Raw genomic sequence first — 91,359 nt, 5'->3', positions numbered from 1 at the left:
GGGTGGCGGCGTGGCGGCGGCCGGCGGGGGCGGCGCGGCGGAAGGTCCGGGCGACGGTTCGTTGTTGCGCGAGAAATCGCTCACCCCGTAGTCGCGGTGCTCCGCCGAGTGGCGAGACCGTGCCCGGCGGCCGGGGTCGCCGTACGACGGTGGCGGCGGCACCGGCTCGACGAGCAGGCCATCCCAGGATTCGTCGACGCCGGAATGCCGGGCACGCCGCCCACCGGACGGTTCCGCGCGGCTATCCGCGCCGGCCCAATTGCTGCCCGGGGCGCCGGGAGGCAGCCACTGGCCTTCCGCGGCGACCCGCTGCCAGCCCTGCCCCGGCCACTGCGCCTGAGGCTGTGGTTGCGGTTCCGGCGCTGGTTCTGGTTCAGGCCGCGGTTGGGGCTCCGGTTGGAACTGCGCCGCCGGGGCGGCCCGCGGCGGTTGGGGGCGAGGCTCGAACCGCGGCTCCGCCGGTCCCGCATAGGGGGACTCCTCCGCGTAGGCGGGATCCTGGGCGTATGCGGGATCCGGGGCCGGCTCGTGCTGGTCTTGCACCCGCTGACGGCGGGGCGGCGCCTGCTGCCGCGGGGGAACCAGCGGTTCCTCGGGCACGTCGATGATGGCGTCGTCGCGGTTGTCCTGCGACACCGACGTCACGCGGTCGCTGGACACCCAATCGACCGGAGTGTCGCGGGGGTGCTCGCCATTGCGATCCCATTCGCTGTACGCGCGCTCCGGCTGCGGCTCAGCGTCCGACGTGCCGCCGAGGGCCGGGCGGTGCGCCAGGTCGGTGTCGAACAGGATTTCCAGGCTGGTCCGCAACGCGGAGAGCTCCGCGCGCAACTCGGCCAGATCGTCGGCGGCCTGAGCGCGCAGCTCGGAGGCCAGCTCGCGGCGCAGCTGTGACTCGACGGTCAGCTCGTATTCGCGCCGGGCCGAGATCTCCCGATCCAGTTGCAGGTCGTAAACAAGCTTGAGGTCGCGGACCTTGGACTGGTCGGCGTCGCTTTGGCGGCGATAGAGCACGGAAACGAAGGCGCCGGCGACTGCGGCCCACAGCGCCAGGATTACAGCGAGCTTGAGAAGTTCCACCCGATTGGTGAAAACCAATGCGGAACTGGCCCCCATCGCGAGGACCAGCAACGCCGTCAAGAGCACCCACCCCGGCCTGCGGCCGCCGCGCCGGACCCGGGCGCCGCGGGACAGAACGGTCATGGCCTGAGACTACCTGTGCGAGGTCAATCCGCGTGTCGCGCTGCTTCGGCGATTCTCGCGCGGGTGTCCGCAAGGTCGCGGAAGTCGACCGGCCGCCCGGCGCCGGCAATTCTGGTCGCCGGGCTAGCTTTCCGCCCCCTCGCCCTGCTCCGTCGGATCCGGCGGCGACTTGCAGCAGTGTTGCAGCCACAGCGCGGCAACCAGCAGCGCCAATGCGCTGACCGCCGCCACCACGGCCCCCGAGGTGTCCTCGGCAGCGGCCCGCAACCAGGATTTGCGGGGCAGGAAGTACACCAGGACGCCGACCCACCAGCCCAGCATCAACGCGCCGACCCAGGCCGATGCCTTGGCGACCATCAGGCTGCGCGCCACCGCGAGCGGGTGCAGCCAACCCGGACCGGACCCGATGTCGCCCTCGTTGATCCTGGCTCGCACGTAGCGCCCCCACAGCGCCTCGGCGATGGCCACCGCCAGCAGCGACAGGCCGGTCCACACCGTGATCGGCGGAAACCACCGATATAGGCCGTTGACCAGCAGATACCCCACCACGGCGGCGCCGACCACCGCGGCGGTCAGGTCACGCTTGCGGGTGGGCCCCATCAGCTCATCGGCCCCCGGTCGGCCTGGCCGGTCCCATTCGGCCGAAGCGTCAGTCCGGTCGGCCGCACGCCGTCCCGGTCGACCGCTTCCAGCTGAGCTAGCAGGCCGGCGACCGGCTGTGGCCCGTCGGCCAGTGTGAGCCGAGCCTCCGGGTCGACATCGAGCCACGGGATGAGCACGAACGCCCGTAGGTGGGCCAGCGGATGCGGCAACGTCAGGTTGTTGTCCCGGGAGATCACCTCGGTTGGGTCGTAGCAGGCGATCAGGTCGACGTCGAGGGTGCGTGGACCCCAGCGCTCGCCGCGCACGCGGCCCGCCGCGCGCTCGAACTCCTGTCCCCGGCGCAGCCAGCCCTGCCCGTCGCAGGACGGGTCGTCGGCGATCAGCACCGCGTTGAGAAACGGCGCCTGATCCATCCGACCCCAGGGGTCGGTCTCGTACACCGGGGACACGGCGAGCACCGCGTCGGCCAGCCCGTCGACGACCGACTGCAACCGCGCCAACCTGTCACCCAAATTGGAGCCGATGGACAACACGACTCTGGTCATAGCGCCCCGCCGCCCGCCGGGATCACCGAACCGCGGCCGCCGCGGCGCGACCGCCGCACCACCACCGCGACGTCGGCGAACTGCTGCGGAATCGGAGCCTGCGGCTTGTGCACCGCCACCTCGACGGCGTGCACGCGTTCGTCGTCCATCACCTGGTCGGCGATCTGGGCTACTACGGTTTCGATCAGATTGCGCGCGGGCCCCGCGACCACATCGGCGGCCAATTGGGCCAGCGCGGCGTAGTCGTAGGTGTCGGCCAGTTCGTCGCTGGCCGCGGCGTCGAGGAGGTCGATCCAAACCGTGATGTCGACGACGAAGTCCTGACCGTTGGCGCGCTCGTGGTCGAAAACCCCGTGTTGTCCACGAACCATCAAGCCGCGCAACTCGATTCGATCAGTCATCGCCCTCAGCCAGCTCCGTCTGCGACCGGTCGGTCCAGGCCGCTACGACCTTCAGGGCATCGACCGTGGCCCGTACATCGTGCACGCGCACCCCCCAGGCGCCATGCAGGGCGGCCAGCGCCGAAACCACCGCGGTTGCCGTCTCACGCCCATCGGGCGGTCGCGGCGAACCGTCGGCCCCGGCTAACAACGTACCGAGGAACCGTTTGCGCGATGCACCCAGGAGCACCGGAATGCCGGTGGCAACCAGTTGCGGCAGGGCATGCAGCAGCGCCCAATTGTGTTGTGCCGTCTTGGCAAATCCCAGTCCTGGATCGATCATCAGCCGCCCGGGGTCGACACCGGCAGTCACCGCGGCGTCGACGCTGGCCAGCAGCTCGTCGCGCACCTCGACGACCACGTCCCGGTAGTGCGGCGCCGCGTGCGGCCGCTCGGCCGAGACCGATCGCCAATGCATCAGCACCCAGGGCGCTTTCGCATCGGCCAGCAGCGGCGCCATCGCGGGATCGGCGCGGCCGCCGGACACGTCGTTGACGATCCGCGCTCCGGCGCACAGCGCCGCCCGCGCGACGTCGGCGTGCATGGTGTCGATGCTGACCGTGACGCCTTGTGTTGCAAGCTCTTTGACGACGGGTACCACCCGGGACGTCTCGGCGTGCGGATCGATGCGCGTTGCGCCGGGACGGGTCGATTCTCCCCCGACGTCGACGATGTCGGCCCCGTCGGCGATCAGGGCCAGGCCCTGCGCGACGGCCTTGTCGGGGTCGAGATAACGGCCGCCGTCGGAGAACGAATCGTCAGTGACGTTCAGGACTCCCATTACCTGCACAGGCGCCAGACTCACTTACGCAGGATCAGGTCGAGCGCTTCGGCTCGAGAAGCGGCGTTTGTTTTGAACAGTCCGCGTACCGCCGAGGTGGTGGTGATCGCTCCGGGTTTGCGTACCCCGCGCATCGCCATGCACAGGTGCTCGGCCTCCACCACGACCATCACGCCGCGCGGATTGAGCTTCTTCACCAGTGCGTCGGCGATCTGGCTGGTGAGCCGCTCCTGCACCTGGGGCCGTTTCGAATACAGATCGACCAGCCGCGCGATCTTCGACAGGCCGGTGACCCTGCCGTCGTTGCCCGGGATGTAGCCCACGTGAGCCACCCCGTGGAACGACACCAGGTGGTGCTCACACGTTGAGTACAGCGGGATTTCTTTGACGAGCACCAACTCGTCGTGATCCTCATCGAACATCGTGTTCAACACGCTGTCCGGGTCGGTGTAGAGCCCGGCGAACATCTCACGGTAGGCGCGGGCGACCCGGGCCGGTGTTTCCCGCAGGCCATCCCGGTCGGGGTCTTCGCCTATCGCGTGCAGCAACTCGCGGACTGCGGCCTCGGCGCGCTCCTGATCGAACAGCCGCGTCGTGTGTATCGCGGTATCCGGCAGCGCCATCGAATCCTCCGTTTGCTCAGCCGTGAGCCGGCGGGTTGGACCGGCTTACGTCCTCATCCTGCCGGTCGGGCGAACCGCCCTGCGGGGCGGGTTGGCCGGGCGGCGGATACGGCGGATAGGGCGGATAGGCGGGATGTGGCTGACCCGGGTGACCCGCGCCGCCCTGCTGTCCGGGGTAACTTTGCTGACCGCCTTGCTGTCCGGGATAGCCCTGCGGGCCGGCGTAATTGTGTGCCGGTTGCTGCCAGTGCGGCTGCTGGCCGGGTTGCGCGGGCGGATGCCAGTAATGCGGCTGTTGTTGCTGTGGCGGCCAGCCCGGCGCGCGCCAGCCGGCCGGGGCGCCGTAGTCGGGTTGCATGGGCCCCTGCGGATCCCCCTGACGATTACCGCCTTGAGCGCCATGAGAACCATTGCCGCCGTTGGCGTTTCGCTCGGCCTCGGCCTGCGCGGCCGCGGCGGCCTCGCTGGCCCGCGCGATGGCCGCCTTGAAAGCGGGCTCCTGAACCGGCGGGGGCCAGGGCTCGCCGCGTTCGATGGCCAGCTCGCCGGGCGTCTTGATCGGCGGTTTGTCCGACGGGATGCGGCCGCCGAAATCGTCGAACATGGTGAGCCGAGGCCGCTTTTCGACGCCGGAGAAGATGCCCTCCAGCTCCGCCCGGTGCAGGGTTTCCTTTTCCAGCAGCTCGCCGGCCAAAATGTCGAGAATGTCGCGATATTCGGTGAGGACCTCCCACGCCTCGGTGTGGGCGGCCTCGATCAGTTTGCGGATTTCGTCGTCGATGTCGCGGGCGACCTCGTGTGAGTAGTCAGCCTGCGTCCCCATGGTGCGACCCAGGAACGGGTCGCCGTGCTCCGAACCGTATTTGACGGCACCGAGTTTCGAGCTCATGCCGAATTCGGTGACCATCGCGCGCGCGATCTTGGTCGCCTGCTCGATATCGGACACCGCGCCCGTCGTCGGCTCCCGAAAGACCAGCTCCTCGGCGGCGCGCCCACCCATGGCAAACACCAACTGCGCGATCATCTCCGAGCGGGTCCGCAGGCCCTTGTCTTCCTCCGGCACGGCCACCGCGTGCCCGCCGGTGCGCCCGCGCGCCAAGATCGTCACCTTGTAGATCGGCTCGATATCGGGCATCGCCCAGGCGGCCAGCGTGTGCCCGCCCTCGTGATAGGCGGTGATCTTCTTTTCCTGTTCGCTGATGATCCGGCCCTTGCGGCGCGGCCCGCCGATCACCCGGTCCACCGCTTCCTCCAGGGCGGCGCTGGTGATGACGGTGCCGTTCTCGCGGGCGGTGAGCAGCGCCGCCTCGTTGATGACGTTGGCCAGGTCGGCGCCGGTCATGCCGACCGTGCGTTTGGCCAGCCCGGCGAGGTCGGCGTCCGGGCCGATCGGCTTGCCCTTGGAGTGCACCTCCAGCACCGCTTTGCGACCCGCCAGGTCCGGGTTGGAGACCGGGATCTGCCGGTCGAAGCGGCCGGGTCGCAGCAGCGCCGGGTCCAGAATGTCCGGTCGGTTGGTCGCCGCGATCAGGATGACGCCGGCCCGCGGGTCGAACCCGTCCATCTCGACCAGCAACTGGTTGAGCGTCTGTTCGCGCTCGTCGTGACCGCCACCAAGGCCCGCACCGCGCTGGCGGCCTACCGCGTCGATCTCATCGACGAAAATGATGCACGGGTTGTTCTGCTTGGCCTGGTCAAACAGGTCGCGGACCCGGGACGCACCGACGCCGACGAACATCTCGACGAAGTCGGAGCCCGAGATGGTGAAGAACGGAACCCCGGCCTCCCCGGCGACCGCGCGGGCCAGCAGCGTCTTGCCGGTTCCCGGCGGCCCGTACAGCAGCACGCCTTTGGGGATCTTGGCGCCCAGCGCCTGGTAGCGGCCGGGATTCTGCAGGAAGTCCTTGATCTCGTAGAGCTCCTCGACCGCCTCGTCGACCCCGGCGACGTCGGCGAAGGTGGTCTTGGGCATGTCCTTGGAGAGCTGCTTGGCGCGCGACTTGCCGAAACCGAAGCCCATCCGGGCGCCCCCCTGCATGCGGGAGAACATGACGAACAGGCCGACCAGCAGCAGCAGCGGCAGCACGTAGACCAGCAGCTCACCCAGGATGCTGCCCTGGTTGACGACAGTGCTGACCTTTGCGTTCTTGGCGCTCAGCGCGTTGAACAGGTCGACGGCGTAGCCGCTGGGGAATTTGGTGATGACCTTGTCGGAATTGTCGGTGTCACCGTTGCCCTTCTTCAGGGTCAATCGAAGTTGCTGTTCGCGGTCGTCGATCTGTGCGCTTTTGACGTTGTCGCCGTTGATCTGGGACATCGCCACCGAGGTGTCGACGGGCTTATAGCCGCGGGTGTCGTCGCTGAAATAGAAGAACGACCAACCGAGCAGCACCACGACAGCAATCGCCACGATGGTACGAATCACGTTTTTCCGGTTCATCAATCATCGGCCTTGCCGGCCAGGTCCTTCCCCGATGTGCACGCAGCTGGAAAAGTCCAGGCTACCGCTAGTGGCGATCGCCAGCTCCGGCAGAGCCGGGGCGCAGCGGGTCGACACCATACCGCTAGTGGCGATCGCCAGCTCCGGCAGAGCCGGGGCGCAGTCTCCCGTAAGGGGGCAGTGCGCCAGGCCGCCGCCGTCCTGCTCAGTTAACGACCGGCAGTTCCCGGCTACTCGTAATAGCGGGCCTCGACCACGTTGCCGTCCGGATCGGGGAAGTAGTACCCCTGCGGCGCCCAGCCCCGCGCGCCGAAGCTGCGGTTCAGCCGCGCGCTGGTGTCCACGCCTTCGGCCTGCAGCCGCCGGTCCAGCGCATCGTATTCGGCCTTTGACAGCGCCAGGCAGACGTGATTGACCGGATGGCCGGCGCTGCCCTCGATGCGGGTCAACTTTTCAGTCGCCGAAATGCTTTCGGCGGGCATCAAGTCGATGATGGAGTCCGCACAAACCCGCACGCTCGGAAACGGTGCATCTCCGGCTTCGAATTCGGTGAACCGGACCGGTTCCAGCCCGACGACGCGGGTGTAGAAGTCCATCGACGCCCGCGGATTTTTGGTCCAAACCACCACATGGTCCAGTCGCATCGAATCGAGTATTCCCGCCTGCCGCCCTTTTGATCACCAACCGAGCGCCATTCGGTGAGCCAAGACAGTGCGGGGCCTTCTCAGCCAGCAACCGTTGTGCTTTGGTGAGACGGTGCCCCCAACCGAACGGTTAGTAGACACCAATGGTGTGCGGCTGCGAGTGACCGAGGCGGGCGACCGAGGCGCACCCGTGGTGCTCCTGGCGCACGGTTTCCCCGAACTCGCCTACTCCTGGCGTCACCAGATACCCGTCCTGGCCGACGCGGGCTACCACGTGCTGGCACCCGATCAGCGGGGCTATGGCGGTTCGGATCGTCCGGACTCCGTCGACGCCTACGACATTCATGAGCTGACCGCCGACCTGGTCGGTCTGCTCGACGACGTCGGCGCGCAACGCGCCGTCTGGGTCGGACACGACTGGGGTGCCGCCGTGGTCTGGAACGCCCCCCTGCTGCACCCGGACCGGGTCGCGGCCGTCGCCGCGATGAGCGTGCCGGTGACGCCGCGCCCGCGGGTGGCGCCGACCACGGCGTGGCGCAAAACGTTCGGCGAGAACTTCTTCTACATCCTCTATTTCCAGGAGCCCGGCGTCGCCGACGCCGAATTGAACGCCGATCCCGCTCGGGTGATGCGACGCATGATGGGCAGCCTGGGGACAGCCGGTGACAAAGCCGCGGCGATACGGATGGTGGCCCCCGGCCCGGAAGGTTTCATCGAGCGGCTGGCCGAACCCGACGGGCTGCCTGACTGGATTAGCCGCGACGAGCTCGACCACTACGTCGCCGAGTTCACCCGCACCGGTTTCACCGGCGGCCTGAACTGGTACCGCAATTTCGACCGCAACTGGGAGACGACCGCCGAACTCGACGGCGCGAAGATCCCGGTCCCGTGTTTGTTCATCGGCGGGACGGCCGATCCCGTCCTGTCTTTCACCCGCACCGATCGTGCCGCGGATGCGATCTCGGGCCCATACCAGCAGGTGATGATCGACGGCGCCGGGCATTGGCTGCAGCAGGAGCGCCCCGAAGAGGTGAATGCGGCCTTACTGGAATTCCTCAACGGATTGGAGCTGCAATGATCGCGCCCCTGCGTTTCGGTGTCTTTATCACCCCGTTTCACCCCATCGGCCAATCCCCAACCGTGGCACTGGAATACGACATGGAACGCGTCGTAGCCCTGGATCGGCTGGGATTCGACGAGGCCTGGTTCGGCGAGCACCACTCCGGTGGCTACGAGCTGATCGCCTGCCCGGAGGTCTTCATCGCGGCAGCGGCCGAGCGGACCAAACACATCCGGCTGGGCACGGGCGTCGTGTCGCTGCCCTACCACCATCCGCTCATGGTCGCCGACCGCTGGGTGCTGCTGGACCACCTCACCCGGGGGCGCGTGATGTTCGGCACCGGCCCCGGTGCGCTGCCCTCGGACGCCTACATGATGGGCATCGACCCGATCGAGCAGCGCCGGATGATGCAGGAGTCTCTCGAGGCGATCCTGGCGCTGTTCCGCGCCGCGCCCACCGAACGCATAGACCGTCACTCCGACTGGTTCACCCTGCGTGACGCGCAGTTGCACATCCGCCCCTACACCTGGCCCTACCCCGAAATCTCCACGGCGGCAATGATTTCGCCGTCCGGGCCGCGCCTGGCCGGCGCGCTCGGGACCTCGCTGCTGTCGTTGTCGATGTCGGTACCCGGCGGCTACGCGGCGCTGGAAACAACCTGGGACGTGGTCCGCGAACAGGCCGCGAAGGTCGGCAGGGAGGAGCCGGACCGGGCCGGTTGGCGCGTCCTGAGCATCATGCACATCGCCGACAGCCGTGAGCAGGCGATCGACGACTGCACCTACGGACTGCAGGATTTCGCGAATTACTTTGGCGCCGCCGGATTTGTGCCGCTGGCCAACAGCGTGGAAGGCACGCAGACGCCACACGAATTCGTCGCCGACTATGCGGCCAAGGGAAACTGCTGCATTGGCACCCCCGAGGACGCCATCGCCCACATCGAGGATCTGCTGGACCGCTCCGGCGGCTTTGGCACCCTGTTGATGCTCGGCCACGACTGGGCTTCGCCGCAGGCGACTTACCACAGCTACGACCTGATGGCGCGCAAGGTGATTCCGCACTTCAAACGACAGCTCGAAGCGTCCCGATCGTCGCATGACTGGGCGAAGGGCAAGCGCGACCAGCTGATCGGCCGGGCCGGCGAGGCAGTCGTGAAGGCCATCACCGAGCATGTCGACGAGCAGAAAGACGCGGTGCACTGATGCGCGCGGCAGTGTTGCGGGACGGCCGCATGGTCTACCGGGACGACGTGCCCGACCCGATCCCCGAAGCCGGCCAGGTGTTGGTGGGCGTGCGAGCGTGCGGAATCTGCGGCTCCGACTTGCATTTCGCCGCCCACGGCGCTCAGGTGATGGAAATGAGCGACCGGGTGGCCGGCGGCTCGGGCGCCATGCACGTCGACCTCGACCACGACATCTTCATGGGTCACGAGTTCAGCGCCGAGATCCTCGAAGCCGGGCCAGACACCGAGACCCATCCGCCGGGCACCCTGGTCACGTCGCTGCCGGTGCTGTTGTCCGCCAAGGGCGTCGAGCCGATCGTGTACAGCAACAGCACCGTCGGCGGCTACGCCGAACGGATGCTGCTTTCGGCGCCGTTGTTGCTGCCGATCCCCAACGGCCTGGACTTCAAACACGCCTCCCTGACCGAACCGATGGCGGTGGGGCTGCATGCGGTCAACAAGTCGAATATCGCCCCCGGCGAGACCGCCCTGGTGCTCGGTTGCGGACCGATCGGAATTGCCATCGTCGCCGCCCTGCGGGCGAAGGGTGTCGAAACCATTGTGGCGTCCGACTTTTCGCCAAAACGCCGTGAGCTGGCCACCGCGATGGGAGCCCATCGGACGTTGGATGCGGCGCAGGGTTCGCCCTTCGACGCCGCCAAGCCCGCGGTGGTGTTCGAGGCGGTCGGCGTGCCCGGCATCATCGACGACGTACTCCTTCGGGCGCGGCCCGGCACCCGCCTGGTGGTCGCCGGTGTGTGCATGCAACCCGATACGGTGCATCCGTTCTTCGCGATCGCCAAGGAGATCAACGTCCAATTCGTACTCGCCTACACGCCTGAGGAGTTCGGCGACTCGCTACGCGCCCTGGCAGAGGGCGACATCGACGTCAGCCCGCTGATCACCGGTGAGGTCGGCCTCGACGCGGTTGGTACGGCTTTCGATGATCTTGCCGACCCGGAGCGGCACTGCAAGATACTCGTCACGCCGTGAGCGTTGTCGGACGGCCTGGCTATAATCGAACCCATGTTCGAATTTCCGGCCGATCCGTCTTCCCTGGTGGGGGTCATCGAGTCCACCCATCGGCAGGAGTCGACCCTGGTGGCCCGACGGCTGGCGGCGGTGGCGGCGCTGCTCCGGCATCGAGTTGCGCTCGCCGAGCAGCCCGACCGGGAGTACGCGGAGATCGACGGCTTCGAGCAGACCGCCGCGGAGGTCGCCGCCGCGATGAACCTCTCGCCGATGGGCGCCAGCTACCTGGTGTCCTATGCGGAGGCGCTCGACGTCAGGTTGCCCAAGATCGCGGCCTTGCTGACAGAGGGCCGAACGGATTGGCGCACAGTGCGGTTGGTCATCAGCCGGACCGATCTGGTCACCGACGAAACGCTGATCGCCAATCTCGACCATTCGCTGGCCGAGCGCATCGGTAACTGGCACGGGTGGTCGAGGCAACGCATCGTCAACGCCGTCGACGCCGCCGTGCGAACCGCCGATCCCGACGCCGCCCGCGAGCGCCGCCGGGCCGCCGAGGACGAACGTTGCATCGGAATCAGAGCCGCGGCCGATGGGATGGCCGAGGTGCATGGATCGGTCGCGGCCTCGGCTGCCGTCGCGTTCGATCGACGGCTGTCCCAGCTAGCCAAGCAGGTGTGCCCCGCGGATCCGCGGACCATGGATCAGCGGCGAGCCGACGCGTTGGGCGCGCTGGCCGAGGGTCGTGGATTGGGTTGCGCCTGTGGACAAGCGGAGTGCCCGGTCCGGCTGGGCGAGGGCGACGACGGTCGGGCCGGCGTGCGCGTCGTCATCAACGTGGTGGCCAGCGAGCGAACCGTCCACGATAACGGGTCCGAGCCCGGCTATCTGGAGGGTTATGGCGTCATCGATGCGGAGCAGGTGCGCCAATTAGCCGGCGCCGCAGCCGTACTCGTCGCCGACCCGGTGACCAGTCCGGTCGAAGCGCTGCGCTATCAACCGTCTGCCGCGCTCGAACGAACCGTTCGATGCCGGGATCTGACCTGCCGCTTCCCCGGCTGCAGCCGCCCGGCGGTGGTCTGCGACCTCGACCACACGGTTCCGTTCAATCACCGGGATCCGGCGGCAGGCGGCCAGACCACGGCGGAGAACCTCAAATGCCTTTGCCGACAACATCATCGACTCAAGACTTTCGGCGGCTGGCGCGACAATCAGCTTCCCGACGGCACCGTGGTGTGGACGTCGCCGAGCGGACGGACCTATCGGACCTCGCCTGCCGGCGCGGACCTGTTTCCACCGCCGCGCGGCCCGGCATGCGTGACGCCGGCCCCGAAACGGCGGTCCCGATTGCAACACCGCAGTGCACGAATCGCTCGAGCCCGTGGGCACAATCGCGAGCAACGGCCGATCAACGAGGCCCGGATGCGGCTCGAGTGGGGGCGCAAAGAGGAAATCGCGTCGCGCAAGTTCCGAAACCATATGCGCGACATGCTCTTCCTGTTCAAGGGCGCACCGAGCACCAGCCCCTATTGCACCTGGGTGAACGATCCAAGAGAGCCCGAAGAGTTGCCGCCGGATTGGCAGCCCGATGAGCTGGTTCTGCAGCCCTTGCCCGACGACCCACCCTTCTAACGCATCAGCCTCCCGCCGGGGGTTGTGCGATGACGGTGGGCTTGAAACCGTATCGGGGAGTGACGAAGTGGGCCGCGGCGCCGCGCCCCGCCCCGCCGACAGGCGTCATCGGCACCCCTCCCACCGCATTGGTGGCACGCTCAACCGCGCCCGTGGCAGTGGCGCCGTTGAGCGCCACGGCGACCGAAGGCGCCGTCGGGGCCGCGCTCGCCCAGGCCGCCGGAACCGACAATCCACCGACAGACGCCGCCTTGCCGACGGCCGCGCCCGCCGATCCAACCGCGCCCACCGAGCCCAGGCTCGCGCCCGAAACGGCGGCGGGGAGCGAGGCTTCTGCGGCCTTGGCGACGCCCTCGGTGGCCGACTTCGCGGCCGGCATCATGCCCTGAGCGATGCTTTGGATGTCTTTGAACGACGTGGTGAAGAGCCGGGTCGGAGAAATCAATCGGATGAACGCGTCGAAAGGTGTGCTGGCGTCCAGTGTTTGCGACCCGGTCAGGCCCTCCAACAGATCACCCAATGGACCCCCCACCACCAGACCATCGCCTTCGGGGTTCAGGCTGATTCCGCCCAGGGAAAACGTGGGATTGCCGGACGACGCGGGATTATTCGTCGCCCCGGCCAACGCGGCAAGCATTTGGGGCACCGCGTCCCGCGCACTCTCGCTTCCGCTCGCGCCGGCCGCCTGGGCGACCGCGGCGGCCTGACGAGCAGCGCCGGCCGGGTTGGTAGCGGGTTCGGCCGGTTCGAATGGCGGCAACATCGACGCTGCGGCCGACCCGCCGGCGTAGCCGTACATCGCGGCGGCGTCTTGCGCCCACATCTCGCCGTATTGGGCCTCGGTAGCCGCGATGGCCGCGACGTTCTGGCCGAGGAAGTTCGTCGCCAACAACTCCGCCAGCAACGCCCGGTTCGCCGCAATCACCGGCGGCGGCACCGTTTCGGCGAACGCCAGCTCATAGACACCCGCCGCCGCCACCGCTTGAGCGGCGACATGTTCGACCTGTCCACCCGTGCCGAGTAGCCACGCCACTTGCGGTGCGACCGCCGTGAGCATGGCCGAGGCGGCCGGCCCCTGCCATGGCCCGTCGGTGAGGCCCGCGATTACCACCCCGTAGGCGGCGGCCGCGGAGTGCAACTCGGTGGCCAGACCGTCCCAGGCCGCCGCGGCGGCCAGCAGCGGCCCTGAGCCGGGTCCCGCATACATCAGCGCCGAGTTGATCTCCGGTGGTAACTGCGCGAAGTCGAGCATGGTGTCCTCGCCTAACCGACTGAGGCAGTGTTGGCGACCTCGGTGGCGCCGTACGAACCGGCGCTGATGCCAAGCATCGTCGCCAACTGCTCACGAATCAGCGCGGCCTGCGCACTGATCTCCTGGAAGAGCTGACCGTGCCGCGAGAACTGCTGCGCGGTCAATATCGATACCGCGTCAGCTGCGGCGGGGGTCACCCTCGTCGTGGAAATTGCCACCGCCGAATTTCCCTCCCGCACGGACGCATTGATCCTATGCAGCTCGCGGGAAGCAGCAGTCAATATTTCCGGTTGCGCCATCAAGAACGACATGTCTTCTCAAAACCCTTTCAAATCAATAGCTCTCGGCACCGATAGGCGTGCCGAATCAGACGTCTGGACACGTTAGGCCAGGCATGTCCAGAGATGACAGCCCGCGACTCGCTAATTCATGACCAGGACGAGAACTGTTCACTTAGCTGGTCTGAAATGCTGCATCATTTGTATTTCGCATGAAATATGTTGCGAATAAATATGATTGGAGACATATATGAACTTATATGAGGCTGCTGACGTGACCGCCAAGCCTTTGCAGGCAATGCTTTGGTGCCCGGGCTGACCGGAGGTACAGAGTCGCTCATTTGTGTGGGGACGCCGCAGCCCCTCTCCGGCAAGCCTCAATCGCCGTCGCGGCCGACCCGGCAATCAACTGAGCGATGCCGGAACGCTGCACACATTTGCATAAATCCTCAGCGGTCAGCCATATCACCGGCTATCGTCGCCGATTAGATATCGGACTGGTCTGAAGTAGGCAGCATGAGCAACCAGAAACCAACGCCCATCACACTTGCCATCTACCGTGACCTACGCGTCGGCATGGTCATAGTAACGCTCATGGTATTCGTGGCCATTGTCATCGAACAATTGTCGGCCACCTGCTGGCAATTCGCCCTCAGCGCTTACTATTACACCTCCGCGCACAGCATCCTGATCGCCGCGCTGCTGGCGCTCGGCACGCTCTTCATCATGTACAAGGGCAGCAACGACACCGAGGATGCATTGTTGACTTTGGCGGGGGTCTCGGCGTTGATGATCGCAATGGTCCCGCAGGGTCGACCCACGAAACTGTGTGGGAAATATGATCTGCCGTCCCAATTCGAGCCCGCAACCCAGCCCAATGTCTGGGCGGTCGTTGTTGCACTGATCGTGGGCTGGTCGGCGATGGCCGTGCTGCACTGGCGCAACCACACTCGGCACAAGAGAAGCCCGTTGGGCACCGTCGCGCAGTGGATTTTCTGGGTGATCATGGCGCTTGGCTTCGTTGCCCTCGTCTTTTTCCCGAACTGGTTCTACGCGCAAATCCACGGCATCGCCGGTTTCCTGATGCTCTTGTCCTTCATCATCACCGTGTTTTGCGCCGCCCTCGTCGTCGGGCAGGAGGACCCGGTGAAGGCACCGCACAAAAACGGCTACAAGTGGTACTACTGGATCATCGCCGCAGTGATGGTGGTGACGTTAATCGCAGTTGTCGCAGTGCATCTCAAGCATCCCGGATGGGAGCCATGGGTCATCTGGCTGGAATCGGCGGTGATCATCGAGTTCGCGTTGTACTGGGCGGTGCAAACCTGGGAACTGTGGAATTCACCTGACCGCATTGGCCGCCTCCCCGACGACGTCCAGAGGCGACTCACGGATAAACGGACGAACGACGGCGGCATTCGTGGATTCAGGTCCGACCTGACCGGGCCACACGACGAGGGTCCGGGCGGATGGCTGCTGCCGCTTCTGTAGTGCCGACCGGCCGCGGTCATGGCAACGAAGCGCCCCAAATATGCGCTCACGCAACGACAATTGTGGGCAGCGCCCAGTGGTGAAGGGACAGCTTGTGGGGACGAAGCAGCCTCGTTTCGAAGCGTGGTAGACGCTAGGGTCCAGTCAGTGTCAGGGTGAGGCATGCCGAAACCCAGCACACAAGGTCTTCTTCGCCGATCGATCGCCGTAGCCACGGCCGGGCTCACAGTCGCAGCGATCTCGGCGTGCGACAAGCACAACGCGCCGCAGCCCGGGGCCAACCCTCGTCAGGTCACGGTCGTGGGCACCGGTCAGGTGCAAGGGGTCCCGGACACCCTGACCGCCGACGTCGGCATCGAATTCACCGCGCCCGACGTCACCACGGCGATGAACCAAACCAACGATCGTCAACAGGCGGTCATCAACGCCCTGACTGGCGCCGGCATCGACCGCAAGGACATCAGCACCACCGAGGTCACGCTGTCACCCGAATACAACAACCCAGGCCCCACCGGTACCGCCGCCATCACCGCGTACCGCGCGACCAACGCCATCGCCGTCAAAATCCACCCAGCGGACGCCGCGTCGCGCTTGCTCGCCCTCATCGTCGGCACGGGCGGCGACGCCACCCGGATCAAATCCGTCCGCTATTCCATCGCCGACGATTCGCAGCTGGTGAAGGACGCCCGGTCCCGGGCGTTCAACGACGCCAAGAGCCGAGCCGAGCAGTACGCCCAGCTGTCCGGGCTCCGGCTGGGCCGGGTGCTGTCCATTTCGGAGGTCACCGGCAACACCCCGCCGCCGACCGGGGCACCGCGGGCCATGCCGTCGATGGTTCCGCTGGAGCCCGGACAGCAGACCGTGAACTTCTCAGTGACCGCGCAGTGGGAGTTGGACTAGCGGCGATCGCAAGCGCGGCTAATCGGGCTGCGTCTACTGCTGATAGACCCGCGGGTCCAGGGTTCCGATGTAGGACAGGTCGCGGTAGCGCTCGTCGTAGTCGAGGCCATAGCCGACGACGAAGTCGTTGGGGATGTCGAAGCCCACATAAGCGATGTCGACATGGGCACCCTGCGCGTCGGGCTTGCGCAGCAAGGTGCACACCCGCAGCGACCGCGGGTGGCGCGTTTTGAGGTTGCGCAGGAGCCAGGACAGGGTGAGGCCCGAGTCGACGACGTCCTCGACGATCAGCACGTCGCGGCCCTCGATGTCGCGGTCCAGATCCTTGAGAATCCGCACCACGCCCGAAGACGACGTCGATGACCCGTAGGAGCTGACGGCCATGAACTCGAACTGCGTGGGCAGCGGGATCGCGCGGGCCAGGTCGGTGACAAAGATCACAGCTCCCTTGAGCACGGTGATCAGCAGCAGATCCTGGCCGGTCTCGATCGCGGCGTCGCGGTAGTTCTCGCCGATTTCGGTGCCGAGTTCGGCGATTCGCGCCTGAATTTGCGCCGACGTCAGCAGGACAGACTTGATATCCCCGGGGTACAGCTCCGCGGGTTGAGCGGGGGTGATCGCCGAGGAGATCTGGGCCACGCCCACAGAGTGCCACGACGACGGGCGAATAACCAATGGCAGGCCCGATATTGCGACTATTGGACAGGTTTGCCGACCGGCTCGCGCCACAGCGTCAGCACGCCGTCGCGGCGGCCCGCGAACAATCGTTCCTCGGGCAGCGATGACCCCACCGCCACCCCGCCCTGCCCATGCCAGCCGGTGACCAGGGCGTCCACCCCGCGAATCTGCTTGTCGGTCAGGTTCGTTGCGCCGCCGGTCAGCAGCCAGGTCCGGATCACCCGGCGCCGCAGGGGGGCGTCCAGGGCCGCTAGCGCCCGCACCCGCAGACCGGAGTCCGCCTTGGTCTCGGGCAGCGCCCTGGCCGCCAGCGTGTCGATCAACTCAGAATCCTCGCGCAGGGAGGTCGCGGTGCGCGCCAGCGCCTCGGCCACGCCACCGCCGAGCACGTCCTCCAGCAGCGGCAGCACCTCGGTGCGCAGCCGGGTCCGGGTGAACCGGCGGTCGGTGTTGTGTGGATCCTGCCAGGGGGTCAGCCCAAGCTCTTGGCACGCGCCGTGGGTGACGGCCCGGCGCACCCCCAGTAACGGCCGGCACCATGGCGGATCGTACGGACGCATCCCGGCGATCGAGCGCGCCCCGGACCCGCGGCCCAGACCCAGCAGTACCGTCTCGGCCTGGTCGTCCAGCGTGTGGCCCAGCAGCACCGGGCCGGTGTGGTAGGCGCTCAACGCGGCGTAGCGGGCCGCGCGCGCCGCCGCCTCGGGACCGCCGCGGTTGCCCACTTGCACCCGAACCACTTGAGCCCCAACGCATCCCAACGCTGTGGCCTGGGCGCGGGCGGTCTCGGCGACGGCGGCCGAGTCGGACTGCAAGCCGTGGTCGACGACCACCGCGGTGGTGGGTCGCAGCTGGGCCGCGACCGCGGTAAGCGCCAGCGAATCCGGACCGCCGGACAGCGCCACGCACCACTGTTCGACGGTGGCGAGGTGGGCCTTGATGAACGCCTCGACAGCCGCGCGCAGTTGGCCTACAGCACCCGGTCGATCCATCGCTGTGGCTCTTCGATCTCGGTGGGCAGCGGCAGCGTTTCGGGACCCGTCCAGATGGCGTTGAACCGCGCCATCCCGACCTTGCCGACCACGTGATCGACGAACGCCTTGCCGCGGGTGTACTGGCTGAGCTTGGCGTCGAGCCCCAGCAGCGCGCGCAATAACCGCTGCAGCGGCGGCTGCTTGCGGTGGCGGCGCTCGTCGAACCGGCGGCGGATGGTGGCCACCGACGGCACCGCCATCGGCCCGACGGCATCCATGACGTGATCCGCGTGGCCCTCCAGCAAGGTGCCCAGCACCAGCAACTGGTCCAGCGCCTGCCGCTGCGGTTCGGACTGCACCGCGCGCACCAGCCCGAGAATCCCCGAGGAGTTGGCGTCGGATTCCGACGTTGTGTCGCCGCGGTTGCGGGCGTAGTCGGCCAGCCGGCTGATCACCTGCCCGACGTCCTCGCCGGCGTCGCGGGTGATCAGGCCCAGCGCTTGCGACATATAGTCGGGCAGCCACTGGTTGGCGGTGAACTGCACACGATGGGTGACCTCGTGCAGGCACACCCACAGCCGGAAATCGGCCGGCTCGATTCGAAGCTGCCGCTCGACGGCGATGACGTTGGGATACACCAGCAGCAGACAGCCCGTTTTGGCCCCGTCGTTACTGGCGAAGGGGTCGTATTGGCCGAGGATGCCCGAGGACACATATGCCAGGACGGCGCCGGTCTGCGCGCCGGTGACGCGACCGGTGAGGAACCCACGCGGCTTCTCGGCGCCGTGCATCATCACCCGCATCGACTCGGTGGCCGCGGCGATCCAGTCCGAGCGGTCGACGATGCGGGCGGCCGGCACCGGGCCGTTGGTGACCAGGCCGGTGACGTCACGCACCAACGGTTCGGCTCTGGTGGACGCGGCGGCGAGTTCGTCGATCACCTGGCGGCGGGTGTAGTCGCTGGACGGCGGGCCCGGGCGGGCCAACCGCCGGCCGACCGCGGCCGCGAACTTCCAGTCGACGGCGGTACCGAGGGTCAGGTCCGGCGCCGGCGTCATGAGCACCCGCAGGACCACAGCCGGGTCGCCAGCGCGTCCATCACGTTGCGGCCGTTCGGGCCGGCGTCGTTGGAGATGAACGCGAACGTGAGCACCCGGCCGCTGCGGTCGGTGAGCACTCCGGCCAGCGCGTTGATGCCGGTCAACGAGCCGGTCTTGGCCCGCAGCCAGCCCGCGGGGCCCTGCGCGGTGGAGGCGTCGGTGAAGCGATCGGCCAGCGTCCCGCTGCCGGCGGCGATCGGGAGCAGATCCAGCAGCGCCCGCAGCGACGGCTGATCGGGTCCCGCCGCGGCCTGCAGCACGCCGTCGAGGGTCTTGGCCGTCAACCGATCGTCGACCGAAAGCCCACTGGAATCCAGCAGCGTCGCTCCCGCGGTGTCCACGTGAGCGGTGGTCAGCCGGTTGGTCACCGCGTCGACGGCGCCGGCAAAGCTGCGCGGCCGGTTGATCGCGGCAGCCACCTCACGAGCGATGCTCTCGGCCAGCACGTTGTCGGAGTGATCCATCATCTCGGACAGCCGCTGGACCAGCGGCGCCGACTGCACGACCGCCAGCTGCCGCGCCCCCGACGGCGCGGAGACGATCGTGACCGCGTTCGGGTCCAACCCAAGCGCCTTCGCCAGCTCCCGGCCGGCGTCCAGGGCCGGGGTTCGGGATCGCCGCGAGTTGACCGTCGAAGGCTGGATGCGTCCGGCGTCGATCATCACCGCCTCGATCGGCGCGATGTCGCCGTTGTCGACGTCAGCCAAGTCCCAGCCCTGCGCCATCGTCGGCCCGCTGAACGCCGAGGTGTCCACCTGCACCGCGGTCGGCGTCACGCCGCTGCGGCGGATCTGTTCGACGAGGTCGCTGATCCGGGCCGACCCCCGGTACCACGTGGCCACGCCGGGCGGCGCGGCCGACAGCGCCGGATCGCCGGCACCCACCAGCACGACGGGTCCCTGGGCGTTTTGGCTGCCCGCCACCACGCGGGTGCTGATGCGGGCCTGATGGTCGAGCGTGAGCAGGGCCGCGGCCGCGGTGAGCACCTTGTTGGTCGAGGCCGGCACCAACGGCAGGTCGGCCGCGACCTGCCACAACTCTTTTCCGGTGATGGCGTCGGTGATACGTCCGCCGAGCCGGCCCAGGTTGGGGTCGCTCGCCACCGGCGCCAGCATCGCGCCGACGCCGGGCCCGCTGGGTAGCTCAGCGGTGTCGCTCACCGGGGTCATGCCGGGCTTCACCGCCGGGGCGTGCGGGGGCGGTATCGGGGCATGCGCGCTGTTGGCGCCATGTCCGGCCGTGGTGAAAAACGTTGCCGCCACCACAACGGCGGCGACAAACGCCAGCACGCCCAACCCGATGAGCACTGGGGTGGATTTTTGCCAGCGAGTACGGGCCATCACTCTCCTGACTGTCTGAACCCATTCTGCCGAATCGGCGCCGATGCGCTCGACTAGGGTGTAGCAGAGCAAATTTGGTCTGCCTACCAGACAAGGAGCCGACGCGGTGGAATTCGACGTGACCATCGAGATTCAAAAGGGTCAGCGGAACAAGTACGAAGTCGACCACGAGACTGGACGGCTGCGTCTGGACCGCTACCTGTACACCGCGATGGCCTACCCGACCGACTACGGCTTCATCGAGGACACCCTCGGCGAGGACGGCGACCCGCTGGACGCGATGGTGCTGTTGCCGCAGTCGGTGTTTCCCGGCGTGATCGTCGAATCCCGCCCGGTGGGCATGTTCCGGATGACCGACGAAAAGGGTGGCGACGACAAGGTCCTGTGCGTGCCGGCCGGTGACCACCGATGGGACCACGTCCAGGACATCGGGGACGTTCCCGAGTTCGAGCTGGACGTGATCAAGCACTTCTTCGTGCACTACAAGGACCTGGAACCGGGCAAGTTCGTCAAGGCCGCGGACTGGGTCGGCCGCGACGAAGCCGAGGCGGAGATCCAGCGCTCGATCGAGCGGTTCAAGGCCGACGGGCACTGAACCACACCGGCGGGCCCTAGTCCGCCATGGGGGGCTCGCGGCGATTGCGCAGGATGCTCCACCCCAGCGCCGCAGCGATGAAGAGCACGCCGACCGAGGCGGTGACCGCCTCGGGGACTTCGAACCTGGGCTCGATGGAGCCCAGCATGATGACCGCCAGCGCGCCTATGGCCCAATGCGCGCCGTGTTCCAGGTACGCGTACCGGCCCAACGCCTCCTGGCTGACCAGGTAGATGGTGATCGACCGGACGAACATGGAGCCCACCAGTCCCAACCCCAGCGCGATGACGACGGGGTCCGAGGTGATGGCGAACGCGCCGGTGACGCCGTCGAATGAAAAAGCGGCATCGAGCACTTCGAGGTAGAGGAACAGGGTCAGGCCGGCCCAGCCCGTCGCGGCGCCTGCCGCCTCGGTCTCGGAGGGGCGAAACGCCCGGCTCAGTCCATTGACCACCAGATAGGTCACCATGCCCAGCAGCCCGGCGGTCAGCACCGTCGCCGTCTCGTCACGGGAGTCCGTCAATTGCGTGCCGACTCCGACCAGCACCAGACCGGTGACCACCAGCGACAACTGCCCCAGCCGGCCCAAGCGCGCGAACGGGATCTCAATCCACTTCAGCCACTTGATTTCTCGGTCATAGAAAACGAAATCCAGGAACAGCATCAACAGGAAGATTCCACCGAAGGCGGCGATCTGGGGGTGCGCGGCCATGACGAGTTTTTGGTAGCTGGGCGAGCCGTCCGGAAACTCGAGCGCGCCGTGCGGTGGCGGATGCAGGGCCAGCTCCATCGCGCGCACCGGGTCGAGGCCCGCCGTCGCCCACACGATGAGCAGCGGGAAGAGCAGTCGCATGCCGAACACGGCGACGAGGATCCCGATCGTCAGGAACATCCGCTGCCAAAAGCGGCTCATCCGTTTCAGGATCGAGGCGTTGATGACGGCGTTGTCGAACGACAACGACACCTCGAGGACGGCCAGCATCAACAGCAGATACAAGCCTTTGAAACCGCCGTAGGCATATCCGACGCCGAGGGCCGCCGCGGTGACCACCAGCGAGATCCCGAAGGTGCGCAAAGCGGACAATGGATCCTTTCCGGCCGCCGACCACACTAGCGAACCGGATCGCCGCGATGGTTGGTCGCTGCGGGCCGCATAGAATTTTCAAATTGTGGCGAGACATCGGGAAACCCGGCCGAAAGCGCCGCCGCCCCGATGACCGAAATCAGCGCCTCACAGGGGCCGGTGGCGCGCGGCAGCATGGCCCGGGTCGGCACCGCCACCGCCGTGACGGCGCTGTGCGGCTACGCGGTGATCTACCTGGCCGCCCGCGACCTGGCGCCCAGCGGCTTTTCGATCTTCGGGGTGTTCTGGGGGGCTTTTGGGCTGGTTACCGGCGCGGCCAACGGCCTGCTGCAGGAAACCACCCGGGAAGTTCGCTCGACTCCCTATGTCGGCGACCTGGCCGCCCTGCCGGTGCCCGGCGAACCGCGCACCCACCCGATGCGGGTCGCCATGCTGGTCGGGATGGCCGCCGCCGTCGTGATCGCCGGCAGTTCCCCGCTGTGGAGCGGACGGGTGTTCGTCGAGGCGCGGCTGCTGTCGGTGGCTCTGCTGTCCGTCGGGCTGGCCGGGTTCTGCGTGCACGCCACCCTGCTGGGCATGCTGGCCGGCACCAACCAGTGGACGCGCTACGGCGCGCTGATGGTGACCGACGCCGTCATCCGCGTGCTGGTGGCCGCGGCGACCGTGGCGCTGGGCTGGCGTCTGGTCGGATTCTTGTGGGCGACGGTGGCGGGCGCGGTCGCCTGGCTGATCCTGCTGATGGCCTCGCCGTCGATCAGGGCCACCGCGCGCCTGCTGACCCCCGGGGGTACCGCGACCTTTCTACGGGGCGCGGCGCATTCGATCACCGCGGCCGGGGCCAGCGCCATCCTGGTGATGGGATTTCCGGTGCTGCTGAAGCTGACCAGCGCGGAGCTCGGCGCGCAGGGCGGGGTGATCATCCTGGCCGTCACGCTGACCCGTGCGCCACTGCTGGTGCCGCTGACGGCCATGCAGGGCAACCTGATTGCCCACTTCGTCGACGAGCGCAACGACCGGATTCGCGCCCTGCTCGCCCCGGTGGCGATCGTCGCGGCGATCGGCGCGGTCGGGGTGGCGGCCGCGGGCGTGGTGGGTCCGTGGCTGTTGCGGGTCGCCTTCGGGCCGCAGTACCACGCCAGCAGCGCGCTGCTGGCGTGGCTGACAGCGGCCGCGGTGGCGATCGCCATGCTGACGTTGACGGGCGCGGCGGCGGTGGCCGCCGCGCTGCACCGGGCCTACTCGCTGGGTTGGGTGAGCGCCACGGTCGCGTCGGGCTTGCTGCTGTTGCTGCCGCTGTCCCTGCAGACCCGAACCGTGGTCGGGCTGTTGTGCGGCCCGGTGGTGGGGATCGGTGTTCATTTGGTGGCTCTGTCGCGCGCCGCGCGCTCTACCGGCTGATATGGCCGTACCAGCGTGTACCTTGTGGGCATAAATGGGTACTGAAACGGATGCTGTCTGGGTCGTCATTCCCGCCTTCAACGAAGCAGCTGTCATCGGCGAGGTGGTAGCCGATGTGCGCGCGGTGTTCGACCATGTCGTGTGCGTGGACGACGGCAGTGCCGACGACACCGGTGAGATCGCCCGGCGGGCCGGCGCTCACCTGGTGCGCCATCCGATCAACCTCGGGCAGGGCGCCGCCATCCAGACCGGTGTCGAGTATGCGCGCAAGCAGCCGGGGGCCCAGATTTTCGCCACTTTCGACGCCGACGGCCAGCACCGCGTCAAGGACCTGGCGACGCTGGTCGATCGGTTGCGCACCGGCGACGTCGACGTCGTCATCGGCACCCGGTTCGGCGCGCAGCACGGCGCCCGGCCACCGTTCGTGAAACGGATCGTGCTGCAGACCGCCGCCCGGTTGAGTCGGCGCGGCCGCCGACTTGGCCTGACCGATACCAACAATGGGCTGCGGGTCTTCAACAAGAAGGTCGCCGACGGCTTGGACATCACCATGAGCGGCATGAGCCACGCCAACGAATTCATCATGCTTATCGACGAAAACCATTGGCGCGTCGCCGAAGAACCGATCGAGGTGCTCTACACCGCGTACTCGATGTCGAAGGGCCAGCCCCTGCTCAACGGCGTCAACATCATTTTCGACGGGTTCCTGCGAGGGAGGACTCCATGAACTGGATCCAGGTGCTGCTGATCGGGTCGATCGTTGCGCTGCTGGTGTATCTGCTGCGCTCGCGCCGCAATTCGCGGTCGAAGGCCTGGGTGAAGGTCGGCTACGTGGTGTTCGTGCTGGCCGGCATCTACGCCGTGCTGCGGCCCGATGACACCACGGTGGTGGCGCAATGGTTCGGGGTGCGCCGCGGCACCGACCTGATGCTCTACGCGCTGATCATGGCTTTCTGCTTCACCACGCTCAGCACCTACATGCGGTTCAAGGACCTGGAGTTGCGTTACGCGCGGCTGGCCCGGGCGGTGGCGATGGAGTCCGCGCAGGCGCCCGAAGTGGGCTAACCGTTCTGCGCCCGCCGGAAGAATTCCACCGTGCGGGCCACCCCGTCGGATAGGTCGACCTTCGGTGTCCAGCCCAATACCTCTGCGGCCGAACCGATGTCGAGGCAAGACCGCTTGAGGTCGCCAAGCCGCGGCGGCGCGAACTCCGGATCGTCGGGCCCGCCGACAGCGGCCGCCACCGCCGAATGCAGTTGGCGGTCCGAGGTTTCGATGCCGGTGCCGACGTTGAAACGCTGCCCGCCGCCCGCGTCCCCGGACGCCTTGACGAAGGCGTCCACGACATCGTCGACGAACACGTAGTCGCGAGTGTTGCCGCCGTCGCCGAAGACCTTGGTGGGCTTGCCCGAAAGTAGCGCCTGGGCGAAGATCGCCACCACGCCGGCCTCACCGTGCGGATCCTGGCGGGGGCCATAGACATTCGCCGGGGCGATGTGCGAGCAGTCCAGGCCGTACAGGTGGCGGAAGGTGTTCAGGTAGATCTCGCCCGCCACCTTGCCCGCCGCGTACGGGGATGCGGGGTCGGTCGGCACGGTCTCGGGTGTGGGGTAGCGCGGCGGGGTGCCGTAGATGGATCCGCCCGAGGAGGTGTGCACGATCTTGCGGACCTGCGCGCGGCGCGCGGCCTCGGCCAGGCGTACCGTGCCGATCACGTTGACCGATGCGTCGAATTGCGGGTCGGCCACCGAGTGCCGCACGTCGATCTGGGCCGCCAGGTGAAACACCACCTCCGGGCGGTGCTCATCGAGGATGGCCTCCAGGTCGGCGGTCACGATGTCCGCCTCGACGAAGGCGTATGCCGCATTGTCGGCCAGGTGCTCGAGGTTGGTCGCGCGACCGGAGGCGAAGTTGTCCAGCCCCACCACCGCATGACCGTCGGCCAACAGACGGTCGACTAGCGTCGAGCCGATGAATCCGGCCGACCCGGTAACCAGTGCACGCACCGGCCCACCATACATAGCCGTCCTGGCCGCCGCGCTCATCGCGGTGCAGCTGGTGGTGCGCGCGGTCCTGGCCTTCGGTGGCTACTTCTACTGGGACGACCTGATCCTCATCGGCAAGGCCGGCACCCACAATCTGCTCGCGCCGTCGTATCTGTTCGACGACCATGACGGCCATGTCATGCCCGGGGCATTTCTGGTCGCGGGCACCATCATCCGGCTGGCGCCGCTGAACTGGACGTGGCCGGCGGTCAGCCTGGTGGTGCTGCAACTGCTGGCGTCGCTGGCGTTGTTGCGCGCGCTGTACGTCATCCTGGGCTGGCGCCCGGTGCTGCTGATCCCGTTCACGTTCGCGTTGTTCACGCCGTTGGCCGTGCCCGGATTCGCGTGGTGGGCGGCGGCGCTGAATTCGCTGCCGATGCTGGCGGCGCTGGCCTGGGTGTGCGCCGATGCCATCCTGCTGGTGCGCACCGGCAACCAGCGCTACGCCGCGACCGGCGTGCTGGTGTACTTCGGCGGCCTGCTGTTCTTCGAGAAGGCCGCGGTGATCCCGTTCGTCGCGTTCGCGGTGGCGGCACTGCTGTGCCACGTGACCGGCGATCGCAGTCTGACAGCGGCGCTGGCGACGGTGTGGGGGGCGGGCCGGCGATTGTGGATCACCGCGCTCGCCCTCACCGCGGCCTGGATCGCGCTGTATCTGGCCGTGGTCAATCAGCAGCGGTGGAGTTCCGACCTGTCGATGACGTGGCAGCTGCTGATGCGCTCGATCACGCACGGCATCGTGCCGGGGCTGGCCGGCGGGCCGTGGCACTGGGACCGGTGGGCGCCGGCCTCGCCCTGGGCCACGCCCCCGTTGTCGGTGATGGCGCTGGGCTGGCTGGTGCTGGCCGGAACCGTGGCGGTGTCGCTGGTTCGCAAGGAACGCCTCGGACCGGTGTGGCTGGTCGCCGTCGGCTACGCCGTGGCCTGCCAGGTGCCGATCTATCTGATGCGGTCGTCGAAGCAGACCGCGCTGGAACTCGCGCAGACGCTGCGTTACCTGCCGGATCTGGTCGTGGTGCTGGCGCTGCTGGTCGCCGTGGCATTGTGCGCCCCGAACCGGCGGGCCGGGCCGCGCTGGCTCGACGATTCGCCCAAACGCACCGCGGTAGTCACGGTTTTGGCGGTGCTGTTCGTGGCCAGCAGCCTGTACTCGACGGCCACGTTCCTGACCAGCTGGCGCGACAACCCCGCCCAGCCCTACCTGCAGCACGCCCGGGCCGCTCTGGCGGACGCGCGCGCGGCCTCCGATGCGCCGCTGCTGGATCAGGAGGTCGATCCGTTGGTGCTGCAGCGGGTGGCCGCACCGGAGAATCTGGCCAGCCACCTGTTCGCCCTGCTGCGCGATAGGCCCGAATTCGCGCCTGCGACAACCCAATTGCGCATGATCGACAGCACGGGCCGGCTGATCAAGGCGCGGGTCACCTGGGTTCGGACCATCGCACCCGGGCCGATGCCGCAGTGCGGCTATTTCGCCCAGCCGGACAGGCCGGCGCGCATGGTTCTCGACGGCCCGCTGCTACCCGCCGACTGGACCGTCGAACTGAACTACCTGGCCAACAGCGACGGCTCGATGACGCTGTCGATGACGCAAGGCCCCGAGGTCAAAGTGCCGGTGCATCCGGGCCTCAACCGGGTCTTCGCCCGGCTGCCGGGTGCCGGCGACGCGATCACCGTGCGGGCCAACACCGCCGCGCTGGCGTTGTGCCTCGCATCGGGCCCGGTGGGGTTCATCGCACCCGCCTGAAACTGTGGAGCCGCCTGGGGTGTCTGAGTTCATGACATAGGTGACAGATGAGTCGAGTCATGGGTGACACCTGCGTGGTCGGGTGATGAGTCGCGTCATAGGTGACAGTCGTGGTTCATGTCCAAAGCGCGTGTGGTCGTCCTTGAAGTCACCAGTGGTCACCTCACGGTGTCGGCGGCGTCCCGCATGTACGGGTTGTCTCGCCAACACATCTACCGCTTGCTCAAGCGCTACCAACTCGGCGGCCTTGAGACCGTCGATCCGCGCTCTCGACGACCCGCCAGCAACCCCCGCAGGATCAGCGACGAGGTCATCGCCGCCATCGTGGTGCTACGCGAACACCTCACCGCCGAGGGCCTCGACGCCGGCCCGCTGACCCTGCAAGAACATCTGGCCCAGCAGGGCCTGGCGGTGCCGGCCGCCTCCACCATCCGACGCATCCTGCATCACCACGGCCTGATCACCCCCCAACCACGCAAACGGCCGCGCAGCTCCTATCACCGCTTCCAAGCCGAGCAACCCAATGAATGCTGGCAATCGGACTTCACCCACTGGACCCTGGCCAATGGCACCGACGTCGAAATCCTCAACTGGCTCGACGATCACTCCCGCTATCTGCTGGCCTGCACCGCCCACCGCCGCGTCAACGGTGCAGACGTGGTAGCTACCTTCACCGCCACCGCAGCCGAATTCGGCCTGCCAGCAGCCACCCTGACCGACAACGGATCGGTCTATACCTCGCGATTTACCCACGGCCACAACGACTTCGAACGCCTCCTGGCCAGTCTGGGTATCACCCAGAAAAACGGGCATCCCGGCCATCCACAAACCCAAGGCAAAATCGAACGCTTCCACCAGACCCTCAAACGCTGGCTCGCCGCCCGACCCCGCCCAGCCACCCTGGCCGAACTGCAAACCCTGCTCGGCGCCTTCCAGATCCTCTACAACACCGCACGCGCTCACCGCGCTCACCCCGCACGCACCACCCCCGAACAGGCCTACCACGCCCGACCCAAGGCCCACCCCACCGGCCAACCCAGCGCACACTTGCGCATCCGCCACGACACCGTCGATCAATTCGGCAAACTCACCCTGCGCCACGGCAGCCGCCTCCACCACCTCGGTGTCGGCGCCACCCACGCCCACACCCCAGTGCTGATCCTGGTCACCACCCACACCGTCACCGTCATGAGCAAAACCGGCCACCACATCCTCAGCAGCCACCACATCGACCCCGACACGAACTACTGGCGCAACCAACAAAAACGCCCCGGCCGATGGCCGGAGCGATCTGTCACCAATGACGCGACTCATGTGTAACCCATGACTCGACTCATCACATGGAGCCGCCTGGGGGAATCGAACCCCCGACCTATTCATTACGAGTGAATCGCTCTACCGACTGAGCTAAGGCGGCATACCCGCACGCCGGGCGGCACGAGTCTACGGCAGGCGGGCGGACACCACGAAATCAGTCGCGCAGTTCCTGGCCGATGGTGGCGACCATGGCATCGACGGCGAACTTGGGCTTGACGTTGATCGCCAGCGCCTCGCGGCATTCGAGCACCGCTTCGATGCAGCGCAGCAGCCGCGCCGGCGGGGCGTGGGCGGCGAGCGCCGCGACCCGCTCGGCCATATCGGGATGGTTGGCCCGCACCGCGCCGGCGTTGGCCGAGGTTATCAGCGCGTCCCGGAAATACGTCGCCAGATCGATCAACGCGCGGTCAAGGGCATCCCGCGAGGCGCGGGTCTGACGCGACTTCTGCCGTCGCTCAAGGTCTTTCATCGCCCCGGCCGCACCGCGCATCGCGCCCGCGGTGCCCTTGCCGGTGCCGCCGGCGCCCAAAGCCGTGCGCAGCTCTTCGGTCTCGGCCTCCGCGCGGTCCGCCGTCAGCACGGTCGCCTCGGCTTCGGCCGCGGCCACCAGCTCTTCGGCGGCGGCGTAGGCCCGTGACGGCGTGGCGGCGTCGCGCACCAGCGTCAGCGACCGCTCCCGGCGCGCGCGGGCCTCGGGGTCGGTGGCCAGCCGTCGCGCCCGGCCCACATGCCCACCGCTGACCGACGCCGCCCAGCTCGCCGTGTCGGGCGTCAGGCCGTCGCTGTCGACCAGCACGTGCGCGATCGCCTCGGTCGACGGCGTCACCAGCGCCACATGCCGGCACCGCGAACGCAGCGTGATCGCGATGTCCTCGGGATCCACGGACGGCGCGCACAGCAGGAACACTGTCGACGGCGGCGGTTCCTCGACCACTTTCAGCAGGGCGTTAGCGGCGCCTTCGGTCAGCCGGTCGGCATCCTCGATCAGCACGATCTGCCAGTGGCCGGTGGCGGGGCGCCGCGACGCGATCTGCACGATCGATCGCATCTCGTCGACGCCGATGGACAGGCCTTCGGGGATCACCCGTCGCACGTCGGCGTGGGTGCCGGCCATCGTCGTCGTGCACGCATGGCAACGCCCGCAGCCCGGCTCGCCATCGGAGGTGCACTGCAGCGCGGCTGCGAAACACAACGCCGCCACCGAGCGCCCGGAACCCGGCGGACCGGTGATCAGCCACGCGTGTGTCATAGTCCCGGCGCCCACGCCGCTGTGGGCTGAGTCACCACGAGCGGCGTGGGCGGCCGCCAGCAACTCGGCCGTCACCGCATCCTGGCCTACCAGCCGCGTAAACACCCCGGACATCACCGGTAACACTAATGGCGCTGCCGACAGATACCGAACGGCCACTGGACCGCGACCATTCCGTTATCTTCGACGTCGTGGCGGGCCCCGGGCAACCTGCCGAGATCAGTATTAAGTTTCCGAAGGGTCACCGGTGACCGATACGGTGGGTTAGTGACAACGGCGGCGGCACTACCGGGGCGGATCAGCGCATTCGTTCGGTGGGTGATGCGCACGCCGTGGCCGCTGTTCTCGCTCAGCATGCTGCAGGCCGACATCATCGGTGCCCTGTTCGTACTCGGCTTCCTTCGCTACGCGCTGCCACCCGAGGATCGGATCCAGCTACAGGATCTGCCGGTCTTGAACGTGGCGATCTTCGCCACCGCGCTGGTCGTCGTGTTCCTCACCGGATTGGCCGTGACTCTGCGGCTGCTGCTGCCGGTGTTCCGGTGGCAGCGCCGCGACAACATGCTCGCGGAGGCCGACCCCGCCGCCACCGAACTGGCCCGCAGCCGGGCGCTGCGAATGCCGTTCTACCGCACCCTGATCAGCATCGTGGCCTGGGCCATCGGCAGCGTGGTGTTCATCATTGCCAGCTGGTCGGTCGCCCGATACGCCGCACCCGTGGTGGCAGTGGCCACCGGGCTGGGCGCCGCGGCCACCTCGATCATCGGCTATCTGCAGTCCGAGCGGGTGCTGCGGCCGGTTGCGGTCGCCGCCCTGCGCAGCGGGGTGCCCGAGAACGTCAAGGCGCCCGGCGTCATCCTCCGGCAGATCCTGACCTGGATGCTGTCCACCGCCGTGCCGGTGCTGGCGATCGTGCTGGCGGTGGTGGCCGACAAGGTCTCGCTGCTGCATGCCACGCCGGAGAAGTTGTTCACCCCGATCCTGTTGCTGGCAGCGGCGGCGCTGGGCATCGGGTTGATCAGCACGCTGCTGGTGGCCATGTCGATCGCCGACCCGCTGCGCCAGCTGCGCTGGGCGCTCTCGGAGGTGCAGCGCGGAAACTACAACGCGCACATGCAAATCTATGACGCCAGCGAGCTGGGCCTGCTGCAGGCGGGCTTCAACGACATGGTGCGCGACCTGTCCGAGCGGCAGCGACTGCGCGACCTGTTCGGCCGCTACGTCGGTGAGGACGTGGCCCGGCGGGCGCTGGAGCGCGGCACCGAGCTGGGCGGCCAGGAGCGCGATGTCGCGGTGCTGTTCGTGGACCTGGTCGGCTCCACCCAGCTGGCCGCGACCCGCCCGCCCGCCGAGGTCGTCCACCTGCTCAACGAATTCTTCCGGGTGGTCGTGGAAACCGTTGGAAAGCATGGCGGTTTCGTCAACAAGTTCCAGGGTGACGCCGCGCTGGCCATCTTCGGCGCTCCGATTGAACACCCCGACTCACCCGGTGGAGCGCTGGCCGCAGCCCGGGAACTGCACGACGCGCTGTTGCCGGTGATCGGTTCGGCGGAGTTCGGCATCGGGGTGTCTTCCGGGCGCGCCATCGCCGGTCACATCGGCGCGCAAGCGCGCTTCGAGTACACGGTGATCGGCGACCCGGTCAACGAGGCCGCCCGGCTGACCGAGCTGGCCAAGCTGGAGCCCGGGCACGTGCTCGCGTCGGCGATCGCGGTCAGCGGGGCGCTGGACGCCGAAGCCCTGTGCTGGGACGTCGGCGAAGTCGTCGAGCTGCGCGGCCGCCGGGCGCCCACCCAGCTGGCGCGCCCCGTGCACTTGGCCGCAACGGACTCCGCGCCCACACAGCTCCGGGCCCAGGATATGTCCGGTGAGACCATCGGCCCGGGCTACTGAGCCGGACTAACTGCGCTTGGCAGCTTTTTTGGCCGCGGCCTTCTTGGCCGGAGCCTTGCGGGTGGTCTTCTTGGCGGGCCGCTTCGCCGGACCACGCGCCCGGCGATCGGCCAGCAATTCCGCGGCGCGCTCGTCGGTGATGGAGACGACGTCGTCGCCCTTTCGCAGACTGGCGTTCGTCTCACCGTCGGTGACGTACGGCCCGAACCGGCCGTCCTTGATCACCATCGGCTTGCCCGTCGCCGGGTCGGCGCCCAGCTCACGCAGCGGCGGCGCGGCGGCGCCTTGCCTCCCACGGCGTTTGGGCTCGGCGTAGATCTTCAGCGCTTCCTCGAGGGTGATGTCGAACATCTGCTCCTCGGTCGCCAGCGAGCGAGAATCCGTGCCGCGCTTCAGGTATGGGCCGTAGCGACCGTTCTGCGCGGTGATCTCCTCGCCGGAGGCGGGGTCGACGCCGACCACCCGCGGCAGCGAAAGAAGCCGCAGCGCATCCTCGAGCGTGACCGTCTGCAAGTCCATGGTGCGCAGCAGCGAACCGGTGCGAGGCTTGGGCCCCGTGGGCTTCTTGCCCTTCTTCGCCGGTGCGGCGCTGCCGTCGTCGTCGGGCGGTGGCTCCGGCAGAACCTCGGAAACGTATGGCCCGTACCGCCCGTCCTTGGCGACGATCTCGTGCCCGGTGTTCGGGTCGACCCCGAGCACGCGCCCCTCCTGCGGGGTGGCGAACAGCTGCTCGGCCACCTCCAGCGTCAGCTCGTCGGGGGTCAGCGAGTCGTTGAGGTTGGCCCGCTGCGGCTTGGGCTCGCCGTCGTCGCCGGCCACCATGCGTTCCAGATACGGCCCGTTCTTGCCCACCCGCACATACACCGGCCGGCCCTGCTCATCGTCAAAGAGCCTGATGGAGTTGACTTCTCGAGCGTCGATGCCTTCCAGGTTGACGCCGACGAGTTTCTTCAGGCCACCGGAGCGGGCCACCGAGTCGGCCACCCCGTGCTCACCGCCGAAGTAGAAGTTGTTGAGCCAGTCGGTGCGTCGTTCCTGTCCCGAGGCGATCGCGTCGAGCTCGTCTTCCATCGCGGCGGTGAAGTCGTAGTCGACCAAGCGGCCGAAATGCTGTTCCAGCAAACCGGTTACGGCGAATGCCACCCAGGAGGGCACCAGCGCGCTGCCCTTCTTGTGCACGTAGCCGCGGTCCTGAATGGTCTTGATGATCGACGAGTACGTCGACGGGCGGCCGATGCCCAGCTCTTCAAGGGCCTTGACCAGCGACGCCTCTGTGTAGCGAGCCGGCGGGTTGGTGGCGTGGCCGTCGGGGGTGAGTTCGAGGGCGTCCAGCCGCTGGCCCTGAGTCAACTGCGGCAGCCGGCTCTCGGCGTCGTCGGCCTCGCCCCCGGCCAATTCGTCGACCGTCTCCACGTAAGCCTTCAGAAAGCCCGCGAAGGTGATCGTGCGACCGCTCGCGGAGAACACCACATCCCGGCCGGCCGATTGGCCGTTGATCCGCAGGCTCAGCGTGGTACCGCGCGCGTCGGCCATCTGCGAGGCCACCGTGCGCTGCCAGATCAGCTCGTAGATGCGGAATTCGTCGCCGTCGAGCTCGCGCCGCACCGCGTCCGGGGTCGCGAACGTCTCGCCCGCGGGGCGGATCGCCTCGTGGGCCTCCTGGGCGTTCTTGACCTTGCGGGTGTACTGGCGCGGCGACGGGGACACGTACTCGGCGCCGTAAAGCTGGCGGGCCTGGGTGCGCGCGGCGTTGATCGCCGACTCCGACAGCGTCGTGGAGTCGGTACGCATATAGGTGATGTAGCCGTTCTCGTAGAGCCGCTGGGCGATGCTCATCGTGCGCTCGGAGGAGAACCGCAGCTTGCGGCCGGCCTCCTGCTGCAGCGTCGAGGTCATGAACGGGGCGTAGGGGCGCCGGGTGTAGGGCTTTTCCTCGACCGACGCGACGGTGAGCTGGGCGCCGCGCAGTCCCGCGGCCAGCTGCGTCGCGCTCGCCTCGTCGAGGATGGTCACCTCGTGGGCCTTGCGCAGCTGCCCCAGCGAGTCGAAGTCGCGGCCGGCGGCCACGCGCAGGCCGTCGACGCCGGTCAGCCGGGCGGTGAAGGTGGGCGGCTGTGCCGTCGGATCGGACGCGCTGGCGTCCAGCTTGGCCAGAATGTCCCAATACGAGGCGCTGCGGAACGCCATGCGGTCGCGTTCGCGCTGCACGATGATGCGGGTGGCCACCGATTGGACCCGGCCCGCCGACAGCTTGGGCGCGACCTTCTTCCACAGCACGGGGCTGACCTCGTAGCCGTACAGGCGGTCCAGGATGCGCCGGGTTTCCTGCGCGTCGACCAGGTCGATGTCCAGGTCTCGGGGGTTTTCGGCGGCCTCGAGGATCGCCGGCTCGGTGATCTCGTGGAACACCATCCGCTTGACCGGAACGTTCGGCTTGAGCGTCTCCAGCAGGTGCCAGGCGATGGCTTCGCCCTCGCGGTCACCATCCGTGGCCAGATAGAGCTCGTCGACGTCCTTGAGCAGGCCCTTGAGCTCGGTGACCGTGCTCTTCTTCTCGGGGCTGATGATGTAGAGCGGTTCGAAGTCCGCGTCGACGTTGACCCCGAGGCGGGCCCACGGCTCCGACTTGAATTTGGCCGGCACGTCGGCGGCTGCCCGGGGGAGGTCGCGGATATGACCCCGCGACGATTCGACGATGTACCTGGAGCCCAGGTAGCTGGCCAGTTTTCGCGCCTTGGTGGGCGACTCGACAATCACGAGCCGCCGCCGGCCGCTGCCGGTGTCCTTCAGTTTCGGGTCAGCCAACTGCCCTTACGCTCCATCCCTGATTGGTCCCCCCACGAGACCACCTGCAGGAAGAATGACAGGTCGGCATCGAAAATTCCGGTGAAATTCAGGTACGCGACCGTTCCTTCGCCCTGCGGCACCTGACAATTTCGCACCCTTGGGCGGGCCCGCGCAAACTGACATTCGCGACAACGACGGAAAGCGGACGCGATTTCGCGAGTCATCTGCTGGCTAAACGTGCGGCCACCGCGATAACGCCTCGGCACCGTCGGGCGGCTCCCCCACGTTCTCTACCAGGCGCGATAGCCTGCGGCGTCCGCTGATCCGCAGCGCCGGCCGACCGCCACGGGTGCCGATCAGGGTGGGCGCGATCCCGACGCGCATCAAAGCCGACGCCAGCGGCGAGTGGGTGTCCGGCGCGTGCGGATCCAATGCCAGCAGGTAATGCTCGCCCTCCGGGTTTCCGGCCGCCAGCGTCCACGCCCGCAGCTCGCGCGGCCCGGGCAGCCAGCGCGGCGGCACGGTCTTGACGGCACCGCGCGTCCATTCGGCGGCCAGCGTCCTCAATGAGGGGTCCACCATCGTCCGTACCAATGGGGTGTCCTCGTCGGTCCGGCTGATCTCGGCCACCAGGCCGGCCTCCCGGATCATCTCGGCCAGCGCCGAGGCCCGCCAGGACTGGTCCACGACCACCGACAGCCGGGCACCCGCGACGGGATTTTCACCGGTGGCACCCACGGTGACGATCTGCCCGGACGCCGCCAGCACCCCGGAAAGATCGGCGACCGCGGGCGGCACCGACTCCGCTGTAAAGAAGGAAAGCTGGCTCACGCCCCCGACAGTAGGCCAGCGGACCCGTCCGCGTCTTGAGGCAACCGGCGCGGCGCCCGGGGCCGGCCCTGACGCGCTTCTGGTGGCGACAGGTAAAAGAGGAAACCCCCCGGCGGGACCCGCTGGGCGGGTCTGCACGGGGGGTATCCGTTCAGGTCTGCTCTGTCTTAGACGGAGCGGACTCCGGTGGCCTGGGGGCCCTTAGGGCTGTGGCCGATCTCGAACTCGACCTTCTGGTTTTCTTCGAGGGTCCGGAAGCCCGAACCCTGGATCTCCGTGTAGTGGACAAACACATCAGCGGAACCGTCTTCGGGGGCAATGAAGCCGAAGCCCTTCTCCGCGTTGAACCACTTCACAGTTCCCTGTGGCATCTCTCGATCTTTCCTTTTCTTCTGGGTGCGGGGCATCGCCTTTCGATGCCCCGGGCCTGGTACGACCGCTTACCTCGCTGAGTCGCCGGAACTTCACCCGACCGATTAACCTCGCAGGAACCGCGGCCGCAACGTCGATCCTGCGAAAGTTTGACACGAACACAGAAGCTGCGACCGCAAATAGTCAACCATGTTCATCGCGTTGGCGACAGACTTGTGTCTCCCGCCAATTCGAAGGCCGATTGCGGCGCCGATTTCACAACGGATCCACGGAAGGAGTGAGATGGCGAGTTTCGGCAGTGACCTGCTTGCCGCCGCACTCGCCGGAACCGCATCAGACGAGCATCCGCTGCGTCATGTCGCCGAACTGCCACCGCGCAGCGGGCAGCCGCTCGATTGGCCGGCCTGGGCCGAGGCCGACGTGGTCAGCGCCTTCACCCAGCGCGGGATCACCTCACCCTGGTCACATCAGTTCGCGGCCGCGGACCTGGCATACGCGGGCCGTCACGTGGTGCTCAGCACCGGTACCGCGTCGGGCAAGTCACTGGCCTACCAACTTCCCGTCCTCAACGCGTTGGCGACCGATCCGCGGGCCCGGGTGCTCTACCTGTCACCGACCAAAGCGTTAGGCCATGATCAACTGCGGGCCGCGCACGCGCTCGCCGCGGCCATTCCAAGGCTGCATGACGTCGCGCCCAGCGCCTACGACGGTGACAGCCCCACCGACGTCCGCCGCTTCGCGCGGGAACGTTCGCGGTGGTTGTTCTCAAACCCCGACATGATCCATTTGTCGATCCTGCGCAACCACGCCCGCTGGGCGGTCCTGTTGCGAGGGCTGCGATTCGTCATCGTCGACGAATGTCATTACTATCGTGGAGTTTTCGGCTCCAACGTGGCGATGGTGCTGCGCCGCCTGCTGCGGCTGTGCGCTCGCTATTCGTCGGCACCGACGGTGATCTTCGCCAGCGCCACAACGGATTCGCCGGGGGCGACGGCCGCGGAGCTCATCGGGCTGCCGGTCGAGGAGGTCACCGAGGACGGTTCGCCCCAGGGCGCCCGGACGGTGGCTTTGTGGGAGCCCGCGTTGCGCACCGATTTGACCGGCGAGAACGGCGCGCCCGTGCGGCGCTCCGCCGGTGCCGAGGCGGCGCGGGTGATGGCCGACCTGATCGCCGAGGGCGCCCAGACGCTCACGTTCGTGCGATCGCGCCGCGCAGCGGAACTGACCGCGCTGGGCGCCCAGTCGAGGTTGGACGACATCGCTCCGGAGCTGTCGCCGACCGTGGCGTCGTACCGGGCGGGTTACCTCGCCGAGGACCGCACCGCGTTGGAGCGCGCGCTGGCCGAGGGTCGATTGCGGGGCCTGGCCACGACCAACGCGCTGGAGTTGGGCGTGGACATCGCCGGACTGGATGCGGTGGTGTTGGCCGGCTTTCCCGGCACGGTCGCCTCGTTCTGGCAGCAGGCCGGCCGGTCCGGGCGGCGCGGGCAGGGCGCGTTGGTGGTGCTGATCGCCAGGGACGATCCGCTGGATACCTACCTGGTGCACAATCCCGCCGCCCTGCTGGACAAGCCGGTCGAGCGGGTGGTGATCGATCCGGCCAACCCCTACATTCTGGGTCCGCAGCTACTGTGCGCGGCAACCGAACTACCGCTGGACGAGGCGGAGGTACGGACTTTCGGCGCCACCGAGGTGGCCGACGGCCTGGTCGATGATGGGCTGCTGCGGCGGCGCGGCGGCAAGTACTTTCCGGTGCCCGGCCTGGAACCGCATGCCGCCGTGGATATCCGAGGCTCGGCGGGGGGCCAGATCGTCATCGTCGAGGCCGACACCGGACGGCTGCTGGGCAGCGCCGGCGCCGGGCAGGCACCGGCCACCGTCCACCCCGGCGCGGTTTACCTGCATCAAGGCGACAGCTACGTGGTGGACTCCCTAGACACCGAAGAGGGCATCGCGTTCGTGCACGCCGAGGACCCCGGGTACGCGACGTTTGCGCGCGAGATCACCGATATCGCCGTCACCGGTACGGGCGAGCGCTTGACGTTCGGCACGGTCACGCTGGGTCTGGTGCCGGTCAGGGTCACCCATCAGGTGGTGGGGTATCTGCGTCGCAGGTTGTCCGGGGAGGTGATCGATTTCATCGAATTGGACATGCCGGAACACACCTTGGCCACCACGGCGGTGATGTATACGATCACCGGGGATGCACTGCGGCGCAACGGTATTGACGACACACGGATTCCCGGCGCGTTGCACGCCGCCGAGCATGCGGCGATCGGGTTGCTGCCGCTGGTGGCCAGTTGTGATCGCGGTGACATCGGCGGTCTGTCGACCGCGGTCGGGCCCGATCCCCTTGGTTTGCCCAGCGTCTTCGTCTACGACGGCTATCCGGGTGGCGCGGGATTCGCCGAACGGGGCTTTCGCCAGGCCCGCACCTGGCTGGGTGCGACAGCAGCCGCCATCGAAGCATGCGAGTGCCCGCGGGGGTGCCCCTCGTGCGTGCAGTCCCCCAAGTGCGGCAACGGCAACGACCCGCTCGACAAGACGGGCGCGGTGCTGGTGCTGAAGCTGGTCCTCGCCGAGTTGGCGCGTGGGCCACGGCAGCGCAAACCCGCCGATGACGACCGACCCCTCGACGGTCGATTCAGCGGGTTTGTCTTGTGACGCCTACGCCTAGAACGCATTTCCTGCTGCTCAACAAATGGCGGCATACTGTCGCACGGATCAGGAATTTCTAGGTGGCGCGCCGCCCACAATCCCGACGATGCGGGCGCAGCAGGAAAAGCTACCAAGGCCGCGACGGCATCGCAAGCACCGCTGACGCCGGCCGACGGATGTCGATGCGTGGGGCAGTCGGCGCCGGGCGAACCGCCGGCACTCCCCTAGCCCAGTCGGCTCGCCGGTAAAATCGGCCGCATGGCCCACGACTGGTTGCTCGTGGAGACGCTCGGGGGTGAGCCCACCGTGGTGGCGCAGGGCCGCCAACTCAAGAATCTCGTCCCCATCACCACATTCCTGCGCCGCAGCCCCTACCTCGCCGCGGTGCGCACTGCGATCGCCGAATCGGTGCAGACCGGTCAGGCGCTGACCAGCATCACGCCCAAGCGGGACCGCATCATTCGCACCGAGCCGGTGGTGATGTCCGACGGGTTCGTCCACGGCGTGCATGTCTGGACCGGCCCCGCCGGCGCCGAGCCGCCCGAGCGGCCGATCCCGGGGCCCCTGAAGTGGGACCTGACGCTCGGCGTGGCCACCGACACCCGAGAGTCGCTGCTCAACAGCGGGAAGAATCCCGAGGTGGAAGTCACATTCGGCAGGGCCTTCGCCGAGGACCTTCCGTCGCGTGAACTCAATCCGAACGAAACCAAGGTGCTCGCCATGGCGGTCAGGGCAAAGCCCGACCAAACACTCTGCAGCACTTGGGATATCACCGACTGGCGCGGTGAGTCGATCCGGATAGGCTTCGTCGCACGCACGATTTTGGAACCGGGGCCCGACGGCCGGGAGCACCTGGTGGCGCGGGTGATGAACTGGCCGTCCGAACTGAGAGGCCCGGAGGTGTCGACGGACATTCTCGCGCAACGAATACTGAGCGGGCTGGCCCAGGCGGGGGTACACCGCGCACTGATCGACCTGAACACCTGGGTCCTGCTGAAATGGCTCGACGAGCCCTGCCCCTTCTACGACTGGCGCAGCAGTGAGACGGGTAAGCCCCGGGTCCACCCCGACGACCACGACTTGATGGCCACCATGACAAGGGAATTCAGCGGTGGCGCCACCAGCCGGGTGTTGCGGATGCCCGGGCACGACGGTGATTGGGTTCCGGTGCACGTCACCGTCAACCGGGTGGAGCTGGAAGCGGATACGTACGCCGGACTGGTGTCCCTGCGGCTGCCCACCGACGACGAGCTGGCCACCGCGGGATTGTCGCCGACCCCCGACGCGGCGCCCTAGTCGGATTCCCGCGTCGCCGGGCCCGCCCGCGCAGCGGCCCTCGCCGCGCCGCCGAAGGCGACCGCCACCCGCGCGGTGACAACGACATCGAGACCGTCCGCCGCACAGCGGATGTCGTCGATCCGCATGCGCCGGGCCACGTCCGCGGCACTGGCGCAGGCCGCATTAGCTCCGGAACTCAACCGCGCCGCGGCCGCCAGCGCGGCCAAGTCGGCCACCGCCTGGGCCCGATGCCGTGCCACCACCGCCGAGCCCAGGTAAGCGCCCGCGCCGGTTGCCGTCAGCAGCACCGCAATCATCCAGGCTGCGACCAGGGTGGCCGAACCCCGCTCACCGCGACGGCTCGGCCGCCGAGACCGCGTTGGCCGCAATGTCGATGGTGGGCAACAACTTCGAACGCGCGACGACGGTGGCCACCAGAAAATCGCCGTCGCGCCGCAGCTCGACTCGGGCGCCAGCGGGCGCGAGCCGGCGCGCGGCGGCCACGGCGGAGCGTTGGTCGCCGCGGGCCGCCAGCCGCGCGGCTTCGCGTGCGGCGTCGATGCAGCGCACCTGCATCGATACCGCGGCGACGCCGGCCAGGCACAGCACCAGCACCACCACGAGCGAGGCGATGCCCAGTGCCGCCTCCACGGTGCTGGCACCCGCACTGGCGGCTACACCTTGGTGCTGAGCGCACGACCGATGATGTTGGTCAGCGCCGAGACGATGGAGTCGCCGGTGACGACGGTGTAGAGCACCGCGCCGAAGGCCGCCGCCGCGATAGTGCCGATGGCGTACTCGACGGTCGACATGCCCGACTCGTCGACCACCAGGACGACGGCACGTGCGCAGAGGCGGCGAATCATGTTGATCATCAATGTCTTCCTCTCGTTTCACAGCAGGCCCGACTGCAGAACATGACCGGCTAAGCCGGCCACCACCGGGACGATGCCCAGGCAGATGAACGCCGGCAGGAAGCACAGACCCAACGGTCCGGCGATCAGTACGCCGGCCCGCTCGGCGGCCGCGCTCGCCGAGTGCGCGGCGTCGTGGCGAGACTCCTCGGCCAACGCGGTGACGCCATCGGCCAGCGCCGCCCCCCGAGGACGCCGAACGCCGGGCCAGCCGCAGCAGCGCATCGACTTGCGGGTCGGTCGAGTCGTGCGGGCTCGACGGAATGGACCATGCGACAGCGGGATCGGCGCCGAGCGCGAGCAGGTCGGCGGCGCGGCGCAGCGCCCTGGCCAGTTCCGGCGGTGCGGACGGGGCGGCGGCCGCCGCGGCCGTCGACACGGCCATGCCCGCCGTCAGGCACACGGCCAGCACGTCCAGACACGAGGCGACCGCCAGCGGATCCGGGCCGGGCGCCGGTCCCGAGCCGCGCGCAGGTCGACCGCCGCGCACCGGCATCCCGGCGCGGCAGCGCACCAGCGAGGGACCCGGACCGATGCAGATTGCCGCGGCCAGCAACACCGCCGCGACATTCACCGCCTCGCTCCGCACCGTCGACGCGCGCTCACGACGCGACCCGATCGGCGATGCGGTCCGACCACAACAGACCGACGCATGCCAGCGCCGACCCGACGAGCAGCATCCACCCGCCCGCGTGCCCGCCTAGCAAGAAGCCCAGTGGCCGGGCCCCGATCAGTTGGCCCAGCAGCACGCCGAGCACCGGCAGCGCGGCCAGTATCGCCGCGGTGGCCCGCGCACCGGCCATGCTCGACGACACACGAGCCGAGAACCGTTGCCGCTCAGCGATATCGCGCTGGGCGGCCCGCATCAACGTGGCTATTCCCAGCCCGTTGTCGCTGGCCAGTCGCCAGCACAGCGCGAGGCGCTCCCAATGCATGGGCAGCGCCGAGCAACGGGCCGCGGCGGCCAGCCCGGCCGCGACGTCGGCGCCCAGGCGGGCACGCGCCGCCACCGAACGCAGCGATACCGCAACCGCGCCTGCGGTGTCGTCGGCGGCGATGCGAAACGCGCGCACCGGATGCGAGCCGGCCCGCAACTCGCCGACCAGCACCTCGAGGGCGGACTGCAGAGCGTGGCCCTCGGCTGTGGCACGCCGGATGCGCCGTCGTCGCCGATATCGCAATCCGGCGGTCGCGCACACCACCGCGAAGCACAGGACGGTCGTCGGCGGCAGCACGATCACGGCGATACAACCGACGCCAGCGGCGACGCAGCACGCCCCACGAAGCCCGACCGTCGGAAGTCGCCGTGGCCGTGACGGCGAAAGGCGTCGCCGCGGTGAGGGCTGGACGACGATCAGCGCCAGCGACACCAGCAGAGCGCCGGCCACCGGGCCGTTCACGCCGGCATCCTGCTGTGCAGCAGGCGCCGCAGTTGGGGGGCGGCGTCCGTCATTCCCCGGTCCGCATGCCACACGGTGACCGCGCGAACCTGGCCTTGATCGCGGTGTAGCGCAGCGATTTCGCTGAGCCGTCGCCGCCCGGTGCGGTCGCGCTCGACATGCAACAGCACCTGCACGGCGGCGGCGAGTTGGCTGTGCAGCGCGTCGCGATCGAGGCCGCCGAGCGCACCCAATGCCTCGAGGCGGGCGGGTACTTCCGCGGGGTTGTTGGCGTGCACGGTGCCCGCCCCGCCGTCGTGGCCGGTGTTCAACGCGGCAAGCAAGTCCACCACTTCGGCGCCCCTGACCTCGCCGATCACGATGCGGTCGGGCCGCATCCGCAGCGCCTGCCGGACCAGCTGGCGTACCGGAATCTCGCCGACGCCTTCGATGTTGGCGCACCGGGCGACCAGCTTCACCAAATGCGGATGCCGCGGCGCCAGCTCCGCGGCATCCTCGACGCAGACGATCCGTTCCGTCGGCGGCACGGCACCGAGCATCGCGGCGAGCAGCGTCGTCTTGCCGGCCCCGGTACCTCCGCTGATCAGGAATGCCAGCCGGGCGTCGACGATCCCGGTGACCAGTGCGGCGGCCGCGGGCTCGATCGCACCGGCGGCAATCAACGCCGCCAGCTCCTGACTGGCGGGTCGCAGGACACGCAGCGAAATACACGTGCCCGCGGCCGCCACCGGCGGCAATATCGCGTGCAGCCGCACCGCGAACCCGCCGGCGCCCATGCCGGTCAGCTCCCCGTCCACCCAAGGTTGCGCGTCGTCCAGGCGGCGGCCGGCGGCCAGCGCCAACCGCTGCGCCAGCCGCCGCACCGCCGCTTCGTCCGGAAAGCGAATCTCGGTGCGCCGCAGGCCCGCCCCGTCGTCGACCCACACGGCATCCGGTGCCGTGACCAGGACATCGGTCGTCCCGTCCGCGCAAAGCAGCGGATCGAGGATGCCCGCACCGGTGAGCTCGGTCTGCAGTACCCGCAGATTGGCCAGCACCTCGGTGTCGCCGAGCATCCCGCCGGACTCGGCGCGGATCGCGGCGGCCACCACGGCCGGCCCCAGGGGGCCGGCCTCGCCGGCCAGTCGCTCCCGGACACGTTCGATCAGCGAACCGCTCACGCCGCCTTGCCATTCCGTCCCGGCCGCCGTCGCGCACCTGCGGGCGGGAGCATGCCGAGCACTTGCTGCGCCGCCATCACAAGAGCCGAGCGTCGCCCTAGCCGCAGACCACCGCGATCGATCTGCTCTACGAGTCGGGCCTGGGCTTTGATGGAGGCCAGCAGCGGCAGGCCCGCGATCTCGGCGATCTCGGCCGCCCGCAATCCCGCGGGTGACGGGCCGCGCACCACCAGACCGACATTGGGGTTCATGGACGCCAGGACCGGAGCGAGCGCACCGGTCGCCGCGCATGCCCGCACGTCACAGCGGCTGACGACGACCACCAGGTCGGCGGCGTTCAATGCGGCTCGGGTGGCGTCGGTGAGACGACGGGGAAGGTCGCAGACGACGCTGACCGCGCCGCGCCGGCCGGCGTCGACGACGGCGTGCACCGGTCCGGCGTCCAACTCATAACCGCGCCGCGTGCCGGACAGCACGCTGACTCCGCGGTGCCGGGGTAACGCATCGCGGACGGCCGACCAGTTGAGCCGCCCACCCTGCAACGCCAAATCCGGCCAGCGCAGCCCCGGCGCGGTTTCGCCGCCCAGCAACAAATCGAGGCCGCCACCCCACGGGTCGAGATCCACCAACAGCGCGTCGGTGGCGGCCTGCGCCAAGGCGACCGCAAGCAGGGAGGCGCCGGCTCCGCCGCAGCCCCCGATGACGGCGACGGCGTGGCCGCGTGACCCGTCGTCGCGCGACGATTCGGCGGCTTCGGCCAGTGCGCCCACCAGATCCGCTTCCTGCGCGGGCAGCCGCAACACATGCTCGGCACCGACCCCGACGGCGGCCGCCCACGTCGACGTCTCCGGTTCGAGCACCGTCAGCACGATCACGTGATCGCGGCGCGGCAGCGCCCATCCGCGGCAGCGCGCCGCGGCCCGCGCGTCCAACACGACGGCCGCAGCCGCCGCCCAACTCTTGCGACTGATTGGAGACGCGTCACTGGCGTGCACCACTCGGATACCGGCTGCTGCCGCCACTCGATCCAACTCGGCGCGCACGTCGGGCTCGGCCAAGGCCGCCAAGACACCCGCGGAACCCGCCGCATCAACTCCGGAGCCGCTAGCCACCCGACCACTGTGCGCCTCGTGACCTTGGCACGACAGTCCCAAACGCGGATTTGTGGATAGAGACGCGAGTGTGCACAAAGCCACCGCGAGGGCACCCCGCCAGCGACGACGCGCATGCTGCCCCGCAACGCACCGAGAGCCGGGCTTGGCGCCGTGCGGCGAGAACAACTGACCGTAGAAATGGGACGACCCCCGCCAGGGGGGGAGGAGGCGAGGGTCGTCGTGCATCAGCCCCGGGGGGTCGGGCTGATACACCCTCGGCTCAGGCCGAGTAATGCTTACTATACACATGCCAAGCCGGAGTAACGCAAGAGCGCATTTGCTGAAAAAACAGCTTGAGCCGCGTAAACACTGCTAATCAAGCCGCCCGAACCCCTGAGCGGCGATTTTCCGGTGCGGGACCGCCGCCCGCGCGATCGCCGACCTATGCTGGGTCGGTGACCGTCTTCGACCCCACCGCGGAGCCGTCGGCCTCGGACCAATCTGCGGCAATCGCCGCCCCCCACGCCCGCACGGCGGCCTTCTTCGACCTGGACAAGACGATCATCGCCAAGTCCAGCACCCTGGCCTTCAGCAAACCGTTTTTCAATCAGGGCCTGCTCAACCGCCGCGCCGTGCTCAAGTCCAGCTACGCCCAGTTCATCTATCTGCTCTCCGGTGCTGATCATGACCAGATGGATCGGATGCGCGCCCACATGACCAATATGTGCACCGGCTGGGACGTCGAACAGGTCAAGTCGATCGTCAACGAGACGCTGCATGACATCGTCACTCCGCTGGTGTTCGCCGAAGCCGCCGACCTGATCGCGGCCCACAAGTTGTGCGGGCGTGACGTCGTGGTGGTGTCGGCCTCCGGCGAAGAGATCGTCGCCCCGATCGCCCGCGCCCTGGGCGCCACCCACGCGATGGCAACCCGGATGGTCGTCGAGGACGGTCGGTACACCGGCGAGATCGCGTTCTACTGCTACGGCGAGGGCAAGGTGCAAGCCATCCGCGAACTGGCCGCGCGCGAGGGCTACCCGCTGGAACACTGCTACGCGTACTCGGACTCGGTCACCGATCTCCCGATGCTCGAGTCCGTCGGCCATCCCAGCGTCGTGAATCCCGACCGCGGGCTGCGCAGGGAAGCCGTGGAACGCGGGTGGCCGGTGATGTCGTTCTCCCGGCCGGTGTCCTTGCGCGACCGCATCCCGGCGCCCTCCGGCGCCGCCATCGCCACCACGGCGGCGGTGGGTGTCAGCGCGCTGGCGGCCGGCGCAGTCACGTATTCGTTGTTGCGCCGCTACGCGTTCTGAGCCGAGCGGGACGGGACAGCAAACTCGCTGAACCGGCAACACAAAACGGATTCGGCGCTATTCGCAATTGGGCCTTGCTGAGCTAGGGGTCTAGTAGTACAAAGGAACCACGGAAGCCCGGTGAGGCCAAGGTCGAGCCGGAAGAGAAGGTTCGTCCTCCCGACCCGGGCGCCCAGCACGGTGCTCGGCACCCACGCGGAGTCATAGCCGCGAAAATGGCAGAAGTGTTGCGGGCCTGCGATATTGCGAAATGCGGAAGGTGTCGACGGCCCTTTGGGTGGGGTCGCAACCGGTAAGCGTCGTGAGATCGCCGAGGCCAACCCACGCAGCCCCGAGATGCACGCTTGGTAACCGAGTCCCGTGCTAGCGGGCGGCGGACCGAACATTCGGAACGTCGCCCGCTCTGCATTTTCCGGTCCCTTTCCGGTGCCACTTCCCTGGCGGTCGGCAACCGCTCCAGCTATCGGTTCGACATCGCGTCGGCGATCGACACAGCCTCCTGCGCACCGGCTTTCATCGCACGGCAACACAGCACCAGCCAGGCTCCGACACCCCGCGGTGTGCCTTCGGCGAATTCCTGCGCGGCGTCGCGATACGCGGCGGGTTGACGCATCCAACTGACCTCGGGAACTCCCAGCCCATGTGGGTCCAGCCCGCTGGCGATGGTGACCAATCGCGCCACTGCGCGTGCCACCACGCCGTCCGCGCTGCCAAAAGGCCGCAGAGCCAGCAGTTCTCCGTGCGCGACGGCGGCGACCACCGGCGCCGGGACCTGGGTGCGCCCACCAACGATGTCCGCCAGCAATGCCAGACGCGCCCGCACGTCGCTGTCGGGACGTGGTCGTCCCAGTCGATCCTCGTCGGCCAAGTCCGCGGCGGCCAGCATGTGCAAGCGCGCCAGTGCCTGCAGGGGTGCCCGCTCCCAGGTCCGCACCAGCGGACCCTCGCCGCCCTCCAGCTCCTGGGCGACCCGCAGCGCTCCCCCGAACACCGGATCGCTGATCTGCCCGGCATCGGCGAGGTCCTCCAGCCGAACGGGGCCGCCGTCCAGCACCGACGACGCGCGCGCCGCCCGCAGCGCCGCCTCGGCGGCGGTCACCGGCCATCCTCGCAGGTTGGCGCGGTGGCGGTGGGCACGCCCCAGCGCGTCGCGGGCCCGGTCGCTGGCCTCGGCGACGCCGGGCAGTGCCATCAGGGGGGCCAGCGGGTCGGCTGTCACAACTTCACAACCTATCCCCGTCGGGGTCTTCGGGCATGCGGGATGGCGTCCAGCAACTGCCGGGTGTATTCGTGCCCGGGGGCGATGAACAGGCGCTCGGTGGGCGCCTGCTCCACGACGCGGCCCGCCCGCATGACCAGGACGTCGTCGGCGATCTGCCGGATCACCGCCAGGTCGTGGCTGATGAACAGGTAGGCCAGGCCGAGTTCGGCCTGCAGCTGCGCCAGCAAGTCGAGTATCTGCGCTTGTACCAAGACGTCGAGTGCCGACACCGCCTCGTCACACACCAGGACGTCCGGCCGCAACGCCAGCGCCCGCGCGATCGCGACCCGCTGGCGTTGGCCGCCAGACAGCTCACGTGGCAACCTGCTCAGCACCGACGACGGCAGCGCCACCTGGTCGACGAGTTCGCGCACGGCTTTCTCGCGGTGTTTGCGGTCACCGACGCGGTGAACGCGCAGCGGCTCCTCGATGGCGCGAAAGACCGAGTACATGGGATCCAGGCTGCTGTAGGGGTTTTGGAACACCGGCTGCACGCGCCGGCGAAAGGCCATCATGGCCTCCCGGCCCATGCCGTCGGAGATCGGCGTGCCATCGAAAACGACGGTGCCGGAGGTGGGTCGGAGCAGACCCAGCGCCATGCGGGCCACCGTCGACTTGCCGGAGCCGGATTCACCGACGATAGCCAGGGTGCGGGCCCGCTGCAGCCGGAACGACACCGCGTCGACGGCGCGGAACTCGCCACGCCGCCACGGTGCGCCGTGCGAATCCCGGTAGACCTTGGTGAGATCCGAGCCGATGAGGATGTCGTCGGTCCGGGCGGCGACCGGCCGGCTCCCGCGCGCCAGTGCCGGGGCCGCGGCCACCAAACGCTGCGTGTACTCATGTTGCGGATTGCGCAAAATAGTATGTGCGGCACCGGATTCCACCACGACGCCGCGATGGATGACGACGATCCGCTCCGACCGTTCGGCGGCCAGGGCCAGATCGTGCGTGATCAGCAGCAGCCCGGTGCCCAGCTCGTCGGTGAGGCGCGCGAGGTGATCGAGCACCTGCCGTTGCACCGTGACGTCGAGGGCCGATGTCGGTTCGTCGGCGATCAGCAACTGCGGGCGGCCCGCCAAACCGATGGCGATCAGCGCGCGCTGGCACATGCCGCCCGACAATTGGTGCGGATACTTAACGGCCTGCTTCGCAGGATCCGACATGCCGGCCTGGGCGAGCAGCTCCGCCGCCCGACGCCTGTCCGCGCGGCCATCGGTGTTGATCCGCAACGCTTCTGAGATTTGAAAGCCGACCTTCCACACAGGGTTGAGGTTGGTCATCGGGTCTTGAGGCACGTAGCCGATGCGACGCCCTCGGATCGTCCGCAGCAGCCGCCGGTCGGCGGAGGTGAGGTCCAGGCCATCAAAAATGATGCGGCCGGCCGTGATTCGGCCCCCTGGCGGCAGCAGCCCGAGTATCGCGGCAGCCGTCGTGGATTTTCCGCATCCCGACTCGCCGACCACGGCGACGGTTTGGCCGCGCTGGATGCTCAGGTCTACCCCGCCTACCGCGGGAGTGTGGTTGCCGAACCTGACTTCCAGGCCCTCGACCCTCAACAGTGGCTCACGCGCGGTCATGCGCGCCTCGCCCGCGAGGCCGGATCGAGGGCGTCGCGCAGGGCGTCGCCCATCATCATGAACGCCAGCACCGTCGTCGCCAGTGCACCGGCGGGATAGAACAGGATGGGCGAACCGGCCCGCAGCCGCGTCTGGGCGAGGTTGATGTCGCCACCCCACGAGACCACCGAGGTGGGCAGCCCGACGCCGAGATAGGACAGCGTGGCCTCGGTGACGATGAAGGCCCCCAACGCAATCGTGGACATCGCGATCACCGGTCCCACCGCGTTGGGCAGTGCATGACGCAGCAGCGTCTGAAACCTGCTCAGCCCCAACGCTTTGGCCGCGAGCACATAATCGCTGCCGCGCACCTCCAGCACCGCGCCACGAGCGATCCTGGCTATCTGCGGCCAACCGAACAACGCCAGGATGGCGATCACCGTCCACACCGTGCGATGGTGCAGAACCTGCATGAGGACGATCGCGGCCAACAGCAGCGGCAGGCCGAAAAAGATGTCGGTGACGCGGGAGACGACCGCGTCGAGCCAGCCTCCGTAGAAGCCGGCCAATGCGCCCAGCGCCCCGCCGACGAAGAAGACCAGCAGTGTGGCGCCCAGCCCGACGGTCACCGACGCGCGCGCCCCGTAGATGGTGCGCGTGTAGATGTCGTGGCCCTGCAGGTCTGTGCCGAACCAGTGCGCCGCCGAAGGGCTGCGCAGACTTTGGCTCGGATCGGCATAGCTGGGGTCGCCGTGGGTGAACAACGAGGGACACAGCGCGACAAGCAGAATGAGGAAGATCAGCACGGCGGCGACGACGAATTTCGGACGGCGGTGCAGCTTGCGCCAGGTCTCGCCCCAAAAGCCGGAATGCTCAGCCATAGCGGATCCTCGGGTCCAGGGCCGCATAGAGCAGATCCACCGCCAGGTTGGTCACCAGATAGATCAGGACCAGCACCGTCACGATCGACACCACGGTCGGCGCTTCCTGCCGGGTGACCGCCTGATAGAGCACGCCGCCGACACCATGAATGTTGAAAATCCCCTCGGTCACAATGGCTCCGCCCATCAGCGCACCCAGGTCGGCGCCCAGGAAGGTCACGACCGGGATCAGCGAGTTGCGCAGGATGTGCACGGTCACCACCCGTGGGCGCGACAACCCCTTGGCGGTGGCGGTGCGGACGTAGTCGGTGTGCGCGTTGGCCGCCACGGCGGATCGCGTCAACCGTACGACGTAGGCGAACGAGACAGAGCCCAAGACGATTCCGGGAAGCAGCAGGCGCACGAACGTCGCCCGTTCGCCGACGGTGACCGGCGCGACGCCCAACTTGACCCCAAACAGGAACTGGGCCAGAAAGCCCAGGACGAAGATCGGTATCGCGATGATCATCAGCCCGGCAATCAGCACCGTGGCATCGAACAGCCCCCCTTGACGCAGCCCGCAGATCACGCCAAACCCGACGCCCAGCACGGCCTCCACGATCAAAGCGATCAGCGCGAGCCGGATCGTGACCGGAAACGCATGTGCCAGAACGGCGCTGACCGGCAACCCGGAATAGGCGCGGCCCAGGTCGCCGTGCACGACGCCGCCCAGGTAGCGCAGATACTGCACGATGAACGGATCGTCGAGGTGATAGCGCGCCCGAAGCGCGGCGGCAACCGCCGGGGTCAGCGGCCGGTCCCCGGCGATGGCGGCCAGGGGGTCGCCGGGCAGCAGGAAGACCATGCCGTAGATGAGCAAGGTGGCGCCCAGGAAAACGGGCACCATGACGGCGATCCTGCGCACGACGTACCAGCCCATGTCTTAACCCTTGACAAGATTCTCGTAGTCGGGCAGCCCGTTCCAGGTGACCTTGACGGCGCTGATCTCCGGTGACCACCCGACCACGGCGATGTAGTACCACAGCGGCACGGCGGGCATGTCGCGCAACAGGATTCGTTGAGCGACGTTCACCAGCACGTCGGCCCGGCGTAGGTCGGGAGCCGCCTCGGCCGCGGCCAGTCCAGCGTCAAATTGGCGGCTGGAATATCCGACGTCGTTGGATCCCGCACCGGTGGCGTACAACGGGGCGAGGAACTCGATCATCGACGGGTAGTCGCCTATCCAGCCGGCCCGGAACGCGGTGTCGATCGTACGGTTGGTGATCTGCGTGCGAAACCCCGCGAAGGTGGGTTGCGGCGCGCCGACGGCGTCGATGCCCAGCACGTTCTTGATGCTGTTGGCCACCGCGTCCACCCACTCCTGATGGCCGCTGTCTGCGTTATAGGCGATGGCGTACCGCCCGCTCCACGGCGAGATCGCGTTCGCCTGGGCCCAGAGTTCGCGCGCCCGTTCGGGATTGAAGTCCAATCCGTCACTGCCCGGAATGTTCGGGTCGAATCCCGGCAACGAGCTGGCGGTGAAATCGCGGGCGGGGCTGCGAGTGTTGTTGAAGATCTGCTGACATATCTGGGGGCGGTTGATGGACGCGGACAACGCGAGCCGGCGCAGTCGGCCTTCCTCGCCGCCGAAATGGGGCAGCCGCAGCGGCGTGTCGAGCGATTGGCTAACGGCGACGGGCCCGCTGGCGGCGTTGCCGCCCAGGTCGCGCTTGTAGATCGTCAACGCGCTGGACGGGATCGTATCCAGCACATCGAGATTGCCCGACAGTAGGTCGGCGTACGCGGTGTCCAGGTTTGCGTAGAACTCGAACCGCAGGCCCTTATTGCGGGGTTTACGGTTGCCGTGATAATCCGGATTGGGCCGCAGGTCAATTCGGACGTTGTGTTCCCACGCGGGCCCGTCGGGGCCGTCGGCGAGTTTGTACGGGCCGTTACCAATCGGGTGCTGCCCGAAAGCGCCCATGTCCCGAAAGGCCGCCTGCGGCAGCGGATAGAACGCGCTGTGGCCCAGCCGCAACTTGAAGTCGATGGTTGGCGCTTTCAGCCGAACGGTGAACTCCCGGTCGTTGATCACCTGCAGGCCGGACATGGTGGTGGTCGTCGGCTTGCCGTCGGCGGTCAGCCCGGCGACGGCGTCGTAACCGTCGATCGGGCTGAAGAAGCTCTGCTGCAGTTGGGCATTGGTACTCAGCGCGCCGTAGTTCCAGGCATCGACGAATGAATGTGCCGTCACCGGCGAGCCGTCGGTGAACGTCCAACCGGGTTTGAGGATGATCCGGTAGCTGACGTTGTCGGTGGTATCGACGGACTGGGCCACCTCCGGTGACGGATTTCCCGCGGCATCGTAGGACATCAGCCCGGCGAACAGCCGATCGAGGATCCGGCCGCCCAGGCTGTCGTTGGTGCCGGTGGGAATCAGGGGGTTCGGCGGTTCCCCGCCGTTGGCCACCACCAGATCCGGGCTGAGGACGCCGCCGCCGCACCCGGCCAGTGCGGCGGCCGCCAGCATGACGACGGCAGCGACAGCCGGCCAGCCCCACATCCGACGCATGCCAATCGACCCTAGGGCAAGTCAAATAGAGTGCAGCGATCCGGCATGCTGATCTGATGGACGAAACTGCCTCGGTTCCTGATCCAACAATGCTGTATCGGATACGCGACGGCGTATACGCCAACGACCTGTTGATTACCGCCGTGGCCGACCTGGATCTGTTCACCTGGCTAGACAAACGCGGACCAATTCGCGCATCCGAGCTAGTTGGCGAGTTAAACCTGGCGAGGCGCCCCACTGACGTCCTTCTCACCTACTGCGCCGCACTGGGATTGATCGATCGCGACGTGGTCGACGGGGATCGCGTAGAGCTCACGGAAACGGCGCGCCATCATCTCGTGGCCGGTTCACGTTACGACTTGCGCCCCTACTACGGATCATTGGCCGAACGGCCCGCGGTCATCGAACTTGGGCAAGTGCTGCGAACCGGCAAGCAGGCCCCTTGGGCCAGCGCGCAGCTGACCGGACCAATATCGGCGTCACCCGCCGGGGCACCCGCCAACGCCGATTGGTCCGGCAGGCTGACCGACCCGCAATTCGCATCCACGATCACCGCGGCCATGGATGCTCGAGCCGCCTTTCTCGCCCCCGCACTCGCACGCGCTGTCGAAAGCCTTCCGATCAGCAACCTGCTCGATATCGGCGGCAGTTCGGGTAGTTATGCGAGTGCCATTATCGACAGGCGCCCCGATACCCGCGCGGCGGTGTTCGAGCGGCCACCGGTCGATGAGGCGGCCCGCACGCTCCTGCGGGAACGCGGCCTCAGTGACCGGATCTCAGTCATCACCGGCGACATGTTCACCGACCCGCTCCCCGACGGTTACGACGTACACCTGTACTCGCAAGTGTTGCACGATTGGGATGCCGAGCGAGTCGCCCAGTTGCTGGCCGCATCGTTTGCGGCATTGCTCCCCGGGGGCTGGTTACTCGACCACGACACTCACATCAACTCAGACAAACGCGGTCCACTGTCCGTGGCCGAATACTCGGTTCTGTTGATGCACTCCACCCTCGGAAAGTGTTGGTCGAGATACGAACTCGCTAAAATTGCCACCGCAGTAGGCTTTGCCGATATCGTCGAGCGCCCCACCATCTGTGATCGCAGCGTCCTGGTCGCCCACAAACCCGACAGGCGCGCATAGCCCATTCACCAGGCAAGCACCGCGACTCGCACACGGTCACGGTTGATAAAAGCCCTGAGACCGGCCCGGAAATCTCGGTACATGGCAACGAGACTCACGCCGTCGTCAGGCGATAGCGCCAGCAGTCCTCAACACGACCGCGCCTGACCGTGACCGCGCCACCCTTCCCAGCCGCTGTGGCACTGGCAGGCCGGCCTCACAACGCCCCGGCCGGCGCCAGCGCGCCTAAGAAAGTCATCATCACATCCCCGGCCGCAACAATGTTGCGCCATCGCTTCGTACACCGGTCCCGGCTCGCGCACGTATGCCATCACAGCCGCCAAGTGCTGGCATCGGAGAACCGACCCAAAGGTAGCAACCGGGAACAACCGGAACGAGACGTAACGAACACCCAGCTCACACCGCAAAATCGTCGGCACAGCATCAGGTCCGAATCCGGGCAACCCCCCACGGGGGCAGCACAGATGCGGCCTTTTGCGCCCATCGCGGCCGGCCGCCCTTTAATCTCCCGGCATGGACCGCATCTGGCAGTGGATATGGGAGCGCTGCGGGGCGAGATATTACTGGTGGGCTCTGTGCGCTGCCGCGTTTCTCGTTTCGTTTCCGATCTACTTCAGCTTCTTGTCGCTTCCGATCGTCGCTTCTGAGAAGTCCGATCGCTACGCGGATGCGACGGCCATCAGCGTTGTCGCCGTGATGGTTCTTGTCTGCATCATTATTCTTCCGGGTCGCCCGTGGGCGCGCCTCATGGAGCAGTGGTCAGCCGGCCGCGACGTCGACCGAGCGGCCGCGCTTGAGGCCACGTATAACTACGCCCGCAGTTCGACTGCCCGAACGGTGTGGGGAACAGGGGTATGGGCCGCGGTGTTGTCCGTCGTTATCGGCGCGATCGCCGGAGCGACATCGACACGATTGATCCAATACGGCATCCGCGGCGCCGTCATAGGAGCGGCGATCCAGCTGATCGCTTTTCACAGCATCGTGGAGGCGGTACTGCGCCCAGTCAGAATCGCGCTTGCCGGCAACACCGGGATCGGCGATTCGCTGCCCCGTTCGCGCCCGAGTTTTGCCGCGCGGTCAAACATGTCCATGGTTGCGGCCGCGTTCGGGTACGCCGTTGGTGGCGCCATGTTCGCCACCGTGCTCGGTCCAATTAGCGATGCCCCGATCCTGCCCGTCGTGATCGGATGCGCGCTGACGCTTGCCTTCGCGGTGCCGGTCTCCGTCGGTATCGGGTTTTCCCACTCCCTGAAACCCGTTCGCGACCTAGCCAAGGGTGCCGAACGTGTTGCGGCAGGCGACTATAGCCAGCGGCTGCCGGTGGTTCAGGATGATGACCTTGGCGCGTTGGCCGCATCATTCAATCGTATGCAGGCGGGTTTGGCTGAGCGGCAACGACTTCAGAGTGCGTTCGGCACCTACGTCGACCCGGCCTTAGCGGCGCGGCTGCTTCAGCAGGGCGATGACGTGTTCACCGGAGAACGCCGCGAGGTGACGGTGATGTTCGTCGACATCCGCGATTTCACCCCGTTCGCCGAGGCCAACACCGCCGAAGACACCGTTGCCCGGCTCAACGCGCTGTTCGAGATCGTCGTGCCCGCTGTCGTCGACGCCGGTGGGCACGTCAACAAGTTCCTAGGCGACGGTGCGCTGGCCTTCTTTGGCGCCCCCAACGACCTTGCCGATCATGCCGATGCCGCGGTCGCCGCGGCGGTGCTGATCCACCGCCTCGTCGGCGCACGGTTCGGCGATCAGCTTCGCATCGGCATCGGCATCAACACCGGTAAGGTGATCGCCGGAACCATCGGCGGCGCAAGCAAGCTGGAGTTCACCCTGATCGGCGACACCGTCAACGTCGCCGCCCGCGTCGAACAGCTCACTAAGTCCACCGGTGACGCGATCCTTCTCACCGGCGCGTGCGTGGACGCGCTGACATCTCGACCGCCCGGCCTCCTCGACCGGGGAACGCACGCGTTGAAGGGCAAATCGGCCGAGGTGCGGGTCTTCACTCTCGGCCTAGAAGCTCCCGCCGCCCCCTGAGCTGCGGGGCTACCGGGCTGTTCCACCTTTCGGGACCATGTCGACGATAGCGATTGGTCGCGACGTCTTCTTTTGGTATCCGTTGTACCGGTTTTGATTGTTCTTGCTGACGATCTGCCACAGCCGCGGGTAATTGGGATCGGCGGACAGCGCCGTCGGGCGGTGACGACGAAACATCGTGGGCCGACCCTGATCTCGACGTCGGCTTAACCTTCAGGCTCCGGCCCGGCCAGCACCTGCATCGAAGCCCTGCTGATCGCCGAACTGCGGGTGCGCTTCGCCGAAGCCACTAGACCGGCAAACGGCCGGTCGTGAAATCGTTTATGTCGCCGCGGTGATGGATGCAACTGCAAATCGCAGGCAGCGCCGCTGCCGTAGCCACGCGGCGTGGGCCGGGCGTGAATCGGTGACCCGCCGGCGCCCGAATCCACCCAGGGGTATCCGGTCAGCGTGCACGGCTCGGCGCCGCCGGCGAGCGCGAACATCAACGTCACCGCGCGATGACCCACCGCGCTTTCTGCCGGGAAGGCGGTGACGGCGACCTGGTCTGACCGGCAGGGCGTGGCCTCCTCGCCGCTTTCCAGCGGCATGGCCGGAACAGGGTGGCCATCGCGTACATCGTTGTGGCCGCGGCAAAACCGGGGACTAGTCGGCGGACGCACCGCCCATGACCCGGCACACGGGTGATCATCCGGCATGAGGGCAGACTTGACCCAGGATTGGCGCCCGCAGCTAGCACTCGCACAGCTACGCGTCACCCGGCTAGGCTCGCAGTCGGCCGACAGCGTGACGCCACTCCAACGGCGCAGTCCCGACACAGGAGAGAAGCCAGTGACCGCCACCAATTCCGCGGGCCCGTCGTCGTATCCACCGCCGGCGCAGTTCGCCGAACAGGCCAACGCCGGCGAGGAACTGTACCGCGAGGCCGACGACGACTGGTTGGCGTTTTGGACGAAGCAGGCCAATCGGCTCGCGTGGGCTACGCCGTTCACCGAGGTGTTGGACTGGTCCGAAGCGCCGTTCGCCAAGTGGTTCGCCGACGGCAAGCTCAACGTCGCCTACAACTGCGTCGACCGCCACGTGGAGGCCGGGCACGGGGACCGGGTCGCCATCCACTGGGAGGGTGAACCCGGCGACAGCCGCAGCCTGACCTATTGCGACCTGCAGGCCGAAGTTTGTAAAGCGGCCAACGCGCTGACCGACCTCGGCCTGGTCGCCGGCGACCGGGTCGCGATCTACCTGCCGCTGATTCCCGAGGCGGTGATCGCGATGCTGGCCTGCGCGCGCCTGGGTCTCATGCACAGCGTGGTGTTCGCCGGCTTCACCGCCAAGGCGCTGCAGGCCCGCATCGCCGACGCCCAGGCCAAGCTGGTGATCACCAGCGACGGCCAGTTCCGCCGCGGCAAGCCGGCGCCGTTGAAGGACGCGGCCGATGAGGCCGTCAGCGCCGGCGACAGCCCCGTCGAGCACGTACTTGTGGTGCGGCGCACGGGAATTGACGTGTCCTGGAACGACGACCGTGACCTGTGGTGGCACGACGTCGTCGACGCGGCACCGGCCGAACACACCCCGGAACCGTTCGACGCCGAGCAGCCGCTGTTCCTGCTGTACACCTCGGGAACCACCGGCAAGCCCAAGGGCATCGTGCACACCAGCGGCGGCTACCTGACCCATGCCGCCTATACGCATTACTACGTCTTTGACATCAAGGCCGAAAGCGACGTCTTCTGGTGCACCGCCGACATCGGCTGGGTCACCGGCCACACCTACGGCGTCTACGGTCCGCTGGCCAACGGTGTCACCGAGGTGCTCTACGAGGGCACGCCCGACTCGCCCACTCAGCACCGGCATTTCGAAATCATCGAAAAGCTCGGTGTGACAATCTATTACACTGCACCCACGCTGATCCGCACGTTCATGAAGTGGGGTCGCGAGATTCCCGACGCGCACGACCTGTCCAGCCTGCGACTGCTGGGCACGGTCGGTGAACCGATCAATCCCGAGGCGTGGCGCTGGTATCACAAGGTGATCGGCGCCGAGAGCCTCCCGATCGTGGACACCTGGTGGCAGACCGAAACTGGCGCCACGATGATCTCCCCGCTGCCCGGAGTCGCTGCGGCCAAGCCCGGTTCGGCGATGAGGCCGCTGCCCGGCATCTCGGCCAAGATCGTCGATGACCACGGCGATGACCTGAAGCCGGCCGTCCACAAGGAGGAGCACATCACCGGCTACCTGGTCTTGGACCGGCCGTGGCCGTCCATGCTGCGCGGCATCTGGGGCGATCCGGAACGATACGTCGAGACCTACTGGTCCAGATTCGCCGAGCAGGGCTGGTATTTCGCCGGCGACAGCGCCTATTACGACCGCGACGGCGCCATCTGGGTGGTGGGCCGCATCGACGACGTGATGAACGTGTCGGGGCATCGGCTGTCGACCGCCGAGGTGGAGTCGGCGCTGGTCGGCCACGCTTCGGTGGCCGAGGCGGCGGTGGTCGGGGCGACCGATGCGACCACCGGCCAGGCCATCTGCGCGTTCGTCGTCCTGCGTGGCGATCACCAAGTGCACGACGGGATCGTCGACGAATTGCGCGTCGAGGTGGCCCGGGAGATCTCACCGATCGCCCGCCCACGCGAGGTTCACGTGGTGCCCGAGCTACCCAAGACCCGCAGCGGCAAGATCATGCGCAGGCTGTTACGCGACATCGCCGAAAACCGCGAATTGGGTGACACGTCCACGCTGCTGGATCCCGACGTCTTCGACGCGATCAGGGCGGCGAAGTAGTCGCTGCCCGTTCAGCCCGGCAGCGGGCTGAACCCCGCACCGGGCCGATGTTTGGCGTTGATGTCGCCCAAGATCGCGTTGAACGACTGGACCACGGCCGGCGTGTGCAGCGGGATGTATTTGATGATGCAGGTCGGCAGGTTGTCGCTGAACGCTCCGTGGATCATCCCGACCAATAGATTGTTGACGGTGACCGGCGCGCCGGAGTCGCCCGGCTGACCACAAACCTGCATGACGATGGTGCCCGGTGATTGACCCATGCCCCAGGTGACACCGCACGAATTGCCGGTGGTGCGGCCCTGTTTGCAAGCGATCTCGCCGAAGGCGGGGTCCGGACCGATGCCGGTGATCAAAAAGCCGTTGAAGTTGGCCACCGGTGTCACCTTGGCCGGGTCGAACTTGATCACCGCGTAGTCGAGGTTGTCGTTACCCGCCACCATGGTGCCCAATACGCCCGCGTTCTCCGCGCCCTCGGCGGTGACCTGTGCTCCCGGGCCGCCGCAGTGCGCGGAGGTGAAACCGATCAGCTCACCGGCGGCATCGCCGCCGATGGTGGTCAGGGTGCACATGGTGTCGCCGTTGATGACGATGCCCGCACCACCGCCCATCGGGATGCGGACGTCGGCGGCAGCGGCGCGGGCAAACGAACCCACGGCGGCAACGAGCAGGGCGACCATCGCCAATACGAAGCATCGGTGCGCCCTCCGCACAGCCCCACTCCTATCGGTAGGCCGGACATCGCGACCGGCTTGGCCGAGTGTAATCGTCCGGGATGTGATGTCTCGTTCTGAAGAAAGCGCGTCGGCCGCGCCGCGTCACCGACGGCCCTCTGGCCGAACCGAACTGGCCGTGGGGAGTCCAATCGCGCGGCGGAGTGCTCGGCTGGCCTCGTATGTCATCGCACCACATGGCAACATGAACCGCGATGACAGCGAGCCGGCGATGACGAAAGAGGACCGTCTGTGAGCAAAGCCGATGACAAGAACGGTGTGCCCAACACCCTGACCACGATTCCGCTGACGGATCCGCATGCCAAGCCCGCCGAGCCGTCGATCGGTGATCTGATCAAGGATGCGACGACCCAGGTCTCCACGCTGGTGCGGGCCGAAGTCGAACTGGCCCGCGCCGAAATTACCCGCGACGTCAAAAAGGGTCTCACGGGAAGCGTCTTCTTCATCGCGGCGCTGGTGGTGCTGTTCTACTCCACCTTCTTTTTCTTCTTCTTCGTCGCCGAGCTGCTCGACACCTGGCTGTGGCGCTGGGTCTCCTATCTGATCGTGTTCGGGATCATGGTGGTAACCGGCGCCCTCTTGGCGCTGCTGGGCTTCCTCAAGGTGCGCCGGATCCGCGGGCCGCGTCAGACCATCGAATCGGTCAAGGAAACGCGCACCGCGCTCACGCCGGGCCACGACAAGGCGCCCGGCGGTGCCAAGCAGCTCCCCGAACCGCCTGTCAGGCACGCGAAGCCCGGAGACGGCGCGTCCGGCGATCCATCGGGTTGGTAGATGGCACCGCCGGATCCGTCGGTAGCGCGCATCGAGGGGCCGTGGCGCCATCTCGATGTCCATGCCAACGGCATCCGCTTCCACGTCGTCGAAGGTCTCAACGACGCCGACGGCCCGCCTGCAACCGCCCGCCCGCTTGTCATGCTGCTGCACGGTTTCGGGTCGTTCTGGTGGTCCTGGCGTCATCAGCTCCGCGGTCTGCGCGGCGCGCGGGTGATCGCCGTCGACCTGCGCGGCTATGGCGGCAGCGATAAGCCACCCCGCGGCTACGACGGCTGGACGATGGCCGGCGACACCGCCGGACTCATTCGTGCGTTGGGGCACTCCTCGGCGACCTTGGTGGGTCACGCCGACGGCGGGCTGGGCTGCTGGGCCACCGCGTTGTTGCATCCGCGGCTGGTGTCGGCGATCGCGCTGATCAGTGCTCCGCATCCGGCGGCGTTGCGGCGCTCCACGTTGACGCGGCGCGACCAGGGTTATGCGCTTTTGCCGACGTTGCTGCAATACCAGATCCCGTTGTGGCCAGAGCGGCTGTTGACCCGGGACAACGCCGCCGAGATCGAACGCCTGGTCCGAAGTCGCAGCTGCGGCAAATGGCTTGCCTCCGAAGACTTCTCCGAGACCATCGGCCATTTGCGGACGGCGATCCAAATCCCGGCGGCCGCGCACAGCGCCCTCGAATATCAGCGCTGGGCGGCGCGCAGCCAGCTGCGCGATGAAGGCCGGCGTTTCATGAAATCGATGAGTCAGCAGCTCAGCGTGCCGCTGCTACACCTGCGCGGCGAGGCGGATCCCTACGTGCTGGCCGACCCGGTCGACCGCACGCGGCGCTACGCGCCGCAGGGACGCTACGTATCTATCGCGGGCGCAGGGCATTTCAGCCACGAAGAGGCACCCGAGGAAATCAATAGGCACCTGACGAAATTCCTGGAACAGGTGCACCTGACCCGGGCGCGATAGGCGCGGCCGCTCAGCCAACGCAGGACCCGGTTCCCACCAGTTGGGTGTCACCGATCCTGGACAACTGACTTGCCACCTCGTCGGCGGTCAACACGAACCCGGTGTCGGGGTCGTCGACCGCCGCACCGAACACCACGCCAAGCACGTGACCGTCGAGATCGATCAATGGTCCACCCGAATTTCCTTGCTCCACACTGGCTCTGATCGTATAGACGTCACGGGTGACGGGTGCGGGATCACGGTAAATGTCGGGTCCGCTCAACTTGATCAGCTCGCGGATCCTGGCCGGGGTCGCGGTGAAGTTCCCGCCTCCGGGATAACCCAGAACCACAACGCTGGCACCGGTTTTCGCGTCACCCTGGGCGAAGGCCAGCGGGGGCGGCGGTAAGTTGGGGACGGCCAGGATCGCGATGTCGACCGCCGGATCGTAGGACACCACGGTGGCATCGAGGGGATTGCCGCTGGCGTAGATCTGAACGCTGTTCGAGCCGGCCACCACGTGCGCGTTGGTCATCACCCGGTCGGGTGCGATCACAAATCCGCTGCCCTCCAACACTTTCTGGCAGCTGGGTGCCAGGCTGCGAACCTTGACCACGCTGGGAGCGGTGGCCTGCACCACCGGATTGCCGGCCAGCTCGGGATCAGGAGATGCGACGGGAATGACCGGGGTGCGGCTGAACGGCTCCAGCACCGCGGGCAAACCGGAGGTGTTCAGCAGCGCGGACAACCGCTTGGGCACCGTCTTGAGCCAGGGCGGCGCGACGTCGTTGACGCGGGCCAGCACTCGCGAACCGCGGACCGCGGCGGCCAGTTCCGGCTGGTCCTTGGACTGGGTCAGCGGCGTCGCCAACAACCACGCGGCGGTCAGCACCACAACCAACTGGACCGCCACCCCGATGACCGAGTCGACCGTTCGGATGGACCGGCTGCGGATTGCGCCGCGCACGGCGCGTCCGAGCACGACACCGGCGACCTCGCCGACGACGACGAGCGCGAGGATCAGGAACAGTGCGGCAAACAATTTCGCGCGCGGCGCGGCGATGTGGCTGACCAAGTGGGGTGCCAGCAGCACACCCGCGATCGCGCCGAGCAAAACCCCGACGAACGACAGCAACGACCCCAGCGCGCCCGACCGCCAGCCGGAGATCGCCGCGATGAAAGCGACCGCGAGGACGGCGACATCCAGCCACTGTGACGGAGTCATGGAATTCATCGAGACCCACCACCGTCGCCGACCAGCGCCATCGCCGCGTCCAGCTCGCGCTCGTCGGTGGTGTCCCACGGTTGGGCCCAGCCGGCGACGTCGAGCAGCGCGGAAATCACCTGACCGGTGAATCCCCAGACCAGCATCTCGTTGAGCAGAAACGCCGGGCCGGCCCACCGTCGGCCGAGATCGCCGCGGTACACCATCAGCCGGTTGTCCGGATTGATGAAGGCGCGCAACGGAACTCGCGCCACGATCGCTGTCTCGGCCTCGTCGACGACGCCCACGGGGCCGGGATCCGGCGAGTACGCCAGCACCGGGACCACGTGAAACTGCGACGGCGCGATGAACATCTTTTCCATCGTCGCCAAGGGATACAGCCTGCTGACGTCGATGCCGGTTTCCTCGCGGGCCTCGCGTAAGGCGGTATCCACGGGACCTTGGTCGGTGGGATCGGCGGCGCCGCCGGGGAATGCCGCCTGCCCGGCGTGGTGGCGCAGAGTCGATGCCCGCACGGTGACCAGCAGGTCGGCCTCGTCGGGGAAACCGCCGTCTGGCGGGCCGGATTCCGGACCGGAGAACAAGACCAGAACGGCCGCCTCGCGGTTGGCACCGCGCAGCGTGGCCACCGCCGACACGGCCTTGCTGGTGATCATCGCCAGCACGTCGGCCGGCAGGCGGCGCCGAGCCGCGTCGGGAACGTCGTCGACTTTGTCGACCAGCGGACGCAGCCACGACGGACAGGCGTCAGGCCTCAGCGGAACGGTCTCGCGCGCGGGGGCGGGGTCCCCATTCCGCAGGGGCGAACCCCCAGCACTCACGGCCCCTCCAGTCGGTTCAATGTGTCCGCTTATCCCCTGTCGTTGTCGATCGCGGCCGCGATCTCATCGGCAGTGTTGAAAGCTCGTGGCAGCGTTTGGGCAACGCTACCGTCCGGTCGAAGGACCACCGTCGCGGGCATCACATTTACCACCCGCAGCGCGGCCGCGACCCGGCGACGACCATCCTGCAACGTCGGCAGGCGCACACCGAGCTCGGCCAGCCGCAACAGCGCCGCGGTCTCGTTCTCGTCTTGATGCACCGTCACCACCATCACGTCCGAACCGGCCCGCCGTTGATACTCGGCCATCGCGGGCAGTTCGGCAGCGCATGGCGCGCACCAATACGCCCACAGGTTGAGGACTACCCGGCGACCGGCCAGCGCGCGCGCGACGTCGACCGGGGATCCGTCGGCGGCGCAATCGACCGTCACACCGCGCAGCGCCTCGGGTCCGTCGCCGGTTCCGGCGGCGGGGCATGGCGGCAGGTTGGCGCGGCGCCGCGGGCCCAACAATGCAGCGGGCGTATCGGCGTCGCGGTGTTCCCGGTCGGCCACCGTCTGATCAGTCGCGGGCATCGACGTCGAGGCGGAGTCATCGCGCAGCTGCGCGACCAGCGCCGCGACCAGCGCCGCCACCACCGCCAGGATCGCAATGTGCCAGCGAGCCTTGCGGGTCAGCGTCGGCATTGCGGTCCCAGTGCGCGTCGTTCGCGGACCGGCCTAGAGCCCGGCCAGGGCGAGCAGGTGCTCGGTTTCCGGGCCCTTCACCAACGGCGCGGCCAGCGCCGCCTCGGTGGGACCGAGGCCGAAAGACGGGCAGTCTTTGGCGATCAGGCAGACGCCGCACGCCGGTTTGCGCGCGTGGCACACCCGGCGGCCGTGGAAGATCACCCGGTGGCTCAGCATGGTCCAGTCGCCGCGTTCGATGAGCTCACCGACGGAGTGTTCGATTTTGACCGGGTCCGTATCCGCGGTCCAGCGCCACCGGTGCACCAGCCGCGCGAAATGGGTGTCGACCGTGATGCCCGGAATCCCGAACGCGTTGCCCAGGATGACGTTGGCCGTCTTGCGGCCCACCCCAGGCAGGGTGACCAGTTCGGCCATGGTCGAGGGCACCTCGCCGTCGAACCGTTCAACCAGTGCCTGGCCCAGGCCGATCAGCGAGGACGCCTTATTGCGGAAAAAGCCGGTCGGACGGATCAGGTCTTCCAGCTCGGCACGGTCCGCTTGCGCGTAATCCAGCGCCGACGGATACCGCTTGAACAGCGCCGGCGTCGTCAGATTCACCCGCTTGTCGGTGCTCTGCGCCGAAAGGATTGTGGCGACCGTCAATTCCAGCGGCGTCGTGAAATCCAGCTCGCAGTGGGCGTCCGGAAAGGCCTGTGCCAGAGCACGATTCATGCGCCTCGCCCGTCGCACCAGGCCGACGCGGGTTTCTTCGGACCAACGTCGGGAATCGACGCCAACCGGCGGGGCCGGAGTCGATTTCGAACGCCCGGACGACTTTGCCGCTGTCACCTACGACAGAGTACTGATTTCGTGATCTCGCCGAGACCCGGTGTTGATCCAAGGCGATGTTTACTCTTCGATGTGTCGTGGTTGCTGGTGGCCGGTGTTCCGGCGCTGCTGATGCTGGCGGCGCTGGGTCTTGGGCGGCTCGAGTCCGACCTCACCCCCCGCGCCCGCGCGGTGGCTGACGTCGACAAGTTCCTCGAGCGTGCCGACGGCGTCGACATGCACACGCTGGCCGCCGAAGGTATGCCGGAGGCAGTCGAATACCTGCACCGGCGCGAGCTCGCGCAGCTACCTGGGGCCCCGGGGAACGGGAGCGCCGGACCGCGCCACGCCGCGCCGTCGTTCGCCGTGAGCTACGTCGACCGCGATGAATTGACGCTACCGACCCGGATACACGGCCATTCGCACGTCAATCCGCAATTTAGGGCACCTCGACACGCCAATCCTGTGTAGCGTTGGCACGTTGGACACAACGGCGTTCCTCTAGACTCGTCACGCGAGCAAGGGGTTAGCCTGCCCGTAGCACACTAATTTTCTGGGAAAGTTGAAGAGGCAACGTGGACGAGATCCTGGCAAGGGCAGGAATCTTCCAAGGGGTCGAACCCGGTGCGGTCACAGCGCTGACCAAGCAGCTGCAACCCGTCGACTTCCCCCGTGGACACACGGTCTTCGCCGAGGGGGAACCCGGCGATCGGCTGTACATCATCGTCGCCGGGAAGGTGAAGATCGGTCGCCGTTCGCCCGATGGACGCGAGAACCTGCTGACGATCATGGGCCCTTCGGACATGTTCGGCGAATTGTCGATCTTCGACCCGGGTCCGCGGACGTCTAGCGCCACCACCATCACCGAGGTGCGCGCGGTGTCGATGGACCGCGACGCGCTGCGGGCGTGGATCGCCGATCGTCCCGAGATCGCCGAGCAGTTGTTGCGGGTACTGGCCCGACGCCTGCGCCGCACCAACAACAACCTGGCCGACCTCATCTTCACCGACGTGCCCGGCCGGGTGGCCAAGCAGCTACTGCAGCTAGCGCAGCGGTTCGGCACCCAAGAGGGCGGCGCCATGCGGGTCACCCACGACCTGACGCAGGAAGAGATCGCGCAGCTGGTCGGCGCCTCGCGGGAGACGGTGAACAAGGCGCTGGCCGACTTCGCCCACCGCGGCTGGATCCGTCTGGAGGGTAAGAGCGTGCTGATCTCTGACTCCGAGCGACTGGCCCGCCGAGCGAGGTAAGCGCGCGCGGAGCGCGGGCGCGACCGAGCGAGAAACCCAACCCCGAGCGAGGTAAGCGCGCGCGGAGCGCGGGCGCGACCGAGCGAGAAATCCAACCCCGAGCGAGGTAAGCGCGCGGACTCGGTTACGCCGACGGCTCCGAGCGCAGGTGATTCAGCTGCACCTGCACCGACCATTCGGCGGCATCCCACAGTTTCTCGTCGACGTCGATATAGACGTGTTCGACGATCCGGCGGGCGCCGGCGTCCTCCCCCAGCTCCCTCAACGCCGAACGCACTTGATCCAGCCGCTCCCGCCGGTGCACGAGATAGCCCTGCGCGACGCTTTCCAGATCGGCCAGATCCGGGCCGTGCCCGGGCAGCACCGTCCGTCGGCCCAAGCCGCGCAGTCGCCGCAGCGATTCCAAATAGTCCGTCAGGCTGCCGTCCTCCTTGTCGAGAACGGCCGTGCCGCGGCCCAGGACGGTGTCGGCGGTCAACACGGCATCGTCGAGCAAGAAGGACAGCGAATCGGCGGTGTGGCCGGGGGTCGCCATGACCTTGATCTTGAGCCCGGCGGCGTCGATCACCTCGCCGTCGGTCAGCTCCCCGCCGAGGCCGCGCAGAAAGCCACTGCCCGCCGAGCGCACGATCGCGCCCGTCAGCTCGACGAGCTTGTCGATGCCGTCGGTGTGATCGCTGTGCCGGTGGCTGATCAGGACCAGGGCGATCCGGCCCAGCGCGGCAACCCGTGCGATGTGGCCGTCATCGTCGGGCCCGGGGTCCACGATGACCAGCTCATCGCTGCGCGGGCCGCGCAGTACCCAGGTATTGGTGCCCTCGAGGGTCAGCAGCCCGGGGTTCTCGGCCAACAGCACCGAGGCGGTCTCGGTGACCGGCCGCAGCTCGGCGTATGCGGGATGGGTCAGCGACTCGGCGGCCTGGGACACGGAGGTCAGCCGACCTCGACGATCAGCTCCACTTCCACCGGCGCATCCAGTGGCAGCTCGGAGACGCCGACCGCCGAGCGCGCATGCGCGCCCTGTTCCCCGAACACCTCGGCGAGCAGTTCGGAGGCCCCGTTGATGACACCCGGCTGGCCGTTGAATCCCGGAGCCGAGGCGACGAATCCGACGACCTTCACCACCCGGGTCACCTCGTCGATCCCGGCCAGCGAGTTGACGGCCGCCAACGCGTTGAGCACACAGATGCGGGCCATGGCCTTGCCCTCGTCGGGGCTGACGCCGGCGCCGACCTTGCCGGTGGCCAATAGCTTTCCCTCGCGCATGGGGAGTTGGCCTGCGGTGTAGATCAGGTTGCCGGTGCGCACCGCCGGTACATAGGAGGCCAACGGCGCGACCACCTCCGGGAGCGCGAGGCCGAGCTGCCCGAGCCGGGCCGAAGCACTCATCGGACCGACCTTTACTTGGGGCGCTTCAGATACGCGACGTGCTGCTCGCCGGTCGGCCCTTGCAGCACCGACACCAGCTCCCAGCCGTCGGCCCCCCACTGGTCCAGGATCTGTTTGGTGGCGTGCGTCAGCAGCGGAACCGTGACGTACTCCCATGCGGTCGGTTGGCTCATGCCGCGAGCTTATCGGGTCGGGCTAGCATGCGAAGGTGGCAACCACATCGAGCGGCGGAGCTGCCGTCGGCTGGCCGTCGCGCTTGACGAAGGCCCGTTTACATTTAGTGACCGGCAAAGGCGGAACGGGTAAGTCGACCATCGCGGCCGCGCTGGCGCTGACCCTGGCCGCGGGAGGCCGCAAGGTCCTGCTCGTGGAAGTCGAGGGCCGTCAAGGAATAGCGCAACTCTTCGATGTGCCACCCCTGCCCTATCAGGAGGTGAAGATCGCGACCGCCGAGCGCGGCGGTCAGGTCAATGCCCTGGCGATCGACATCGAGGCCGCCTTCCTCGAGTACCTCGACATGTTCTACAACCTGGGCATTGCGGGCCGCGCGATGCGCCGGATCGGTGCGGTCGAGTTCGCGACGACGATCGCGCCGGGTCTGCGTGACGTGCTGCTGACCGGCAAGATCAAGGAGACCGTGATACGCGTCGACAAGAATCGCCTGCCGGTTTACGACGCCATCGTCGTCGACGCCCCGCCGACCGGACGGATCGCGCGGTTCCTGGATGTCACCAAGGCCGTGTCCGATTTGGCCAAGGGCGGCCCGGTGCATTCGCAGGCCGACGGCGTGGTGAAGCTACTGCACTCCGAACAGACGGCCATTCACTTAGTCACCCTGCTAGAGGCGCTGCCGGTCCAGGAGACGCTGGAAGCCATCGAGGAGCTCGCCGATATGCAGCTGCCGATCGGCAGCGTGATCGTGAACCGCAACATCCCCTCTTACCTGCAGCCGGCCGATCTGGCTAAGGCCGCCGAGGGAGACATCGACGCGGACTCGGTGCGTTCGGGATTGGAGAAGTCCGGAATCATCTTGAACGACAAGGACTTTGCCGGACTGCTGACGGAGACCATCGAGCATGCGACGGTCGTCGCCACCCGCGCCGAGATCGCCCAACAGCTCGATGCATTGAAAGTGGCGCGATTGGAACTGCCAGCCATTTCCGACGGGGTCGACCTCGGTAGCCTCTACGAGCTGTCGGAATCACTTGCACAGCAGGGGGTTCGATGAGCACCACGCCTAAACAGCTCGACATGGCGGCCATCCTGGCCGACACGACCAATCGCGTGGTGGTGTGCTGCGGCGCGGGCGGGGTGGGCAAGACCACCACCGCCGCCGCGATCGCGCTGCGCGCCGCCGAATACGGCCGCAACGTCTGTGTTTTGACGATCGATCCGGCCAAGCGACTGGCCCAGGCGCTTGGGGTCAGCGACCTCGGTAACACACCGCAACGCGTCCCGCTTGCGGCCGAGGTTCCCGGCGAGTTGCACGCGATGATGCTCGACATGCGTCGCACCTTCGACGAGATGGTGATTCAGTACTCCGGACCCGGTCGCGCACAAGCGATTCTGGATAACCAGTTCTATCAAACCGTCGCCAGTTCGCTCGCCGGCACGCAAGAGTACATGGCGATGGAGAAGCTGGGCCAGCTGCTGGCCGAGGATCGCTGGGACCTGGTGGTCGTCGATACCCCACCGTCGCGCAACGCACTGGATTTCCTGGACGCGCCCAAACGGCTTGGCAGCTTCATGGACAGCCGGCTGTGGCGGCTGCTGCTCGCGCCGGGCCGGGGCATCGGCCGATTAGTCACCGGCGCAATGGGTTTGGCCATGAAGGCGTTGTCCACAATCCTGGGTTCGCAGATGCTCGGCGACGCCGCGGCGTTCGTGCAATCGCTGGACGCCACCTTCGGCGGCTTCCGTGAGAAGGCCGATCGCACCTACGCGCTGCTGAAAAGGCGTGGGACGCAGTTCGTCGTGGTGTCGGCGGCCGAGCCGGACGCGCTGCGGGAGGCGGCCTTCTTCGTCGACCGGCTGTCGCAGGAAGGCATGCCGCTTGCCGGGCTGGTCTTGAACCGCACCCATCCGCCGCTGTGCTCCCTACCGGCCGAGCGGGCGATCGACGGCAGGGAAATGCTGGAGCAGGACGGCGACTCCGAAGCCACGTCGCTGGCCTCGGCGGTGTTGAAGATTCACGCCGACCGTGCGCAGATCGCCAAGCGCGAGATCAGGTTGCTTTCCCGATTCACCGGAGCCCATTCGCACGTGCCCGTCATCGGCGTGCCGTCGTTGCCCTTTGATGTGTCGGATTTGGAGGCGCTGCGCGCGCTGGCCGATCAGATCACTTCGGTAGCTGACGATGCGGGCCGGGCAACGGCACGCTGAAAACCTTCCGCCCCCACGGAAGGTTCAGCCGACGCTGCGGGTGCGCCTCTTGTCGAAGAAGTCCGCCCAGGAAACCACCTCGGGGTGCTGCTTGAGCAGGGCGCGACGTTGCCGTTCGGTCATGCCGCCCCACACCCCGAATTCGACCTTGTTGTCCAGCGCGTCCGCCCCGCATTCCTGCATCACCGGGCAGTGTCGGCAGATCACCGCCGCTTTGCGCTGGGCCGCTCCGCGGACAAACAGTTGGTCGGGATCGGTGGTCCGGCAGAGCGCTTTGGAGACCCAAGCAATCCGTTCCTCGGCATCGACACTGCGAAGTACCCCTTGTGCGGCTGCAATGTTTGTCCTACGCGCCGCCGGCCGTATTGGTGACACGAACTGTTCCCTTCCCTATCGGCCGCCCGACACGGCCGCCCTCCTCGGGTGCAGATCCCGACCTAGCGATCTACGCCACACTATGTACATCGGTGTTACCTGAATCTCACCGTGTGTCTAAGTTAGGTGGTCAGGTGGCAATTGCGCAACAGTCCGATAACGCTTTTTTTGGGACGGGCGTGCCGTCTCGTGCCAATCGGCGAGCGCGGAAGTGATCTTGGGCGGTCAGGTGCGCGCCGCGTGACGCGACCGCAAATTTTCGCACCCGCCGGCACTTCACGCTTGGATGGACGCTTTTAATGGGCGAACGCGCAGCGTGGCGGCGTGACTGAGGGCCGCTAATGTAGTAGCCATGTCTGACCGCCCCCCGGCCGCACTCACCATCCTCAAGCTCGCGGGGCTGTGCTTGTTGGCCAGTGTCGTCGCCACTGCGCTGCTGTTTCCCTTCGCCGGCGGCATAGGACTGGTGTCCAATCGGGCCTCGGAAGTGGTTGCCAACGGCTCGGCTCAGCTTCTCGAGGGTGAGGTGCCGGCCGTGTCGACGATGGTCGACGCCAAGGGCAACACCATCGCCTGGCTGTATTCGCAGCGCCGGTTCGAGGTGCCCACCGACAAAATCGCCAACACGATGAAGCTGGCGATCGTGTCCATCGAGGACAAACGGTTCGCCGAGCACAACGGGGTGGACTGGAAAGGCACCCTGACCGGGCTGGCGGGCTACGCACGCGGCGACGTCGACACACGCGGCGGCTCGACCATCGAGCAGCAGTACATCAAGAATTACCAACTCCTGGTCACCGCCAAAACCGACGCCGAGAAGCGCGCGGCCATCGAGACGACCCCGGCGCGCAAGCTGCGCGAGATCCGCATGGCGCTGACGCTGGACAAGACGTTCACCAAGCCGGAGATCCTGACCCGGTATCTGAACCTGGTCTCGTTCGGCAACGGCTCGTTCGGGGTGCAGGACGCGGCGCAGACCTACTTCGGCATCAACGCCTCCGACCTGAACTGGCAGCAGGCGGCGCTGCTGGCGGGCATGGTGCAGTCGACCAGCGCGCTCAACCCGTACATCAATCCCGATGGCGCGTTGGCGCGGCGAAACCTGGTGCTGGACACCATGATCGAGAATATCCCGCAGGAGGAGGAAGCGCTGCGCGCCGCCAAGGCCGCGCCGCTGGGAATCCTGCCGCAGCCCAACGAGTTACCCCGCGGCTGCATCGCGGCGGGCGACCGCGCGTTCTTCTGCGACTACGTCCAGGAGTACCTGTCCCGGGCCGGGATCAGCAAGGAGCAGGTGGCCCGGGGCGGTTACACGATCAAGACCACGCTGGACCCGGACGTGCAGATCCCGGTCAAGGCGGCCATCGACAAGTTCGCCAGCCCAACACTTCCAGGGATCTCGAGTGTGATGAGCGTGCTCCAGCCGGGCAAGACCTCGCACAAGGTGATGGCCATGGCCAGCAACCGCACCTACGGGCTCGACGTCGACGCCGGTCAAACCATGCGTCCGCAGCCCTTCTCGTTGGTCGGCGACGGCGCGGGATCCGTCTTCAAGATCTTCACCACGGCCGCGGCCCTGGACATGGGGATGGGCATCAACGCCACCCTCGAGGTGCCAGGCCGGTTCCAGGCGAAGGGCATGGGTAGCGGTGGGGCCAAGGGCTGCCCGAAGGACAACTGGTGCGTGGTCAACGCCGGCAACTACCGCGGGTCGATGAACGTCACGGACGCGTTGGCCACCTCACCCAACACCGCCTTCGCCAAGCTGATCCAACAGGTCGGCGTGACGCGCACCGTGGACATGGCGATCAAGCTCGGGCTGCGGTCCTACGCCGACCCGGGCACGGCGCGCGACTACAACCCCGACAGCAACGAGAGCCTGGCCGACTTCGTCAAACGGCAGAACATCGGCTCGTTCACGCTGGGTCCGATCGAGGTGAACGCCCTGGAGCTGTCCAACGTCGCGGCCACCCTCGCCTCGGGCGGTACCTGGTGCCCGCCTAATCCGATCGACAAGCTGGTCGACCGCAAAGGCAACGAGGTCGCGGTGACCACCGAGACCTGTGATCAGGTAGTGCCCGAGGGCCTGGCGAACACCTTGGCCAACGCGATGAGCAAGGACGCCCTCGGCGGTGGCACGGCCGCCGGATCCGCCGGTGCGGCGGGCTGGGACCTGCCGGTGTCCGGTAAGACGGGCACCACCGAGGCGCACCGCTCGTCGGGCTTCGTGGGGTTCACCAACCACTACGCGGCGGCCAACTACATCTACGACGACTCCCCGAATCCCACCGATCTGTGCTCGGCCCCGCTGCGCCATTGCGGCGAGGGTGACCTGTACGGCGGTAATGAACCGGCACGCACGTGGTTCACCGCGATGAAACCGATCGCCAACAATTTCGGGCCGGTGCAGTTGCCGCCCACCGACCCTCGCTACGTCGACGGGTCACCCGGTTCGCGTGTGCCCAGCGTCGCCGGCCTCGATATCGATGCGGCGCGCCAGCGCATCAAGGAGGCGGGCTTCCAGGTCGCCGACCAGAACAACTTCGTCAACAGCAGCGCAAAACAGGGCGAGGTGGTCGGGACAACCCCAAGCGGCGCAACGATTCCCGGCTCGATCGTCACCATCCAAGTCAGCAACGGCATACCGCCTGCCCCGCCACCGCCGCCGGAAGGTGCCCCGCCGCCGGTCGGCTCGCAGGTAGTCGAGATTCCGGGTCTGCCGCCGATCACCATTCCGCTGCGCGCGCCGCCACCGCCGGCGCCCGGTCAGCCGCCCCCATAGACGTGATTGCCGCACTCCTGCTCACCCTGCGCCGCGGACCGCATCGTCGTCCGGCTACGCATCGTGAATTCACGGGATACGCTGCCAGTCCGCAACCGGCAGTAGGCTTGCCGGCATGGCTGATGTTTTGCCCGTCCTGATACGTGCTGGCGCCGCCGCGCTCGGTTCGAGCGTCGCCGGCCTTGGTTATGCCGCGGTCATCGAGCGCAACGCGTTCGTCCTGCGCGAGATCACCATGCCCGTGTTGACGCCGGGCTCGACTCCGCTGCGGGTGCTGCATGTCAGCGACCTCCACATGACTCCCGGCCAGCGCCGCAAGCAGGCGTGGCTGCGTGAGCTGGCCGGCTGGGAACCGGATCTGGTGGTCAACACCGGTGACAACCTGGCCCACCCGAAGGCGGTGCCGTCGGTAATTCAGGCTCTGGGAGACCTGCTGTCGCGACCGGGCGTCTTCGTGTTCGGCAGCAACGACTACTTCGGTCCGCGGCTTAAGAACCCGCTGAACTACGTGACCAACCCGACGCACCGGGTCCGCGGTGAACCCCTTCCCTGGCAAGACCTGCGGGCGGCGTTCACCGAGCGCGGCTGGCTCGACCTCACCCACACCCGGCGCGAGTTCGAAGTGGCGGGTCTGCACATCGCCGCCGCGGGCGTGGACGACCCGCACATCGATCGCGACCGCTACGAAAGGGTTGCCGGCCCGGCCAGTCCGGCCGCGAATCTGCGGCTGGGACTGACCCATTCGCCCGAACCGCGGGTGCTGGACCGCTTCGCCGCCGACGGCTATCAGCTGGTGATGGCCGGGCACACCCACGGCGGTCAGGTGTGCCTGCCGTTCTACGGCGCACTGGTGACCAACTGCGGTTTGGACCGCTCACGCGCTAAGGGCCCGTCGCGCTGGGGTGCGAACATGCGGTTGCATGTCTCCGCAGGCATGGGCACCTCGCCGTTCGCGCCGGTGCGATTCTGCTGCCGGCCCGAGGCGACCCTGCTGACGTTGATCGCCACCCCGATGGGCGACCGCGAGGCGGCCAGCGACCTGAGCCGTTCGCAGCCAACAGCATCCGTGCGTTGACCGACCAGACCCGGATCGCGGTCCGCAGCCGCTCACGTTGCTGGGCAGACGAAGCGATCCGGCTGATCCAGGCCGACGCACGCCGTAGCGCCGACACCCACCTGCTGCGTTATCCACTGCCGTCGGCGTGGAGCACGCGCGCTCAGGTCGCGCTGTATCTCAAGGACGAGACCACACACATCACCGGCAGCCTCAAGCACCGGTTGGCCCGCTCGTTGTTCCTCTACGCGCTGTGCAACGGCTGGATCGACGAGGGCACCACCGTGGTCGAGGCGTCGTCGGGCTCGACGGCGGTCTCGGAGGCCTATTTCGCGGCGCTGTTGGGTTTGCCGTTCGTCGCCGTGATGCCCGCGGCGACGAGCACGTCAAAGGTGGCGCTGATCGAAGCCCACGGCGGCCGCTGCCATTTCGTGCAGAGCTCGAGCGAGGTCTACGCCGAGGCCGAACGGGTCGCGCGCGAGACCGGCGGGCATTACCTGGACCAGTTCACCAACGCCGAGCGCGCCACCGACTGGCGGGGAAACAACAACATCGCCGAGTCGATCTTCGAGCAGATGCGCGAGGAGCGCTACCCCGTCCCAGACTGGATCGTGGTCGGAGCGGGCACCGGCGGAACCAGCGCCACGATCGGCCGCTACATCCGCTACCGACGGCACGCCACCCGGTTGTGCGTCGTCGACCCGGAGAACTCGGCGTTCTTTCCGGCCTACGCCGAGGACCGTGCCGACATAGTGATGCCCACCTCGTCGCGCATCGAGGGCATCGGCCGACCGCGGGTGGAGCCATCGTTTCTGCCGAGCGTGGTCGACCGCATGGTGGCCGTCCCGGACGCGGCGTCGATCGCGGCCGCGCGGCACGTGAGCGCCGTGCTGGGGCGCCGGGTAGGGCCGTCGACGGGCACCAACATGTGGGGCGCGCTCGGCCTGATCGCTGAGATGGTCGCCGAGGGACGCAGCGGTTCGGTCGTGACGCTGCTCGCCGACAGCGGCGACCGCTACCGCGACACCTATTTCAGCGACCAGTGGGTGGCGGCGCAGGGACTGGATCCGACGGATGCGGCCGGGGCGCTGCTCGAATTCGAGCGATCGTGCACGTGGCAGTGATCGGGCGCACCGCGGTTTGGCCAGCCGATGGCCCGGTGCGATAGGCTGTCGAAGCTTCAAGCGGGGTGTGGCGCAGCTTGGTAGCGCGCTTCGTTCGGGACGAAGAGGCCGTGGGTTCGAATCCCGCCACCCCGACCATCACCGCATCGTCGCCAGGTTGTGCCAGAAGTTTTCGAGGCTGTCGGTTCCGCCGAACAGTGTCGTGAAGTTCGTGGAGTCGACGAGCACAATGTCACCGGCCCGTTCGGCGACCGGCGGCATCCAGATCAACGCATTGAACTCGCTGTTACCCGCTTCGGTAAAAGGATGTGGCCGTTTCGGATCGACGCGTTGCCTGCCGAGCACGCGCAGCAGATGGCTTTCGGGAGCGGTCAGCTCGTAGTGCGGCAGGTGCGGGTGAAAGTTCAGCGTCGTGACGTTGGTCAGCAGCCCGGGCGCGTCCAGATCGCGGAAGCCGGTTAGCGCTGCGACCTGGTTGGTTCCCTCAACCAGAGCGGGACGCAATCCCCATGTGTTGTGAACGGGAACGTCGAGCGCCTTCATCAGTGAACGCGTGTAGGCAGTGAATCGCTGCTGCCGTGGCACCAGCGGGTCCCCATGATGCAGGTATTCCAGCTGGCGCTGTGCCGGGTCGTCGGTGAAGCCGACGTCGTGGTGCGGCGCCAACAGCAGGCAGGTGCCTTCGCGTTTCAGCCACTCGCGAATGGCGGCGATCTCTTCGGGCCGCGCCTCCTCTTCGCCGACGAGATGGTCGAGCCCGAACACCATCAAGGTGTCGGTGTCGGCCAATATCCGTTCGTCGATTAGCTGCTCATAGCCGGCCTGGTCGACGCGCTGGAACACCGCGACCGGGTGGCCGGTCGCGTCGCCCGCAAGTTCCTGGAAGGCCAGCGTCGAGCGGTGGAACAGCTCCAAGGTGCCGGCGATCCCCTGCAGGAAGTGCGCCTCATCCCAGTCGGATTCCTCGTAGTGGGGCCATGCCGCTCTGCGCACTTCGGTCATCGTCGAAAAACGGTTGTCCAGCGCTTCGATGTCGCGCTGGGATTCCCACGGATAGCTCCACGTCCAGTAGATGCTGATGCGTCGTCCGCCCGTGCGCGGTCGAACCACGTGGGATTGGTTGTAAGTGCGTGCGGCGGGCAAAGTGCTCATGACGGTTCCCGGTTGTCGTCGAGCGCGGCGAGGTATCGCATGGCGTTGATGCCCGGAAGGAAGAAGTACGCCCCACCGGTTAGCGTCGTGAATGCCGGAAGGCCCTTGAGAACTCGGCGGATCGGCCGCTTAGGTATCTTGAATTCCATTGTGCCGTCCTGCGTTCCGCAGATCGGGTCGTGCTCGTTGCCGAGTTCATGGAACGTGCGGTCGTTGATCCAGACGTTCTGAGCGAATTCGAACTGCCGGATCAGGCTGGCGCAGATGATGAACGCGGCAACGCCACGGTCAACTCCGTCGTCGGGGGCACCGTCGGGAAGCGCCGGCCCAAAAGTCGCCCCGCGCCGAATCATCCTTCGCCGATTCATGTTGTGCGTGGTATCACGCGGGTTGAGCCGTCGAGCGTGGGCGCCCAGGGGACATGCGTATCCGAGCGGGTCCATCTCCCTGTAGTTGAAGTCGTTGTTGCGCATAGGGTCCGCGCCCAGCTCGGGGTCATCTCGGTCGGGTGCGAGCACCAACGGAGCGCCGCTGCGCCAGCGGCCCATGAATTTCGCGGCCAACAACTCCTCGTCGTCGGGCGTGTGGGCCTGCGAACTGATGTAGTCGCGGAACAACGCGACGTGCTCTTGCAGTCGCCGGTACGCCGCGTAGGTGCCGTTGCGCGAGAGCACATCCGGCCGGGGCGCATTGACCACCGGGCCGACCTCATCGGGATAGCCGAGGATGAACTCGCCGGCCTTCAGCGGTGCGCCCGAACCTGGTGTGGGCTCCTCGCCCGATCCCTCTATCACCGGCTGCGACAACCGATCGCGGAAGCCGAAATGGTCGTGGGCGTAGTTGAACGGGGGTGTCGCATTCAGATCCAGATATGACAACCGCTGCACGCCCGCGCACCTCCGCAACAGGTCGTCATGGGCCCGGGTGGCTCGGGTGTGCTCGGCGTCGTCTCGCGCGAACAGAATCGCAATCGCGTGCAGGGCGTCGGCGGCCAATCCGCCGACCCAGTTGTCGGGGTGGTTTCGACCGGTGTCGCCCAGAATGTCGGCCCGGGCGGCCATGCCTTGCCGGAACTCTTCCGGAAAGGTCGCGAGAGCCTCCTCGGGCACGCCGAGCGCCCGAAGGCCGTTCCAGGTGAAGCCCAGCGTGACCCATCGCTTGGCGCGGTCCACGGAGTCTCGCACCGACGCGGCGGACTCGACGACATCCACCAGTTCGGACAGCCAGGCGCGGCCGGCCGGCGGATTGTCGAACGAGAGAAACTCGTACCGTCCGGTCATGGCCGGGGTACGGGTCAGCAGGATGTGCTGGACGTCGTCGAGCTCAAGCATCTGCACGCTCCGGTGGGCGTCACTGCATCTGATCCAGCATGGTGCCGAACGCGGCTTTCAGCCGCAGTGCCTTCTTGATCTCGTCGGCCGTGACGTAGGGGTACTCACCATATTCCAGAAAGCTCGGGCACTGGTGCTCGCGAACGAACTTGACGAAGGCATCCGGGTTCTCGCGCCAGTCTTCGGGGAAGCCCTCGAGATTGGTGAAGACGGTGGTGATCCCGGTCTGGCTGAACAGGTGCACCGCGTCCTCGGTGTATTTGTCGAAGTCGGTGTCGAAGATGCCCTGGTACTGGAAGTGCGGCCCCGACCCGATGTCGAAGAGTTGCCAGCGTAGGTAGTGCAGCCGCAGCGGTGCCAGCACTTCCGGGTTTGCCTTGATGGCTTCTTCAATCTGTTTGCCGTAGGCGCGAACGGCTTCTTCGCGGCCTTCCTTGACCTTGGCGATGATGGAAAAGCCGTAGCAAGCCGGGGTGCGCGGATACAGCGGCCCGTAGCGGCCGCGTTCGAGTTCGAAATAGCCTTCCTTGGGGATGGCCAGAGCCGCAGGTTTGGTCCACTCGTCTTCGGTTGCCACCATCGCGCTCCAAAGTCAGGCCGGTGAGCCGGACGCTACCACCTGGCTTCGCCAGCGCAACCCCGGATAGCGGATCGCGGTCACGCCGGGCGCAAACACCCGAAACTGGGCCGATATAGTGGATCTCACCGTAATGCTGAGCAAACAGCATTGACATTCGTCGCCGTCAAAATCACAAGTGATCGCCTCGCGAGACCGCAGGCTGCTGAAACGGCACGGGTAATGCCTGCACCGGTCTCGAAGCAAGAGGGCGACACTCAGTGACCAACTTTGACGATCTGACCCTGCTCACCGACGTGTTGCGCGCCATCTATTCGGCGGACGCAGGGGCCTTCCCCCAGGTGCTGGACGACTTGACCAGGGCGGCGGCGCGCTGGGTACCGGGCGCCGACGAAGCGGGGATCACGGTTACCAGCCGGCAGAACGAGGTCAGCACCCCGTCTGTCACGCATGAGTGCGCCCGGCTGCTCGACGAGTTCCAGCAGCGCCACCTCGAAGGACCCTGCGTTCACGCCGCATGGACCCGGAAGGTCGTCGTCATCGACGACCTCGAAGCCGACGCCCGCTGGCCGAAGTATCAGGCCGACGCGCTCGCGCACACATCCATTCGCAGCGTGCTGTCGCTACCCATGTCCGCCGACGAGCTGAGCATGGGTGCGCTGAATTTCTACGCCGAACGCCCGAAGTCCTTCTCCGAAGACTCTCGTCGCGTCGCCGCCATGTTCGCGACGCTGGGCGCCCTGGCGTGGAGCAACGTCGTGCGCACCCAACAGTTTCGGGAAGCCTTGAGCACCCGCGACACGATCGGACAGGCCAAGGGCATCCTCATCGAGCGCTACGACCTCGACGACCAGACGGCATTCAACGCCCTGATCAAACTCTCGCAGAGCATGAACACCCCGCTGCGGGAAGTCGCGCGCCGGGTGATCGAGGACGCCACTGGGCGGTGACGCCGCGCCGCGGTCGACTTGCCGGACCGAAAGTGCTGTGACTCAACCTATCTCGCCAGGCTTCTCACTCCGGTTCTAGCCGCGGCGTCCGAACGTGCGGCGAGTTGCCGCGTATGCGCCGCGGGCCGCGCACGACAATGGGCTGAATCCGCGTCCAGCTTTGCAATTGGCTGCGCCCCACCAGCCGGCACCGATGGGTGCTTGCCAATTGGCGGGCCGCCTTCGTGAAAGTCTGGTTGGTCACGACGACCGTCCGGTTGCAGCCATGGTGCAGCGCGCCGGCGACGACCTGTTGGACGGCGGCGACTCCAACGGCCTTCACCAGCCTCTTGCATTGGACGGCCATGCGGACGCCGTCTTTCTTGGCGATCAGATCTACGCCATAGTCGCCGGTGCTGGCCGTGGGTGCGACGCTGTAGCCCGCGATGCGAAGCTGTGCCGCAACGAATTCCTCGAACTCGGTACCGGACATCCGGTCGATGGCCCGAAGCCCCGCTTTCGCGCATTTGAGGTCGCGTCGTCGGTGCGCTTCGGCCTGGTAGCGGTCCCGTTGCAGCGACAGCCACCACAGGATCGCCACCGCGACGGCGAGCCCACCGAGCCCGGCGAGGCATCCCGCCGGCAGACTGCCGGTGGCCTGCTGCGTGAAATACCAAGGGAGCGCTAACCCCAGCACGAGCAGCGACCCGAGCATCTTCTCCATTTGTCGCTGAATCTAGTGGAGAGCACTGACAATTCAGCGCAACCGGCGCACCTTCACGGTCGCGCAAGGCTCGCGGGCGGCTCGCCTCGTCCGGGTGTCAGGCGCAGTCGGCGCACACCGGCAGGCCGGAGCCGGAGACACGCATCCGGCTACGGTGCTGTACCAAAAAGCAGCTCGAGCAGGTGAACTCGTCGGCGCGCTTGGGGATCACCGCCACCGACAGCTCCTCCCCGGACAGGTCAGCGTCCGGTAGTTCGAAGAAGTGCACGTCATTGGGGTCCTCGTCGACCACGGCAATGACAGCTCCCTGCAGGGTCGGCGCCAGTTCGCGAAGCGAGGACTTGTCCTGGGTGTCGGCGTCGGATACGCGGCGTGCGTCGTAGTCAGTGGTGGTCGCCATCGGAGTTCCTCCCTGCTATGGAACGGGCTGATGCACTTTCCTGCACTCACCCGTGGCGCAGGCAGTACCCAGTTCCAGGGCGGGCTACACCGATGCGGCCCCAAAAAGTTGCGGCGACCGAAAAATCGGTCGACGGTGAACTCCCGGCACGTGCTTGCTGGGAACGCGCCGCACGCGCGGCAAACACCCGGACGCTCAGCTGGTGGGCGGCGGCGCGGGCTGGTCGGAATACGCGGCGTGCCAGCGCAGTTCGGCGTCGCGGACCTTGCGGTGGGCGCGCAGCAGTCACGCCGGGCTCAGCGCGCCGAGTGCAACGGCCACGATCAGGGCGCTGGCGCCGACCGCCGGATGTCCGGTCGCCACGGCGAACAGGCCCACGGTCAGCGCTATCACCGCGGCGGCCGAAGCGGCCAGGCCGGGGACGTTTGCGCCGTTCTTCAGGGATTCGCCGGCGTGCTGACGAGTGGTTCGGGCATGGTCGACTGGGGCGTTCTTGCGGTGATCCAACGTCATTCCTCGTCGAAGATTATTGTGTGCCAACCTTATTCGCAGGGCGCATTGTTGTGATCGACTCGGCTGGCAAGCGCGGCGGAATCGGCCCGGTGCCACGAACCACCCATGTGTACCCCTCGCCCCGGTAGCCAAACCAACCCACGGCCCGTGTCAGCACTGGCAGGCCTGGGTATGCCCGTCACATGACTTCACAATCGCACGCGGCCGAGCGCCCCGAAACCCACACAGGGAGCCCGCACTGATGGGGCGCAGCGGGACACCCGCCGTCCTGTTCGACGTCGACGGCACCCTGGTGGATTCCAACTATCTGCACGTTCATGCCTGGCAACGCGCTTTCGACGACGAAGGCATGGTGGTGGCGTCCTGGCGAATTCACCGCTGCATCGGGATGGACGGGTCCCGGCTGGTCGGGAAGCTCTCCGGTGACGCTCCTGACGATGTGCAGGAGCGGCTCAGCGACAAGCACAGCGAGTACTACCGGGAAATCACGCCGCTGCTGCAGCCTTTGCCTGGAGCGCGCGACCTGCTGCACCGCGTCGCCGACCTGGGCCTACAGGTCGTGCTGGCGAGCTCGGCGCCCGAAGACGAACTAGAGATTTTGCGTAAGGTCCTCGACTGTGACGACGTCATCTCGGAGACGACGTCGTCACGCGACGTCGATACCGCCAAACCCGAACCCGGCATAGTCCAGGTGGCCCTGGACCGCGCCGGCGTGGATGCCGAGCACGCCGTGTTCGTCGGCGATGCGGTGTGGGACGCACACGCCGCGGCCGGCGCGCATTTGCCGTGCATCGGGCTGTTGAGCGGCGGTATCGCCCGCGCGGAGCTGCAGGAGGCGGGCGCTGAACCCGTCTTCGCCGACCCCCAAGACCTGCTCGAGCACCTGGAATCCACCCGAATCGCCGCGCTTGTGCCGGGCCGCTGACCGACGAGCTCGCTCACTCGCCGTGCGTGCGCAGCACCAGCGGCAGCACCCACCAGAAGAAGATGAACAGCGGCAGCGCGCAGGCTCCTGCTATGAGGCCGACATGCCGCCCCGCCACCGCGGCGAAGATGATCGTCGTCAGGCCGATTATCGACAGACCGAGCAAGCCCAGCCCGGCTAAGGCACACCGGTGCGCGGCTGACACGAGGACCTGGAGCCGGTGACGCCGAAACAGTATCCGGTGCATGGCGACCGGCGCGATCAGCAACAGGGTTGCGCACACCGCACACACCACCGTCGCCAGATAGATGATGCGCATCGGCGGGCCCAACACGTCGAAGCGTTGCTGAAACGGCAGTGTCAACAGGAATCCGGTCAGCAGCTGCACCCCGGTCTGAACGACCCGCAGCTCCTGTAACAGGCTGTTCCAATTGCGGTCCAGCCGTTGAACTTCGGTCTCGCCTCGCTCACGGCGATCCCACCGCTGGTCTTCTTGCGGATGGTCGACGTCCATACCCTGATCATCGCACCTGAACCAGGAGTGGACACCGCATCGGACGGCCAGACTTCGATAATAATTTTTCGCCATGAAATGCACGAGCGAATTGCGGCGGCCGGCTCCCTTTCAAAAGGATGCGGCTAGTCCCGAAATCGACGCTCTCCGCAGCCGAATTCGGCGCTTGCACGCCAAACATGTTGTCGGGCAAGCGATGGGGACGGCGATGCCCGGCACGCGACATGGCCCGCTCCCTCAAGGCGAATCGCTAGCCGTTGAGTTTGCCGTCCCGAACCCCGGTCAACGCGTCGTCGAGTGTCGGGTACAGCGGGAAGGTCTTGTCCAGACCGGTCAGGTGGATCGGCCTGCGGGTGGCCGGGCCTCGTGCGACCACGCCGAAGCCGGTCTGCTTACCCAGCTTCTCGTAGGTGGCCGCCAGGATCTTCAGCCCCACCGAACCGAGAAACTCGACCGCGGACAGATCAATGATCAATGCTGTCGGGCTGTCTGCGACGACCGCGCTGATGGCTTGTTCCAGGGCTGGAGCCGTGACCAAATCGATTTCGCCGCTGACACTGACCACGGAAACCCCGTCGTGGTCCTCAACCAACGTGGTAATCGAATCAGGAGCTGACAATGGCAATCCTTTGTCCAGGGCCGTGGCGTGGTTCAACCCTAGCCTGCGTTGTGAACTGCGAGAAGAATATGCCCTCTATACGTGCCCCGCGACAACCCAGGCTAGTCTCGCAAAAGGAACGCAGACCGCAGGGCGCGACGTGGCACTCGGGAGGCCAGATGTCAGATTCGCCGTCGGATTTCAACAGTACCGGCACTGCAGCAGCGACAGTGGGCGTCTCCAGCGAGGGGCTGCTGCCACAGCTGGTCCAGCATCTACGGCAGAATCGAACCGTTCTGCGCGAGGAGTGGGCCCGCCGTATCACCGAGGCCGAGCTGTTGACCGCGATGACCCCGGAGGAGCTCTTCTCCGAGGCGACGGCCGTCTACGACAACTATGTCGAGGTGCTCGAGACCGGTAGCGTGGAGGCGTTGCAGGCCTATGCGCGTGACCTGTCCGAACGCATCATTCCGCGAGGCGTCGAGACCGACGAGGTGCTGGGCATCGTCCTGCTGCTGCGCGACGTGCTCGCCCGTTCGCTGTTCGAGAAATACCAGGCCGAGTTCGAGATGCTCAACCGCGTCCTCGACGCCTACGAGCCGGCGGCCAACCGCATCGCCAACACCGTGGGCGTCAGCTTCGTGCAGGAACGCGAGCGCATCATCCGCCAGCAGCAGGAGGCCATCCGCGAACTCTCGACGCCGGTGCTGCAGGTGCGTGAGCAGCTGCTGATTCTGCCGATCATCGGTGTGTTGGACAGTCAGCGCGCCCGCCAGGTCACCGAGCAGCTGCTGCGGGCCATCCGCGCGAACCGCGCCAAAGTCGTGGTCATCGACATCACCGGTGTTCCCACCATCGACTCGACGGTGGCCAACCACCTGGTGCAGACGGTCGACGCTTCGGGGTTGATGGGTGCCAGCGTGATCATCACCGGCCTGTCCTCCGAGATCGCCCTGACGCTGGTGACCATCGGGCTGGACTTGTCGAAGATGAACGCCGTCGGTGACCTGCAGGGCGGTATCGAGGAAGCCGAACGCCTGCTGGGCTACGAGGTCACCCGCACGGGCGAGCAGACCGGATAACCAAAATCGACACGAGCACCCCATGCCAGTACCGATCCTGAAACAGGGCTCGATTCTCATCGCGTCGGTACAGGCCGCCCTCACCGATTCCGACGCCGAACGCCTGCGCTATGACCTGATGGAACGGGTCAGCCAGTTCCGCGCTCAGGGCATCATCGTCGACGTCACCGCCATCGATGTGATGGACTCCTTCGCCGCCCGATCGTTGCGGACGATCGCGCACATGACCCGATTGCGCGGTGCGGACACGGTGATCGTCGGTCTGCAGCCGGAGGTGGCCTTCGCGATGGTCCAGCTCGGTCTGGCGTTCGACGACATGAACACCGCGCTGGATCTTGAAGAGGGTATCGCGCTGCTGAATCGCCAAGCTCTGAATCGTCAAGGTGGAGTGGGGAAGTCGACGATCGGGCTCGACGGTGGCGGCTGATATCGTCGTCGCCATCGATCACCCCGACGACATCGTCGAAGCCCGCAAAGCCGGACACCAACTCGCGCTTGATTTGGGATTTTCCCTGACCGACGTCACGATGATCGCCACGGCGATCTCGGAGATCGCAAGGAACATCACCAGCTACGCCGGCCGTGGTGCCGTTTCCGTCGCGATCGCCGACCGGGAAGGGCGTAAGGCCTTAGTGGTACGCGCCGAGGACCATGGTCCCGGTATTGCCGACATCGCGCGGGCGATGGAAGACGGTTACACCACCGGGCGCGGGCTGGGGATGGGCCTGCCGGGCGCGCGCCGCCTGATGGACCGGTTGGTCGTCGAGTCCACCGTCGGCCGGGGAACAGTCATCGAAATGTGGAAATGGGTCCCTCCTCGTGCATAAAAACGGTCGCTTCGGGCCTATCGAATGGGCAAGGGCGGGACGGCCTTTGCCCAGCGAATACACGTCTGGTGACCGCGGTATCGCGGTCGATGTCGACGGCGAGGCGGCGCTGTTCGGGGTGGTCGACGGGCTCGGCCACGGGCCCGCCGCCGCTGAAGCTGCGCTGCGCGCGGTCGATGTGGTCACCCGCGCCGGCTTCGAGCCGGTCGAGGTTTTGATCCAGCTCTGCCACCGTGTGTTGGTCGGCACCAGAGGAGTCGCGATGACGTTGGCGCGGGTTGATTTTGCCGCTAACACCGTCACCTGGACCGGCGTCGGTAATGTCACCGCCGACCTGGTGGCCAAGGCTCCAACCGGTATCCAGGTTCGGTCCAGTGCACTCCTTGCCGGAGGTATCGTCGGCTACCGGATACCGGAAACCACACCGGCACAAGTGGTTTCCATTCGCCCCGGTGACCTACTCGTGATGAGCACTGACGGCATCGCGGAAGACTATTTGGACCACATCGACTTCTCTGCCACCGCTGTCGCTATTGCCGAGGGGCTCCTCGGCAAGGACGCGAAGGAGACCGACGATGCGATGGTGCTGGCTGCACGTCACAGGGGAGCAACGATTTGAGCGGCGTCAACGACTTCTACGATCAGTACGAGGCTGCGCTGCGCGCCTATCTGAACTCACACGACGAGGCCGACCTGTCGATCGGCAACGAGCTCGGGCGCAGGGCCCTGCAGGAACAGATCAGCCTGCTCGACCTCGTCGAACAGCACGTCCGGCTGGTCTTCGAAATCTCGCAGGACGTGCGCATGGATGCGCCGATCGCACTGGAATTCCTCCTGCAGTTGCTGGTTCCACTCGACGTCGCGACGCGCGGCTTCATCGACGGCAACCGACGCTATGCCGAACAACGCGCCCGCGCCGAAGGTCTGGCCGACCGCGACAAATTCCGCACCGCGCTGGTCAACTCCCTGCAGGAAGGCTTTTTCGTCGCCGATCACGAGGGCTCCGTGGTCGAGATGAACAGTGCCTTCATCGAGATCCTCGGATTCCCCAGCGAGGGCTTGCCGTACAAGTGGCCCCACCCCTGGCTCGTCGACACGAAGACGGCGTCCGAACAGATAGCCCGTGTCCTGGCCCAGGGTAGGGCCGACTACGAGACGCCCATTCGACATGCCGACGGGCACCTCGCGTGGGTCAAGGTGAGCATCAACGCGGTCAAGGAAACCGGCAGCGATCGGGACGCCTACGTCGGAACCATCCGCGACGTCACCGCCGAGCGTGCGTTTGCGGCCCGGGAAACCGCGGTGCTGCGCTTGGCCACCGCCGTGACGGTAGCCAAGAGTGTGGACGAGTTGCTGTCGATCACGCTCGACGAGTGCAGCGCGGCAATCGATGTGCGACGGGTGATCGCGGTCTCGTGGCCCAACGGCGACGGCGATCCGACGGTCCAGGTGGCCGGCGAGCCCTCGGCCTCGTCGTGGCGCGACCTGGATCCGTGGCTGCGCCATACCTTTCAAGATGCGCGTCACCAACTGGCGCTGACCACGAAAACGATTGAAGCACCTGATAATCCGGGCAAGGTGCGGGGCCTGGTGGCGGTGCTCTCCGGCAAGGGGGACCTGGCGTTGTGGCTGGAGCTGCGCACGCCTCGCTTCGTCAGCGGGGAGGATCGGCTGCTGGTCACCGTCCTGATCGGGCACCTGAGTCTGGCCATGCAGCACGTGCGTCAGTTCGAGAGCGCGCGTGAGACGTCGCTGACGTTGCAGCGTGCCATGCTGCCCCCGGTTGAGCCGCCGCCCGGGTTCACCGTTCGGTACGAACCCGCGGTGCCGCCCTTGGAGATTGGCGGTGACTGGTATGACGTGCTACCGATCGGTGAGCACCACATCGGCATCGTCGTCGGGGACTGCGTGGGCCGCGGCCTGCCTGCGGCCGCGATCATGGGCCAGCTACGGAGCTCCGCGCGGGCGCTGCTGATCAACGGCGCCGAGCCCGCGGTGCTGCTCGATCAGCTCGACTCGGCGGCATCGCTCATCCCGAATGCGTACTGCACGACGGTCTTCCTGGCGATTCTGGACACCGAAACCGGGGCGCTGCAATACAGCAACGCCGGTCACATGCCGGCCGTGCTGGTCGGTCCGGAGCCCCGCACGACGTTGTTGACCGATGCCGCATCGGTGCCGCTCGCGGTGCGCCGAACTGAGCCGCGTCCGCAAGCCACCCAGGTGCTGCCGCCCGGCTCGACCCTGATGCTGTTCACCGACGGGCTCGTCGAACGCAAGCACGAGTCGATTGACGACGGAATCGCCCGTGCGGCAGACGTTCTGGCGCAGACCATGACGTCGCCTCTGGACACGGTCGCCGATGTGGTGCTGCGCGAACTGGCGCCGGCTGCGGGGTACGACGACGACGTCGCGATGGTGATCTACCGGCATCAGCAGACACCGTTACGCATTGAAAGCGACGCCACCGCAGACCAATTGGTTCTCATCCGGCATCGGCTGGCGGACTGGCTGCACGCCCGAGGCGTAACGGAAGACCAGGCGGCCGACATTGTGCTGGTCGTCAACGAGGCGTGCACCAACTGTGTCGAACACGCTTATCGTGGATTCGCCGCCGGGTCCATGTTGCTCGAAGTCAATCTTGCCGACGGCGAAGTGCGCACCCGGATCACCGATTACGGATCGTGGAAGCCGCCGGCCGCCGCCCCGGGCAACGGCGGGCGGGGCTTGCCGTTGATGCGGGTACTCAGCGACTCGATGGAGCTCGACACCACCGCCGCCGGCACCACCGCCGACATCAGCTTCCGACTGCCGGCCGGAGCCGCCTGAGGCGGATTGAAGACCTGGAAGCCGCCGCCCGTCCGTTTGTCGGCCCCGTGAAGCGGGTAGACATCGGCGTGACCCACGCATCGACCATGACCGAACCAGTCTTGCCTGCGGCACACGGGCCGCTGTCGACAGCCGTACGTTGCGCGCTGGCGGGTCCACCATCGGTCGACCACCTGGCGCGCATCGGCGCCTCTGTGCGGGACTCCGATCCTTACGGTCTGGATCTGCAACTGGCGCTGTCGATGTGCTATGAGCTGCACTACCGCGGGCTTGCCGGCGTCGACCCAGCATGGGAGTGGAATCCCACGCTGCTGGGTCTGCGCGCCGAACTGGAACGGGTGTTTCTGGCCGGCGTGCGCCGCGACGTCGGACATATCGATCCAGATCAGACCGCGGCGGCCGAGATGGAAGCGCTCACGGTCGAGCCCGTCGACGGCACGGGCCCGTCGTACTACCTGCGCGACACCGGAACGTGGCAGCAGATGTGCGAGTACTTCGTGCACCGCTCCCTCTACCACCTCAAAGAGGGCGATCCGCACGCCTTCGCCATTCCGCGGCTGACGGGTGTGGCCAAAGCGGCTTTTGTGGCAATCGAATTCGACGAATACGGCGCCGGACGGGGCTCGCGGCTGCACCAGCAACTGTTCGCCGATCTGCTCGCGGCGGCCGGTCTGGATGCGACGTATTGGGCTTACATCGACGCGGTGCCGGCCGAAGCCCTGGCGGTGGTCAACCTCATGTCGCTGTTCGGGCTGCACCGCTCGTTGCGCGGCGCCGCGATCGGGCACTTCGCCGCGACGGAGATCACCTCGCCGCCGGGATCGCAACGCATGGTGAAGGCCTTGCGGCGGTTGCAGGCACCGGCGGAGTGCATCGAGTTCTACAGCGAGCATGTCGAGGCCGACGCGGTGCACGAACACGTCGTGCGCAACGATGTGGTCGGTGATCTCGTCGCCCAGTATCCGCGGCTCGAACACGATGTCATCTTCGGGATCCGTGCGCACGTTGCGGTCGAAGACCGCTTGGCGGAACGGATTATGACGTCGTGGGGGCGGAATCAGACGTCGTTGCGGACGCCGCTTGAGCAGACGAACGTGCCGGCGTCTTGAGGCGCCGGCACCGGCGGTGACTGGTGTCGCAGAGCGGGTAGCGGTCGCTGCGGCGACAGGTACAGATCGCCACCATGAACCGGTCGGACCCGACCACCTCTCCGTTGGGCATCTCGATTCGCACCGGGCCCGACACCAGCACGGGCCCGTTCGGCACCACCTGTACCCGAGTCGCGGTCATCGCTTTTCCGCGCGTATCACGATCAGCTCTTCCTCCCGGCGTCCGCGCGGTATCAGGCCAACTTCTTCCAGCCACGTAGCCCGGGAGGACATTACCGGTCCGAATGGGATCCATTTGGAAGCAATCACTTTCGCGTCCATGCCGGCCCATTTGAGCGAATCCAGCGACTCCTGAACACCGGCGAGCGCCGAATGTACCAGCAGCAGGGATCCACCGTCGCGCAGGAGTTTTGGCGCCGACTCGCACAGCGGGTCGAGGATCATCCGGCCGTCCACTCCGGCGTTCCATGCCCACGACGGTCCGGCCGCCGGGCAGATCTCTTCCATCTCGGCACCGGGCGGCGTGGGCACATACGGCGGGTTGGACACGACGACATCGAACGGCGCGCAATCCACCGCCGTGACCCACGATCCTTCGCGTACGTCCACCTCCACACCGGCGGCCGCCGCATTTTCCCGAGCGCACCGCACCGCCTGTGGGCAGATGTCGAAGGCCGTTGCGCCGGCGCATCCCATGGCGGCGGCCGCAATCGCGACGAAACCACTGCCGGTGCACAGATCGAGGACCCGCCGCCCCGGGATCAGGCCGGTGTCATGCATCACGTCCACCAGCAATCGAGAGTCCTCTTGCGGCTGATACACGTTGGGGACGGACGAAACAGCGGGCTCGGGATACGTGGTTGTCACTGTTGGCCTTTCGAAACCCAATAAAATTCGCCGCTGATCACGGCTTGGCGGGATAATGCCCGCAAACCGGCGCTTTCAAACGAACGTGCCGGAAATCCGCGGTTAACCCGCCGTCGCGTGCGCGAACTGTTTGAGAATGGTCGCGCAGAACGCCGGGAGGTCCGATGGCGAGCGGCTGGTGATCAGATTGCCGTCGACGACGACCTCCTCGTCAATGACGTGGGCGCCCGCGTTGCGCAGGTCGGTGCGAATACTGGCGTACGACGTCAGCGTCCGGCCCACTGCCACACCGGCTTCGACCAGCGTCCAGGGACCGTGACAAATGGCCGCCACCGGCTTGCCCGACCCGACGAAATCGCGAACGAAGGACACGGCGGAGCTGTCCATGCGCAGCTTGTCCGGGTTCACGGTGCCGCCCGGCAGCACCAGGCCGTCGTAATCGTCCACCGAGCTCTCGGACACCTTCCGGTCGACGGCAAAGGTTCCGGCTGGTTCGAGATCGTGGTTACGCGCCTGGATTTCGCCGTCCTTCAGCGAAAGCAGGTGCACTTCCGCACCGGCCTCCTGCAACGCCGCACGTGGCTGTTCGAGCTCCACCTTCTCTACGCCGTCGGCGGCAAGAATCGCTATTTTCTTGCCCTGCAATTCATTTGACATCGTCACATCCCTTTCCTGCGATCGCCGATCTCCGTCGGATCAAAGAGCTCTCAACTCCGAACGCCGAATCACGCCCCGGTTGTTCGCAACGCCGTATAAAGGTCCAGTCCGCCGATCCCCGAAAGCAGGATGGCCGCAATGGTCCCGCGGCGCCGTCGCCCGGGCCCGCGGGCAAGGACTCCCGCGATCAACAGCGCCATGTCCAGGACGTCGCCGGCCACCCGGGTCCACACCAGCTTGGGGGGACCGCCCAGCAGCGCCGCGCCGTGACCGCATTCGCGCACCCCGAGTGCGCGGATGACCCGCCGGGAGCGCCTCGTGTCGTCCACACCCGCAATGGCGGCGACCTTGCCCGGGGCTACCAGTTCGCTCACACCCAGGCCGAAACTGGCGCCGCTGAGTGCCCTCACCAGTGTGGCTGTGGTGTCACCGTCGCCACTGCTCATCGTTACTCCCCTGCTTAGCCGCAATGCGCATATCTGCGAGCCGGCTGTGCGACAGCAGTTCGAGAGACCAGCGCACGCCGGAACGCCCGTTCACGTCCCAGCTCTACCGGCGTCCGACGCGCGTTGGTCGGCTGCGCACGACTGCGACCCGGATACCCGAGTGAAAAGCGGTCAAACCTGCGATCAGTTTGCTGCGTCGCGCAGGGCGGCGAGCAACGGCTCAGCGGCCTCGGCGAGGAACCTTTCCTGGGTGTCTCCGCCGATCTGTACGAGCGCGATGTCGGTGAAACCGGCCTCCCAGTAGGGCCGGACGCTCTCGACGATGACATCGAGGTCAGGACCGCAGGGGATCGTCTCGGCGACATCTTCGGGTCGCACGAACTGGGTCGCTCCGGCGAAGCCGGCCGGCGTCGGCAGGTCGGCATTGACCTTCCAGCCGCCGGCAAACCAGCGGAACTGTCCGTGCGCACGCTTGACGGCGGTGTCACGGTCGGGATCCCACGACACCGGTATCTGCCCGACGACCCGACCACCGCCGGCCAGATTGGCCGCTTGGCGGGCACCGTGCCAGGCATCGACCAGATCCGTGTTGGGTTCCGTCGCGATCAGGTGGTCGGCCAGCTTGGCGAACTTGTCGACCGCCTTGGTGCCCCCGATCGCCACCCCGATGCCCACCGGAACGTCGGGCACGTCCCACAAGCGCGCCGAATCGACCTGGAAGTAGTCGCCGGTGAAGTCGACCAATTGACCGCCGAACAGCTCGCGGATGATTTTGATGGCCTCACGCAGCATGTCTTGGCGGCGCGCGACGGACGGCCACCCCTTGCCGATGACGTGTTCGTTCAGGTTTTCACCGCTGCCCAGGCCCAGGGTGAACCGGCCGTCGGCCAGGATCTGCACGGTGGCCGCCTGCTGGGCGACGACCGCGGGGTGATACCGCATCGTCGGGCACGTCACGTAGCTATAGAGGTCCACCCGCTCGGTGGCCTGCGCCACCGCACCCAGCACCGCCCAGGCGTTCGGAGCGTGTCCTTGCGAGGTGAGCCACGGCGAGAAGTGGTCGCTGCACACGTGGAAGTCGAAGCCCCGCTCCTCGGCCGAAACCGCATACCGGACAAGGTCTTTGGGTCCACTCTGCTCCGTCATCAAAGTGTAGCCAAAATTCGTCATGCGTGACGGAGTACCCCACTGCTCCGAGCGCAAACGGCGTGGCGGACCACCGCGATCGCGACGGACCTTCTGGCGTTGCGGCGCAACGTGTTTCGCTCACCGAGCCGGGCTGGGCGCAACTCCTGGCGACCGGCCCGTCTGGGCTACAGCCGCTCTTTGACGGCGGCCGAGAGCCGGGCGCCGTCGGCCTTTCCGGCGGCGATCGCGGTGGCGGCCCTCATCACCATGCCCATCTGTTTCATTCCCGGCCGCTCGCCAATCTCCTCGGCGACCTGCGCGATCGCCGTGTCGGCGACGTCGGCCACCTCGGCCTCGGTGAGCGGGGTGGGCAGGTACTCGTCGATGATCCGCCCCTCGGCGTGCTCGTTAGCGGCGAGTTCCCCGCGCCCGTTCTGGGTGTAGATCTCCGCGGCTTCGCTCCGCTTGCGGGATTCCCTGGCCAGTACCTTGACGACATCCTCGTCAGTGAGATCCTTGGCCTCCTTGCCGGAGACTTCCTCGGTTTGGATCGCAGCCAACAGCATGCGCAGGGTGGCCGTCCGCAACTTGTCCTGGGCCTTCATCGCCGCGGTCAGGTCCGTTCGGATCCGGGATTTGAGTTCCGCCATGTGTGAGACGCTACGCGCCGGACGGGGGGTCAACGTTGTGAAATGCCCCGGCCGCCGACAGGATGGAGCCCATGATGTACGACGCGCCAGGCTGCAAAGGCCGCGGGGTTCGGTGAGCTCGCCGCCACCTGGTTATCCGGCTGGTCCGCCACCGGCATACGGCCCACAACCTCAATACGGTCCACCCGCGACGTATGGCCCGCCCCCGGCTTACGGCCCACCGCCTGCATACGG

At 67.2% G+C, this 91,359-nt stretch carries 92 protein-coding genes, 2 tRNA genes and 1 pseudogene; 37 read left to right on the top strand and 58 right to left on the bottom strand.

Annotated elements, in window-relative coordinates; translation table 11 throughout:
- The 8 genes from A5753_RS22175 to A5753_RS22140 form a co-directional block, all read right to left on the bottom strand.
- Positions 1–1,203 (bottom strand): DUF6779 domain-containing protein (locus A5753_RS22175; RefSeq protein WP_067133548.1); only part of this gene is annotated, 1,203 nt, incomplete at its 3' end.
- 123 nt (positions 1,204–1,326) lie between these two features.
- A complete protein-coding gene (locus tag A5753_RS22170; protein ID WP_067133545.1) occupies positions 1,327–1,803 on the bottom strand; it encodes a DUF3180 domain-containing protein in 477 nt (158 codons plus the stop codon).
- Positions 1,803–2,351: a 2-amino-4-hydroxy-6-hydroxymethyldihydropteridine diphosphokinase gene (gene folK, locus A5753_RS22165; RefSeq protein ID WP_067133542.1), complete on the bottom strand. Its 549-nt coding sequence runs from the start codon at positions 2,349–2,351 to the stop codon at positions 1,803–1,805. Before folK ends, A5753_RS22170 begins: the two co-directional genes overlap by 1 nt.
- The gene (gene folB, locus A5753_RS22160) at positions 2,348–2,752 is read right to left on the bottom strand and encodes a dihydroneopterin aldolase (protein WP_067133539.1); all 405 of its coding nucleotides are present in this window, start codon (positions 2,750–2,752) and stop codon (positions 2,348–2,350) included. The genes folK and folB overlap by 4 nt, the downstream gene beginning before the upstream one ends.
- Positions 2,745–3,596: a dihydropteroate synthase gene (gene folP / locus A5753_RS22155; RefSeq protein ID WP_156656200.1), complete on the bottom strand. Its 852-nt coding sequence runs from the start codon at positions 3,594–3,596 to the stop codon at positions 2,745–2,747. Before folP ends, folB begins: the two co-directional genes overlap by 8 nt.
- Entirely contained in the window at positions 3,593–4,195 is a 603-nt protein-coding gene (gene folE, locus A5753_RS22150) for a GTP cyclohydrolase I FolE (protein WP_067133532.1), read from the bottom strand. Before folE ends, folP begins: the two co-directional genes overlap by 4 nt.
- 16 nt (positions 4,196–4,211) lie before the next feature.
- Positions 4,212–6,635, bottom strand: a complete 2,424-nt coding sequence (ftsH, locus tag A5753_RS22145; RefSeq protein WP_067133528.1) for an ATP-dependent zinc metalloprotease FtsH — start codon at positions 6,633–6,635, stop codon at positions 4,212–4,214.
- Between the two features lie 230 nt (positions 6,636–6,865).
- A complete protein-coding gene (locus A5753_RS22140; protein ID WP_067133525.1) occupies positions 6,866–7,279 on the bottom strand; it encodes a VOC family protein in 414 nt (137 codons plus the stop codon).
- 112 nt (positions 7,280–7,391) lie between these two features.
- Here A5753_RS22140 and A5753_RS22135 point away from each other — a divergent pair, with 112 nt between their 5' ends.
- From A5753_RS22135 to A5753_RS22120, 4 genes are read left to right on the top strand one after another with little or no spacing between them, the layout of a single operon-like run.
- Entirely contained in the window at positions 7,392–8,357 is a 966-nt protein-coding gene (locus A5753_RS22135) for an alpha/beta fold hydrolase (RefSeq protein ID WP_197694772.1), read from the top strand.
- On the top strand, positions 8,354–9,541 hold the full coding sequence (locus A5753_RS22130) for an LLM class flavin-dependent oxidoreductase (RefSeq protein WP_067133518.1): 1,188 nt from the start codon (positions 8,354–8,356) through the stop codon (positions 9,539–9,541). The genes A5753_RS22135 and A5753_RS22130 overlap by 4 nt, the downstream gene beginning before the upstream one ends.
- Entirely contained in the window at positions 9,541–10,554 is a 1,014-nt protein-coding gene (locus A5753_RS22125; RefSeq protein WP_067133515.1) for a zinc-binding dehydrogenase, read from the top strand. Before A5753_RS22130 ends, A5753_RS22125 begins: the two co-directional genes overlap by 1 nt.
- 33 nt (positions 10,555–10,587) lie before the next feature.
- Positions 10,588–12,165 (top strand): HNH endonuclease signature motif containing protein, encoded by a 1,578-nt coding sequence (locus A5753_RS22120; protein ID WP_067133511.1) that lies wholly within the window; start codon positions 10,588–10,590, stop codon positions 12,163–12,165.
- Positions 12,166–12,169: 4 nt separating this feature from the next.
- On the opposite strand, the gene A5753_RS22115 is transcribed toward A5753_RS22120, so the two are convergent.
- Together A5753_RS22115 and A5753_RS22110 are read right to left on the bottom strand one after the other, a co-directional pair.
- Complete coding sequence (locus tag A5753_RS22115; protein WP_067133508.1) at positions 12,170–13,417, bottom strand: PPE family protein; 1,248 nt, start codon at positions 13,415–13,417, stop codon at positions 12,170–12,172.
- Positions 13,418–13,428: 11 nt separating this feature from the next.
- Entirely contained in the window at positions 13,429–13,728 is a 300-nt protein-coding gene (locus tag A5753_RS22110; protein WP_067133504.1) for a PE family protein, read from the bottom strand.
- 483 nt (positions 13,729–14,211) lie between these two features.
- Here A5753_RS22110 and A5753_RS22105 point away from each other — a divergent pair, with 483 nt between their 5' ends.
- Both A5753_RS22105 and A5753_RS22100 read left to right on the top strand, forming a co-directional pair.
- Positions 14,212–15,186: a hypothetical protein gene (locus A5753_RS22105; RefSeq protein ID WP_067133501.1), complete on the top strand. Its 975-nt coding sequence runs from the start codon at positions 14,212–14,214 to the stop codon at positions 15,184–15,186.
- A 162-nt stretch (positions 15,187–15,348) separates the two neighbouring features.
- Positions 15,349–16,086, top strand: coding sequence for an SIMPL domain-containing protein (locus A5753_RS22100; protein WP_067133497.1), 738 nt, complete (start codon positions 15,349–15,351; stop codon positions 16,084–16,086).
- Positions 16,087–16,119: 33 nt separating this feature from the next.
- Here A5753_RS22100 and hpt read toward each other — a convergent pair whose 3' ends face one another.
- Genes hpt through dacB form a run of 4 tightly spaced genes read right to left on the bottom strand, consistent with a single transcriptional unit; the run spans position 16,120 to position 20,178 of the window.
- On the bottom strand, positions 16,120–16,731 hold the full coding sequence (hpt, locus tag A5753_RS22095; RefSeq protein WP_067133494.1) for a hypoxanthine phosphoribosyltransferase: 612 nt from the start codon (positions 16,729–16,731) through the stop codon (positions 16,120–16,122).
- 50 nt (positions 16,732–16,781) lie between these two features.
- Positions 16,782–17,756: a tRNA lysidine(34) synthetase TilS gene (tilS, locus tag A5753_RS22090; RefSeq protein WP_067133490.1), complete on the bottom strand. Its 975-nt coding sequence runs from the start codon at positions 17,754–17,756 to the stop codon at positions 16,782–16,784.
- Positions 17,735–18,796: a zinc-dependent metalloprotease gene (locus tag A5753_RS22085; protein WP_067133567.1), complete on the bottom strand. Its 1,062-nt coding sequence runs from the start codon at positions 18,794–18,796 to the stop codon at positions 17,735–17,737. Before A5753_RS22085 ends, tilS begins: the two co-directional genes overlap by 22 nt.
- Positions 18,793–20,178 carry a D-alanyl-D-alanine carboxypeptidase/D-alanyl-D-alanine-endopeptidase gene (gene dacB / locus A5753_RS22080; RefSeq protein WP_156656198.1) on the bottom strand — a complete coding sequence of 462 codons (1,386 nt, stop codon included), beginning with the start codon at positions 20,176–20,178 and terminating at the stop codon, positions 18,793–18,795. Before dacB ends, A5753_RS22085 begins: the two co-directional genes overlap by 4 nt.
- A gap of 106 nt (positions 20,179–20,284) precedes the next feature.
- On the opposite strand from dacB, the gene A5753_RS22075 reads away from it, so the two are divergent.
- Complete coding sequence (locus tag A5753_RS22075) at positions 20,285–20,773, top strand: inorganic diphosphatase (RefSeq protein WP_067133483.1); 489 nt, start codon at positions 20,285–20,287, stop codon at positions 20,771–20,773.
- Between the two features lie 16 nt (positions 20,774–20,789).
- On the opposite strand, the gene A5753_RS22070 is transcribed toward A5753_RS22075, so the two are convergent.
- Positions 20,790–21,857, bottom strand: coding sequence for a DUF475 domain-containing protein (locus A5753_RS22070; RefSeq protein ID WP_067133565.1), 1,068 nt, complete (start codon positions 21,855–21,857; stop codon positions 20,790–20,792).
- A gap of 129 nt (positions 21,858–21,986) precedes the next feature.
- Between A5753_RS22070 and A5753_RS22065 the strand changes: the two genes are divergently transcribed.
- Genes A5753_RS22065 through A5753_RS22055 form a run of 3 tightly spaced genes read left to right on the top strand, consistent with a single transcriptional unit; the run spans position 21,987 to position 24,320 of the window.
- Positions 21,987–23,255 (top strand): hypothetical protein, encoded by a 1,269-nt coding sequence (locus A5753_RS22065; protein WP_067133480.1) that lies wholly within the window; start codon positions 21,987–21,989, stop codon positions 23,253–23,255.
- 34 nt (positions 23,256–23,289) lie between these two features.
- Positions 23,290–23,982 (top strand): glycosyltransferase family 2 protein, encoded by a 693-nt coding sequence (locus A5753_RS22060; RefSeq protein ID WP_067133477.1) that lies wholly within the window; start codon positions 23,290–23,292, stop codon positions 23,980–23,982.
- On the top strand, positions 23,979–24,320 hold the full coding sequence (locus A5753_RS22055; protein WP_067133474.1) for a DUF2304 domain-containing protein: 342 nt from the start codon (positions 23,979–23,981) through the stop codon (positions 24,318–24,320). Before A5753_RS22060 ends, A5753_RS22055 begins: the two co-directional genes overlap by 4 nt.
- Here A5753_RS22055 and A5753_RS22050 read toward each other — a convergent pair.
- Positions 24,317–25,261 carry an NAD-dependent epimerase/dehydratase family protein gene (locus A5753_RS22050; protein WP_197694771.1) on the bottom strand — a complete coding sequence of 315 codons (945 nt, stop codon included), beginning with the start codon at positions 25,259–25,261 and terminating at the stop codon, positions 24,317–24,319. The genes A5753_RS22055 and A5753_RS22050 overlap by 4 nt on opposite strands.
- On the opposite strand from A5753_RS22050, the gene A5753_RS22045 reads away from it, so the two are divergent.
- Entirely contained in the window at positions 25,227–27,044 is a 1,818-nt protein-coding gene (locus tag A5753_RS22045) for a hypothetical protein (protein ID WP_197694770.1), read from the top strand. The two genes, A5753_RS22050 and A5753_RS22045, sit on opposite strands and share 35 nt — an antisense overlap.
- Positions 27,045–27,161: 117 nt before the next feature.
- A complete protein-coding gene (locus A5753_RS22040) occupies positions 27,162–28,364 on the top strand; it encodes an IS481 family transposase (protein ID WP_067133464.1) in 1,203 nt (400 codons plus the stop codon).
- Positions 28,365–28,385: 21 nt separating this feature from the next.
- On the opposite strand, the gene A5753_RS22035 is transcribed toward A5753_RS22040, so the two are convergent.
- Both A5753_RS22035 and A5753_RS22030 read right to left on the bottom strand, forming a co-directional pair.
- A tRNA-Thr gene (locus A5753_RS22035) sits at positions 28,386–28,461 on the bottom strand.
- A gap of 54 nt (positions 28,462–28,515) precedes the next feature.
- Positions 28,516–29,724 carry a DNA polymerase III subunit delta' gene (locus A5753_RS22030; protein WP_067133460.1) on the bottom strand — a complete coding sequence of 403 codons (1,209 nt, stop codon included), beginning with the start codon at positions 29,722–29,724 and terminating at the stop codon, positions 28,516–28,518.
- A gap of 153 nt (positions 29,725–29,877) precedes the next feature.
- Between A5753_RS22030 and A5753_RS22025 the strand changes: the two genes are divergently transcribed.
- Positions 29,878–31,503: an adenylate/guanylate cyclase domain-containing protein gene (locus A5753_RS22025; RefSeq protein WP_067133457.1), complete on the top strand. Its 1,626-nt coding sequence runs from the start codon at positions 29,878–29,880 to the stop codon at positions 31,501–31,503.
- Positions 31,504–31,509: 6 nt separating this feature from the next.
- Here the strand turns inward: A5753_RS22025 and topA are convergent, their stop codons facing one another.
- The 3 genes from topA to cspA form a co-directional block, all read right to left on the bottom strand.
- Complete coding sequence (topA, locus tag A5753_RS22020; protein WP_067133453.1) at positions 31,510–34,308, bottom strand: type I DNA topoisomerase; 2,799 nt, start codon at positions 34,306–34,308, stop codon at positions 31,510–31,512.
- 213 nt (positions 34,309–34,521) lie between these two features.
- Complete coding sequence (locus tag A5753_RS22015; RefSeq protein WP_067133449.1) at positions 34,522–35,121, bottom strand: hypothetical protein; 600 nt, start codon at positions 35,119–35,121, stop codon at positions 34,522–34,524.
- Positions 35,122–35,288: 167 nt separating this feature from the next.
- Positions 35,289–35,492 carry a cold shock protein CspA gene (gene cspA, locus A5753_RS22010; protein WP_007166602.1) on the bottom strand — a complete coding sequence of 68 codons (204 nt, stop codon included), beginning with the start codon at positions 35,490–35,492 and terminating at the stop codon, positions 35,289–35,291.
- A 283-nt stretch (positions 35,493–35,775) separates the two neighbouring features.
- Here cspA and A5753_RS22005 point away from each other — a divergent pair, with 283 nt between their 5' ends.
- Both A5753_RS22005 and A5753_RS22000 read left to right on the top strand, forming a co-directional pair.
- Positions 35,776–38,157, top strand: a complete 2,382-nt coding sequence (locus A5753_RS22005) for a DEAD/DEAH box helicase (RefSeq protein ID WP_067133446.1) — start codon at positions 35,776–35,778, stop codon at positions 38,155–38,157.
- Positions 38,158–38,409: 252 nt separating this feature from the next.
- Positions 38,410–39,447: a PAS domain-containing protein gene (locus A5753_RS22000; RefSeq protein WP_067133443.1), complete on the top strand. Its 1,038-nt coding sequence runs from the start codon at positions 38,410–38,412 to the stop codon at positions 39,445–39,447.
- Here the strand turns inward: A5753_RS22000 and A5753_RS21995 are convergent.
- The 7 genes and pseudogenes from A5753_RS21995 to ssd form a co-directional block, all read right to left on the bottom strand.
- Positions 39,444–39,818, bottom strand: coding sequence for an Rv3654c family TadE-like protein (locus A5753_RS21995; RefSeq protein WP_082971432.1), 375 nt, complete (start codon positions 39,816–39,818; stop codon positions 39,444–39,446). The two genes, A5753_RS22000 and A5753_RS21995, sit on opposite strands and share 4 nt — an antisense overlap.
- Positions 39,778–40,080 carry a TadE family type IV pilus minor pilin gene (locus tag A5753_RS21990; RefSeq protein ID WP_197694769.1) on the bottom strand — a complete coding sequence of 101 codons (303 nt, stop codon included), beginning with the start codon at positions 40,078–40,080 and terminating at the stop codon, positions 39,778–39,780. Before A5753_RS21990 ends, A5753_RS21995 begins: the two co-directional genes overlap by 41 nt.
- 23 nt (positions 40,081–40,103) lie before the next feature.
- Complete coding sequence (locus A5753_RS21985; protein ID WP_067133440.1) at positions 40,104–40,304, bottom strand: DUF4244 domain-containing protein; 201 nt, start codon at positions 40,302–40,304, stop codon at positions 40,104–40,106.
- Positions 40,305–40,322: 18 nt separating this feature from the next.
- Positions 40,323–40,917, bottom strand: a pseudogene (locus A5753_RS21980) (type II secretion system F family protein).
- 28 nt (positions 40,918–40,945) lie between these two features.
- The gene (locus tag A5753_RS21975; protein WP_067133428.1) at positions 40,946–41,743 is read right to left on the bottom strand and encodes a type II secretion system F family protein; all 798 of its coding nucleotides are present in this window, start codon (positions 41,741–41,743) and stop codon (positions 40,946–40,948) included.
- Positions 41,740–42,903, bottom strand: a complete 1,164-nt coding sequence (locus A5753_RS21970; protein ID WP_067133424.1) for a TadA family conjugal transfer-associated ATPase — start codon at positions 42,901–42,903, stop codon at positions 41,740–41,742. The genes A5753_RS21975 and A5753_RS21970 overlap by 4 nt, the downstream gene beginning before the upstream one ends.
- Positions 42,900–43,961 carry a septum site-determining protein Ssd gene (gene ssd, locus A5753_RS21965; protein ID WP_231990141.1) on the bottom strand — a complete coding sequence of 354 codons (1,062 nt, stop codon included), beginning with the start codon at positions 43,959–43,961 and terminating at the stop codon, positions 42,900–42,902. Before ssd ends, A5753_RS21970 begins: the two co-directional genes overlap by 4 nt.
- A 491-nt stretch (positions 43,962–44,452) precedes the next feature.
- On the opposite strand from ssd, the gene A5753_RS21960 reads away from it, so the two are divergent.
- Entirely contained in the window at positions 44,453–45,310 is an 858-nt protein-coding gene (locus A5753_RS21960) for an HAD-IB family hydrolase (RefSeq protein ID WP_067133418.1), read from the top strand.
- Between the two features lie 460 nt (positions 45,311–45,770).
- On the opposite strand, the gene A5753_RS21955 is transcribed toward A5753_RS21960, so the two are convergent.
- From A5753_RS21955 to A5753_RS21935, 5 genes are read right to left on the bottom strand one after another with little or no spacing between them, the layout of a single operon-like run.
- Positions 45,771–46,529 (bottom strand): oxidoreductase, encoded by a 759-nt coding sequence (locus A5753_RS21955; protein WP_067133414.1) that lies wholly within the window; start codon positions 46,527–46,529, stop codon positions 45,771–45,773.
- 11 nt (positions 46,530–46,540) lie between these two features.
- Positions 46,541–48,151, bottom strand: a complete 1,611-nt coding sequence (locus tag A5753_RS21950; RefSeq protein WP_067133411.1) for an ABC transporter ATP-binding protein — start codon at positions 48,149–48,151, stop codon at positions 46,541–46,543.
- Positions 48,148–49,011 (bottom strand): ABC transporter permease, encoded by an 864-nt coding sequence (locus tag A5753_RS21945; protein ID WP_067133407.1) that lies wholly within the window; start codon positions 49,009–49,011, stop codon positions 48,148–48,150. The genes A5753_RS21950 and A5753_RS21945 overlap by 4 nt, the downstream gene beginning before the upstream one ends.
- Positions 49,004–49,930, bottom strand: a complete 927-nt coding sequence (locus A5753_RS21940; protein WP_067133404.1) for an ABC transporter permease — start codon at positions 49,928–49,930, stop codon at positions 49,004–49,006. The genes A5753_RS21945 and A5753_RS21940 overlap by 8 nt, the downstream gene beginning before the upstream one ends.
- 3 nt (positions 49,931–49,933) lie before the next feature.
- Positions 49,934–51,562: an ABC transporter substrate-binding protein gene (locus A5753_RS21935; protein WP_067133401.1), complete on the bottom strand. Its 1,629-nt coding sequence runs from the start codon at positions 51,560–51,562 to the stop codon at positions 49,934–49,936.
- 56 nt (positions 51,563–51,618) lie between these two features.
- Between A5753_RS21935 and A5753_RS21930 the strand changes: the two genes are divergently transcribed.
- Together A5753_RS21930 and A5753_RS21925 are read left to right on the top strand one after the other, a co-directional pair.
- Positions 51,619–52,704, top strand: a complete 1,086-nt coding sequence (locus A5753_RS21930) for a methyltransferase (RefSeq protein WP_067133397.1) — start codon at positions 51,619–51,621, stop codon at positions 52,702–52,704.
- 513 nt (positions 52,705–53,217) lie between these two features.
- Positions 53,218–54,744 carry an adenylate/guanylate cyclase domain-containing protein gene (locus tag A5753_RS21925; RefSeq protein WP_067133394.1) on the top strand — a complete coding sequence of 509 codons (1,527 nt, stop codon included), beginning with the start codon at positions 53,218–53,220 and terminating at the stop codon, positions 54,742–54,744.
- A gap of 9 nt (positions 54,745–54,753) precedes the next feature.
- Here A5753_RS21925 and A5753_RS24115 read toward each other — a convergent pair whose 3' ends face one another.
- The gene (locus tag A5753_RS24115) at positions 54,754–54,921 is read right to left on the bottom strand and encodes a nitroreductase/quinone reductase family protein (RefSeq protein WP_231990140.1); all 168 of its coding nucleotides are present in this window, start codon (positions 54,919–54,921) and stop codon (positions 54,754–54,756) included.
- Between the two features lie 29 nt (positions 54,922–54,950).
- The gene (locus A5753_RS24470; protein ID WP_156656196.1) at positions 54,951–55,334 is read right to left on the bottom strand and encodes a DUF4232 domain-containing protein; all 384 of its coding nucleotides are present in this window, start codon (positions 55,332–55,334) and stop codon (positions 54,951–54,953) included.
- Between the two features lie 241 nt (positions 55,335–55,575).
- Between A5753_RS24470 and acs the strand changes: the two genes are divergently transcribed.
- A complete protein-coding gene (acs, locus tag A5753_RS21915; protein WP_067133391.1) occupies positions 55,576–57,525 on the top strand; it encodes an acetate--CoA ligase in 1,950 nt (649 codons plus the stop codon).
- Positions 57,526–57,536: 11 nt separating this feature from the next.
- Here acs and A5753_RS21910 read toward each other — a convergent pair whose 3' ends face one another.
- Positions 57,537–58,235, bottom strand: coding sequence for a serine protease (locus A5753_RS21910; protein ID WP_156656195.1), 699 nt, complete (start codon positions 58,233–58,235; stop codon positions 57,537–57,539).
- A gap of 252 nt (positions 58,236–58,487) precedes the next feature.
- Between A5753_RS21910 and A5753_RS21905 the strand changes: the two genes are divergently transcribed.
- Both A5753_RS21905 and A5753_RS21900 read left to right on the top strand, forming a co-directional pair.
- Complete coding sequence (locus tag A5753_RS21905; protein WP_067133385.1) at positions 58,488–59,030, top strand: phage holin family protein; 543 nt, start codon at positions 58,488–58,490, stop codon at positions 59,028–59,030.
- Positions 59,031–59,990: an alpha/beta fold hydrolase gene (locus tag A5753_RS21900; protein WP_067133382.1), complete on the top strand. Its 960-nt coding sequence runs from the start codon at positions 59,031–59,033 to the stop codon at positions 59,988–59,990.
- A gap of 10 nt (positions 59,991–60,000) precedes the next feature.
- Here the strand turns inward: A5753_RS21900 and marP are convergent, their stop codons facing one another.
- The 4 genes from marP to nth are packed head-to-tail and all read right to left on the bottom strand — an operon-like array spanning position 60,001 to position 63,415.
- Positions 60,001–61,194: an acid resistance serine protease MarP gene (gene marP, locus A5753_RS21895; protein ID WP_156656203.1), complete on the bottom strand. Its 1,194-nt coding sequence runs from the start codon at positions 61,192–61,194 to the stop codon at positions 60,001–60,003.
- A 5-nt stretch (positions 61,195–61,199) separates the two neighbouring features.
- Entirely contained in the window at positions 61,200–62,015 is an 816-nt protein-coding gene (locus A5753_RS21890; protein WP_067133376.1) for a CoA pyrophosphatase, read from the bottom strand.
- A 29-nt stretch (positions 62,016–62,044) separates the two neighbouring features.
- Positions 62,045–62,701 carry a TlpA disulfide reductase family protein gene (locus A5753_RS21885; protein WP_067133372.1) on the bottom strand — a complete coding sequence of 219 codons (657 nt, stop codon included), beginning with the start codon at positions 62,699–62,701 and terminating at the stop codon, positions 62,045–62,047.
- Between the two features lie 33 nt (positions 62,702–62,734).
- Positions 62,735–63,415: an endonuclease III gene (gene nth / locus A5753_RS21880; protein WP_067133368.1), complete on the bottom strand. Its 681-nt coding sequence runs from the start codon at positions 63,413–63,415 to the stop codon at positions 62,735–62,737.
- A gap of 189 nt (positions 63,416–63,604) precedes the next feature.
- Here nth and A5753_RS21875 point away from each other — a divergent pair, with 189 nt between their 5' ends.
- Together A5753_RS21875 and crp are read left to right on the top strand one after the other, a co-directional pair.
- A complete protein-coding gene (locus tag A5753_RS21875; protein WP_067133365.1) occupies positions 63,605–63,982 on the top strand; it encodes a hypothetical protein in 378 nt (125 codons plus the stop codon).
- Between the two features lie 104 nt (positions 63,983–64,086).
- Complete coding sequence (gene crp / locus A5753_RS21870) at positions 64,087–64,761, top strand: cAMP-activated global transcriptional regulator CRP (protein ID WP_007772229.1); 675 nt, start codon at positions 64,087–64,089, stop codon at positions 64,759–64,761.
- Positions 64,762–64,885: 124 nt separating this feature from the next.
- Here the strand turns inward: crp and A5753_RS21865 are convergent, their stop codons facing one another.
- Genes A5753_RS21865 through A5753_RS24465 form a run of 3 tightly spaced genes read right to left on the bottom strand, consistent with a single transcriptional unit; the run spans position 64,886 to position 66,323 of the window.
- Positions 64,886–65,689, bottom strand: a complete 804-nt coding sequence (locus tag A5753_RS21865) for an MBL fold metallo-hydrolase (RefSeq protein WP_067133362.1) — start codon at positions 65,687–65,689, stop codon at positions 64,886–64,888.
- 5 nt (positions 65,690–65,694) lie between these two features.
- Complete coding sequence (locus A5753_RS21860; protein ID WP_067133359.1) at positions 65,695–66,150, bottom strand: RidA family protein; 456 nt, start codon at positions 66,148–66,150, stop codon at positions 65,695–65,697.
- Positions 66,151–66,161: 11 nt separating this feature from the next.
- Positions 66,162–66,323, bottom strand: coding sequence for a DUF4177 domain-containing protein (locus tag A5753_RS24465; RefSeq protein WP_007772224.1), 162 nt, complete (start codon positions 66,321–66,323; stop codon positions 66,162–66,164).
- Between the two features lie 35 nt (positions 66,324–66,358).
- Between A5753_RS24465 and A5753_RS21855 the strand changes: the two genes are divergently transcribed.
- Together A5753_RS21855 and A5753_RS21850 are read left to right on the top strand one after the other, a co-directional pair.
- Positions 66,359–67,378, top strand: a complete 1,020-nt coding sequence (locus A5753_RS21855) for an ArsA-related P-loop ATPase (RefSeq protein ID WP_067133355.1) — start codon at positions 66,359–66,361, stop codon at positions 67,376–67,378.
- On the top strand, positions 67,375–68,532 hold the full coding sequence (locus A5753_RS21850; protein WP_067133352.1) for an ArsA family ATPase: 1,158 nt from the start codon (positions 67,375–67,377) through the stop codon (positions 68,530–68,532). Before A5753_RS21855 ends, A5753_RS21850 begins: the two co-directional genes overlap by 4 nt.
- A 24-nt stretch (positions 68,533–68,556) precedes the next feature.
- Here A5753_RS21850 and A5753_RS21845 read toward each other — a convergent pair whose 3' ends face one another.
- Positions 68,557–68,907, bottom strand: coding sequence for a WhiB family transcriptional regulator (locus A5753_RS21845; protein ID WP_067133349.1), 351 nt, complete (start codon positions 68,905–68,907; stop codon positions 68,557–68,559).
- Positions 68,908–69,259: 352 nt separating this feature from the next.
- Between A5753_RS21845 and ponA2 the strand changes: the two genes are divergently transcribed.
- The 4 genes from ponA2 (at position 69,260) to A5753_RS21825 (ending at position 74,005) form a co-directional block, all read left to right on the top strand.
- Positions 69,260–71,689, top strand: coding sequence for a transglycosylase/D,D-transpeptidase PonA2 (gene ponA2 / locus A5753_RS21840; protein WP_067133346.1), 2,430 nt, complete (start codon positions 69,260–69,262; stop codon positions 71,687–71,689).
- Between the two features lie 115 nt (positions 71,690–71,804).
- The gene (locus tag A5753_RS21835) at positions 71,805–72,764 is read left to right on the top strand and encodes a metallophosphoesterase (RefSeq protein WP_067133342.1); all 960 of its coding nucleotides are present in this window, start codon (positions 71,805–71,807) and stop codon (positions 72,762–72,764) included.
- Positions 72,761–73,867, top strand: coding sequence for a PLP-dependent cysteine synthase family protein (locus A5753_RS21830; protein WP_067133339.1), 1,107 nt, complete (start codon positions 72,761–72,763; stop codon positions 73,865–73,867). Before A5753_RS21835 ends, A5753_RS21830 begins: the two co-directional genes overlap by 4 nt.
- Positions 73,868–73,928: 61 nt before the next feature.
- A tRNA-Pro gene (locus tag A5753_RS21825) sits at positions 73,929–74,005 on the top strand.
- On the opposite strand, the gene A5753_RS21820 is transcribed toward A5753_RS21825, so the two are convergent.
- From A5753_RS21820 to A5753_RS21810, 3 genes are read right to left on the bottom strand one after another with little or no spacing between them, the layout of a single operon-like run.
- Entirely contained in the window at positions 74,006–75,019 is a 1,014-nt protein-coding gene (locus A5753_RS21820; protein ID WP_067133336.1) for a hypothetical protein, read from the bottom strand.
- Positions 75,016–76,350, bottom strand: a complete 1,335-nt coding sequence (locus A5753_RS21815; protein ID WP_067133332.1) for a peroxidase — start codon at positions 76,348–76,350, stop codon at positions 75,016–75,018. Before A5753_RS21815 ends, A5753_RS21820 begins: the two co-directional genes overlap by 4 nt.
- 19 nt (positions 76,351–76,369) lie before the next feature.
- A complete protein-coding gene (locus tag A5753_RS21810) occupies positions 76,370–76,930 on the bottom strand; it encodes a hypothetical protein (RefSeq protein ID WP_067133329.1) in 561 nt (186 codons plus the stop codon).
- A gap of 257 nt (positions 76,931–77,187) precedes the next feature.
- Here A5753_RS21810 and A5753_RS21805 point away from each other — a divergent pair, with 257 nt between their 5' ends.
- On the top strand, positions 77,188–77,877 hold the full coding sequence (locus A5753_RS21805) for a GAF and ANTAR domain-containing protein (RefSeq protein ID WP_067133326.1): 690 nt from the start codon (positions 77,188–77,190) through the stop codon (positions 77,875–77,877).
- Positions 77,878–77,941: 64 nt separating this feature from the next.
- On the opposite strand, the gene A5753_RS21800 is transcribed toward A5753_RS21805, so the two are convergent.
- From A5753_RS21800 to A5753_RS21790, 3 genes are all read right to left on the bottom strand, one after another.
- A complete protein-coding gene (locus tag A5753_RS21800) occupies positions 77,942–78,580 on the bottom strand; it encodes a restriction endonuclease (RefSeq protein WP_067133323.1) in 639 nt (212 codons plus the stop codon).
- 97 nt (positions 78,581–78,677) lie between these two features.
- A complete protein-coding gene (locus A5753_RS21795; protein ID WP_067133320.1) occupies positions 78,678–78,980 on the bottom strand; it encodes a DUF4193 domain-containing protein in 303 nt (100 codons plus the stop codon).
- A 285-nt stretch (positions 78,981–79,265) separates the two neighbouring features.
- On the bottom strand, positions 79,266–79,493 hold the full coding sequence (locus tag A5753_RS21790) for a hypothetical protein (protein WP_231990139.1): 228 nt from the start codon (positions 79,491–79,493) through the stop codon (positions 79,266–79,268).
- Between the two features lie 241 nt (positions 79,494–79,734).
- Between A5753_RS21790 and A5753_RS21785 the strand changes: the two genes are divergently transcribed.
- Positions 79,735–80,418, top strand: coding sequence for an HAD family hydrolase (locus tag A5753_RS21785; protein WP_067133317.1), 684 nt, complete (start codon positions 79,735–79,737; stop codon positions 80,416–80,418).
- A 13-nt stretch (positions 80,419–80,431) separates the two neighbouring features.
- Here A5753_RS21785 and A5753_RS21780 read toward each other — a convergent pair whose 3' ends face one another.
- Both A5753_RS21780 and A5753_RS21775 read right to left on the bottom strand, forming a co-directional pair.
- On the bottom strand, positions 80,432–80,932 hold the full coding sequence (locus A5753_RS21780) for a DUF6328 family protein (protein ID WP_067133314.1): 501 nt from the start codon (positions 80,930–80,932) through the stop codon (positions 80,432–80,434).
- 250 nt (positions 80,933–81,182) lie between these two features.
- Complete coding sequence (locus A5753_RS21775; protein WP_231990138.1) at positions 81,183–81,551, bottom strand: STAS domain-containing protein; 369 nt, start codon at positions 81,549–81,551, stop codon at positions 81,183–81,185.
- Positions 81,552–81,709: 158 nt separating this feature from the next.
- On the opposite strand from A5753_RS21775, the gene A5753_RS21770 reads away from it, so the two are divergent.
- From A5753_RS21770 to A5753_RS21745, 6 genes are all read left to right on the top strand, one after another.
- Positions 81,710–82,612, top strand: coding sequence for an STAS domain-containing protein (locus A5753_RS21770; RefSeq protein ID WP_067133308.1), 903 nt, complete (start codon positions 81,710–81,712; stop codon positions 82,610–82,612).
- Between the two features lie 22 nt (positions 82,613–82,634).
- Positions 82,635–83,039 carry an STAS domain-containing protein gene (locus tag A5753_RS21765; RefSeq protein ID WP_067133305.1) on the top strand — a complete coding sequence of 135 codons (405 nt, stop codon included), beginning with the start codon at positions 82,635–82,637 and terminating at the stop codon, positions 83,037–83,039.
- A complete protein-coding gene (locus A5753_RS21760) occupies positions 83,029–83,439 on the top strand; it encodes an anti-sigma regulatory factor (protein ID WP_067133301.1) in 411 nt (136 codons plus the stop codon). The genes A5753_RS21765 and A5753_RS21760 overlap by 11 nt, the downstream gene beginning before the upstream one ends.
- Positions 83,440–83,485: 46 nt before the next feature.
- The gene (locus tag A5753_RS21755) at positions 83,486–84,058 is read left to right on the top strand and encodes a SpoIIE family protein phosphatase (protein ID WP_067133298.1); all 573 of its coding nucleotides are present in this window, start codon (positions 83,486–83,488) and stop codon (positions 84,056–84,058) included.
- Positions 84,055–86,268, top strand: a complete 2,214-nt coding sequence (locus A5753_RS21750) for a SpoIIE family protein phosphatase (RefSeq protein ID WP_067133295.1) — start codon at positions 84,055–84,057, stop codon at positions 86,266–86,268. The genes A5753_RS21755 and A5753_RS21750 overlap by 4 nt, the downstream gene beginning before the upstream one ends.
- Before the next feature lie 86 nt (positions 86,269–86,354).
- On the top strand, positions 86,355–87,377 hold the full coding sequence (locus A5753_RS21745) for an iron-containing redox enzyme family protein (RefSeq protein WP_082971433.1): 1,023 nt from the start codon (positions 86,355–86,357) through the stop codon (positions 87,375–87,377).
- Here A5753_RS21745 and A5753_RS24110 read toward each other — a convergent pair.
- The 6 genes from A5753_RS24110 to A5753_RS21720 all read right to left on the bottom strand — a co-directional run bounded on the left by A5753_RS24110 (position 87,304) and on the right by A5753_RS21720 (position 91,125).
- Entirely contained in the window at positions 87,304–87,558 is a 255-nt protein-coding gene (locus tag A5753_RS24110) for a CDGSH iron-sulfur domain-containing protein (protein ID WP_082971430.1), read from the bottom strand. The two genes, A5753_RS21745 and A5753_RS24110, sit on opposite strands and share 74 nt — an antisense overlap.
- Positions 87,555–88,244 carry a HemK2/MTQ2 family protein methyltransferase gene (locus A5753_RS21740; protein ID WP_067133292.1) on the bottom strand — a complete coding sequence of 230 codons (690 nt, stop codon included), beginning with the start codon at positions 88,242–88,244 and terminating at the stop codon, positions 87,555–87,557. Before A5753_RS21740 ends, A5753_RS24110 begins: the two co-directional genes overlap by 4 nt.
- Before the next feature lie 102 nt (positions 88,245–88,346).
- On the bottom strand, positions 88,347–88,901 hold the full coding sequence (locus A5753_RS21735) for a type 1 glutamine amidotransferase domain-containing protein (protein ID WP_067133551.1): 555 nt from the start codon (positions 88,899–88,901) through the stop codon (positions 88,347–88,349).
- Between the two features lie 68 nt (positions 88,902–88,969).
- Positions 88,970–89,347, bottom strand: coding sequence for a malate dehydrogenase (locus A5753_RS21730; protein ID WP_067133289.1), 378 nt, complete (start codon positions 89,345–89,347; stop codon positions 88,970–88,972).
- Positions 89,348–89,530: 183 nt separating this feature from the next.
- Positions 89,531–90,517, bottom strand: a complete 987-nt coding sequence (locus tag A5753_RS21725; RefSeq protein ID WP_067133284.1) for an LLM class F420-dependent oxidoreductase — start codon at positions 90,515–90,517, stop codon at positions 89,531–89,533.
- 143 nt (positions 90,518–90,660) lie between these two features.
- The gene (locus tag A5753_RS21720) at positions 90,661–91,125 is read right to left on the bottom strand and encodes a GatB/YqeY domain-containing protein (RefSeq protein ID WP_067133270.1); all 465 of its coding nucleotides are present in this window, start codon (positions 91,123–91,125) and stop codon (positions 90,661–90,663) included.
- Between the last annotated feature and the right edge of the window lie 234 nt (positions 91,126–91,359).

It is taken from the genome of Mycobacterium sp. 852002-51971_SCH5477799-a, from assembly GCF_001667145.1.
In the GTDB taxonomy this organism is placed as follows: domain Bacteria; phylum Actinomycetota; class Actinomycetes; order Mycobacteriales; family Mycobacteriaceae; genus Mycobacterium.
Note: the sequence above shows the minus strand (reverse complement) of the source record. Positions and strands in the feature narration are given on the sequence as shown.

What these genes read in the sequence shown, in the direction of transcription:
- A5753_RS22170 (WP_067133545.1), bottom strand. Translation starts at nt 1,803, where the DNA reads ATGGGGCCCACCCGCAAGCGTGACCTGACCGCCGCGGTGGTCGGCGCC.
- folK (WP_067133542.1), bottom strand. Translation starts at nt 2,351, where the DNA reads ATGACCAGAGTCGTGTTGTCCATCGGCTCCAATTTGGGTGACAGGTTG.
- folB (WP_067133539.1), bottom strand. Translation starts at nt 2,752, where the DNA reads ATGACTGATCGAATCGAGTTGCGCGGCTTGATGGTTCGTGGACAACAC.
- folE (WP_067133532.1), bottom strand. Translation starts at nt 4,195, where the DNA reads ATGGCGCTGCCGGATACCGCGATACACACGACGCGGCTGTTCGATCAG.
- ftsH (WP_067133528.1), bottom strand. Translation starts at nt 6,635, where the DNA reads ATGAACCGGAAAAACGTGATTCGTACCATCGTGGCGATTGCTGTCGTG.
- A5753_RS22140 (WP_067133525.1), bottom strand. Translation starts at nt 7,279, where the DNA reads ATGCGACTGGACCATGTGGTGGTTTGGACCAAAAATCCGCGGGCGTCG.
- A5753_RS22130 (WP_067133518.1), top strand. Translation starts at nt 8,354, where the DNA reads ATGATCGCGCCCCTGCGTTTCGGTGTCTTTATCACCCCGTTTCACCCC.
- A5753_RS22125 (WP_067133515.1), top strand. Translation starts at nt 9,541, where the DNA reads ATGCGCGCGGCAGTGTTGCGGGACGGCCGCATGGTCTACCGGGACGAC.
- A5753_RS22120 (WP_067133511.1), top strand. Translation starts at nt 10,588, where the DNA reads ATGTTCGAATTTCCGGCCGATCCGTCTTCCCTGGTGGGGGTCATCGAG.
- A5753_RS22115 (WP_067133508.1), bottom strand. Translation starts at nt 13,417, where the DNA reads ATGCTCGACTTCGCGCAGTTACCACCGGAGATCAACTCGGCGCTGATG.
- A5753_RS22110 (WP_067133504.1), bottom strand. Translation starts at nt 13,728, where the DNA reads ATGTCGTTCTTGATGGCGCAACCGGAAATATTGACTGCTGCTTCCCGC.
- A5753_RS22105 (WP_067133501.1), top strand. Translation starts at nt 14,212, where the DNA reads ATGAGCAACCAGAAACCAACGCCCATCACACTTGCCATCTACCGTGAC.
- A5753_RS22100 (WP_067133497.1), top strand. Translation starts at nt 15,349, where the DNA reads ATGCCGAAACCCAGCACACAAGGTCTTCTTCGCCGATCGATCGCCGTA.
- tilS (WP_067133490.1), bottom strand. Translation starts at nt 17,756, where the DNA reads ATGGATCGACCGGGTGCTGTAGGCCAACTGCGCGCGGCTGTCGAGGCG.
- A5753_RS22085 (WP_067133567.1), bottom strand. Translation starts at nt 18,796, where the DNA reads ATGACGCCGGCGCCGGACCTGACCCTCGGTACCGCCGTCGACTGGAAG.
- dacB (WP_156656198.1), bottom strand. Translation starts at nt 20,178, where the DNA reads ATGGCCCGTACTCGCTGGCAAAAATCCACCCCAGTGCTCATCGGGTTG.
- A5753_RS22065 (WP_067133480.1), top strand. Translation starts at nt 21,987, where the DNA reads ATGACCGAAATCAGCGCCTCACAGGGGCCGGTGGCGCGCGGCAGCATG.
- A5753_RS22060 (WP_067133477.1), top strand. Translation starts at nt 23,290, where the DNA reads ATGGGTACTGAAACGGATGCTGTCTGGGTCGTCATTCCCGCCTTCAAC.
- A5753_RS22055 (WP_067133474.1), top strand. Translation starts at nt 23,979, where the DNA reads ATGAACTGGATCCAGGTGCTGCTGATCGGGTCGATCGTTGCGCTGCTG.
- A5753_RS22045 (WP_197694770.1), top strand. Translation starts at nt 25,227, where the DNA reads ATGAATCCGGCCGACCCGGTAACCAGTGCACGCACCGGCCCACCATAC.
- A5753_RS22040 (WP_067133464.1), top strand. Translation starts at nt 27,162, where the DNA reads ATGTCCAAAGCGCGTGTGGTCGTCCTTGAAGTCACCAGTGGTCACCTC.
- A5753_RS22030 (WP_067133460.1), bottom strand. Translation starts at nt 29,724, where the DNA reads ATGTCCGGGGTGTTTACGCGGCTGGTAGGCCAGGATGCGGTGACGGCC.
- cspA (WP_007166602.1), bottom strand. Translation starts at nt 35,492, where the DNA reads ATGCCACAGGGAACTGTGAAGTGGTTCAACGCGGAGAAGGGCTTCGGC.
- A5753_RS22005 (WP_067133446.1), top strand. Translation starts at nt 35,776, where the DNA reads ATGGCGAGTTTCGGCAGTGACCTGCTTGCCGCCGCACTCGCCGGAACC.
- A5753_RS22000 (WP_067133443.1), top strand. Translation starts at nt 38,410, where the DNA reads ATGGCCCACGACTGGTTGCTCGTGGAGACGCTCGGGGGTGAGCCCACC.
- A5753_RS21985 (WP_067133440.1), bottom strand. Translation starts at nt 40,304, where the DNA reads ATGATCAACATGATTCGCCGCCTCTGCGCACGTGCCGTCGTCCTGGTG.
- A5753_RS21950 (WP_067133411.1), bottom strand. Translation starts at nt 48,151, where the DNA reads ATGACCGCGCGTGAGCCACTGTTGAGGGTCGAGGGCCTGGAAGTCAGG.
- A5753_RS21945 (WP_067133407.1), bottom strand. Translation starts at nt 49,011, where the DNA reads ATGGCTGAGCATTCCGGCTTTTGGGGCGAGACCTGGCGCAAGCTGCAC.
- A5753_RS21940 (WP_067133404.1), bottom strand. Translation starts at nt 49,930, where the DNA reads ATGGGCTGGTACGTCGTGCGCAGGATCGCCGTCATGGTGCCCGTTTTC.
- A5753_RS21935 (WP_067133401.1), bottom strand. Translation starts at nt 51,562, where the DNA reads ATGCGTCGGATGTGGGGCTGGCCGGCTGTCGCTGCCGTCGTCATGCTG.
- A5753_RS21930 (WP_067133397.1), top strand. Translation starts at nt 51,619, where the DNA reads ATGGACGAAACTGCCTCGGTTCCTGATCCAACAATGCTGTATCGGATA.
- A5753_RS21925 (WP_067133394.1), top strand. Translation starts at nt 53,218, where the DNA reads ATGGACCGCATCTGGCAGTGGATATGGGAGCGCTGCGGGGCGAGATAT.
- A5753_RS24115 (WP_231990140.1), bottom strand. Translation starts at nt 54,921, where the DNA reads ATGTTTCGTCGTCACCGCCCGACGGCGCTGTCCGCCGATCCCAATTAC.
- A5753_RS24470 (WP_156656196.1), bottom strand. Translation starts at nt 55,334, where the DNA reads ATGCCGCTGGAAAGCGGCGAGGAGGCCACGCCCTGCCGGTCAGACCAG.
- A5753_RS21900 (WP_067133382.1), top strand. Translation starts at nt 59,031, where the DNA reads ATGGCACCGCCGGATCCGTCGGTAGCGCGCATCGAGGGGCCGTGGCGC.
- marP (WP_156656203.1), bottom strand. Translation starts at nt 61,194, where the DNA reads ATGACTCCGTCACAGTGGCTGGATGTCGCCGTCCTCGCGGTCGCTTTC.
- A5753_RS21885 (WP_067133372.1), bottom strand. Translation starts at nt 62,701, where the DNA reads ATGCCGACGCTGACCCGCAAGGCTCGCTGGCACATTGCGATCCTGGCG.
- nth (WP_067133368.1), bottom strand. Translation starts at nt 63,415, where the DNA reads ATGAATCGTGCTCTGGCACAGGCCTTTCCGGACGCCCACTGCGAGCTG.
- A5753_RS21860 (WP_067133359.1), bottom strand. Translation starts at nt 66,150, where the DNA reads ATGAGTGCTTCGGCCCGGCTCGGGCAGCTCGGCCTCGCGCTCCCGGAG.
- A5753_RS24465 (WP_007772224.1), bottom strand. Translation starts at nt 66,323, where the DNA reads ATGAGCCAACCGACCGCATGGGAGTACGTCACGGTTCCGCTGCTGACG.
- A5753_RS21850 (WP_067133352.1), top strand. Translation starts at nt 67,375, where the DNA reads ATGAGCACCACGCCTAAACAGCTCGACATGGCGGCCATCCTGGCCGAC.
- ponA2 (WP_067133346.1), top strand. Translation starts at nt 69,260, where the DNA reads ATGTCTGACCGCCCCCCGGCCGCACTCACCATCCTCAAGCTCGCGGGG.
- A5753_RS21835 (WP_067133342.1), top strand. Translation starts at nt 71,805, where the DNA reads ATGGCTGATGTTTTGCCCGTCCTGATACGTGCTGGCGCCGCCGCGCTC.
- A5753_RS21820 (WP_067133336.1), bottom strand. Translation starts at nt 75,019, where the DNA reads ATGAGCACTTTGCCCGCCGCACGCACTTACAACCAATCCCACGTGGTT.
- A5753_RS21815 (WP_067133332.1), bottom strand. Translation starts at nt 76,350, where the DNA reads ATGCTTGAGCTCGACGACGTCCAGCACATCCTGCTGACCCGTACCCCG.
- A5753_RS21810 (WP_067133329.1), bottom strand. Translation starts at nt 76,930, where the DNA reads ATGGTGGCAACCGAAGACGAGTGGACCAAACCTGCGGCTCTGGCCATC.
- A5753_RS21800 (WP_067133323.1), bottom strand. Translation starts at nt 78,580, where the DNA reads ATGGAGAAGATGCTCGGGTCGCTGCTCGTGCTGGGGTTAGCGCTCCCT.
- A5753_RS21795 (WP_067133320.1), bottom strand. Translation starts at nt 78,980, where the DNA reads ATGGCGACCACCACTGACTACGACGCACGCCGCGTATCCGACGCCGAC.
- A5753_RS21790 (WP_231990139.1), bottom strand. Translation starts at nt 79,493, where the DNA reads ATGACGTTGGATCACCGCAAGAACGCCCCAGTCGACCATGCCCGAACC.
- A5753_RS21785 (WP_067133317.1), top strand. Translation starts at nt 79,735, where the DNA reads ATGGGGCGCAGCGGGACACCCGCCGTCCTGTTCGACGTCGACGGCACC.
- A5753_RS21780 (WP_067133314.1), bottom strand. Translation starts at nt 80,932, where the DNA reads ATGGACGTCGACCATCCGCAAGAAGACCAGCGGTGGGATCGCCGTGAG.
- A5753_RS21770 (WP_067133308.1), top strand. Translation starts at nt 81,710, where the DNA reads ATGTCAGATTCGCCGTCGGATTTCAACAGTACCGGCACTGCAGCAGCG.
- A5753_RS21765 (WP_067133305.1), top strand. Translation starts at nt 82,635, where the DNA reads ATGCCAGTACCGATCCTGAAACAGGGCTCGATTCTCATCGCGTCGGTA.
- A5753_RS21745 (WP_082971433.1), top strand. Translation starts at nt 86,355, where the DNA reads ATGACCGAACCAGTCTTGCCTGCGGCACACGGGCCGCTGTCGACAGCC.
- A5753_RS24110 (WP_082971430.1), bottom strand. Translation starts at nt 87,558, where the DNA reads ATGACCGCGACTCGGGTACAGGTGGTGCCGAACGGGCCCGTGCTGGTG.
- A5753_RS21735 (WP_067133551.1), bottom strand. Translation starts at nt 88,901, where the DNA reads ATGTCAAATGAATTGCAGGGCAAGAAAATAGCGATTCTTGCCGCCGAC.
- A5753_RS21730 (WP_067133289.1), bottom strand. Translation starts at nt 89,347, where the DNA reads ATGAGCAGTGGCGACGGTGACACCACAGCCACACTGGTGAGGGCACTC.
- A5753_RS21725 (WP_067133284.1), bottom strand. Translation starts at nt 90,517, where the DNA reads ATGACGAATTTTGGCTACACTTTGATGACGGAGCAGAGTGGACCCAAA.
- A5753_RS21720 (WP_067133270.1), bottom strand. Translation starts at nt 91,125, where the DNA reads ATGGCGGAACTCAAATCCCGGATCCGAACGGACCTGACCGCGGCGATG.